The organism is Nonomuraea sp. NPDC049152 (genome assembly GCF_040648355.1).
Lineage (GTDB): Bacteria > Actinomycetota > Actinomycetes > Streptosporangiales > Streptosporangiaceae > Nonomuraea.
Window position 1 is genome coordinate 167,667 of record NZ_JBEZDO010000009.1, and the last position, 115,343, is coordinate 283,009.

At 70.1% G+C, this 115,343-nt stretch carries 99 protein-coding genes, 3 tRNA genes and 1 pseudogene (2 of these 103 cut by a window edge); 63 read left to right on the forward strand and 40 right to left on the reverse strand.

All coding sequences use genetic code 11. The annotated features are described in order from the left end of the window. The 3 genes in view from AB0B45_RS18805 to AB0B45_RS18815 are tightly spaced (at most 18 nt apart) and all read right to left on the reverse strand, a layout consistent with a single transcriptional unit that may run on beyond the window. On the reverse strand, positions 1–149 hold the 5' portion of the coding sequence (locus AB0B45_RS18805; protein WP_358131995.1) for a hypothetical protein. It extends 424 nt beyond the left edge of the window; only the first 149 of its 573 coding nucleotides appear in the window; its start codon is at positions 147–149; its stop codon lies beyond the left edge, outside the window. Positions 150–167: 18 nt separating this feature from the next. After that, positions 168–1,169, reverse strand: a complete 1,002-nt coding sequence (locus tag AB0B45_RS18810) for a LacI family DNA-binding transcriptional regulator (RefSeq protein WP_358131997.1) — start codon at positions 1,167–1,169, stop codon at positions 168–170. Continuing rightward, on the reverse strand, positions 1,162–2,505 hold the full coding sequence (locus AB0B45_RS18815; RefSeq protein WP_358131999.1) for a rhamnulokinase family protein: 1,344 nt from the start codon (positions 2,503–2,505) through the stop codon (positions 1,162–1,164). Before AB0B45_RS18815 ends, AB0B45_RS18810 begins: the two co-directional genes overlap by 8 nt. A 99-nt stretch (positions 2,506–2,604) precedes the next feature. On the opposite strand from AB0B45_RS18815, the gene rhaI reads away from it, so the two are divergent. The 5 genes from rhaI (at position 2,605) to AB0B45_RS18840 (ending at position 8,256) form a co-directional block, all read left to right on the forward strand. Then, a complete protein-coding gene (gene rhaI / locus AB0B45_RS18820) occupies positions 2,605–3,750 on the forward strand; it encodes an L-rhamnose isomerase (RefSeq protein WP_358132001.1) in 1,146 nt (381 codons plus the stop codon). Between the two features lie 59 nt (positions 3,751–3,809). Then, positions 3,810–5,873 (forward strand): bifunctional aldolase/short-chain dehydrogenase, encoded by a 2,064-nt coding sequence (locus tag AB0B45_RS18825; RefSeq protein ID WP_358132003.1) that lies wholly within the window; start codon positions 3,810–3,812, stop codon positions 5,871–5,873. Between the two features lie 344 nt (positions 5,874–6,217). Then, complete coding sequence (locus AB0B45_RS18830) at positions 6,218–7,105, forward strand: superoxide dismutase (protein ID WP_358132005.1); 888 nt, start codon at positions 6,218–6,220, stop codon at positions 7,103–7,105. A 152-nt stretch (positions 7,106–7,257) separates the two neighbouring features. Then, positions 7,258–7,734 carry a nucleoside deaminase gene (locus AB0B45_RS18835; protein WP_358132007.1) on the forward strand — a complete coding sequence of 159 codons (477 nt, stop codon included), beginning with the start codon at positions 7,258–7,260 and terminating at the stop codon, positions 7,732–7,734. A gap of 12 nt (positions 7,735–7,746) precedes the next feature. Next, positions 7,747–8,256 (forward strand): pyridoxamine 5'-phosphate oxidase family protein, encoded by a 510-nt coding sequence (locus AB0B45_RS18840; protein ID WP_358132009.1) that lies wholly within the window; start codon positions 7,747–7,749, stop codon positions 8,254–8,256. 119 nt (positions 8,257–8,375) lie between these two features. On the opposite strand, the gene AB0B45_RS18845 is transcribed toward AB0B45_RS18840, so the two are convergent. Next, entirely contained in the window at positions 8,376–9,269 is an 894-nt protein-coding gene (locus AB0B45_RS18845) for an NAD(P)-dependent oxidoreductase (protein ID WP_358132011.1), read from the reverse strand. Between the two features lie 247 nt (positions 9,270–9,516). Between AB0B45_RS18845 and AB0B45_RS18850 the strand changes: the two genes are divergently transcribed. Beyond that, on the forward strand, positions 9,517–9,651 hold the full coding sequence (locus AB0B45_RS18850; RefSeq protein WP_358132013.1) for a hypothetical protein: 135 nt from the start codon (positions 9,517–9,519) through the stop codon (positions 9,649–9,651). A gap of 142 nt (positions 9,652–9,793) precedes the next feature. On the opposite strand, the gene AB0B45_RS18855 is transcribed toward AB0B45_RS18850, so the two are convergent. The 3 genes from AB0B45_RS18855 to AB0B45_RS18865 form a co-directional block, all read right to left on the reverse strand. Then, a tRNA-Val gene (locus AB0B45_RS18855) sits at positions 9,794–9,868 on the reverse strand. Positions 9,869–9,878: 10 nt separating this feature from the next. Then, positions 9,879–9,950, reverse strand: a tRNA-Gly gene (locus AB0B45_RS18860). Positions 9,951–10,209: 259 nt separating this feature from the next. Continuing rightward, a complete protein-coding gene (locus AB0B45_RS18865; protein WP_358132015.1) occupies positions 10,210–10,779 on the reverse strand; it encodes a CGNR zinc finger domain-containing protein in 570 nt (189 codons plus the stop codon). Between the two features lie 72 nt (positions 10,780–10,851). On the opposite strand from AB0B45_RS18865, the gene AB0B45_RS18870 reads away from it, so the two are divergent. Together AB0B45_RS18870 and hutH are read left to right on the forward strand one after the other, a co-directional pair. After that, positions 10,852–11,610 (forward strand): class I SAM-dependent methyltransferase, encoded by a 759-nt coding sequence (locus AB0B45_RS18870; RefSeq protein ID WP_358132016.1) that lies wholly within the window; start codon positions 10,852–10,854, stop codon positions 11,608–11,610. 219 nt (positions 11,611–11,829) lie between these two features. Then, a complete protein-coding gene (hutH, locus tag AB0B45_RS18875) occupies positions 11,830–13,380 on the forward strand; it encodes a histidine ammonia-lyase (RefSeq protein ID WP_358132018.1) in 1,551 nt (516 codons plus the stop codon). Positions 13,381–13,528: 148 nt separating this feature from the next. On the opposite strand, the gene AB0B45_RS18880 is transcribed toward hutH, so the two are convergent. Further along, positions 13,529–14,695, reverse strand: a complete 1,167-nt coding sequence (locus tag AB0B45_RS18880) for an NAD(P)-binding domain-containing protein (RefSeq protein WP_358132019.1) — start codon at positions 14,693–14,695, stop codon at positions 13,529–13,531. Between the two features lie 57 nt (positions 14,696–14,752). Here AB0B45_RS18880 and AB0B45_RS18885 point away from each other — a divergent pair, with 57 nt between their 5' ends. Genes AB0B45_RS18885 through AB0B45_RS18895 form a run of 3 tightly spaced genes read left to right on the forward strand, consistent with a single transcriptional unit; the run spans position 14,753 to position 17,461 of the window. After that, complete coding sequence (locus AB0B45_RS18885) at positions 14,753–15,625, forward strand: LysR family transcriptional regulator (protein WP_358132021.1); 873 nt, start codon at positions 14,753–14,755, stop codon at positions 15,623–15,625. Positions 15,626–15,629: 4 nt separating this feature from the next. Further along, a complete protein-coding gene (locus AB0B45_RS18890) occupies positions 15,630–16,631 on the forward strand; it encodes a chorismate-binding protein (RefSeq protein ID WP_358132023.1) in 1,002 nt (333 codons plus the stop codon). Then, the gene (locus AB0B45_RS18895) at positions 16,628–17,461 is read left to right on the forward strand and encodes an aminotransferase class IV (protein ID WP_358132025.1); all 834 of its coding nucleotides are present in this window, start codon (positions 16,628–16,630) and stop codon (positions 17,459–17,461) included. The genes AB0B45_RS18890 and AB0B45_RS18895 overlap by 4 nt, the downstream gene beginning before the upstream one ends. A gap of 152 nt (positions 17,462–17,613) precedes the next feature. On the opposite strand, the gene AB0B45_RS18900 is transcribed toward AB0B45_RS18895, so the two are convergent. Further along, positions 17,614–19,038 (reverse strand): hypothetical protein, encoded by a 1,425-nt coding sequence (locus AB0B45_RS18900; protein WP_358132027.1) that lies wholly within the window; start codon positions 19,036–19,038, stop codon positions 17,614–17,616. An 83-nt stretch (positions 19,039–19,121) separates the two neighbouring features. Between AB0B45_RS18900 and AB0B45_RS18905 the strand changes: the two genes are divergently transcribed. Next, the gene (locus AB0B45_RS18905) at positions 19,122–19,721 is read left to right on the forward strand and encodes a DUF305 domain-containing protein (RefSeq protein ID WP_358132221.1); all 600 of its coding nucleotides are present in this window, start codon (positions 19,122–19,124) and stop codon (positions 19,719–19,721) included. Positions 19,722–19,888: 167 nt separating this feature from the next. Here AB0B45_RS18905 and AB0B45_RS18910 read toward each other — a convergent pair whose 3' ends face one another. Then, positions 19,889–20,305, reverse strand: a complete 417-nt coding sequence (locus AB0B45_RS18910) for an SsgA family sporulation/cell division regulator (RefSeq protein WP_183659751.1) — start codon at positions 20,303–20,305, stop codon at positions 19,889–19,891. A 416-nt stretch (positions 20,306–20,721) separates the two neighbouring features. Here AB0B45_RS18910 and AB0B45_RS18915 point away from each other — a divergent pair. Beyond that, positions 20,722–20,796: transfer RNA gene (locus tag AB0B45_RS18915), tRNA-Val, on the forward strand. A gap of 92 nt (positions 20,797–20,888) precedes the next feature. Here the strand turns inward: AB0B45_RS18915 and AB0B45_RS18920 are convergent. From AB0B45_RS18920 to AB0B45_RS18930, 3 genes are all read right to left on the reverse strand, one after another. Next, positions 20,889–22,007, reverse strand: a complete 1,119-nt coding sequence (locus AB0B45_RS18920) for a site-specific integrase (protein WP_358132029.1) — start codon at positions 22,005–22,007, stop codon at positions 20,889–20,891. A gap of 4 nt (positions 22,008–22,011) precedes the next feature. Next, positions 22,012–22,119 (reverse strand): ribbon-helix-helix protein, CopG family, encoded by a 108-nt coding sequence (locus AB0B45_RS18925; protein WP_358132223.1) that lies wholly within the window; start codon positions 22,117–22,119, stop codon positions 22,012–22,014. A gap of 920 nt (positions 22,120–23,039) precedes the next feature. After that, positions 23,040–23,306 (reverse strand): hypothetical protein, encoded by a 267-nt coding sequence (locus tag AB0B45_RS18930; protein WP_358132031.1) that lies wholly within the window; start codon positions 23,304–23,306, stop codon positions 23,040–23,042. Positions 23,307–24,420: 1,114 nt separating this feature from the next. Between AB0B45_RS18930 and AB0B45_RS18935 the strand changes: the two genes are divergently transcribed. The 10 genes from AB0B45_RS18935 to AB0B45_RS18980 are packed head-to-tail and all read left to right on the forward strand — an operon-like array spanning position 24,421 to position 47,384. Further along, entirely contained in the window at positions 24,421–31,995 is a 7,575-nt protein-coding gene (locus tag AB0B45_RS18935; RefSeq protein WP_358132032.1) for an amino acid adenylation domain-containing protein, read from the forward strand. 36 nt (positions 31,996–32,031) lie between these two features. Beyond that, on the forward strand, positions 32,032–32,622 hold the full coding sequence (locus tag AB0B45_RS18940) for a DUF6817 domain-containing protein (RefSeq protein ID WP_358132034.1): 591 nt from the start codon (positions 32,032–32,034) through the stop codon (positions 32,620–32,622). Further along, on the forward strand, positions 32,598–35,741 hold the full coding sequence (locus tag AB0B45_RS18945) for an amino acid adenylation domain-containing protein (protein ID WP_358132036.1): 3,144 nt from the start codon (positions 32,598–32,600) through the stop codon (positions 35,739–35,741). Before AB0B45_RS18940 ends, AB0B45_RS18945 begins: the two co-directional genes overlap by 25 nt. Continuing rightward, positions 35,735–36,754 (forward strand): TauD/TfdA family dioxygenase, encoded by a 1,020-nt coding sequence (locus tag AB0B45_RS18950; protein ID WP_358132038.1) that lies wholly within the window; start codon positions 35,735–35,737, stop codon positions 36,752–36,754. Before AB0B45_RS18945 ends, AB0B45_RS18950 begins: the two co-directional genes overlap by 7 nt. Beyond that, on the forward strand, positions 36,751–38,037 hold the full coding sequence (locus AB0B45_RS18955; RefSeq protein ID WP_358132040.1) for a hypothetical protein: 1,287 nt from the start codon (positions 36,751–36,753) through the stop codon (positions 38,035–38,037). Before AB0B45_RS18950 ends, AB0B45_RS18955 begins: the two co-directional genes overlap by 4 nt. Next, positions 38,034–39,260: an aminotransferase class V-fold PLP-dependent enzyme gene (locus AB0B45_RS18960; protein ID WP_358132042.1), complete on the forward strand. Its 1,227-nt coding sequence runs from the start codon at positions 38,034–38,036 to the stop codon at positions 39,258–39,260. Before AB0B45_RS18955 ends, AB0B45_RS18960 begins: the two co-directional genes overlap by 4 nt. Positions 39,261–39,312: 52 nt before the next feature. Next, positions 39,313–40,074: an alpha/beta fold hydrolase gene (locus tag AB0B45_RS18965; protein ID WP_358132044.1), complete on the forward strand. Its 762-nt coding sequence runs from the start codon at positions 39,313–39,315 to the stop codon at positions 40,072–40,074. Between the two features lie 13 nt (positions 40,075–40,087). Further along, the gene (locus AB0B45_RS18970) at positions 40,088–40,336 is read left to right on the forward strand and encodes an MbtH family protein (protein WP_358132045.1); all 249 of its coding nucleotides are present in this window, start codon (positions 40,088–40,090) and stop codon (positions 40,334–40,336) included. After that, positions 40,327–41,622, forward strand: a complete 1,296-nt coding sequence (locus AB0B45_RS18975; RefSeq protein WP_358132047.1) for an MFS transporter — start codon at positions 40,327–40,329, stop codon at positions 41,620–41,622. The genes AB0B45_RS18970 and AB0B45_RS18975 overlap by 10 nt, the downstream gene beginning before the upstream one ends. Before the next feature lie 32 nt (positions 41,623–41,654). Beyond that, on the forward strand, positions 41,655–47,384 hold the full coding sequence (locus AB0B45_RS18980) for an amino acid adenylation domain-containing protein (protein ID WP_358132049.1): 5,730 nt from the start codon (positions 41,655–41,657) through the stop codon (positions 47,382–47,384). A 372-nt stretch (positions 47,385–47,756) separates the two neighbouring features. On the opposite strand, the gene AB0B45_RS18985 is transcribed toward AB0B45_RS18980, so the two are convergent. After that, positions 47,757–49,214 (reverse strand): protein kinase, encoded by a 1,458-nt coding sequence (locus tag AB0B45_RS18985; RefSeq protein WP_358132051.1) that lies wholly within the window; start codon positions 49,212–49,214, stop codon positions 47,757–47,759. Continuing rightward, a complete protein-coding gene (locus AB0B45_RS18990; RefSeq protein WP_358132053.1) occupies positions 49,214–50,713 on the reverse strand; it encodes a serine/threonine-protein kinase in 1,500 nt (499 codons plus the stop codon). Before AB0B45_RS18990 ends, AB0B45_RS18985 begins: the two co-directional genes overlap by 1 nt. A gap of 78 nt (positions 50,714–50,791) precedes the next feature. Here AB0B45_RS18990 and AB0B45_RS18995 point away from each other — a divergent pair, with 78 nt between their 5' ends. Then, entirely contained in the window at positions 50,792–50,932 is a 141-nt protein-coding gene (locus AB0B45_RS18995; protein ID WP_358132055.1) for a hypothetical protein, read from the forward strand. 155 nt (positions 50,933–51,087) lie between these two features. Here the strand turns inward: AB0B45_RS18995 and AB0B45_RS19000 are convergent, their stop codons facing one another. Both AB0B45_RS19000 and AB0B45_RS19005 read right to left on the reverse strand, forming a co-directional pair. Beyond that, positions 51,088–51,483, reverse strand: coding sequence for a hypothetical protein (locus AB0B45_RS19000; RefSeq protein ID WP_358132057.1), 396 nt, complete (start codon positions 51,481–51,483; stop codon positions 51,088–51,090). A 162-nt stretch (positions 51,484–51,645) separates the two neighbouring features. Beyond that, positions 51,646–52,140 carry a hypothetical protein gene (locus tag AB0B45_RS19005; protein WP_358132058.1) on the reverse strand — a complete coding sequence of 165 codons (495 nt, stop codon included), beginning with the start codon at positions 52,138–52,140 and terminating at the stop codon, positions 51,646–51,648. 132 nt (positions 52,141–52,272) lie between these two features. Between AB0B45_RS19005 and AB0B45_RS19010 the strand changes: the two genes are divergently transcribed. Then, the gene (locus tag AB0B45_RS19010; RefSeq protein WP_358132059.1) at positions 52,273–52,791 is read left to right on the forward strand and encodes a carboxymuconolactone decarboxylase family protein; all 519 of its coding nucleotides are present in this window, start codon (positions 52,273–52,275) and stop codon (positions 52,789–52,791) included. 25 nt (positions 52,792–52,816) lie between these two features. On the opposite strand, the gene AB0B45_RS19015 is transcribed toward AB0B45_RS19010, so the two are convergent. The 4 genes from AB0B45_RS19015 to AB0B45_RS19030 all read right to left on the reverse strand — a co-directional run bounded on the left by AB0B45_RS19015 (position 52,817) and on the right by AB0B45_RS19030 (position 55,343). Further along, complete coding sequence (locus AB0B45_RS19015; protein ID WP_358132061.1) at positions 52,817–52,975, reverse strand: hypothetical protein; 159 nt, start codon at positions 52,973–52,975, stop codon at positions 52,817–52,819. Positions 52,976–53,102: 127 nt separating this feature from the next. Next, complete coding sequence (locus tag AB0B45_RS19020) at positions 53,103–53,333, reverse strand: hypothetical protein (protein WP_358132063.1); 231 nt, start codon at positions 53,331–53,333, stop codon at positions 53,103–53,105. A gap of 10 nt (positions 53,334–53,343) precedes the next feature. After that, entirely contained in the window at positions 53,344–54,027 is a 684-nt protein-coding gene (locus AB0B45_RS19025; protein WP_358132065.1) for an HAD-IA family hydrolase, read from the reverse strand. 140 nt (positions 54,028–54,167) lie between these two features. Continuing rightward, a complete protein-coding gene (locus AB0B45_RS19030; protein WP_358132067.1) occupies positions 54,168–55,343 on the reverse strand; it encodes a cytochrome P450 in 1,176 nt (391 codons plus the stop codon). Positions 55,344–55,598: 255 nt separating this feature from the next. Here AB0B45_RS19030 and AB0B45_RS19035 point away from each other — a divergent pair, with 255 nt between their 5' ends. Beyond that, positions 55,599–56,834 carry a hypothetical protein gene (locus AB0B45_RS19035; RefSeq protein ID WP_358132069.1) on the forward strand — a complete coding sequence of 412 codons (1,236 nt, stop codon included), beginning with the start codon at positions 55,599–55,601 and terminating at the stop codon, positions 56,832–56,834. Then, positions 56,831–57,526 (forward strand): DUF2786 domain-containing protein, encoded by a 696-nt coding sequence (locus AB0B45_RS19040; RefSeq protein ID WP_358132071.1) that lies wholly within the window; start codon positions 56,831–56,833, stop codon positions 57,524–57,526. The genes AB0B45_RS19035 and AB0B45_RS19040 overlap by 4 nt, the downstream gene beginning before the upstream one ends. A gap of 53 nt (positions 57,527–57,579) precedes the next feature. Here the strand turns inward: AB0B45_RS19040 and pgm are convergent, their stop codons facing one another. Next, a complete protein-coding gene (pgm, locus tag AB0B45_RS19045) occupies positions 57,580–59,187 on the reverse strand; it encodes a phosphoglucomutase (alpha-D-glucose-1,6-bisphosphate-dependent) (RefSeq protein WP_358132073.1) in 1,608 nt (535 codons plus the stop codon). Positions 59,188–59,367: 180 nt separating this feature from the next. Between pgm and AB0B45_RS19050 the strand changes: the two genes are divergently transcribed. After that, the gene (locus AB0B45_RS19050) at positions 59,368–60,261 is read left to right on the forward strand and encodes a TIGR03564 family F420-dependent LLM class oxidoreductase (protein WP_358132074.1); all 894 of its coding nucleotides are present in this window, start codon (positions 59,368–59,370) and stop codon (positions 60,259–60,261) included. A gap of 8 nt (positions 60,262–60,269) precedes the next feature. Here AB0B45_RS19050 and AB0B45_RS19055 read toward each other — a convergent pair whose 3' ends face one another. The 6 genes and pseudogenes from AB0B45_RS19055 to AB0B45_RS19080 form a co-directional block, all read right to left on the reverse strand. After that, on the reverse strand, positions 60,270–60,590 hold the full coding sequence (locus AB0B45_RS19055) for a VOC family protein (protein ID WP_358132076.1): 321 nt from the start codon (positions 60,588–60,590) through the stop codon (positions 60,270–60,272). Positions 60,591–60,657: 67 nt separating this feature from the next. Continuing rightward, positions 60,658–60,819 (reverse strand): annotated as a pseudogene (locus AB0B45_RS19060) (AraC family transcriptional regulator); the annotation flags it as partial. Further along, a complete protein-coding gene (locus tag AB0B45_RS19065; RefSeq protein WP_358132078.1) occupies positions 60,806–61,966 on the reverse strand; it encodes a 4-hydroxybenzoate 3-monooxygenase in 1,161 nt (386 codons plus the stop codon). The pseudogene AB0B45_RS19060 and the gene AB0B45_RS19065, both read right to left, overlap by 14 nt. 66 nt (positions 61,967–62,032) lie before the next feature. After that, entirely contained in the window at positions 62,033–62,773 is a 741-nt protein-coding gene (locus AB0B45_RS19070; RefSeq protein WP_358132080.1) for an IclR family transcriptional regulator, read from the reverse strand. Between the two features lie 9 nt (positions 62,774–62,782). Next, on the reverse strand, positions 62,783–63,418 hold the full coding sequence (locus AB0B45_RS19075) for a 3-oxoacid CoA-transferase subunit B (protein WP_358132082.1): 636 nt from the start codon (positions 63,416–63,418) through the stop codon (positions 62,783–62,785). Beyond that, positions 63,418–64,170: a CoA transferase subunit A gene (locus AB0B45_RS19080; RefSeq protein ID WP_358132084.1), complete on the reverse strand. Its 753-nt coding sequence runs from the start codon at positions 64,168–64,170 to the stop codon at positions 63,418–63,420. The genes AB0B45_RS19075 and AB0B45_RS19080 overlap by 1 nt, the downstream gene beginning before the upstream one ends. 99 nt (positions 64,171–64,269) lie before the next feature. Here AB0B45_RS19080 and AB0B45_RS19085 point away from each other — a divergent pair, with 99 nt between their 5' ends. From AB0B45_RS19085 to AB0B45_RS19105, 5 genes are all read left to right on the forward strand, one after another. Continuing rightward, positions 64,270–65,100, forward strand: coding sequence for a sulfotransferase (locus AB0B45_RS19085; RefSeq protein ID WP_358132086.1), 831 nt, complete (start codon positions 64,270–64,272; stop codon positions 65,098–65,100). Then, on the forward strand, positions 65,097–66,239 hold the full coding sequence (locus AB0B45_RS19090; RefSeq protein WP_358132088.1) for a glycosyltransferase family 4 protein: 1,143 nt from the start codon (positions 65,097–65,099) through the stop codon (positions 66,237–66,239). Before AB0B45_RS19085 ends, AB0B45_RS19090 begins: the two co-directional genes overlap by 4 nt. 38 nt (positions 66,240–66,277) lie before the next feature. Further along, a complete protein-coding gene (locus AB0B45_RS19095; protein WP_358132090.1) occupies positions 66,278–66,883 on the forward strand; it encodes a GH25 family lysozyme in 606 nt (201 codons plus the stop codon). A gap of 43 nt (positions 66,884–66,926) precedes the next feature. Beyond that, positions 66,927–68,900, forward strand: a complete 1,974-nt coding sequence (gene thrS, locus AB0B45_RS19100) for a threonine--tRNA ligase (RefSeq protein ID WP_358132092.1) — start codon at positions 66,927–66,929, stop codon at positions 68,898–68,900. A gap of 76 nt (positions 68,901–68,976) precedes the next feature. Further along, positions 68,977–69,366, forward strand: a complete 390-nt coding sequence (locus tag AB0B45_RS19105) for a peptidase inhibitor family I36 protein (RefSeq protein ID WP_358132094.1) — start codon at positions 68,977–68,979, stop codon at positions 69,364–69,366. Positions 69,367–69,433: 67 nt separating this feature from the next. On the opposite strand, the gene AB0B45_RS19110 is transcribed toward AB0B45_RS19105, so the two are convergent. Further along, positions 69,434–70,156 carry a PIG-L family deacetylase gene (locus AB0B45_RS19110; protein ID WP_358132096.1) on the reverse strand — a complete coding sequence of 241 codons (723 nt, stop codon included), beginning with the start codon at positions 70,154–70,156 and terminating at the stop codon, positions 69,434–69,436. Between the two features lie 115 nt (positions 70,157–70,271). Here AB0B45_RS19110 and AB0B45_RS19115 point away from each other — a divergent pair, with 115 nt between their 5' ends. Next, positions 70,272–70,823 (forward strand): HIT domain-containing protein, encoded by a 552-nt coding sequence (locus tag AB0B45_RS19115; protein ID WP_358132098.1) that lies wholly within the window; start codon positions 70,272–70,274, stop codon positions 70,821–70,823. A gap of 30 nt (positions 70,824–70,853) precedes the next feature. On the opposite strand, the gene AB0B45_RS19120 is transcribed toward AB0B45_RS19115, so the two are convergent. The 4 genes from AB0B45_RS19120 to AB0B45_RS19135 all read right to left on the reverse strand — a co-directional run bounded on the left by AB0B45_RS19120 (position 70,854) and on the right by AB0B45_RS19135 (position 77,408). Beyond that, positions 70,854–72,902 (reverse strand): hypothetical protein, encoded by a 2,049-nt coding sequence (locus AB0B45_RS19120; RefSeq protein ID WP_358132100.1) that lies wholly within the window; start codon positions 72,900–72,902, stop codon positions 70,854–70,856. Between the two features lie 56 nt (positions 72,903–72,958). Then, positions 72,959–73,147: a hypothetical protein gene (locus tag AB0B45_RS19125; RefSeq protein ID WP_358132102.1), complete on the reverse strand. Its 189-nt coding sequence runs from the start codon at positions 73,145–73,147 to the stop codon at positions 72,959–72,961. Between the two features lie 457 nt (positions 73,148–73,604). Then, positions 73,605–75,158 (reverse strand): family 10 glycosylhydrolase, encoded by a 1,554-nt coding sequence (locus AB0B45_RS19130; RefSeq protein ID WP_358132104.1) that lies wholly within the window; start codon positions 75,156–75,158, stop codon positions 73,605–73,607. Between the two features lie 111 nt (positions 75,159–75,269). Continuing rightward, positions 75,270–77,408: an elongation factor G-like protein EF-G2 gene (locus tag AB0B45_RS19135; RefSeq protein WP_358132106.1), complete on the reverse strand. Its 2,139-nt coding sequence runs from the start codon at positions 77,406–77,408 to the stop codon at positions 75,270–75,272. Between the two features lie 173 nt (positions 77,409–77,581). On the opposite strand from AB0B45_RS19135, the gene pgsA reads away from it, so the two are divergent. The 20 genes from pgsA (at position 77,582) to AB0B45_RS19235 (ending at position 97,860) form a co-directional block, all read left to right on the forward strand. Continuing rightward, on the forward strand, positions 77,582–78,205 hold the full coding sequence (gene pgsA, locus AB0B45_RS19140) for a phosphatidylinositol phosphate synthase (RefSeq protein WP_358132108.1): 624 nt from the start codon (positions 77,582–77,584) through the stop codon (positions 78,203–78,205). Beyond that, complete coding sequence (locus tag AB0B45_RS19145) at positions 78,202–79,098, forward strand: phosphatidylinositol mannoside acyltransferase (protein ID WP_358132110.1); 897 nt, start codon at positions 78,202–78,204, stop codon at positions 79,096–79,098. Before pgsA ends, AB0B45_RS19145 begins: the two co-directional genes overlap by 4 nt. After that, on the forward strand, positions 79,095–80,201 hold the full coding sequence (locus AB0B45_RS19150) for a glycosyltransferase family 4 protein (RefSeq protein WP_358132112.1): 1,107 nt from the start codon (positions 79,095–79,097) through the stop codon (positions 80,199–80,201). The genes AB0B45_RS19145 and AB0B45_RS19150 overlap by 4 nt, the downstream gene beginning before the upstream one ends. Continuing rightward, positions 80,198–80,740 carry a hypothetical protein gene (locus tag AB0B45_RS19155; RefSeq protein ID WP_358132114.1) on the forward strand — a complete coding sequence of 181 codons (543 nt, stop codon included), beginning with the start codon at positions 80,198–80,200 and terminating at the stop codon, positions 80,738–80,740. The genes AB0B45_RS19150 and AB0B45_RS19155 overlap by 4 nt, the downstream gene beginning before the upstream one ends. A gap of 64 nt (positions 80,741–80,804) precedes the next feature. Beyond that, positions 80,805–81,812, forward strand: a complete 1,008-nt coding sequence (locus tag AB0B45_RS19160; protein ID WP_358132116.1) for a DUF3048 domain-containing protein — start codon at positions 80,805–80,807, stop codon at positions 81,810–81,812. A gap of 66 nt (positions 81,813–81,878) precedes the next feature. After that, complete coding sequence (pdxS, locus tag AB0B45_RS19165) at positions 81,879–82,814, forward strand: pyridoxal 5'-phosphate synthase lyase subunit PdxS (protein ID WP_358132118.1); 936 nt, start codon at positions 81,879–81,881, stop codon at positions 82,812–82,814. 543 nt (positions 82,815–83,357) lie between these two features. Then, positions 83,358–85,103, forward strand: coding sequence for an alkaline phosphatase D family protein (locus AB0B45_RS19170; protein WP_358132120.1), 1,746 nt, complete (start codon positions 83,358–83,360; stop codon positions 85,101–85,103). Positions 85,104–85,191: 88 nt separating this feature from the next. Next, the gene (locus AB0B45_RS19175; protein WP_358132122.1) at positions 85,192–85,563 is read left to right on the forward strand and encodes a hypothetical protein; all 372 of its coding nucleotides are present in this window, start codon (positions 85,192–85,194) and stop codon (positions 85,561–85,563) included. Between the two features lie 33 nt (positions 85,564–85,596). Beyond that, complete coding sequence (locus tag AB0B45_RS19180; protein WP_358132124.1) at positions 85,597–86,322, forward strand: endonuclease/exonuclease/phosphatase family protein; 726 nt, start codon at positions 85,597–85,599, stop codon at positions 86,320–86,322. Between the two features lie 116 nt (positions 86,323–86,438). Continuing rightward, positions 86,439–86,963, forward strand: a complete 525-nt coding sequence (gene pdxT, locus AB0B45_RS19185) for a pyridoxal 5'-phosphate synthase glutaminase subunit PdxT (RefSeq protein WP_358132225.1) — start codon at positions 86,439–86,441, stop codon at positions 86,961–86,963. A gap of 3 nt (positions 86,964–86,966) precedes the next feature. Then, positions 86,967–87,719, forward strand: a complete 753-nt coding sequence (locus tag AB0B45_RS19190) for a YebC/PmpR family DNA-binding transcriptional regulator (protein ID WP_358132125.1) — start codon at positions 86,967–86,969, stop codon at positions 87,717–87,719. A gap of 43 nt (positions 87,720–87,762) precedes the next feature. Next, positions 87,763–88,911: a GNAT family N-acetyltransferase gene (locus AB0B45_RS19195; RefSeq protein ID WP_358132127.1), complete on the forward strand. Its 1,149-nt coding sequence runs from the start codon at positions 87,763–87,765 to the stop codon at positions 88,909–88,911. Between the two features lie 115 nt (positions 88,912–89,026). Continuing rightward, positions 89,027–89,554, forward strand: coding sequence for a crossover junction endodeoxyribonuclease RuvC (ruvC, locus tag AB0B45_RS19200; RefSeq protein ID WP_358132129.1), 528 nt, complete (start codon positions 89,027–89,029; stop codon positions 89,552–89,554). Then, complete coding sequence (gene ruvA / locus AB0B45_RS19205) at positions 89,551–90,171, forward strand: Holliday junction branch migration protein RuvA (RefSeq protein WP_358132131.1); 621 nt, start codon at positions 89,551–89,553, stop codon at positions 90,169–90,171. The genes ruvC and ruvA overlap by 4 nt, the downstream gene beginning before the upstream one ends. A 49-nt stretch (positions 90,172–90,220) precedes the next feature. Continuing rightward, positions 90,221–91,237 carry a Holliday junction branch migration DNA helicase RuvB gene (gene ruvB, locus AB0B45_RS19210; RefSeq protein WP_358132133.1) on the forward strand — a complete coding sequence of 339 codons (1,017 nt, stop codon included), beginning with the start codon at positions 90,221–90,223 and terminating at the stop codon, positions 91,235–91,237. Between the two features lie 293 nt (positions 91,238–91,530). After that, entirely contained in the window at positions 91,531–91,932 is a 402-nt protein-coding gene (gene yajC, locus AB0B45_RS19215; protein ID WP_358132135.1) for a preprotein translocase subunit YajC, read from the forward strand. Positions 91,933–91,974: 42 nt separating this feature from the next. Then, positions 91,975–93,798, forward strand: coding sequence for a protein translocase subunit SecD (secD, locus tag AB0B45_RS19220; protein ID WP_358132137.1), 1,824 nt, complete (start codon positions 91,975–91,977; stop codon positions 93,796–93,798). A 1-nt stretch (position 93,799) separates the two neighbouring features. Next, complete coding sequence (secF, locus tag AB0B45_RS19225; protein WP_358132139.1) at positions 93,800–94,807, forward strand: protein translocase subunit SecF; 1,008 nt, start codon at positions 93,800–93,802, stop codon at positions 94,805–94,807. A gap of 110 nt (positions 94,808–94,917) precedes the next feature. Next, positions 94,918–95,487, forward strand: a complete 570-nt coding sequence (locus tag AB0B45_RS19230) for an adenine phosphoribosyltransferase (RefSeq protein WP_358132141.1) — start codon at positions 94,918–94,920, stop codon at positions 95,485–95,487. Between the two features lie 177 nt (positions 95,488–95,664). Beyond that, positions 95,665–97,860 carry a bifunctional (p)ppGpp synthetase/guanosine-3',5'-bis(diphosphate) 3'-pyrophosphohydrolase gene (locus tag AB0B45_RS19235; RefSeq protein WP_358132143.1) on the forward strand — a complete coding sequence of 732 codons (2,196 nt, stop codon included), beginning with the start codon at positions 95,665–95,667 and terminating at the stop codon, positions 97,858–97,860. Here the strand turns inward: AB0B45_RS19235 and AB0B45_RS19240 are convergent. From AB0B45_RS19240 to AB0B45_RS19255, 4 genes are all read right to left on the reverse strand, one after another. After that, positions 97,838–98,884, reverse strand: a complete 1,047-nt coding sequence (locus AB0B45_RS19240) for a PqqD family protein (RefSeq protein ID WP_358132145.1) — start codon at positions 98,882–98,884, stop codon at positions 97,838–97,840. The genes AB0B45_RS19235 and AB0B45_RS19240 overlap by 23 nt on opposite strands. Continuing rightward, positions 98,881–99,936, reverse strand: a complete 1,056-nt coding sequence (locus AB0B45_RS19245) for a TOMM precursor leader peptide-binding protein (RefSeq protein WP_358132147.1) — start codon at positions 99,934–99,936, stop codon at positions 98,881–98,883. Before AB0B45_RS19245 ends, AB0B45_RS19240 begins: the two co-directional genes overlap by 4 nt. Before the next feature lie 324 nt (positions 99,937–100,260). Continuing rightward, entirely contained in the window at positions 100,261–101,511 is a 1,251-nt protein-coding gene (locus tag AB0B45_RS19250) for a DUF349 domain-containing protein (protein ID WP_358132149.1), read from the reverse strand. 38 nt (positions 101,512–101,549) lie between these two features. Then, on the reverse strand, positions 101,550–102,407 hold the full coding sequence (locus AB0B45_RS19255; RefSeq protein ID WP_358132151.1) for a peptidylprolyl isomerase: 858 nt from the start codon (positions 102,405–102,407) through the stop codon (positions 101,550–101,552). Positions 102,408–102,546: 139 nt separating this feature from the next. Between AB0B45_RS19255 and AB0B45_RS19260 the strand changes: the two genes are divergently transcribed. The 3 genes from AB0B45_RS19260 to aspS are packed head-to-tail and all read left to right on the forward strand — an operon-like array spanning position 102,547 to position 106,219. Further along, positions 102,547–103,227 (forward strand): MBL fold metallo-hydrolase, encoded by a 681-nt coding sequence (locus AB0B45_RS19260; protein ID WP_358132153.1) that lies wholly within the window; start codon positions 102,547–102,549, stop codon positions 103,225–103,227. Then, entirely contained in the window at positions 103,227–104,486 is a 1,260-nt protein-coding gene (hisS, locus tag AB0B45_RS19265) for a histidine--tRNA ligase (protein WP_358132155.1), read from the forward strand. Before AB0B45_RS19260 ends, hisS begins: the two co-directional genes overlap by 1 nt. Further along, positions 104,483–106,219 (forward strand): aspartate--tRNA ligase, encoded by a 1,737-nt coding sequence (aspS, locus tag AB0B45_RS19270; protein WP_358132157.1) that lies wholly within the window; start codon positions 104,483–104,485, stop codon positions 106,217–106,219. Before hisS ends, aspS begins: the two co-directional genes overlap by 4 nt. A 50-nt stretch (positions 106,220–106,269) precedes the next feature. Here the strand turns inward: aspS and AB0B45_RS19275 are convergent, their stop codons facing one another. The 3 genes from AB0B45_RS19275 to AB0B45_RS19285 are packed head-to-tail and all read right to left on the reverse strand — an operon-like array spanning position 106,270 to position 109,624. Further along, the gene (locus AB0B45_RS19275; RefSeq protein WP_358132159.1) at positions 106,270–107,463 is read right to left on the reverse strand and encodes a cytochrome P450; all 1,194 of its coding nucleotides are present in this window, start codon (positions 107,461–107,463) and stop codon (positions 106,270–106,272) included. Positions 107,464–107,473: 10 nt separating this feature from the next. Beyond that, positions 107,474–108,667: a cytochrome P450 gene (locus AB0B45_RS19280; protein ID WP_358132160.1), complete on the reverse strand. Its 1,194-nt coding sequence runs from the start codon at positions 108,665–108,667 to the stop codon at positions 107,474–107,476. Positions 108,668–108,727: 60 nt separating this feature from the next. Further along, entirely contained in the window at positions 108,728–109,624 is an 897-nt protein-coding gene (locus AB0B45_RS19285; protein WP_358132162.1) for a peptidylprolyl isomerase, read from the reverse strand. A 189-nt stretch (positions 109,625–109,813) separates the two neighbouring features. Here AB0B45_RS19285 and AB0B45_RS19290 point away from each other — a divergent pair, with 189 nt between their 5' ends. The 6 genes from AB0B45_RS19290 to alaS form a co-directional block, all read left to right on the forward strand. Continuing rightward, positions 109,814–110,269 carry a DUF2231 domain-containing protein gene (locus AB0B45_RS19290; protein WP_358132164.1) on the forward strand — a complete coding sequence of 152 codons (456 nt, stop codon included), beginning with the start codon at positions 109,814–109,816 and terminating at the stop codon, positions 110,267–110,269. 69 nt (positions 110,270–110,338) lie between these two features. After that, positions 110,339–111,583 (forward strand): replication-associated recombination protein A, encoded by a 1,245-nt coding sequence (locus AB0B45_RS19295; RefSeq protein ID WP_358132226.1) that lies wholly within the window; start codon positions 110,339–110,341, stop codon positions 111,581–111,583. Then, positions 111,580–111,972, forward strand: coding sequence for a VOC family protein (locus tag AB0B45_RS19300; RefSeq protein WP_358132166.1), 393 nt, complete (start codon positions 111,580–111,582; stop codon positions 111,970–111,972). Before AB0B45_RS19295 ends, AB0B45_RS19300 begins: the two co-directional genes overlap by 4 nt. Positions 111,973–112,072: 100 nt before the next feature. Beyond that, complete coding sequence (locus AB0B45_RS19305) at positions 112,073–112,447, forward strand: DUF948 domain-containing protein (RefSeq protein ID WP_358132168.1); 375 nt, start codon at positions 112,073–112,075, stop codon at positions 112,445–112,447. Beyond that, complete coding sequence (locus tag AB0B45_RS19310) at positions 112,444–112,674, forward strand: hypothetical protein (protein ID WP_358132170.1); 231 nt, start codon at positions 112,444–112,446, stop codon at positions 112,672–112,674. Before AB0B45_RS19305 ends, AB0B45_RS19310 begins: the two co-directional genes overlap by 4 nt. A gap of 20 nt (positions 112,675–112,694) precedes the next feature. Next, a protein-coding gene (alaS, locus tag AB0B45_RS19315) for an alanine--tRNA ligase (RefSeq protein WP_358132172.1) crosses the window boundary here: on the forward strand, positions 112,695–115,343 show its 5' portion. The gene runs 24 nt beyond the window's last position; the window shows 2,649 of its 2,673 coding nt (coding positions 1–2,649); the start codon lies at positions 112,695–112,697; the stop codon falls past the right edge of the window.

The window sequence follows — 115,343 nt, forward strand, 5'->3', positions numbered from 1 at the left end:
GCGAGAGCCAGCGCTCCCGGCCATGGCGTGACGTACATCCTGAACGCGAAAGAGGTCTCGCCCACGCCGTAGGTCAGGGCGACGGCCAGCAAAGGGGTCAGGAGCAGTCCAGCGACCACTCCGAGGACATGGCGGACAGCGTTGGACATGATGGGCAGTCTAGAACGTCACCGGCTGGACTCCCTGACGACCAGCTCGGGTTGGAACATGATCTGCTGATGGGCGTGCGTGTCGGGGTTGTCGCACTCGTCCATCAGCAACTCGGTGGCGACCCTGCCGAGCTGGTAGGTCGGCTGCCTGATCGAGCTGAGCGACACCGTGGACGCGGCGGCGAAGTCGATGTCGTCGTAGCCGATCAGCGACACCTGCTCGGGCACCCGCACACCGGCCTGCAGCAGACCGCGCAGCAGGCCGAGCGCGAGCAGGTCGTTGGCGCAGAAGACCGCGTCGGGCAGGTCGCCCAGCAGCTGCTCTGCGGCCTGCTGCCCGGCCTTCGCGTTCATCGCCGGCATCTCCACCACGCGCAGCTCGGCGGGGTCGCGCCCGGCGGCGGCAAGGGCTCGCTCGACCCCCTCGCGCCGCTCCCTGCACTGCCTCATCGCCGCCGGGCCCGCGACGTAGACCAGCCGCTCGGCGCCGCCCTCCAGCAGGTGGGTGGCCGCCATCGAGCCGCCCACCACGTCGTTGACCGACACGGCGCACTGGTCGGGCCGCTCTGCCGGATGGTCGACGAGCACCACGTTGATGCCGCGTGAGCGCAGCCGTTCGAGCCGGCGCGAGTCGTCGTCGGACGGTGTGATGAGGACGCCGCGCACCCGCTGCTCGGCGAAGACCAGCAGGTTGCGCTCCTCCTTCGACCTGCTGCCCGAGGAGTTGCCGAGGATCACGGCGTAGCCGCGCTCGCTGGCCAGGTCCTCGACTCCCGCGGCGACGTCGGTGAAGAACGGGTTGCCGATGTCGATCACCGACAGGCCGATCGTGCGGCTGTGACCAGCCCTCAACGTCGAGGCCGAACCGTGGCGCACGAAGCCCAGCTCGCGGATCACCTGCTCGACCCTGCTGCGCGTGGAGCCCGCGACCTTCTCGGGGCGGTTGAGGACGTTCGACACCGTGCCGGGCGACACTCCGGCCCTGGCGGCGACCTCCTTGATGCTGACCGTCTCAGCCAAGCCCGCCTCCAGGGTGGTAGGTGCGCAGCGGCTGGCTGCGCCGTACTAGCTCGCGCGGTTCGGTCGCCAGCCCCAGAGCGCGGGCCTGCACCAGCACGTTGCCCAAGGCCGCCGCCTCCACCGGGCCCGCGACCACAGGCAGGCCCGTTGCGTCGGCCGTCAGCTGGCACAGCAGCGCGTTGCGGGCGCCGCCTCCGACGATGTGCACGACCTCGATCTCCCGTCCGCTCAGCCGCGCGGCGTCGCTGACGGCTCTCCGATAGGCGAGGGCGAGGCTTTCCAGGATGCATCGTACGGCCTGCGCCCTGCTCGCAGGCGAGGGCTGTCCCGTGCGCGCGCAGTAGGCGGCGATGCGGGCGGGCATGTCGCCCGGCGGCAGGAAGCTCGGGTCGTCGGGATCGATCGCCGTCCGGCACGGCTCGGCCAGCGCGGCCGCCCGCAGCAGGCCGTCCAGGTCGCTCTCCCCCCATGCGCGCATGCACTCCTGCAGGATCCACAGGCCCATGACGTTGCGCAGGTAGCGGATGGTGCCGTCGGCGCCCGCCTCGTTGGTGAAGTTGGCGGCCAAGCTGTCGCCGGTCAGCACCGGCTCGTCCAGTTCGACGCCGACCAGCGACCAGGTGCCGCAGGAGATGTAGGCGAAGGCGGGGCTCCGCGCGGGCACGGCGACGACGGCGGAGGCGGTGTCGTGGGAGGCGACCCGCGTGACCACGCTGTCGTGCCCGACGTCCACGGTCAGCGGGCCGACGACGGTCCCCGGCGACGATATCTCCGGAAATATGCGCATAGGCAGGCCTAGGTCGGCGATCAGCGGCCGCGCCCAGTCCCTGCCCCTGACGTCGAACAGGCCGGTCGTGGAGGCGTTGGTCAGCTCGGCGCCCTTGACCCCCGTCAGCCAGTAGGTCAGCAGGTCGGGGATCATCAGCAGCGTCTCCGCGTGGTCGAGGCGGCTCTCGAGCAGCTGGTAGAGCGTGTTGAACGGCAGGAACTGCAGGCCGTTCACCTGGTAGCCGTCGAGGTCGAGCCGCTCGGTGTAGCGGGCGGTGCGCGCGTCCCTGTAGTGGACGGGATTGCCGATGAGGGCGCCCTGGCCGTCGAGCAGGCCATAGTCGACGGCCCACGAGTCCACGCCGATCGAGTCGACCTCGCCCGCCTTCCGCAGCCCTTCGAGCATGTCCTGGTAGAGGGCGAGGATGTCCCAGTGGAAGGTGCCCGCGACAGTGACGGGGCGGTTCGGGAAGCGGTGCACCTCGACGAGCTCCACCCGGTCGGCCGTGACCTCGGCGCGCATGACCCGGCCACTGGAGGCGCCGAGATCGACAGCTGTGAATCGCATGGTGTGATTAAAACGTACAAACCTCTCTACTGGAACTCACGTTGACGTATCGGTTCTGGTCGGCCTAGGTTGCGTTAAAACGTTTCGGTTTGGAGTCTCATGGTCAAGGACCTGCTCAGGCGGCAGCACATCGAGACGCCCTCATGGGCGTACGGCAACTCCGGCACCAGGTTCAAGGTGTTCGCCCAGCAGGGGGTGCCGCGCGACCCCTACGAGAAGCTGGCCGACGCCGCCCAGGTGCACGCCTTCACCGGCATCGCGCCGACCGTGGCGCTGCACATCCCCTGGGACAGGGTCGACTCCTACGAGGACCTCGCCCGCCACGCCCGCGCGCTCGGCGTCGGCATCGGGGCGATCAACTCCAACGTGTTCCAGGACGACGACTACAAGCTCGGCAGCGTCACCCACCCCGACCAGGCCGTCCGCCGCAAAGCCCTCGACCACCTGCTCCACTGCGTCGACATCATGGACGCCACCGGGTCCGCCACGCTCAAGCTGTGGTTCTCCGACGGCACCAACTACCCGGGCCAGGACGACATCCGCGCGCGCCAGGACCGGCTGGCCTTCGCGCTGGAACGGGTCTACGAGCGGCTGGGGGAAGGGCAGCGGTTCCTGCTGGAGTACAAACTGTTCGAGCCCGCCTTCTACGTCACCGACGTGCCCGACTGGGGCACCGCCTACGCCCACTGCCTCAGACTGGGCGACAAGGCGCAGGTCGTCGTCGACACGGGACACCACGCCCCCGGCACGAACATCGAGTTCATCGTGGCGTTCCTGCTGCGGGAGGGGAAACTGGGCGGGTTCGACTTCAACTCCCGCTTCTACGCCGACGACGACCTGATGGTCGGGGCGGCCGATCCGTTCCAGCTGTTCCGCATCATGTTCGAGGTGATCTGCGGCGGCGGGTACGGCCCGCAGGTCGCGTTCATGCTCGACCAGTGCCACAACATCGAACCCAAGATCCCGGGGCAGATCCGGTCGGTCATGAACGTGCAGGAGGCCACGGCGAAGGCGCTGCTCGTGGATCGGGACGCGCTTGCCGCCGCGCAGCGGGAGGGAGACGTCCTCGGCGCGAACGCGGTCCTGATGGACGCGTACAACACCGACGTACGGCCGCTGCTGGGGGAGTTGCGGGCGGAGATGGGCCTCGACCCTGACCCGATGGCGGCATACGCGAGGTCCGGCTACTTCGAGAAGATCGCCGCCGAACGAGCCGGAGGCACCCAGTCCGGCTGGGGCGCCTGACCCCGCGCCCACCCCGTTCAAGCACCCATCGCCACGCACACACCCAAAGGGAGAGACCGATGACGGTTACCGAGCTGCTCGACCGGGCCCGCGCCCTCGGCTCGGACCCGCGCAACACCAACTTCGCGGGCGGCAACGCCTCAGCCAAGGGCGTGCGGCGCGACCCCGTGACCGGCGGCGACGTCGAGCTCATGTGGGTGAAGGGCTCCGGCGGCGACCTCGGCACCCTCACCGAAGCCGGCCTCGCCGTCCTCCGCCTGGACCGGCTCCGCGCGCTCGTCGACGTCTACCCCGGCGTCGAACGCGAGGACGAGATGGTCGCCGCCTTCGACTTCTGCCTGCACGGCAAGGGCGGCGCCGCGCCGTCCATCGACACCGCCATGCACGGCCTGGTGGACGCGGCACACGTCGACCACCTCCACCCCGACTCCGGCATCGCCCTCGCCACCGCCGCCGAAGGGGCCGAGCTGACCGCGCGGATCTTCGGTGACCGGGTGCTGTGGGTCCCATGGCGGCGACCTGGCTTCCAGCTCGGCCTCGACATCGCCGCGCTGAAGGACGCCAACCCGCAGGCCATCGGTTGCGTCCTCGGCGGCCACGGCATCACCGCATGGGGCGAGACGAGCGAGGAGTGCCAGGCGAACTCCCTGGAGATCATCCGCGCCGCCCAGCAGTACATCGACGAGCACGGCAAGCCTGAGCCCTTCGGCCCCGTGATCCACCCCCCGCTCCCCGGCGCCGAGCGCAGGGAACGCGCCTCCGCCCTCTTCCCGCTGGTTCGCGGCCTGTGCTCGACCGACGCCCGCCAGGTCGGCCACTACACCGACAGTCCCGAGGTCCTGGACTTCCTCTCCCGCGCCGACCACCCTCGCCTGGCCGCCCTTGGCACGTCCTGCCCCGACCACTTCCTGCGCACCAAGGTCTCGCCTCTGGTCCTGGACCTCCCGCCGAACGCCCCCGTGGACGAGGTGGCCGCCCGCTTACGCATCCTGCATACCGAATACCGCACCCAGTATGCCGCCTACTACCAACGGCATGCCGTACCCACCTCACCCCCGATGCGCGGCGCCGACCCGGCGATCGTGCTGATCCCCGGCGTCGGCATGTTCTCCTTCGGCAAGGACAAGCAGACCGCCCGGGTCGCGGGCGAGTTCTACGTCAACGCCATCAACGTGATGCGCGGCGCCGAGGCCGTCTCCACCTACGCGCCGATCCCCGAGTCGGAGAAGTTCCGCATCGAGTACTGGGAACTCGAGGAGGCCAAACTCCGCCGCCTCCCCAAGCCCGAACCACTGGCCGGACGCATCGCGCTGGTCACCGGTGGCGGCTCCGGCATCGGCGCCGCCACCGCCCGCCGCCTCGCCACCGAGGGCGCCTGCGTCGTCATCGCCGACCGCGACCTCACCGCCGCCCAGAGAATCGTCACAGAAATCGACAACGGATCCCCTCACCCACCCGCCGCCGGGCGTGGTCACCGGTCCTCGGACGTGGCCGTTGCCGTGGGCGTCGATGTCACCTCGGAGGAGCAGGTCTTCGAGTCCGTACGGCAGGCGGTGCTCGCCTTCGGCGGTGTCGACCTGGTCGTGAACAACGCGGGCCTGTCCCTGTCGCGCTCCCTCCTCGAGACCACCCTCGACGACTGGGACCTCCAGCACGACGTCATGGCCAGAGGCTCGTTCCTGGTGTCACGTGAGGCCGCCAGGGTGCTCCTCCTGCAGGACATGGGAGGCGACATCATCTACATCTCCTCCAAGAACGCCGTCTTCGCCGGGCCGAACAACGTCGCGTACGGGGCGGCCAAGGCGGACCAGGCACACCAGGTAAGGCTGCTGGCGGCCGAACTCGGGCCGCACGGCATCCGCGTCAACGGGATCAACCCCGACGGCGTGGTCAGGGGCTCGGGCCTCTTCGCCTCGGGATGGGGGGCGAACCGGGCGGCGGTGTACGGGGTGGAGGAGGACAAGCTCGGCGAGTTCTACGCGCAGCGGACGTTGCTGAAGCGGGAGGTCCTTCCCGAGCACATCGCGGCGGCGGTGTTCGCCCTGACCGGAGGGGACCTGTCGCTCACCACTGGTCTGCACATCCCCGTCGACGCGGGCGTGGCCGCCGCCTTCCTCCGCTGACCCGGGCCACGGGACGCACGAGGCTTCACGAGACCCTGGAGGCCGGCATCGGGTCCCCGAAGCGGGCCGGCAGGCGAAATCCGACCGGGTCCCGGACCCCCAGGGTCCCGTCAGGAAACGGGATGGAAGGTCGCCCGAGGTTCCCGGGGTTCTGGGGGCATCAGCGCGGGGGGTGGTGTTGCGCGGGTGCCTCGGCTCGCAGTGCTCGGAAGGTGGAGGTGTCGGGCGGGGGAGGGGGTTGAGAGTGGGGGACTTGCCAGAGTCCTCGTTGTCTTCGCGAACTCCCCTGGGACGCGGCGGTTTGGGCCTTTTGCCGTGCCGTACCCAAAGGAATCGTGACGGGCATGAGAGCAGCGATCCTGATGACAACCGTTTGCGCCCTCCTCCTCGCCACCCCCGCCCAAGCCGCCACCCGACCCGACACCATCGCCCTGCCCAACGGGTTCCAGCCCGAGGGCATCGCGATCGGCCCACGCCACGCGGCCTACTTCGGCTCCCGCGCCACCGGCGACATCTACCAGGCCGATCTGCGCACCGGCGAAGGCCGCCTGATCAGCAAGGGGCCGGGTACGGCGTCGCTCGGAATCAAGATCGACCATAGGGGACGGTTGTTCGTGGCGGGCGGTCTCGGGGGCGACGCCCGCGTGGTCGACTCGCGTACGGGCACGGTGCTCAAGTCGTACCCGCTCGCCGCCACGCCCTCGCTCGTCAACGACGTGTTCCTCGCCAAGGGCGCGGCCTGGTTCACGGACTCGACCAACCCCGTCCTCTACAAGGTCCCGGCCGACCTGCGCGGCGACGTGACCAAGCTCCCCCTGACGGGCGCCATCCAGTACCAGACCGGGATCAACGCCAACGGCATCACCACCACCCCCGACCGCCGTTCTCTCCTGATCGTGCAGTCCAACACCGGCAAGCTGTTCAAGGTGAACGAGAACACGGGCGCGACGACCGAGGTCGACCTGGGTGGCGAGTCGGTGGTCAACGGCGACGGCCTGCTGCTGGAAGGGCGGACGCTCTACGTGGTCCAGAACCGGATCAACACCCTGGCCGTCGTACGGCTGGCCGCCGACGGCTCCAAGGGGCGCGTCGTCAAGCGGATCACCGACCCGCGCTTCGACATCCCCGCCACGGTGGCACGCGACGGCGACCGCCTCTACCTGCCCAACGCCCGCTTCTCCACCCCGCCCACCCCCGACACCACCTACTCGGCGGTGGCGGTGCGCTCGTAGGGCCCGCCGAACGGCGCAGTCTGACGGTGGGGGCAGGTCGTCGGTGGTCGCAGGGCCGGGCTCACCCGGATGGTGGTGGTCTGCTCGTGGAGGTCGCCGAACGGCACGGTCTGGCGGCAGCGGTCGGCGGGCCGTCCACCTAGCATGGCCGCGTGAACGAGATCGACTTGTGGCACCTGCGCCGTTGCGTGGAGCTGGCCGCCGAGGCGCTGGAGGCGGGTGACGACCCGTTCGGCTCGGTGCTGGTCGCCGCGGACGGCACCGTCCTGGCCGAGGACCGTAACCGCGAGGTCTCGGAGTCCGACCCCACCCGCCATCCCGAGATCGACCTGGCCAAGTGGGCGGCGGCGAACCTGCCCGTCGAGCAGCGGGCCGGCACGACGCTCTACACCTCGGGCGAGCACTGCCCGATGTGCTCGGCCGCGCACGGCTGGGTGGGGCTGGGCCGGATCGTCTACGCCGCCTCCTCCGCCCAGTTCGCCCAGTGGCGGGCCGAACTCGGCCTGCCCGACTCGCCGGTCAGCGCGCTGCCGATCCGGCAGGTCGTCCCCGGCATCACGGTGGAGGGCCCCGCCGCCGAACTGGAGGAGGAAGTGCGTGCCCTTGTGCGCCGCTCCGCACGGAGGTGATATGCCGGAGACATGGCAGACAGAGAGCCCGTGACCGAGCTCGACGCCCGGTTCAGCAGCGACAAGGCCACCCCGACGAGCTGGCGGGAGGCGCGCGACATCCTGGAGGGCGCGGAGATCTACTGGCTGACGACGGTACGGCAGGACGGCAGCCCGCACGTCACCCCGCTGATCGGGATCTGGCAGGACGGCGCGCTGCACTTCTGCACCGGGCCGGTCGAGCAGAAGGCCAAGAACCTGGCGAGCGACGCCCGGTGCGTGCTGACCACCGGCGCCAACTCCTTGACGAAGGGGGTGGACGTGGTGGTCGAGGGCCGGGCGGTGCTCGTGGAGGACGAGGCCAGGCTCGGTCGCCTGGCGGAGGCGTACGAGGCGAAGTACGGCCCTGACTGGCACTTCGACGTCGAGGACGGAGCCTTCGCCCACGAGGGTGGCAGGGCGCTGGTGTTCACGGTCGCGCCCGAGCGGGCGTTCGGGTTCGCCAAGGAAGGCGAGTACGGCCAGACCCGCTGGCTGTTCTGACCGCCACGCCCGTCAACCGGGGCCCGATCGCTTGGATCGCAAGGTGTGACTGAACGGCGCCTTCATCGCCGCCCTGGGTCCAGGCCGCCGAGATCGCCCTTCGTCAGCCAGGAACTGGGTCAGGAGGCCCCAGCGAGGGCGGGGAAACCCGTCCGCCACGTGGGCCAGTCAGGCGCCCAGCCGAGCGCTCGGGCCTTCGCGTTGCAAGCCCCGCGCTCCCACCCCTCCCGCCCCACCGAAGCGTCGGCCGAGGCGCCTGCCGAGAGTCCCGCTGAAAGCCCCGCCGTCACCTCCGGCGCCGGTTCGCCGAGTGCGGACGCCAGCACGGGCACCCACTCCCGCGCCGGTGCGGGCTCGTCGTCGACGACGTTCACGACCCCGTCGGGCCAGTCGAGCGCCAGCAGCGCCGCCACCGCCGCGTCCGCCACGTGCACGAACGAGCTGACCGCCGCCCCCGCCGTCAACTGCCCGGCCCGGAGCTGGCCGGCCGCCCACGCGCCGGGGAAGTACCAGGTCCCAGGCCCGTACAGCAGGCCGTATCGGAGCACGACGTGCCGTTCGAACTCCGCCGCCGCCGACTCCAGCGCCATCGCGGGCCCGACCAGCCCCTCGCGGGCCAGGTCCAGTGGCTCGTCCTCCGTCGCGGGCGCCTCACCCGCCGCGTAGACCCACGAGATCGACTGGGCGACGATCCGTCCGGCGCCGGCCTTCAGCGACCCGTCGACCAGGTTGCGGGTTCCCTCGCGCCTGATCCGCGCGTTCTGGTCGAACCGCCGCTCGCCCAGCGCGGTCAGCTGGTGGATCACCGCTTCGGGCCGGGTCGCGGCGAGCGCGCGAAGGGTGGACGCACGGTCGAAGACGTCCAGCCGCACGGCATCGGCCCCCGCGGCCCTGATCGCGGCGACGCCCGCGTCCGACCGCGAGCTGCCGACCACGTCGTGCCCGGCGTTCAGCAGCAACGGCACCAGCAGGCGGCCGATGGCGCCGTTGGCCCCTGCGAGGAGAACCCGCATGCGACTCAACCCCTCTTCGCTCCCTTGCCGGCACCTCTGACGAAGTGGCGCTGGAACGCCACGAAGATGACGGCGACAGGGATCGTAGCGAGGAGCGCCACCCCCGGTTTCAGCGGGTACGGCGTGCAGGCGCAGGAGCGAGCCGCTGACCAGGTCGCCAGGCCACAGGGAAGCGATTACCCTGAGTAACATCTGGACCGCTCTGGTGGCAGTGGATACTTTTTGACCCTCTTCCCAGCAGAGGGCGATGATGAGCGACGAAACCCCAGACCGGCTCCCGATGCGCGAGGACGCCGAGCGGTGCCCCAGCACCGACGGTGACCGGCGCTGCGTCCTCCCGCCCGAGCACCGGGGCGACCACGTCTACCCGCCGATCACCTGACACGTGCCGGCTGACCGGGCGTTCCCCTGGGCCGTCGGTTCCCGTGACGGTGTCGGTCGTCAGGACCGTCGCGCACCCTCGGCCGGCAACTCGACAGGACCCCAAAGACAAAACCCCAGGCCAGACGGCCTGGGGTGAGGTGTGGTGGACGATACTGGGATTGAACCAGTGACCTCTTCCGTGTCAGGGAAGCGCTCTCCCGCTGAGCTAATCGTCCTCGGGTACCGAGCGGAAGACGGGATTCGAACCCGCGACCCTCACCTTGGCAAGGTGATGCTCTACCACTGAGCCACTTCCGCGTTGTCGCTCGTTCGCGACGACGTAGAGAACTGTACCGAATCCTTGCCGAGTCCCAAAACCGGCGGTGCGCTTCGAAGCTGTTGACCGGCCTGGCGAGGTCCAGCCGGCAGTCCAGTCCCGCCTCGGTCGGAGGGACGATCGCGGAGGCGCGCGAGCGCATCGGCTACCTGAGCGACCTCGCCGCCGTGTCGCCGATCGGGGCCGGCGAAGGCGACGGGGTGTGTGTGGCCGGGGGCTCCTGCTGACGCCTCCGCTCGCTCAAGGGGTCTTGGCGCGGGCGCGGAAGGCGGCGGTCTTCACCCGGTTCTGGCAGGCCGTGGAGCAGAACCTGCGGGTCCCGTTGCGTGAGACGTCCACGTAGACGCGGTCGCAGTGCGGCGCCGTGCACACCCCGAGCCGGTCGTGGAACTCGCTGCCCAGCACGATCGCCAGCGACGTCGCGCAGCTGGCCGCCCAGTCGCCCGCCATCGTCCCGCCCGGACCGTGGAAGTGCAGGTGCCACGGCTCCCCGTCGTGGCGGTTGAGGTGCGGCCGCGCGTTGGTCTCCTCGAGCAGCCGGTTGACCTGCCGGGCCGCGGAGTCGATGTCGTCGGCGGCCACGGACTCGAACACCGCGCGCAGCCGCTCCGCGACGGCGGTCAGCTCGGCCGCCTCCGTCTCGCTCGTCTCCCTGTGGCGTGGGTAGCCGGCGCGTACGCCCTCGGTGGCCGCCGCGGGCAGGTCGGAGGGCAGCGGGTAGAGACGGCCCCGCCGCTCGCCCGGCGTCAGGGAGTTGACCAGGCCCACGGCGACCCGCACCACTCCATCGTTGTGACTGTTGAATTCCACTTGACCAGTTACACCTTTGCGCTCTAAGTTGTGACTGTCGAAATTGTAAACGACGGTCACAAGGAGATCTTCGTGCTTACCAACGATGTCGCAAGGGAATGGATCGCGCGCTGGGACCGCCAGCAGGAGGGCTACCTGCCCGACCGTGAGGAGCGTTTCACCGCGTTGATCGACGCCGTGGAGGCGCTCGGGCGTCCGGACCCGCTCGTCATCGACCTCGGATGCGGCCCGGGCTCGCTGTCGGCCCGGTTGGTGGAGCGCCTGCCGAAGGCCACGGTGATCCCGGTCGACGCCGATCCGCTGCTGCTCGGTCTGGGCCGCGCCGCCTACCCTCACCTGGACTTCGTCTCCCTCGACCTGCGCACCCCCGGCTGGACCAGGGAACTGGGCCTCGACAGGCCCGTGGACGCCGCGGTGAGCACCACCGCGCTGCACTGGATCTCCGGCCCTGAGCTGGCCGCCATGTACGCCGAGCTCGCCTCGGTGCTGAGGCCGGGCGGGCTGCTGCTCAACGGTGACCACCTCGACTCCGACGACGCCACGCCGTCCATCGCCAGGCTGGAGCGTGCCGTACACGAAAAGGAGACCGCGCGCGTCTTCTCCGGCGACCGGCCCGAGGAGTGGGGGCAGTGGTGGGAGGCGGTGGCCGCCGACCCCGACCTGTCGGCGCTGAACACCGCCCGCACGACGGCGGGATCGGCGCACAACGGCTCGGAGTCCAACCTGCTCTCGACGCACGTCGACGCCCTGCGCGGCGCGGGCTTCGCCGAGATCGGCACGCTGTGGCAGCGCGGCAACAACCGCCTGCTGTGCGCGGTGACCGGTGCCTAGACCGGCCCCGTGGGTCGGCGCCGAGACATGGCCGCGCACGCAGGTGCTTGCGCGGCCCGTCTCACGCCCATCGGCGCGCTCCTCGCCGACCAGGCCGGCCCCGCAGCGCCCTGTGTGGTGATTCCTGCCCATGGAGGGCAGGGAGAGGCGTAGCGGGGGCCTTTGTCCTGTAAGGAGCTAACATCGCATACGCCGGTTACCTGAGCGAGAGAGTGCAATATGCGCGACAACGAAGTCGTGAACGTCGGACCTGAGCCGCTGACCTTCACCGACGTCATCCGAGTGGCCCGCCACGGCGCCCCCGTCCAGCTCACGGACGACGCCATCGCCGCGATCTCCGCCGCCCGCCAGCGGGTGGACGAGCTCGCCGAGAGTCCGACCCCCGCCTACGGCGTCTCGACCGGGTTCGGCGCGCTCGCCACCCGGCACATCGACCCCGCGCTCCGCGCCCAGCTGCAGCGCTCGCTGGTCCGCTCGCACGCGGCGGGCAGCGGGCCGGAGGTCGAGACGGAGGTGGTGCGCGCGCTGATGCTGCTGCGCCTGCACACGCTCGCCACGGGGCACACCGGCATCCGCCCGACGACCGCCAAGACCATGGCGGCCCTCCTGAACGCGCACATCACCCCTGTCGTCCACGAATACGGCAGCCTGGGCTGTTCGGGAGACCTCGCGCCGCTCGCCCATGTCGCCCTGACCTTGATGGGCGAGGGCGTCGTAAGGGATAAATCCGGAAATGTCGGGCCGAGCGCCGAGGCGCTCAAGCAGGCGGGCATCGAGCCCGTCGAGCTGGCCGCGAAGGAGGGCCTGGCCCTCATCAACGGCACCGACGGCATGCTCGGCATGCTCATCCTCGCCATCGACGACCTGACCAGGCTGCTCAAGACCGCCGACATCAGCGCCGCCATGAGCGTCGAGGCGCTGCTCGGCACCGACCGCGTCTTCGCCCCCGAGCTCCAGGCCCTGCGTCCCCAGCCGGGCCAGGCGCTGGCCGCGGCGAACATGGTCCGCGTCCTGAAGGACTCCGGCATCATGGAGAGCCATCGCGACCCGAACGCCTGCACCCGCGTCCAGGACGCCTACTCCCTGCGCTGCGCCCCGCAGGTCGCCGGAGCCGCCCGCGACACCGTCGCCCACGCCACGAACGTCGCCACGTGGGAGCTGGCCTCCGCCGTCGACAACCCCGCCGTCCTGGCCGACGGCCGCGTGGAGTCCAACGGCAACTTCCACGGCGCGCCCGTCGCCTACGCCCTCGACTTCCTGGCCATCGTCGCCGCCGACGTCGCCTCGATGTCCGAGCGCAGGACCGACCGCTTCCTCGACGTGGCCCGCAACCACGGCCTGCCCGCCTTCCTGGCCGACGACCCCGGCGTCGACTCCGGCCACATGATCGCCCAGTACACCCAGGCGGCCATCGTCTCGGAGATGAAGCGACTGGCCGCTCCAGCCAGCGTCGACTCGATCCCGAGCTCGGCCATGCAGGAGGACCACGTCTCCATGGGCTGGTCGGCCGCGCGCAAGCTGCGCCGCTCCGTCGACGGGCTGACGCGGGTGCTGGCCGTGGAGGTGCTCACCGCCGCCCGCGGCATCGACCTGCGCGCCCCGCTCCGGCCGGCCCCCGCGACCGGCGCGGTGGTCAGGGCGCTGCGCGAGAGCGTGCCGGGTCCAGGGCCCGACAGGTTCCTGGCGCCCGAGATCGAGTCCGTCGTCCGCCTCGTCGCCGACGGCGCCGTCGTCTCCGCGGCGGAGTCCGTCACCGGCCCGCTGGCGTAGCCCCCTCGAGTGCGGGTCCACACCCCCGTCCCGTACGGCAAGCACCCCGAAAGCCCACCCTCCGCACGCGGCCGGCCTCCGTCCAGGGTGACGCTCCTCGGGAGCGCGTGGCGGGCCGCCCCGACGCGGCCCGCCACCTCCCGCACCGTCACGGCAAGGCGACGATCAGGTCGATCTCCAGCATCAGCCCCGGCATGAAGAGCTTCGACACCTCCACGGTCGTGCTCGCAGGCGGCGTGCCGGTGATGTACTTCCTACGCACCTCCCCGTACGCGAAGCGCTGGTCCATGTCCGTCAGGTAGGTCCTGATGAAGGCGATGTCCTCGAAGCCCGCCCCCTGGTCGGCGAGGATCTCGCCGATGTTCTGGAAGACGGCCTCGGCCTGGGCGGTCATGTCGCCCTCGCCGACCAGCTCGCCCCGCTCGTCGAAGGCGGCCTGGCCGGAGACGTAGAGCATGTCGCCCACGCGGACGGCGTGCGAGTAGAACCCGTTGGTGGCCGGCACGCTCCCCGGATTCACCGCGACCGCGCGGGACCCGGTGGACGCCCGCACGGGCTCCTCGGCGACGTACGTCGCGATCGACGTCACATCCCGCTCGCCGAAGCCCGCCTCCACCGCCGCGTCCAGCCGAGCCTCCGCCGCCCGCGCCATCGTCGCCCCTTCCCACGCCCCCAGCCGGACGTCCTTCGCCGCCAAGCCCAGCGCGTATCGGGTCTCGTCGGCCGGAGCCGCGATCCGCGAGGCCAGCGTGCCCAGCGGCGTCTGCGCCAGCACCCCCGCCAGCGCCTCGCGCGGCACCCCGTGCGCCTCGCCGTACGCGAACGTCTCGGCCAGCAGCACCTGCGCCGGCACCAGCGCGCCCATCACGGCCACCTTCAGCGCCGCCCCCGCCCCGAGCGGGCCGAGTTCGACGACGTTCCCGAAGACGGACAGCACCGACCGGCACGCCGACACGTCGCCGCCCGCCAGCACCGTCAGCGTGCCGTCGGCGGCGGGGCCGACGCTGCCCAGCACGGGCGCGTCCACCAGCGCCACGGAAGGGGGGAGCAGCTCGCGCAGCCGCCGCACGGCCGAGGGTCCGATCGTGGACATCTCCACCACCGTCGTCCCAGGCCGCAGGCCCTCGAGCGCCTGGGTCAGCACCTCCTCGACGGCCTCGCCGTCGCGCAACATGGTGATGACCAGGTCCGCGCCCTCCACCGCCGCGCGCACCGGGCCGAGCCCGCGCTTCCACACCGTCACCTGATGCCCTGCCTCCACGAGGCGCCGGGCCATGGGGACGCCCATGCGTCCCTGTCCAAGAAAAGCGATCACGTCCTGATTCAAGCGTGATGCGAGCTATTCCACCACCGACTAGGCTGCATGCCAGCCATGCTTGAGACGAATGACTTGCGACTGTTCGACGAGGTCGCCCGCGAAGGCTCCTTCACCGCCGCGGCCGAGCTGCTCGGCTACACCCAGTCCGCCGTGTCCCGCCGCGTCGCCGCGCTGGAACGCGAGGCGGGCGGCCCGCTGTTCGTGCGGCTGGCCAGAGGCGTCAGGCTCACCCCCGCGGGCGAGGCGCTGCGCAGGCACGCCGTCGCCGTCCTCGAGCGCCTGGACAGGGCGGAGGAGGAGCTGGCCGCCATCCACAGGGGCGGCGGCGGCGCGCTGCGCGTCGGCGCCTTCGCCACCGCGAACGTCTGGATGGTCCCGCAGGCACTCAAGACGTTCGGCGAGCGCCATCCCGGCGTCGAGGTGCGCCTGTCCGAGGGGCTGTCGGGACGGCTGCTCGACCGGCTCGACGGCGGCGCCCTCGACGTGGCCGTGGTCAGCGACTATCCGGCGGGCCTGCCGTCGGCGGCCGAGACGGTGCTGCTGCTGGAGGAGAGACTCCTGGTGGCGCTGCCCTCGGGACACAGGCTGGCCGACCGCGAGGTGATCGATCTGCGCGACCTGGCGGAGGAGACCTGGATCGAGGCGGCGCCCCGCGGCCGGCCGACGATCCTGACCGCCGCCTGCGCCAGGGCGGGGTTCACGCCGCGTGGCGGGCCGCGCGTGGCCGAATGGACGGGCAAGTTCGGCTACGTCGCCGCAGGGCTCGGCGTCACACTGGTGCCGGAGCTGGCGGCGCGTGCCGTACCCGGCGATCTGGTGGTGGTGCGGCCGATCGCCGAGGAGGGGCCGCGCAGGAAGGTCTACGCGGCGCTGCCGGAGGTGCCGCTGCCGTCCGCGCTGGCATTCGTCGAAATACTGGGACAATAAGGTCGTGCACGACAGTTTCGCCCACGTCGGTGGCCTCCTGGCGACCAGGCTCAGGGACCTCACCACCGACCTGGCCGCCCTCGACAGCGACGGCTGGTGGGCCGTCGTGGTCGACTACGAGGGCAAGGTCACCTGCGCCCGCTTCGACGACGTACGGCGGGCGCCGCTCCCCGCCGCCGGAGCATGGCACGGGCCCGCGCGGGCGGAGTGGCGCAGCTCGCTCGACCAGGCCGCCTACGAACGCGGCGTGCAGCGCATCCGCGACTACATCGAACAGGGCGAGGTCTACCAGGCCAACCTCTGCCGCGTCCTGTCCGCGCCGCTCGACCCCACGGCCGACCCCCTCGCGCTGGCCGCCAGGCTCCAGGAGGGCAACCCCGCCCCCTACGCCGCCGTGGTCAGCGTGCCGGGGCTGAGCGTGGTGTCGGCCTCTCCCGAGCTGTACCTGTCGCGCGACGGCTCCACCGTGGAGTCCAAGCCCATCAAGGGGACCGGCGTCACCGCCGCCGACCTGCTGGACAAGGACTACGCCGAGAACGTCATGATCGTCGATCTGGTCCGCAACGACCTCGGCAGGGTCGCCGAGGTCGGCTCGGTGAGCGTGCCGTCGCTGTGCGCGGTCGAGGAGCACCCTGGGCTGGTCCACCTGGTGTCGACCGTACGGGCCACGCTGGCCCCCGACACGGGATGGGCCGAGCTGTTCGCCGCTACCTTCCCGCCCGGCTCGGTCACCGGAGCGCCCAAATCTTCGGCCCTGCGCATCATCAATGAGCTCGAACCCGAGCCCCGAGGGCCTTACTGTGGGGCCGTGGGCTGGATCGACGCCGACCGGCGCACGGCCGCGCTTGCCGTCGGCATCCGCACGTTCTGGATCACCCCAGGGGAGATCCGCTTCGGCACGGGAGCCGGCATCACCTGGGGCAGCGACCCTCGCGGAGAATGGCGCGAAACCGAGCTGAAGGCGTCGCGGCTCATCCATTTGGCATCCTCAGGAGGAAATCGATGAACGTTCCCGTCTGGGTCAACGGGGAGCTGCTGGATCCTGCGCAGGCCACCGTCTCGGTGTTCGACCATGGGCTGATGGTCGGCGACGGCGTGTTCGAGACCGTCAAGTGCGTCAACGGCGAGTCGTTCGCGCTCACCAGGCACCTGGACCGGCTCAAGCTGTCGGCCCAGCGCATGGACCTGGCCGAGCCCGACCTCGACGCCATCGCCGACGGCGTCCGCCGCTGCCTGGCCGCGGCGCCCGCCTGGCCGCTCGGCCGCATCCGCATCACCTACACCAGCGGCCCTGGACCGCTCGGCTCCGACCGTGGCGACCTGGGCACCACCGCGATCGTCATCGTCGGCGAGCAGGCCCCGTTCCCGCTGACGGCCGATGTGACCGTGGTCCCGTGGCCGCGCAACGAGCGCGGCGCGCTGTCAGGGGTCAAGTCGACCTCCTACGGCGACAACGCCAAGGCGCTGGCCTACGCGAAGGCCCGCGGCGGCGGCGAGGCCATCTTCGGTAACCTGGCGGGCAACCTGTGCGAGGGCACGGGGTCGAACATCTTCCTCGTCCAGGGCGGGCGCCTGATCACCCCGACGCTGGCCTCGGGCTGCCTGGCGGGCGTGACCCGCGCGCTGACGCTGGAGTGGTGCGGCGGCGAGGAGGTCGACGTGCCGCTGTCGGCGGTGTACGAGGCGGAGGAGGCGTTCCTGACCTCGACGACCCGCGACATCCAGCCGATCAGGCTCGTCGACGGAACCGTGCTGCCGTCCGCGCCCGGCCCGGTCACGGCCAAGGCCCAGGAGGTCTTCGCCGTCCGCGCGGCGGCCGACCCCGACCCGCGCTGATCTCTCCGATCCGGTACGGCTCGCCGGTCACTCTGGTTCGGTACGGCAAGCCGGCGGCAGGCCACAGCGGTCACCGGGTGTGGTGACCGCGGGGGAGCTTACGTCGGCTTGCCGTACAGAACCGGAAAGACGCCCTCCAGGAGACCGGCCCGTCAGAAGGTCTTCTGGGTCTGCACGTTGAAGTCAGCCATCTTCACCGACTTGGCCGGGTCCGTCAGCGGGTCGTTGATCTCGATGACGTCCAGGCCGCGCAGTATGTCGCTCGAGTAGATGTAGCCGTTGTAGTAGTACGCCGACCACGATCCCGCGATGCCCGGCTCGTCGCGCTCGGGCCCGCGCTCGAAGAACCCGATCTCCTTCGGCGCGTTCGAGTCCGTGAAGTCCCAGATGGACACCCCGCCCTGGTACCACGCCTGGACCATGATGTCCCTGCCCTTGACCGGCAGCAGCGACCCGTTGTGCACGACGCAGTTCTCCTTGGCCGTCTGCTCCCTCGGCATCTTGAAGTACGCGCGCCGCTCCAGCTTCCCGCCCACGATGTCGTAGATCGCGTTGGCGCCCTTCGTCCTGGGCGTCTTGGCGTCGCAGGTCGCCATCCCGCCGCCGCCCATCTCGTCGCCGAAGACGACCTTGGTCGCGTCGTTGTTGAACGTCGCCGAGTGCCAGATCTGGAAGTTCTCCCTGTCCTTGACCTGCTGCAGCACCTTCGGCTTCACCCTGTCGGTGATGTCGAGCAGCACCCCGTCACCGAAGCACGCGGCCGCGGCCAGGTTCTTCTCCGGGTAGGCGGTGATGTCATGGCAGCCCGACATGAACGAGTGCGAGCCCTGCCCCTGCGGGAAGATGTCCGGCGAGTTCACGATCTTGGCCGCCTTGGGGTCCTTCACCGGCACCTCGACGATCTGGATCAGCTCGTGCGGCGCGGGGCAGGTCTGCGAGTCGGGCTCGGGGCCCGGCGAGGAGACGTAGAGGTAGAGCGTGTCGGGGTCCTTGCCGGGCACCATGGTGTGGGTGTGCGAGCCGCAGTCGGTCGCCACCGAGCTCACGTACTTCGGCGCCGCCTTGTCGGTGATGTCGAAGATCCTGATGCCCTCCCACGGCGTGCCGCCCTCCGCCGCGCTCACGCGACCGGGCTTGGACGCGCACGTCTCGTCGGAGCGGACCTCGTCCACCGACAGGAACAGCAGGTTCCCGTGGACCGAGACGTCGTTCTGCTGCGACTCGCACGCCACCTTGCTGACCGTCTTCGGCTTGGTGGGGTCGGTGATGTCGTAGACGGTGAAGCCGCCGAAGTTGCCGACGAAGGCGTAGTTGCCCTGGAAGGCCAGGTCGGAGTTCCAGTTCGTGCCGCCGTTGAGCGGGGCCTCGCGCGGCATGTTGGCTACCAGCTTGACGTTGTCGCTGGTCATCACCTCTCCGCCGGCCACCGAGGTCGTGGCGGGCGAAGCAGGGGCGGCGGGAGAGGCAGGGGACGACGAGGGCGCCGCACGCTGGGTCTGCGAGGGCGGTGGAGCCGACGCGCACGCCGACAACACGAGGAGCAGTGCCCCAACGCCACCCAGCTTCGAGAACTTCACGTGCGCCCCCTTCGGAATCATGGCCCAGTATGGAAGCTATGTCAGCCAGGTTCCGAACGTGCGGACTTATCGTCACGGTATTGGTGATATCGGTGCTGACGGGTTGCGCCTCGGAGCCCGACGGCCCCTCCGCCGTCGGCCCCGGCGCGCCTGTGATCGTGCCCGGCGCTCCGGGCGGGCCCGGCCGTACGGCGAAGCCGGGGGAGAGGCTTCCCTCCCGCGACTGGTCCGCCGTGGCGGCCGACGTGCGCTTCGCCGAGGGCATGATCCCCCACCACCGGCAGGCGCTGGAGATGGCGGGGCTGGTCGAGTCGCGCACGGCGGCCCAGGGCGTGCGCGTCCTGGCGCGGCAGATCGCGCTCACCCAGAAGCCGGAGATCACCGTCATGGGCGACTGGCTCGGCGCGCTCGGCAGGGCCGTACCCGATCACGGCTCGCACGCCCCCGCCGCGTACGGGATGGCCTCGCTGCAGGACATGAACACGCTGCGCGCCGCGCGCGGCGCCGCCTTCGACCGGCTGTTCCTCCACCTGATGATCAGGCATCACGAGGGCGCGATTCGGATGGCGGGGGAGGAGCTGTCCGGCGGCAAGGACCAGCGCATGCGGCTCATGGCCAAGGACGTCTACTCCGGGCAGGGCATCGAGGTGACGCGCATGAGGGAGATCCTCACCGCGCTCTGAGCGGCCCTCGGCTCTGAGCGGCCCTCGTGGAGCGGCGACGCAGAATGCCCGCACCAGGGCCGATGAACGGCCCCGGTACGGGCATCACGGGAGGCGCTGGCTTCTAGGGGTTCGCCGGGTCGTGCCAGTGACAGCGCGACGATATGTCTGTCGGGGACGGGGGTCCGTCAGGACGGCCAGAGCATGTTGGTCAGCTCGGCGTCCAGATCCATGAAATCGGTCTCTCTACCTGCGGGCACGAGATCGTACGTGCGGTGCAGGAACTCGGTGAGAGGTGCCAGCGGGACTTCGAAGAGCGCCTGTCCGAACGGTGACGTCAGGCTGATGTGGAGCGTGCGTTCGCCGTCGGCGCGTGCGGGCCAAACCTGCACGTCGCCGTCGCCTACACGCCTCACGATGCCTACAGTCAGCAGTTCACGGGCGAAGATCCACTCGACCGGTTCGTCGTTCCCTACGTGGAAGGCCATACGGATGGCATATGGGTCGTCGGCTGTGTAGCTCAGTCCGGCGAGCAGGGGGACGGTGGTACGGTCGGGGACCACAAGCCGAAGGCCAAGCTCGGCGGAGACGGTGGTGCTGTTCATCGTCAGCCAAACCTTTTCGTCGTACGGTCCCCTCTTCGGGGCTTTCACTGCTCTGACGGACTTCGTCCTGAGCTATGACGCGGAACGAAGAAACCTGTAGGAAAGATTCCGCCTCCAGGCCGTTCTGTAACGCAACTCACAGCTGGACATTTGGGCATCTACCTGGCTAAACATCATTAACTTGGATGATGTTTGCGAGGGTTTTGCGCGTTGCTGGCGTCGTCCCGGCGTGCCCTGCACGACCTTTCGGGCGATCTGGGCCTTCCGGAACAGCTCGATGGTATGCCAACGAGCCACCATGCTGACGGGCAACCGCCGCCTTTGGCTCGAATCCCCTCCAGTCCGCGTCGCTTCGCGAGTGGTCAGGAAGTGCGGTATGGTTTTCCACGTCGGCGCCGCGAGGGGCCGGACAGAGCGGGCGATTAGCTCAGCGGGAGAGCGCTTCGTTCACACCGAAGAGGTCACTGGTTCGATCCCAGTATCGCCCACCAGCTCAGAGGCCGCTCCGCGACACGCGGGGCGGCCTTTTCGCTTGCCTGGGGGGCGATGGGAGCCAATCGGGGAGCCATCTCGCTCGGACTCTCTACCCGTGTCGGCTGTCGCCGAAGATGATGTTCATCGTCTGAGCGCCCTTGGTGATCACCGGCCTGAGCTGGTGTCGGTACACGGTCTCCGTGACGCTGGTGCCCGCGTGCCCGACGATATCGGCGATGGTCTCGATGGGTACGCCCTGGTCGCTCATGATGGAGACGAATGAGTGACGTAGCTCGCGGGGTGTCCAGGTGGTTCCGATCCCCGCACTCTTTGTGATCCTGCGGAACGACCGTCGCACGTTCGCGGCGTCCAGCGGAGTGCCGACGTTCGAACAGAACACCAGATTGCGATCTTGCCACGCCTCGCCTACCTGGAGCTTCTGGGCCGCTTGGCGTACGTGGTGCAGCCGGAGGGCCTGAACGGCGAGCTTGGGCAGTTCCAGCGTGCGGCGCGACTTGCGGGTCTTGGTGTCACCTCCGTCTCGGTCTGCACGCCATACGTAGATGGCGAACTTCTTGTGCTGGAATCCCACCTCGGTCACCGGTAGCCAGGACTTGAGGTCATGCACCCAGGCGACGACGTGATCCCAGCACAGTGCGCGGGCTTCCTCGGTCCGGATGCCCGTAGTGAGGCTGATCACCACGTAGGCATGGAGCTCAGACGATGCCGCTGTCTTGAGTACCGTCTCTGCCTGTTGCCGGTTGAGCGCTTTGCTGGGTCGCCCGTCCGTGCCTTTCGGTGTGGTGACCAGCTCGGCCGCGTTCCTGAGAACCATGTCACGGGCCTGAGCCTGCCGGATCGCTCGCTTCAGGACGCTGTGTATTTCTCTGAGCGTGCTGGTGGCCAGCTCGCCGGCGAGCTCGTCGAGCCGCGTCTCGGCGAGGATGCGTAGCTTCGTGACGGTGTTCTCGGATCGGCCCTTGAGGCCCTTGCTGAGCCAGTCGTGTACGGCATCGCGCACGGTGTAGCTCTCCGATGCGGTGATGCCCGCCTCAAGGTCTTTGACGGCTTTGATCAGCTTGTCCTTGACCAGGGCCTTGGTCCTGCCCTTGCGCTTGAGGCGCTGGCGGGTGCCATCGGGGGCGAACCCGAGGGAAATGGCTCCGGTGTAGCCCTTCCCCTCGGGATAGATGGTCGCTTCGTACGTGCCGATCAGGGTCTTGGCCAAGGGATCACCCCTTCTCGTGGCGGTTGAGATACTCCTCGATCGCCTTCCTGATCACCCACGACACATCTCGCTCCTGCGACTCGGCGTACCTGCGGAGACGGTCTTTCAGCAGCTACACCCCGCGAGTGTGGGGCGGCGGGACTCGAACCTGCGACAACCTGTTCCCGATAACCGACTGACTTCGACCCGCTCCCCTTGCTCGTCAGCCCTGCCGATGGCACGGATATGGGGTGACCGACCGGCCGTTAGACGTGCTAGGCCGCTACACCACACCGCCCGAAGGCGGCGCCGGGATTCGAACCCGGGCCTCCGCTTTGGGAGAGCGATAACCGATCGAGATTCGACCCGTACCACCGGCAGAGCTGACGAACGATCAGGACTGGAACTGGCGCGGATGTGGGAGGGCCCACCGGCCGTTTACGGTGCTCTGCCATTGAGCTACGCGAACCGAAGTCCGCGACGGGATTCGAACCCGCAACCACCGGCTTAAGAGGCGATAACCGACGAGCTTCGACCCGTGCCAGCACCAGACCTGACCAGCTCGCCAGGCCTGAAGAGGACATGGATATGGAGATGAGCACCGGCGAATCATCGCAAGATAACCGACGCCCTTCGACCCGCATCCACATCAGGCCCGACGAACTGAGATCCACGGTACAGATCGGAGTGACGCGTCACACCCGAATATCGGGCAGGTCGGGAAAAGTGCTCCGATCCGCCCGACCTATGACGTCACGCAGCCCTTCCGGACCGGTACGCCCGCATCGCAGCCGCGTGCCTGCAAGACCGCGAGCAGTAGATCGAATCCGCCCGTGGGCGGTTCCGCCCACGGGCGTCGTCTTACCACGCGAACTCCCCACCGCAGGCTGGTAGCGCGCACGTCTTCGCATCGGGGAGTACCCCCTGCCACAGCACTGGGCACTGGGCGCTCACGCCGCTCCTCCAGCGGCGCAGGTGGTTCCGGCGCAGTGCCACAGCGAGGGCCGGGCAGCCACCTGGCTGCATCCAAGATCCCGATATGCGGTTGGAGTGCTAGAGCTCGAAGCAACGGGCGAATGCGGCAAAAAAGGCCCAAAAGGAAACAAGGCCGGCGATCAAGACGACTCCGAGCAGGAGGATGATCGATATTGCCACACTATGCCTGAAGCGCATGACGAGGGCTCCTCCGATGAGAGCCGTACCGGCGATGTATCCGGTCACCGCAAGCGGAAAGAGCCCGAAGTAGTCGCAACGCCCGAGAAAGATTCCCAGCGCCAGTGCGGCCAAGCCTAAGCCGAGCAACCCGAGCAGCAGCGGCATTCTCCGTACCATCGAAACTCACACCTCTCGAAGCCGGTCCCAGCTGGTTGGACGCATGGGCAAGGATCTTTGTTCGGGCTGATGATCGATTGTTGCGAACCAGCTCCGACGCGCCGCTCGGTCTGTCTGACGAGACGCGCCCTCGCCCTGTACCGGCGGGGCTACGCCATGCCAGGCCGTGCCGCCGCCACTCGTCGAACACCTGCAGCGCCCGCTCGCCTACAGCGTCGGGTCGGAGACTCCGAGAAGAGCGAGGACGCTTCGGAAATCCTGTCCGTTGATCGGCAGGCGTCTGATCAGGATCACGTTCCATGGAGACCTCCCCGCTGCGAGAGCGGCGGCGGGCAGTTCCTCGCGGCCCCACCTGGGTCGCCGCCATCCTCTCCACCCAGCACATCGGCGAGAGCCCCGGGTAGGGCGTGACGCGCGTTGAGCCTCCCACTCCAGGTGCTTACGCAGTTCGTTCAAGGTGCTTCCACACCGGACATTGGAGAGCCCGCCGCGTGCGGGGACCGTGGCGATGCGGACCGCGTGCGAAGGTCGGCATCGCCGAGCGCCATGCGGTGGCCGTCGCGCGCCGGGTCCGCTCGGGGGTGCCAGGGGTAGACGGGTCTCGCGTGTTCTCCGTTCCAGCCGACGCGGCACCGAAATCGAAGCCAGTCCGACCAGGCCGCCAGGCCAACCCACCCGATACCAGCGCCCGGCCGTCCGGCGTGAACATCGGCGGCGATGCCTTCCTGGGTGAGGGCCTGCCGTAGACGGCCGGCCGCGAAGGTCGGCGAGACGTCGGCGAGTCGCGGTTCACGAGTCGCCACGATTGATCCCGGCCGGGGCCCGGCCCGGTGCCCGTCCCCACAAACCGCGAATACCGCCAGCTGTGGTCGTCTGTCAAGTCACGGAATGCAGTGGCATGACGCGGCCCGATGACCCTCGGTTAATGGATGTACCAGAGCGAACCCGCGCAGGGTGGCCCACCGCTCTGGGAGGCATGCGGCGGCTCCGAACGGGAGCGGCATGGGAATGGCGGCGGGAACCCTGAGGAACCCGGCGCGGGCAACCGGTCACGGAGCTGAAGCGGACCGACTGAGCTCCGGACGCGACCTGGGGGACGGTAATGACGAACGAGATCATCGGTGACGACGGAGCACCCGTTGGTGCGGTCGCTGTCGTGGGAATGGCCCTGCGCGTTCCCGGGGCGGACACCCCCGATGCCTTCTGGCGGAACCTGCGAGACGGCGTCGAGTCGATCACCACCTTCACGGATGAGGAACTCCTCGACGCCGGCATCTCGCCGGACGAGGCCGCCCGGCCGGACTATGTACGCAGGCTCGGCGTCGTCCAGGACATGGAGGGCTTCGACGCGGCCCTCTTCGGCTTCTCCCGGCGCGAGGCCCAGATGCTCGACCCGCAGCACCGACTCCTGCTGGAGTGTGCGTGGGAGGCGCTTGAGCACGCCGGAAGCCCCTCGGGCACGGCGGACAAGGTCACGGGTGTCTACGCGGGCGTGGGAGAGAGCGCGTACCTGCACCACAACCTGCTGCCGAACGGTGACCTGGTCGCGCGGGTGGGCGCGTTCCAGACGTCCATCGGCAACGACAAGGACTTCGTGCCTACCCGGATCTCCTACAAGCTGGACCTGAGGGGTCCGAGCGTCAGCGTCCAGACCGGGTGCTCGACCTCTCTGGTCGCCGTCCACATGGCATGTCAGGCTTTGGGCAGCGGCGAGTGCGACGTGGCGCTCGCCGGAGGCGCGACCGTGATCCCGCAGCGGCGGGGATACCTCCACGAGAAGGGCGGCATCAAGTCGCCCGACGGCCGATGTCGCGCGTTCGACGCGGCGGCGGACGGCACCGTGGCAGGGAGCGGCGCCGCCGTCGTCGTGCTCAAGCGACTCGACGACGCTCTGGCCGACGGCGATGTGATCCACGCCGTGATCCGTGGCTCGGCCGTCAACAACGACGGCGCGCGCAAGGTCGGCTTCACCGCACCGAGCGTCGAGGGCCAGGCCGACGTGATCGCGGAGGCGCTCGCCGTCGCCGACGTCGATCCGTCCACCATCACCTATGTCGAGGCCCACGGCACCGGCACCGTGCTGGGCGACCCCATCGAGGTGGCCGCGCTCAAGAGCGTCTTCGGCGGGGGTCCTGTCGGCCGTTGCGCCCTCGGCTCGGTGAAGACGAACATCGGGCACCTGGACACGGCCGCCGGCGCGGCCGGTCTCATCAAGACGGTCCTCGCACTCAAGGCGAGGCAGCTTCCGCCCTCGCTGCACTTCTCCGAGCCGAACCCCCGACTCGGCCTGGCGGACAGCCCGTTCTACGTCAACACGGCCCTGTCGCCGTGGCCGGGCGGGCGTCTGCGCGCGGGCGTCAGCTCGTTCGGCATCGGCGGCACCAACGCCCACGTCGTCCTCGAAGAGGCTCCCGCGCGCACTCCTGCCGCTCCGGGCCGTACCGGACACGTTGTCCCGATCTCCGCCGCGACGCCCACCGCGCTCAAGAAGACCGTCGACAACCTCGCCGGCCACCTCGGGGCGAACCCGCACGAGCGCATCGAGGACGTCGCCTACACCCTGCAGCGCGGCCGGCGGGAGCTTCCGCACCGCGGCTTCGTCGTCGCCGAGAGCGTCGCCGAGGCCGTCGAGGCGCTGGGCTCCTGCGTCGCGGTGCGCAGGGCCACGGCGGCGACGTCCGGCGACCGCGACGTCGCCTTCGCCTTCCCCGGGCAGGGCGCCCAGCGTGCCGGCATGGGCCGGGCGGCCTACGCGCAGGAGCCGGTGTTCCGGAAGGAGGCCGACCGGGTCGCGTCCCTTCTGCGGTCGCTGACCGGCATGGACGTCCGGCCGGTGCTCGGTCTCGGCGAGCCGGTGCCAGACCATGAGGGGTCGATCGACCAGACCTCGGTCGCGCAGCCGGCGCTCTTCGTCCTGGAGTACGCGCTGGCCCGGCTCTGGGAGTCCTGGGGAGTCCGCCCGGCGGCCATGATCGGGCACAGCCTCGGCGAGCTGGTGGCCGCATGCGCCTCTGGAGTGATGTCCCTCGAGGAGGCCCTGAGCCTCGTCGCCGCGCGCGGCCGGCTCATGCAGTCCGCGCCGACCGGCGTGATGACGGCCGTCCCGCTGCCCGAGAGCGAGGTGGTGCCGCTGCTGGACGACGTGGACCTCGCGGCCGTCAACGGGGCACGCGAATGCGCGGTCTCGGGCCCCGCCGACGCGATCACGGCCTTCGAGGCCCGGCTCGCCGAGCGCGATGTCGTCTCCAAGCGACTGCGTACCTCCCACGCCTTCCACTCGCGCCTGATGGACGCCGCCGCGGCCGCCTTCGAGGAGGAGGTGGCGCGGATCAACCTGTCGCCGCCGCGCGTCCCGTTCGTATCGAACGTCACGGGCGACTGGATCACCGACGAGGAGGCCACCAGCCCGGCGTACTGGGCGCGGCAGATCCGCGCCACGGTGCGCTTCGACGACGCCTTGCGCGCGGTACGCGACACGGGAGCCGTGCTGGTCGAGGTCGGCCCCGGGCAGGTGCTGGCGAGGCTGGCCCGCGCTGCCGGGGCCGACGCGGTGGCGTGCCTGCCCGCCGCGGCCGATAAGGGTGAGCCGGGTCTGCTGTCGGCCGTCGGCGAGCTGTGGTGCCAAGGCGTCGCGATCGACTGGGAGGCGATGGCCGGCGGAGCCCGTCCGCATCGCACGGTCCTGCCGACCTACCCATTCGAGCGCGAGAGGTGCTGGGTCGATCCGCCTCGCGTCGCCGCCGACGCCTGCGGCTGCCGGGCCGGGGATGCCGCGGCACCCGAACCCACGGCCGCAGAGTCTGTCGTGGCGGAGTCGCAGGCGGCCGGGGCGCCGGCCTACGAGGACCCGACCGAGCGGGAGATCGGCGCGATCTTCGCGGACCTCCTCGGCATCTCCGTCTTCGGCTCGGAAGACGGGTTCTTCGAGCTCGGCGGGCACTCGCTGCTCGCCATCCAGCTCCTCTCCCGGCTACGCGGGCTCCTCGGCGTCGAGATCCCGCTGCGCACCTTCATCGAACGGCCGACGGTCCGCGGCCTGGCGCGCGCGGTCGACAACGCCCGCGGCGAGGCGAGCGACGTCTCGCCGGAGGCACTGCCGGTCATCGTGCCTGACACGGTCGCGGCGGCCGAGCCCTTCCCGCTGACCGACGTGCAGCAGGCTTACTGGATCGGCCGCACGGGAGCCTTCGACATCGGCAACGTCGGCATGCACGGCTACGAGGAGTTCGAGTCCACCGACCTCGATCTGCCCCGCCTGGAGCGCGCGTTCCGGCGCCTCATCCAGCGCCACGGCATGCTCCGCGCCATCGTGCTGCCGCGCGGCGAACAGCAGATCCTCGCCGAGGTCGCTGACTACGTCATCGCCACCCAGGACGTCCGCGGGCTGCCGGACGAGGAGGTGCGTGAGGCCCTCGCGGCCACTCGCGCTGCCATGTCCCACCAGGTCTTCGACCCCGAGCGATGGCCCCTGTTCGAGTTGCGCGCCACCGTCATGGACGGTGGCCGGACCCGCCTGCACTACAGCATCGACGGCCTGATCAGCGACGCCCGCAGCTCGAACCTCCTGCTCCGCGAGCTGGCCGGCCTGTACCACGACCCGGACCTCGACCTGCCTGAGCCCGAGCTCTCCTTCCGCGACTACGTCCTGGCCGAGCAGAGCCTTGAGCAGACCGAGCTGTACCGGCGTGCGGAGGCGTACTGGCGCGAGCGGGTGCCGACCTTCGCCCCGGCCCCCGAGCTGCCGCTGGCCCGCGACCCGCGCACCATCGACGAGCCCCGCTTCAGCCGGGTGAGCGGAACGCTGGGCAAGGAGTACTGGGACCGAGTCAAGGCGGCGTCCGCCCGCCACAGCATCACCCCCACCGCGCTCCTCATCGCGGCCTACAGCGAGGCCGTGGCGACCTGGTCGAGGAACCGCAGGTTCACGCTCAACCTCCCGATGGCCAACAGACTCCCACTCCACCCGGGCGTGGACGCCGTCGTCGGCGACTTCACCTCGGTGACGCTGCTGGAGGTCGACGCCGTCGGCACGGACACGTTCGCCGAGCGCGCCCGCGCGGTGCGGGACCAGCTGCTGACCGACATCGACCACCGGCTCTTCAGCGGGGTCCGCGTCCTGCGCGAGCTGAAGAAGGCGCGCCCCGAGGCGGCCATGCCGGCGGTGTTCACCAGCCTCTTCCTCGACCACGGCCAGGACACGGGGATGGGCGAGGAGGTGTTCAGCATCTCCCAGACCCCGCAGGTGTGGATCGACGCCCAGGTCTTCGAGTCGGACGGCTGCCTGGTCCTGGACATCGACGCGGTCGACGAGCTCTTCCCCGACGGGATGGTCGCCGCGATCCATGGAGCCACCATGGAACTGCTGCGGTGGCTCGCCGAAGACGACGCGCGGTGGAGCCTGCCGCTGCCGTCCCTGCTGCCGGCCGCGGAACTGGAACTGCGCGAGGCCTACAACCGGACCGCCGGCCACCTGCCGTCGGGGCTGCTCCACGAGCCGTTCTTCGCCATGGCGGCGCGGACTCCGGACCGGCCGGCCGTGATCACGCGGACCCGGACGCTGAGCTACGGTGAGCTGGCTGCCCGTGCCCGGGTGATCGCCGCCCGCCTCACGGCTCTGGACGTCCGGCCGAACGACGTGGTCGCCGTGGTCATGGAGAAGGGCTGGGAGCAGTGCGCCGCGGTCCTCGGAATCCTTGCCTCGGGTGCCGCATACCTTCCGGTGGACGCGGATCTGCCCGAGGAGCGGATCCGTTTCCTGCTCGACCAGGCACGGGTCCGGGCAGTTCTGACCCAGTCGCGTGTCGCCGAGCGGATGGAAGACCCGCTCGTCACGGACGGCACGGTGTTCCGCGTGGACGCCATGGCCGCCGATCCGGTCGCCTTTCCGAAGGGTCAGCAGACCGCCGAGCCCGGCGACCTCGCCTACGTGATCTTCACCTCGGGCTCGACCGGCGTGCCCAAGGGGGTGATGATCAGCCACCGCGGTGCTCTCAACACGGTCGTCGACGTGAACGACCGCTTCGCGGTCGGGGAGCGGGACCGGACCCTGGCGTTGTCGTCGCTCGGCTTCGACCTGTCGGTCTACGACATCTTCGGCCCCCTGTCCGTCGGCGGCGCCGTCGTCGTCCCCGAGACGGCCTCGCACCGCGACCCTGCCGCCTGGCTCGGCCTGGCCGAACAGGCCGGCGTCACCGTGTGGAACACTGTGCCGGCTCTGATGGAACTGCTGGTCGAGCACATGACGGTGCAGGGCGCGACCAGCGACGCGCTGCGGCTGGTGATGCTCAGTGGCGACTGGTTCCCCGTGACTCTGCCGGAGCGCATCCGGCAGGTGCTCGGAACCCCGGAGATCGTGAGCCTCGGCGGCGCGACCGAGGCGTCCATCTGGTCCATCCTCTACCCGGTGGGGGAGGTGCCCGCGGACTGGCCGTCCATCCCGTACGGCTCGCCCATGCGCAACCAGACGTTCCACGTCCTCGACGAGGCGTTCCGGCCGCGTCCGACCGGCGTCCCCGGACAGCTCCACATCGGCGGGACGGGCCTGGCGGAGGGCTACCTGCGCGACGAGAAGAAGACCGCCGCGAGCTTCGTCCACCACCCCGAGACGGGCGAGCGCCTGTACCGGACGGGGGACCTGGGGCGGTTCCTGCCCAGCGGCGAGATCGAGTTCCTCGGGCGTGAGGACTTCCAGGTCAAGATCCAGGGGCACCGCATCGAACTGGGCGAGGTCGAGGTGGCGCTGCTCCAGCATCCTGCCGTGCGCGGCGCGGTGGCCGTCGTCCACGGCCGACGCCAGGGAGCCAAGCGGCTGGTCGCCTTCGTGCTCCCCCAGGAGGGCGAGAGGGTGCCGGGAGACCTGAGGGAGTTCCTCGGTACGAAGCTGCCGGGCTACATGGTGCCCGAGACCGTCGTCGGGATCGATGAGCTGCCGCTCACCGCCAACGGCAAGGTCGACAGGCAGGCGCTCGTGGTGCCGGCCGAGCCGGCCGAGCCGACCTCGTACGAGGCGCCGGCCACGGAGATCGAGAAGCTTATCGCCGAGGTCTGGGCAGGCATGCTGCAGGTCGAACGGGTGGGGCGGCACGACCACTTCTTCGAGCTCGGCGGCGACTCCCTGACCGCCATGCGCACCGTCGTCCACCTGCGCAAGGCGCTCGATGTCGAGATCCCCATCCGCGTGATCTTCGACAGCCCGACGCTCAAGGGCATCGCGAGCGTCATCGAGGACATACGAAACAGGGGCGAGTCCCGCACCGTGTCCGGACCGACCGCCAGGGGCCACCGGGAGGGCCCGGTCCCGCTGACGGCCGCCCAGGCACGCCTGTGGTTCCACGACCAACTCGTCCCGGGCAGCACCACCTACAACCTCGTCCAGCCGTTCCGCCTCTCCGGACCGCTCGACGTGGCAGCCCTGCGCAGCGCCTTCGAGGCCTTCGTCGACCGGCATGACGTCCTGACACTGTCCATCGAGGCCACCGGGGACACTCACCACCAGATCCCCGGCGGCGGCACGTCGCTGGCTTTCCAGATCGTCGACGTGCGCGACGACCCGGGGAGACTGTCGCCCGAGCGCGTGATCGCCGAGGAGGCGCACACCCCCTTCGACCTCGCGAGCGGGCCCCATTTCCGCGTGAGACTCCTTCGGGTCGGCCCGCGCGAGCACGTCCTGGTCGTGGCCGTTCATCACATCGTCTGGGACGCCTGGTCGACCTCGATCATGGTCCGCGAGATCAGTGCGCTCTACCGGAGCCGGGACCGGTCCGTCCTTCCCGCGCCCGGTGTGAGCTATGCCGACGTCGCGCTGTGGGAAGCCGAACAGACCGACTCGGACGAGTTCAGGCGCCAGATCGACTTCTGGCGCCGCCGGCTGGCCTCTCCGCTGCCCGTTCTCGACCTCCCCACCGAGGGCGAGACCGAGGACTCCGACGTGATCGAGGGAGCCAGGGCGCCCTTCGCGGTCGACCCCGCCGTGGCCGCCCGCTTCAAGGGTGTCTGCACGGCCGAACGTGCGACCACGTTCATGGGGTATCTCGCCGCGTGGCAGGTCCTGCTCCAGTGGTGGTGCAGGCAGCGGGACATCGTCGTCGGGGTGCCGGCCGGCCATCGCGCCCACCCTCAGCTCGAAAGCACCATCGGCTTCCTCGTCAACAGCCTGGCCATCCGGACGCGGTTCAAGGGCGACCCCGCCTTCACCGACGTGCTGAAGGAGGTCCGCGAAACGGCGCTCGAGGCGTACGCGAACCAGGACGTCCCCTTCGACCACGTGGTTCAGGCCATCAGGCCGGAACGCCGTGCGGGCGAATCGGCACCGGTCTTCCGCACCTGGTTTCTGCTGGAGGACGTCCCGCTGCCCGAGTGGGACATCCCCGAGGTGAGCGCAGAGGAGCTCGACGCCGAAATCCTCCTCTCGGTGCACGACATAAAGCTCACGCTTGTGGCCGCGCCCGACGGGGGAATGGAAGGCGGCATCGATTACCGCGCCGCCCTTTTCTCCGAATCCACCGTCCGACGCCTGACGCATTGCCTGAGTGAGTTGGTGGGGCTCCTGTCCACGAAACCGGACACGAGGATCAGCCTCATCAATCACCTGCTGGAGAACCTGTGGGAAGGCAAGGAGGAAATGCAGAAGAAGCGGTCATGGAAGGATATTCGATCGCAGCGGGTGCCGGAGCGATGAGAACGATCGGCGAAACGAAAGACCGAGGAATCACCGATGCGTGACGCTGAACAATACCGAAGCGACCTTGTGCGGTTGGGGCTGCACAAGGTCGCCCATCAGGACGAGACTCTGCTGGATCACATGTTCCGGGCATGCGGCATCCTCCAGGACATGAAAGCGGCAGATCACGTCTGCCTCGCGGGGCTGTTCCACGGCGTCTACGGAACAGAGGGGCTGCACAACGACAACGTCGAGTCCGTCCCCGAGGAGAAACGCACGGAGGTCCGAGCAATCGTCGGGCCGCGGGTGGAGCAGATGATCTACAACTTCTCCGTCATGAATTACGCGTCCCTGGGCAAGAGTTTCCGTCACATGATGCGCCAGAACGGAAAGCCGGAGATGAAGGACCGGCGGACCGGCGAGGACATTCCGCTGGACCGGGAGGCGTTCGAGGATCTCCTGCGCATGAAATTGGGCGACGTGCTGGCGCACATGCCGCAACAAGTCGGTCACTCCCATCTCAACCTGCCGGCCGAGTACGCGGGATTCTGGCAGATCGCCGCCGAATACCTCGGCCTCGACGCAGTCAATACATGGAACAAGTACACGAAGGGGCAGCTGTGGATCGATCCGGAACAGAACTGATTGCCCAGACCTGGGAAGGTTTCCGCCTGTCCAAGCAGCAGGAGCACGTGCTCGGTCTCGCGGCCGGCGGACAGGCGATCCGGAGCGTCGCCGGGGTGATCCTCGCGGCCCCCTGCGACCGTGAGGTGCTGGAGCGTGCGGTTCACGATGTGGCGTGGGTGCACGAGAGCCTCCGCACCGCCTACCGCAAGGTCCTCGGTGAGAACAGCACCGTGCTGATGGTGATCGAGGACGAACCAGGGGTCCGCGTGCCGGAGACCTCCGGCGACGACACCGCCCTGGCCGCGATCGTCCGCGAGGAACAGCACGCGAACCCCGCCGAGGACGACCAGGACACGCTGCGCCTGATCCTCTTCACCCACGCCGACGGGCGGCAGTCGCTCGTGCTGTCGGCGCCGCGGATGAGCATGGACGGGGCCTCGGCCGAGATCTTCTTCCGGGATCTGCAGCGCGCGTACGCCTCGCGGCTGAGCGGCACCGAGTGGAGCCGCGACGATGTCGTCCAGTACGCCGACTACGCCCAGTGGCAGGTCGAGGAGGGCGCTCCGAGCGGGCGTCAGAAGGAGCTCGCGGCCGACCGCGAGGCGCGGCTGGCGGCACTTCCTCCGCTGAACCTGCCGCTGGAGCTCCACTCCGACGACACGGCTCGTGACGACCTGGAGTGGACGGTCCCCGCGCCCCTGGCACAGCAGCTGCGGAGCCTCGGCGGCGAGCTCGACGGCGGTCTGCGCAGCGTCCTGCTGACAGGATGGTTCGTCGCCCTCTGGCATGCCGCAGGACGGCCGGAACACCTCGCGGTCAACACGATGCTCACGCGTCGGCCGTTCGAGGAGATGCTCACGTCGATCGGCCTCTTCGAGACCCCGATGCCGCTCTTCGCCGCGATATCCGACGAGACGACGCTGACCGAACTGCTGCGCTCGGTGGACCTGGAGCTCGACTCCTGCGAGCAGGCGGCCGAAAGCTCCATGGAGCCGGCCAGGCAGGACACCCGCGGCATCCCTGGCTTCAGGTTCAGCGACGTCGCGGAGTTCACCTCGCAGGGGGCGCTGGCCTTCTGCGACCTGTGGATCGAACCGGCCGACGACGCCCGCAAGGTCACCCTCTCAGTCCAGGGCCTGGACGGAGAGATCCGCCTCACGCTGCGCCACCAGGCACTGGGAATGGCCGAGGGCGGCGCCGAGGCGCTGCTCGTCTGCCTGCGGGCCGCCCTGTCGGCGCTGGGCCACGACCCCGCGGTCCCCGTGCACGCGCTCGCCATGCTGGACGAGGAGGCCGTGCGGGAGCTCGTGGCGGCCACGAACCCCGCCGAATTGCCGGAGAGTCCCGCGGCGCACTGGCACCAGCAGGTCGAGCGGACCGCTCGGCAGACGCCCGACGCCACGGCCCTCAGGGCGGACACCCGCACCTGGAGCTACCGGGAGTTCGACGAGGCAGCCAACCGCCTCGCCAACGAGCTGGTCGAACGCGGCGTGGCCGCAGGCACGCTCGTCGGTCTCTGCCTCGAACGCTCCGACATCGCCATCGTCGCGATGCTGGCGATCGCCAAGGCGGGCGCCGGCTACGTGCCGGTCGATCCGAGCCTGCCCGCCAAGCGCCGGTCCACCATCATCGCCGGAGCCGGCTTCTCCCACCTGGTGGCGACCGCGCAGACGGCCGCGGATCTCCCGTCGGAGTGCGACGTCATCCTCCTGGACGCGGACCTGACCGTGTGCAGCGGGCGCAGCAGCCTGCGCCCCGACGTGGTGACGGCCGACGACGACCCCGCCTACGTGCTCTTCACCTCGGGCTCCACCGGTACGCCGAAGGGGGTGCTGATCGGCCACGGACAACTCGCGGCCTATCTGGACGGCGCACTCGACCGGCTGCGGCTCACCGGCGAGATCGACTCCGTCGTCCTGAGCAGCCTGGGCACCGACCTGGGCAACACGGCGCTGTTCCCTCCGCTCATCAGCGGGGGCGAGCTCCTGGTGGTCGCCCAGGATGTCGCCGCGGACGCGCAGGCGCTCGCGGAGCTGTTGTCCCGGGAGAGCTACGACCTCCTCAAGATCACGCCGTCGCACCTGGAGGCCGTCTTCACCGTGGCCGAGGCGCCGGAGCGGCTGATGCCCCGCAAGGCCCTGGTCGTGGGCGGCGAGGCGTTCGGCTGGGGCTGGTACAACCTGTTCCGGGGCTATCTCGGCGACTGCGGGCTCTTCAACCACTACGGCCCGACCGAGACAACCGTCGGCGTGCTCTGCGGGCAGGCCTCCGGCGCCCTGGCGGCCCTGGCCTCCAGCGTCCCGCTCGGCACACCCCTGCGGCACGCGCGCGCCTACGTCCTCGACCCCCAGCGCCGGCCGCTGCCCTTCGGCCTCCCGGGCGAGCTGTGGATCGGCGGAAACACGGTGTCCCAGGGCTACCTGCACGGAACGGAGGAGCAGCGGAAGCGATTCACCGCCGACCCCTTCAGCCCTGACCCGTCGGCGCGGATGTATCGCACCGGCGACAAGGTGCGCTTCCTTCCCGACCGCACCATCGAGTTCCTCGGTCGCATCGACCGTCAGATCAAGGTGCGCGGCTTCCGGGTGGAGCTGGGTGAGATCGAGGCCGTCATGCGCCAGCACCCGCGGGTGACGGGCAGCGTCGCCGTCGAGGCCGGTGAGAGCACGGCCGCACACATCGTGGGATACCTGATCGACGCCGAGGGCAGCCGTGGATCGGCGGAATGGCTCCGTGAGTTCCTGGTCGAACGGCTCCCGGACTTCATGATGCCCGCCCATCTGGTGGCGCTGGAGGCCTTCCCGCTGACGAGCGCAGGGAAGATCGACGCCTCGATGCTTCCCGAACCCGGCTTCTACAACCGGGGCTCCACATCGTATGTCGAGCCCCGGACCCCCACCGAGAAGAAGATCGCCGGCATCATGGCCGATCTCCTGCTGCTGAACCGGGCGGGAGCCGACGACGACTTCTTCGAGATCGGCGGACATTCACTGCTGGCGACCCAACTGGTCGCGAAACTGCGCGAGGCGTTCAAGGTGAACGTCAAGCTGCGCAACCTCTTCGAGTTCCCCGTGGTGTCGGAGCTCGCCGAATTCATTGACGGGCTCCTCGAGAAGAAGGCGGAAGAGGCATGGTGACCCAGGGAACCCGGGAGAGCGCGAACGGCCGCTTCGGCAGATCTCGGAAGTCCGTCTCGGTCAGCAGCGAGTCGCTGGTCCGGGTGGCCCCGCTGCTCGATGGAACCCGGGCGGTGTCGTGCATACCGACCGTGAGCGGGCTCGATGCGCGGGAGTGGCTGTCCAGCTCGGACAACGCCCCGGCGCGGCTGCGCGACGAGCACGGGGCCGTCCTGCTCCGTGGTTTCGCCCCGCTCGACGCCGAGGGGCTGGCCGAACTCGCAACGGCTGTCTCGGGAGGGCTGCGCGAATACGACAACCGCTCCACCCCGCGGCAGCGGGTCAACGGCCGGGTCTACACCTCGACGGAGTACCCGCCCGACCAGACCATTCCCCAGCACAACGAGATGTCGTACACCGACTCGTGGCCGGCCACGCTGTTTCTCGCCTGTATGGTCCCGGCGGCCCAGGGCGGCGAGACGCCCATCGCCGACAGCGCTCGCGTCCATGCCAGGGTGCCTGCCGCCACGCGTGAGCGCTTCGAGCGGCACGGTGTGATGTACGTGCGGAACTTCGGCCACGGAATGGACCTGAGCTGGCAGGAGGTCTTCCAGACCCGGGACCGGGTCAAGGTCGACGCCTACTGCGAGCGGCACGGCATCCAGGCGGAGTGGCTGGGCGGAGAGAGGTTGCGCACCCGGCACGTGGTGCAGGCCACCCTGGAGTCGCAGGCGTCGGGGGAGAGGGTCTGGTTCAACCAGGCGCACCTGTTCCACGTGAGTTCGCTTCCCGAGGACATCGAACGTGAACTGCGCGAGAGCTTCTCCGAGGAAGAGCTCCCCCGCAATGCCATGTACGGCGACGGTACCCCGCTGGATCCGGACGACCTGGCCCAGATCCGGGCGGCCTACGCGGCGGAGGAGGTCTCGCTCCCCTGGCAGGCGGGCGACATCATGATCGTCGACAACGAGCAGTTCGCCCATGGCAGGAAGCCCTATTCCGGGGCCCGTTCAGTCCTGGTGGCCATGGCATGACCGACTCAACCGTCTTCGAAGCCGTACGGAACGAGATCGCATACGCGTTCGAGAACACCGTCTTCTTCCGCAAGCACATGGAGGACAGCGGTCTGCGGCCGGAGGACATCAAGAGCCCGGAGGACTTCCTGCGGCTTCCGCCGACCTCGAAGCCGCACTACCGGCGGAACTTTCCGGCGGGCGTCCTCGCCAAGGGGCACACCCTCAACTCGCCGCACGTCACGCGTTTCCAGAGCTCCGGAACGTCCGGCGACCGTCTCAACAGCGCCATCCTCGCGTACGACCTGGCGCGGCGACAGGCGACCGCGCTCGGCGTCAATCACCGCTTCGACGACCTCTGGCGTCCCGGCAGCCGGCCCAGGGTCTGCAGGTTCGCACCGCCGAACTGCTCGGACGTGGAATGCGCGACGGGATTCTCGACCATGGAGGACAGGACACTTCCGGACGGCACCCTGGTGCTCACCGTCGCCCATGACCTCCTGGCGACGCCGGAGTGGCAGGTCGTCAAGGCCCTCGACGAGATCGAGCTCTACCAGCCCGACCTGCTGGTGGTGGACCCGACCCACTTCGCCTTCCTGACACGGTGGGCGCGGCGGCTTGGACGCACGATCACGTCACCGCGCACCTTGCACATGGTGTGCGGGTACACCCTCATGACCCGGGTGGCGCGGCGCCAGATCGAGGACTTCATGGGTCCCGACCTGCCGATCGGCGACATGATCGGCATGTCCGAGCTCGGCTACCTGGGATTCGAGTGCCACCACGGGAGCCGGCACATCAACAACCAGGACTTCTACGTGGAGTTCATCCGGGACGGCAGGCCCGTCGAGGCCGGTGAGATGGGCGAGCTGTACGTCACCACGATGGACGACGAGCTGGTCCCGCGCATCCGCTACGCCACGGGGGACTACTTCACCCCTCTGGGGAGCACCTGCGGTTGCGCCAGCGACCTGCCGGTGGTGCGGGTCGAGGGGCGGGACGCCCACATGATCCGGCTGGCGGACGGTCGCGTCGTCACGCCGGGCGCCGTCGACGCCGTGGTCGGAGACGCTCCCGGCATCGATCTCTACAAGCTGGAGCAGGACAGGACCGGTGCGTGCGCTTTCCGGTATGTCGCCGGCAGCGAGGCACGGGCCGAGGACGCCGCCGCGCTCGGACTCCGGCTGACGCGGGCCCTGGCACCCAACCCCCTTCGCATCGAGGCGGTGGACTACCTCGCCGGCGAGCGCAGTGGGAAGTTCCAGCCGTGCGTCTCCCATCGCTCCGCGGACGGTGCGCGATGACCGTCCGGAACACCAGCCGGGACGACTTCCCGGCCTTGCGACGGGAGATCGACGGGCAGACGATCTGCTATCTGGACAACGCGGCCACGACCCTGAAGCCGCGCTCCGTCATCCGGGCGATCAGCGAGTACTACGAGTCCAACGGTGCGAATATCCACCGCGGCAAGCACTGGCTGTCCGAGGAGGCCTCCGACGCGTACGAGGCATCTCGTGTGCTGATCGCCGGGCACATCGGTGCCGCGGCGAACGAGGTGGTCCTGACCCGGAACACGAGCGAGGCGCTGAACCTGGTCGCGAGCGGCCTGGACCTGGACCCGGACGCGTACATCGTGGGCGCCCTGGACGCGCACCACTCCCAGTTGCTGCCGTGGCGGAGGACCGGACGCCTCGAACTGACGCGTGTGGACGCGCACGGCCGGCTCGACCGCGATCACTTCCGGGAGCTTCTGCGCGGCCGGCCCAAGGCGGTCGCGCTCACGCACTGCTCCAACGTCACCGGTGTCGTCCACCCGGTAAAGGAACTGATCGCCGAGATCCGTTCAGCCTGCGACGCGACGATCGTCCTCGACGCCGCGCAGTCCCTGCCCCACCAGCGCATCAGCGTACGAGAGCTGGACCTCGACTTCCTCGCGTTCTCGATGCACAAGATGCTGGGCCCCACTGGGGTCGGCTGCCTCTACGGCCGCAGCGAGCGTCTCGCGGCGCTGCGCCCCCTGGCGGTCGGCGGGGGCATGGTCGACTGGGTCGACCTCGACGGCAGTGTCGACCGGCGCACCCCGTACAAGTTCGAAACGGGTACCCCGGCCATCGCCTCCGTCATCGGCTGCGCCGCGGCCATCCGGTACCTGGAGGCGCTGGACGCCGGGGAACTCCACCAGCACGAGCAGGACCTCTGCGCGGCCCTGGTCGCCGGGGCGCTCGCGAGCCCCGGCGTGAGGCTGATCGGCCCGCCGGACCAGAACGACCGGATCGCGCTCGCGAGCCTGCGCCTGGACAAGGGCGTCCCGACCGGCGAGGTCGCCCGCCTGCTGAGCGACTCCTACGGCTTCATGGTGCGCAGTGGCCACATGTGCTCGCAGCCCCTGGCCACCGAGCTGGCCGGCGGTGAGATCCTGCGCGTCTCGGCGTACCTCTACAACGAGGTCTCGGAGATCGAGCGCTTCTACCAGGCACTGGAGGAACTGCTCACCTGGATGGGTCCGGTCGCGGCCGGCGCGCGCTGAAGAGGCGCGCCCGCCACGGTGGTTTCCGAGTCGATCAACAGAGGTGTGTCACATGTCGAGCACGCAGTCCTTGACCTTGGTGTGCTTTCCCCACGCCGGCGGTGGGCTGGGCCGTTACCGGAAGTGGCGGGACGAGCTGCCGGACGGTGTCGAGCTGGTGCTGCCCGACCTGCCCGGCCGGGAGGGCCGGCTCTTCGACGAGCCTCTCCCCGATGTCGCGTCGGTGAGCGAGCGCGCGATCCGGTCGCTGTCGGGGCGGATCGCGCGGAGCGACCGACTGGCCGTCGCCGGGATCAGCTACGGAGCGCTCGTGGCCTTCGACATGGCCGCGCGCCTGGAAGCGTCGGGCAAGCGGATCGAGGCCGTGTTCGCCGCCAGTCAGCGGGCGCCCAGCACGCCCTTGCCACAGATCAACTGGCGCCTCATGGACGACGAGCAGCTGCTCGCCGAGCTGGTCCAGATCGGCGGGCTGAGCCCGGACCTGGGGCGGGACGAGGAGTTCCTCGAACTGTTCATACCCGTCATCCGGGCCGAGCTCCACGCGAGCGAGACCTACCTCAGGCCCGCCTCCTACGACATGTTGCGGTGCCCGATCTTCCTCTACCACGGCGTCGAGGACGCCGCGATCCCGGCGTCCTCGACGCACGCGTGGCGCGACGAGACCGATCACTTCGCGTGGAGAAGCCTCGAAGCCGCCCACTTCCTGACCGGTTCCGACGACGAGGACCTGTGGTTCGAGGCCCTGCGCAAGGACCTCGACCGCTGCACGGCCGGCGCCGTTCCGGACCGGCACACCAGCCCGCGAAGCTTCTGATGGAAGGACGAACATGTCCCGTCTGTTCGACGACCCCGAAGGTCGATTCCTCGTGGTGGTGAACGAGGAGGGCCAGCACTCGCTCTGGCCCGACACGACGACACCGCCTCCCGGATGGAAGGCGGTGCACGGACCCGCCAAGCGCTCCCAATGCCTCGCGTTCGTCGAGGAGCACTGGACCGACATGCGGCCGCATGGCCTCGTCGCGCGGCGGAGTTCGGTCATCTCTCTCACCGAATCAGGAGGATCCCCATGGGGGTAACCGACAAGCCTGCATCCCTCTTTCGCAACAGGGCGTTCGCCCTGTTCTGGTCGAGCCAGTCGGTCTCGTTCCTGGGCACGCAGATCACCTACGTGGCGCTGCCCCTCACCGCAGTCGTCGTCCTCAGCGCGACACCGATGGAGGCCGGCCTGCTGAACGCGCTCGAATCCCTCCCGTTCCTGCTGTTCGGGCTCTTCGTCGGCGTTCTGGTCGACCGACGGGCAAGGCGCCCGATCCTGATCATGGCGAACCTGGTCAGGTTCGCCGCGCTCGCCTGGATTCCCCTTGCGTACGCGCTCGGCATCCTGACGATCACACAGCTCCTCGCCGTGACCTTCCTGGTGGGCGTCATGACGGTCTTCTTTGAGATCGCCTACATGTCCTACCTGCCGGGATTCGTCGGCCGTGACCGGCTGATGGAGGCCAACGGGAAGCTGCAGGCCTCCTCCTCGGCCGCCGAGGTCGCGGGCCCCGGCATCGCCGGTGGGCTCATCAGCGTGATCAGCGCTCCCGTGGTGATCGCCATCGACGCCGTGAGCTACCTGGTCTCGGCTCTCGCACTGGTCGGGATGCCCGCGGATAGCGCTCCTCAGAACGACACCGACACCGAGGGAAAGCTGTCGGTCCTCGCCTCCCTGCGCGAAGGATTCGCCGTCGTCCGCCACAACACCCTGCTGCGCTGGTGTACCGGCGCGGTCTTCTTCCTCAGCCTGTTCTTCAGTTCGGTGATGGCCGTCTACTTCCTCTTCCTCATCCGCGAGGCCGGAATCGGTTCGGCGGCGGTCGGCCTGATTGTCGCGGTCGGCAGCGGCGGCGGGCTCGTCGGCGCCCTGTTGTCCGAACGGCTCAACACCTGGCTGGGCACCGGCCCGACCCTGGTGGCCGCTCTGGCCCTGCCCGGCATCGGCTTCCTCCTCCTGTCCGCCGTGGACGGGGGCTCGCTCGGCGCCGCCGTTCTCGCAGGCGTCGCCACGTTCATCGGATTCTTCGGCATCCCCGTGTTCGACGTGACCGTCATCAGCTTCCGGCAGTCGATCACCCCCGAGCACCTGCAGGGCCGGGTCAACGCGACCGTGCGCTCGCTCTCGTGGGGCACTCTGGCCCTGGGCTCCCTGATGGGCGGAGCCCTGGCCAGCGCCCTGGGCCTGCGAGAGACGGTCGTGCTCTCGGCGGCCGGCCTGTTCGTGCCCTCGCTGTTCCTGCTGCTGTCCCCGGTGCGCGCCATGCGCCACCTGGAGCAGCAACCCGACGAACCGGCGGAGCCGAACCCCGTAGGCACCCGCTAAGACATCCTGCCTCCGCAAAGGAGAGATCCGACGTGGCAGACCTCGCATACTGGCGGGACCGGCTCGAAGGCGCGCCCTCGGCGCTCGGACTTCCCACCAACCGTCCGCGACCGACGACGCGCCGTGATCCCAGCGGCTCCGTGGCAGTCACGCTCAGCGGCTCGATCACGCAGCGTCTCGACCAGGTCGCCAGGGCCCACGGTGCCACTCGATTCACGACGCTGATGGCGGCGTTCACGTTGCTCCTCGGCCGCTGCACGGGAACGACCGACATCAGCGTCGGCACCCCGGCGCCGGCGAACCCGGACAACCCGTTGGTCCTGCGCTCGCGCTGGCACGAGGAGCAGACCTTCTCGGAGTTCCTCTCGATGGTGCGGGACGGCATGCGGGAGGCCTTCGAGCATGCGGATGTGCTGTTCGAACAGATCGTGGAAGCCGTTCAGCCGGCCCGCGACCGGGTCCGGACGCCGCTGTTCCAGGTGATGATGGCGATGCGGGACGCACATCCACCCCTGCCCCTGGACCTCACCCTGCTCTGGGACGAGCCGTCCGCGGACGGCACTCTGCGCGGCGCGATCGAGTACGACGCCGGCCTTTTCGACCGGGCGAGCGTGGAGCGCTTCGCCTGCCATTTCGTGGCCCTTCTGGAGTCCGCCCTCGCCTCGCCCGAATCGGGTCTGCTCGACCTCGTGCACACGACCGCGCGGGAGCGGGCGCAGCTCGTCTCCTGGGGCACGGCCCCCGGGCGGACAGCCGCCGCCGGCGTGGTCGAGGCATTCCTTGACCGTTCCCGGACCATGCCGGACGCCGTGGCGACGGTGTTCGAGGATGGAACGCTGACCTACGGAGAGCTCCGCGCTCGCGCGGAGCACATGGCGGGTGTGCTTCCGCGGCACGGTGTGCGCGAGGAGAGCGTCGTCGGCCTTGCAGTGGAGCAGTCCTCGTCCATGGTCGTCGCCATGCTCGCGGTGCTGTCGGCCGGGGCGGCGTACCTGCCGCTCGACGCGGGCCACCCGGACGCACGGCTGGCCTCCATGGTGGAGGACAGCGGGGCGTGCCTGGTGATCGCGGACCGCGATCTCTCCCTCGGGAGCGATGTCCCCGTCGTCCGGTTCGACGAACTGCGGACGCACGCCATCGGATCGGCGGAGCTCAGGCCGGCCCACCCCGAGCAGCGGGCCTGCGTGCTCTACACGTCGGGCTCGGCGGGGCGGCCGAAGGGCGTCGCGATCACCCACCGCGGGATCGTGCGCCTGGTCTGCGACACCGACTACCTTGACTGGGGCCCCTCCGACGTGGTCGGCCAGGTCGCCAACACCTCGTTCGACGCGGCCACCTTCGAGATCTGGGGGGCGCTGCTGAACGGCGCCCGGCTGGTCGGCGTCCCCAAGCACGACGTCCTTGTGCCGGCAGCGCTCCGCGGGCGTATCGAAGCCGACGGCATCACGTCGATGCTGCTCACCACCGCCCTGTTCCACAAGTGCGCTGACGCTGACCCGGGCATGTTCGCGCCGCTGCGCACCCTCTTCTTCGGAGGAGAGGCCGCAGACGCCCGGAGGGTGGCCGCGGTGCGGAACGCGGCTCCCGCGATTCGGCTGGTGAACGCCTACGGCCCGACCGAGGGCACCACCATCGCGAGCACCCACGAGATAGGCGCCCTCGCGCCGGACGCCCGGGTCCCGATCGGCCGGCCGATCGCCGGCACCATCCTGTACGTGCTCGACCGCCAAGGCAGGCATGCGGGCATCGGGGTCCCGGGAGAGCTCCACATGGGCGGGGCCGGCCTTGCCCGCGGATACATCGGACGCCCCAGCCTGACCGCCGAGCGCTTCGTACCGAGCCCGTTCGGGACCGGTGAGCGCCTCTACCGCACCGGGGACATCGCCCGCTGGCGGGAGGACGGTGAACTCGAGTACCTGGGCCGCGCCGACGCCCAGGTGAAGATCCGTGGCGTCCGCGTCGAGCCGGACGAGATCGCGAGCGTGCTGCGCACCTGCCCTGGCGTGCGGGAGTCGGTCGTCGTCCTCAAGGGGGAGGACGACCGGAGGGCCTTGGCCGCCTACGTCGTCATGGCGGACCGGGCGCAGGCCGAGCCGCACACGCTGCGATCGTTCCTGGCGGACCGGCTTCCCTCGGCGATGGTGCCCACCTGGTACGTCACCCTCGATGAGCTCCCGGTGACACCGAACGGCAAGGCGGACCTCAAGGCGCTCCCCGAGCCGTCCGGACAGGACGCCGTCCGGTCCGGGACCGGTATCCCGCCACGGGGTGCGATCGAGAAGCTGGTCGCGAGGGTCTGGGCGGAGATGCTGCGGCTGGCGGAGATCTCCGCGGACGACGACTTCTTCCTGCTCGGCGGGAACTCGCTGCTGGCGGCACAGGCCGTCATCCGGATCGCAGGGGCGCTCGGGGCCGACCTCGGCATCCGTGACATGTTCGACGCGTCCACGGTGTCGGCGTTCGCGCGACGGGCCGCGGCGGCGCGCACCGCGCGGGTCTGCTCGCCGATCGTTGCCATGGGCACGCAACACCAGCCCCTCTCCTTCTCCCAGCGTCGCCTCTGGTTCCTCGACCGGCTCGTCCCTGGCAGCCCGCTGTACAACGTCCCCCTGGCGCTGACGCTCGAAGGCGTCCTCGACCTGACGGCTCTTCGGACAGCCCTCCATGACCTGGTCCGACGTCATGCCTCCTTGCGTACCCGACTCGTGGACGCCGAAGGCGGGGAGCCGCTTCAGATGGTCGACGAGGCCGCCGACCTCGAACTGGAAGTGGAGGACCTCCGCCACCTGCCCGAGGCCGAGGGGACCCGGACCTCGGCCGACCGTGCGCGGGAGGAGTCCGAGCGGCCGTTCGACCTCTCCGCGGGCCCCCTCGTCCGCCTCCGCCTGCTGCGACTCGACGAGCGGCGGTCCGTCCTGCTGGTGACGACGCACCACATCGTCTCCGACGCATGGTCGGTCGGCGTGCTCATCCGCGACCTCGGCGTGTTGTACCGCTCGGCGCTCGGCGGCGTGACCGAGCCGCTGCCACCGCTCCAGGTCCAGTACCCGGACTACGCCGCCTGGCAGCGCGCACTCCTCGCCGGTCCCCTCCGGGACGAGCAGCTCGCCTACTGGCTCGACTGCCTGGCCGGGGCGCGGCCCGTCCTCGACCTGCCCGCCGATCGCCCGCGCCCGTCCTCCCCTCGACATGTCGGCGACACCGTTCCGGTGCGTCTGCCGGCCGGGCTGACGGCCCGGCTGGACGAGGTCAGTCACAGCCTCGGCACGACCCGCTTCATGACCCTGCTCGCGGTCTTCGCCCTGCTGCTCGGCCGGTACGCGGGGGTCCGCGACGTCAGCGTCGGCACACCGGTGTCGGGCCGGGTCCGTCCGGAACTCGAAGACATGATCGGCTTCTTCGTGAACACGCTGGTGCTGCGCTCGCGTTGGGACGAGCGGCAGACATTCGCCGAGTTCCTCGCGGTGGTGAGGGAGGGAGCGCTGGGCGCCTTCGAGCACCAGGACATCCCGTTCGATCAGGTGGTGGAGGCCGTACGGCCGCCCCGCGACCCGAGCCGGACGCCCTTGTTCCAGGTGATGATGTCGATGCAGAACATGCCCGAGGAAGTGCGCATCTCGCCAGGCCTGTCCGTTGCGGTGCGCGAGCCGGCCGGCCAGGTGGCGAAGTTCGACCTCACCCTGGTCTGGGACGAGTCCCCACTGGAACCCGGGGCTCTGCGCGGCGCGATCGAGTACGACGTCGACCTCTTCGACCGGGCGACCGTGGAGCGCCTCGCGGGCCATCTCGTGGCCCTCCTGGAGTCCGCGCTCGCCTCGCCCGAAGCACGGCTCTGCGAGCTGTCGATGCTCGGCGACGCCGAGTTGGAGTCACTCGTGGGCGGCCGGCCCACGACGGCCGCCGCGGCCCCGACCACGCTGCTGGGCCTCCTGGCCGAGGCAGCCGAGCGCTGGGGCGAGCGGACCGCCCTCACCCAGAGCGGCCGATCACTGAGCTACGCCGACCTGGCCGCGAACTCGGACCGGATCTGCGCCTACCTGCGTGCCCGTGGCGTCGGGGCGGGCACCTCGGTCGTGGTGCGTCTGGAACGCGGCCTCGAGTGGCCCGCCGCCCTCATCGGCGTCATGAAGGCCGGCGCCGCCTATGTCCCGGTCGACACCGCCGCCCCGCAGAGCAGGCTCGACCGGGTGCTCGCCGACTCGCAGGCGGTCGTCGTACTGGGCTCCGCAGCGACCGGCCGGCCCGCCACCGGCGATGTTCCCTTCGCCGCCGTCGAGGAGGCGCTCCATGAGGGCGGACCGACCGCGGACTTCGTGTCCGACGTCGTTCCCCCAGCGGCGACGGCTTATGTGCTCTACACCTCCGGGACGACCGGCATCCCCAAGGGAGTGTGCGTCAGCCAGGCCAATCTCGCCCATACGCTCGAGGCCGTCGCCGATCGCTACGCCCTGCGCGCGGACGACCGGGTGCTCCAGTTCGCCTCCCCCGCCTTCGACGTGGCGGCCGAAGAGCTGTTCGCCACCTTGATTCGAGGGGGGAACGTCGTCCTGCTCCCCGCGGGACCCGTGCCGGGTATCGCGGAGCTGACCGCGCTGGTCCGGCTGGATCGGCTGAGCGTCCTCAACCTTCCCGCGTCGTACTGGCACGAATGGGTGGCCGTGCTGGATCAGTACCCGGCGGCCGACTGCCGCGCCCTCCGGCTGGTGGTCGTGGGAAGCGAGCGGGTCGACGCGGGACGGCTCGCGGAGTGGCGGGCCGCCGTCCCCCAGCGGGTCCGCTTGCTGAACGCCTACGGCCCCACCGAGACCACCATCACGGCCACCGTTCACGAGCCGGTCCGAAAGACGGGGTGCAGGGCGACCGTCCCGATCGGCAGGCCGCTCCCAGGCGTCCGCGCCTACGTGCTGGACGAACTGCTCCGGCCGGTTCCCCCAGGCGTCCACGGAGACCTGTACCTCGCCGGCCCCGGCGTGTCCCAGGGCTACCTCGGAGACCCGGGGCGGACGGCCGAGTCCTTCCTCCCCGACCCTTGGGGGCCGCCGGGCGAGCGCATGTACGCCACGGGCGACCGGGTCCGCTCGGACGCCGACGGGACGCTCGAGTTCCTCGGCCGCGACGACGACCAGGTCAAGCTCCGCGGCTTCCGTATCGAGCTCGGCGAGATCGAAGCAGCCCTGAACGCACACCCGCAGGTCAGGGAAGCGGCGGTGGTCCTGCGCGAGGACGTTCCCGGTAGACCCGTACTGGCCGGCTATGCCGCGCTCTCCGGGATCGCCACGGTCGGCGAGCTGCGCGAGCATCTCGAACGGAAACTGCCCGACTACATGGTCCCCGCCTCGTTCGTCCTCATGGAGGGGCTGCCGCGCGGCGAACACGGCAAGATCGAGCGGCGCGCGCTACCAGCTCCTGACGGCGCAGCAGACAGACCTGCGCGGACCCCGCTCACGAGCGAGATGGAACGCCTCGTCGCCGCCGTCTGGACCGAGGTCCTCGCGGTCGATCAGGTGGGCGCCGAGGACAACTTCTTCGAGGTCGGCGGGCACTCGCTGCTCATACTTCGGGTGCAGGCCCGGCTGATGGAACGGCTCGGACGGGAAATCCCCGTGGTGGACCTGTTCCGGTTCCCCACAGTCCGGAGCCTGGCCCGGCACCTCGCCGATGATCGGATACGCCCTTCCGCCATCGGCGAGGAGGGGCGCCGCCGGGGCGCCGCACGCAAGGCTCATCTGCGCGCACGGCCACCGCGGAGGACCGCGCGATGACGTCCGCGATTTCGATCAATCATCACCCGGTCGTCGTCACGAAGGAATCCGTGCCGGTCCAGTCGCCAAGCCGCCTTCCAGGCGGCGCAGGGGTCAGGCAGGGCCGCGGCGACGCCACTCCCCGAACGCCTCCAGCGCCCGCTCCGGCACATCGGGGCGGGCTCGTCGACCGGCAGCATGGCCAGTCGCTCCTCAGTGGTGAGCTCCTCCCGCTCGTGACGGGTAGTGCCCGGCAGTTTCGCGTGGTCGTCCATGTCAGTCAGGATCGCTCGGTGGAGGCCACGTCTCCACCGCTATGGCGAGTTGCCCCGGTATGGCCAGCCAGGAGGCCGGCAGGTCGAATCATGGGGAACGCGGCAACGGACCCGCCGGCTACCAGCCCTTCTCGAAGTCGCAGATGTTCACCGTGAGGCTCCGCCGGAGGCTCGAAGGCGCGATCACCTGGAAGACGACCCGGTACGTGCCCGGCTGCTTCCACGTGGGGGAGCCCAGAAAGATCTTGTCCGAAGGGCTGCTGTCGAGTCTGCCCATACTCTGGCCGTTGACCACCCACCGGTAGCTGATCGTCCCTGTCGCCTTCACGTCGGCGAAGATGTTGGTGTCGGAACGCCAGCAGTCTCCAAGCTTGAAGCCCTCGTAGCGCAGGCTCACCGAGGTCACGCCACCGCTGGGGGCGGTCGGTTCGGCCGTGCGCCTGGTGGGCGAGGCGGTGGGCGTGGAGCTGGCTCGCGTGACGGGCTTGGTGGTGGTCGCGGTGGGCCGCGAGCTGCGATCCGCGGTGGGCTCGGCTGTCCGGCCCGCGGTGGGCTTGGTCGTCGGGCCCGCGGTGGGGGTGTGACGGGCTCGGGCCTTGCCCTTGGTGGGCTTGGCCTGGGGTGTCGTGCTCGAGGGGTGCACGGGCTCCGTGGCGGCAGGGTCTGGGGTGTTCGTGGGGAGGGCGGCGACGGTGCCGGCGATGCCAGGCAGGAACGAGACGGCTCCCCAGGCGGCGGCGGCGACGCAGGCGACGGCGAGCGCCGCCGCGCCCGCCACGAGCGCGGGGCGGTGGCGGCGGGCGGGTTCGCTTCGGGGAGGCGCATGGCCGCCGATCAGCTGGAAGAGCACGTCCTGCATGGCCGGGCGGCGGGCCGGGTCCTTGTCGAGGCAGGCGGCCACGATCGGGCGCAGCGCGTCGGGGACGCCCGCCAGCTCGGGCTCGCCGTACTGGATCCTCCTGATCAGCTCGGGCAGCGACCCCCTGCCGAAGGGCGGCATGCCCGTCGCGGCGAACACCATCACGCCCGCCCAGGCGAACACGTCCGCCGGCGGGCCTACCTCCGCGCCTGCCAGCTGCTCGGGAGCCATGTAAGAGGGGGTGCCGACGATGCTGCTGGTGACCGTGAGGGCGGAGCCCGCCGCGCGGGCGATGCCGAAGTCGATGACGCGCGGGCCGTCCCGGCCGAGCAGCACGTTGGCGGGCTTGAAGTCCCTGTGCACGACGCCCGCCCGGTGGATGGCGGCCAGCGCCGTGGCGGTGCTGATGGCCAGCCGCTGCAGGTCGGCGCCGAGGTGACGGCCCGCCTCGTGCAGCGAGGGCCCTTCCACGTACTCGGTCACGATGTACGGCCGGCCGCCCAGCGACGCGTCGAGAACCTGCGCGATGCAGAACGGCTCCACCCTGCGCGCGGCGGCGATCTCCTTGGCGAAGCGGTCGTCGCCGGCGAACCCCTCGCGCAGCGTCTTGATCGCGACAGGACGACCGTCGGGCGCGGTGGCGAGGTAGACCACGCCCTGGCCGCCCTCGCCGAGCTGCCTGACGACCCGGTAGGGGCCGATCGAGAACGACGTCATCAGTAGTCCACCGAGCAGACGTCGATCGAGATGCTCCTGCTGGCCGTACCCGGTGAGGTGACCCGCAGGGCGACCGTGTGGCTGCCTGCCTTCAGCATGTACTGCCCGGAGGTCACGAACGAGGTGTAGTCGTCTTCGGGGATCCAGCTCTTGCCGCTGGCGACGCTCTTCCCGTCCACGGTCCACCGATAGGTGAACCACAGCTCCTTCTTGCTCGACTCCACCTTGCTCTGGAAGTGCACCGGCGGCATGTAGCAGCCGTCCGCCTCGCTCTGCCCCGGTCCAGCGGACAGCTCGATGGGGAGGACGCTGAACCTCGCGCTCGCGGCGGGCTTCCGCGTGGCCGTGGGCGACGGCTTGGCGGTCGCCGTCGGCCGTGCGGTCGTCGGATTGGCCGTGGGAGTGGTTTTGGGCGAAGGGGTGGCCTTCGCCGAAGGGGTGGCCTTCGGCGACGGCGTGGACTTCCGGGTCTTCTTCGCCCCAGGCGTGACCCGCTTGGACGGCGTCGCCGAGCCCACGACCGCCGTGCCGGTGGTCGTGGTGACGGCGGCGAGCGCGGGGGAGCCCTGCTGCCCGTCCGCCGCGGGCAGGCGCGAGACGACGGCGGCCACCAGGGCCGCGGACACCACGACGGTGGTGCCCGCGACCACGGAGATGACGACGCGACCGCGGTTCCCGCGGGCGGCGCGGCGCGCAGGCGCGGTCGGCTCGTCCGGCCCGGCGCCGCCGAGGAGCCGCAGGAGCACGTCCCGCATCGTCGGCCGGTGCGCGGGATCCTTGGCCAGGCAGGCGTAGACGATCGAGCGCAGCGGCTGCTGCAGGTCGCCCAGCTGCGGCTCGTTGTTCAGGATGCGGTTGATGATCGCGGGAAGGGTGTCGTCGCCGAACGGCGGAGCGCCCGTGCCCGCCCACACCATCACCGACGCCCAGGCGAACACGTCCGCCGGAGGCCCGACGTGCGCCCCCGCGAGCTGTTCGGGAGCCATGTAGGCGGGCGTGCCCACGATGCCGCTCGTCACGGTGGCACCGGCGTCGGCGGCGCGGGCGATCCCGAAGTCGATGACGCGCGGCCCGCCGGGGCCCAGCAGCACGTTCGCCGGTTTGAAGTCGCGGTGAACGACCCCCGCCTGGTGGATCGCCGCCAGCGCGGTCGCCGTGGCGATGGCGAGCCGCTGGAGCTCCGCGCCGCCGTGGCGGCCCGCCTGCTGCAGGGTGGGGCCGTCGATGTACTCGGTCACGATGTACGGCCGGCCGCTCAGCGACGCGTCGAGGACCTGGGCGACGCAGAACGGCTCCACCCTGCGGGCCGCGGCGATCTCCTTGGCGAAGCGGTCGTCGGGGGCGACGCCCTCGCGCAGGACCTTGATGGCCACGGGCCTGCCGTCGGGAGCCCTGCCGAGGTAGACGACGCCCTGGCCGCCCTCACCCAACCGGCCGATGACCAGGTAGGCGCCTATCGCGGCAGGGTCACCTTGACGCAGTGGCGCGACGTGCGGCATGAGGGGTGACTCCTGAGGCGGACGAGATCAACCCCATGCACCTTAGCGGGATAAGTCAGGATTTGTGGGCTGCTCTGGTTGATCACCCCGCCGAAGACGCGCGACCACCCGCGACCCCTGGGTGTCTACCCGGCCACCGACGACTACGTGCACGCCATGAAGGTCCGTGGCGCGCAGCGGTTGCTCTTCGTCGCGGGGGCGATGGGCCTCGATCCGTGAGGGAGTGCCTGGCGCCACGCTCGAAGATCAGCTCGAGCTGATCTGGTCGAACATCCGCGCCATCCTCGCCTCGGCCGACATCGCCGCGGGCTGAGCGGGGAAGCGGGCGGGCGGCGCGCGCCGAGGCGCGCCTGTCCAGCGCCGCCGCGACCGCGTCAGCGGTCGAACCAGGCCCTGGCGGACGGCGGGGCAAGCAGGAGGCCCACCACCACGACGGGCACGGCCAGCTGGGGGTTGACCAGCGAGAACACTCCGAAGTCACTTTCCGAGACCGCCGCCGCCATCCCCGCGGCGAACACCGCCGCCTCCAGCGCGACGATCAGAACGAGGACGCGTCGCCTGCGGGAGGGCACCTTGTCGGCCAGTCTCCAGCCGGAGACCCCGGCCGCCAGCACCAGGACGATCAGCACCCACGCCACCCAGGGAGTGCCGGGCCCCGCAACGCTCAGCACCCCCATGAACACCGCGCCGACCGCCGCCAGCGCCGCCTGGATCGTCACGAGCAGGCAGGCGATGTCGACGGGCCGGGGCATCCGTTCCCTCTGGCTCATGTGGAGATCATCGGCGATCCCACGGCTCGGGGCAACGTCTCCACGAAGGGTCGGCTGCGGCGCGGACGGCCGGCCCACCTCGGGTCGCGGTCTCGATCGAGGACCCGCTCCCGGCCGCCAGTGCTCCCTGCCCTGCCGGTCCGCGGGGGCCGGACGCGGCCGTCAGCGGGGCCGGCGTTCCACCGGGCGAGGCACGCGGCGGGACGGCTGTGGCGAGCTGGACGGCAGGTCGCGGCCCGACGGTCGCGGAGCGCGGCGGCGGAGGTCGCGGGTGGCCAGGAAGAGGAGGGCGGCCCAGACCGCGCAGTAGCCGCCGAAGACCGCGCCGCCCCGGTCGGTGAGCAGGGCACCGCCGAGCATGCCCACCGCGCCCACCAGCGCTGCCGCCGTGCACACCCAGTGCGACGCCGACAGCACCACGCGCGGCCACCGCCCGCGTAGGGGAAGGCGCCCGGCCAGCAGGATGACGACGACGACCAGCCCGCAGGCCGCGTTGGCCCACTGCGCCAACGCGACCTCGCCCGGCCCGAACGGCTGGTAGCTCTGCGGGGAGACCCGCGGCCCGCCGGTGACTCCGAGCCGTCCTTCGAGCGCGAAGTGGACCTTGGACGCCACGTACAGACCGGTCCACGCGATAGCCGCGTATGCACTTCTCACACCATCGACTCTTCCGGCGGCGCACCCGCCTGACCTCCCTCGCGCGGGGGAGGCGGGTCGCCCACCAGGGGGAATGATCCGCAGGTGGGCAGGGTTGGAGGCGGGGTTCAGAAGGAGGAGACCTGAGACGTCTTGACCCGTCTGGCACCCGAACAGGCGCCGGAGAAGTCGAAGGAACTGCTCGACGCCATCGTGCAGCGCCACGGCGGGGCGGGAGAAATGATCTCGACTATGGCCCACTCGCCCGCGCTGCTGCAGGGCTACCTGGAGCTCACCAGGGCGATGAAGCGCGTCGGGCTCCCGCGCACGCTCAGCGAGAAGGTGTCGCTGGCCGTACAGGAGTGGATCGGTTGTGACCTGTGCCGACAGGCGCACGCCGGCGCGGCGCGCGCGGCGGGCCTCAGCGAGCTGGACGTCACGCTGGCCCGTCAGGGCGCCTCCACCGACCCGCGCGAAGGAGCGCTGATCGCGGTGGCGGTGCGGCTGCTGGCCGAGCCCGCGTCGATCTCCGACGCGGACGTGGCCGAGCTGCGCCACTACGGATGGAGCGACCGCGTGATCGCGGACCTCGTCGGCCTGGTCACGCTCAACCTCATGACAAGGGCCTTCAGCCTCCTGGCGGGCCTCGAACCGCTGGAGGAGGCCGCCTGAGCCACTCGTGACCGCTCGCGGGCGTCTACGGCTGGCCGCCCGCGGCGGCCTGCCTCTCGGCCAGCGCCTCGCGGCGTTCCTGCGCCTTGGCGGCCTTCTCGTGCTTGAGCAGCGCGCGCACGCCCAGCAGGAAGACCGTGGCCACGATCGCGGGCGGCGCGAGGGCCGAGAAGACCTCGAACATTCAGATCACCGTTTGGGTCGGCGGACTAGGGCACGTTCAGGATATGCCGCCTGCCCGTCGGTGCCTTCCCCCACCCTGTCCGAAATGCGGCTTCCGGCCGACCCCGCCGGCCGGTCGGAGGGCGCAGTCAGGCCATGGCCTCCCGGTCGTCCACCGTGAGCTCGCCGAGGAGCTCCAGGGCCGCCTGCCGTACGTCGGCGGGATCGAGACCGTCGAGCACGCTCCTGGCGTGCTCGGCGTCCCTGGTGGTCGCGAGCGTGATCGCGACGGAGTGGGCGGCGGTACGGCTGAGCGACCCGACGGGTGCGCTGTCGGCGAGTTCCTGAGCTCGGGCGGCCAGGTCGAGGTTGTCCGTCATAGTCCGCACGTTATAGGCGAACGCGACCTGTGACGTCCAGCTCCGCGAGATCCGCGATCACCAGGTGGGCGCCGAGCTCCTTGAACGGAAGCCCGGCCCTGTCGATCGCGACGATCAGCCCGAACCCGCCGCGCCCCGCCGCCTCGATCCCCGGCAGCGTGTCGCCGACCACGGCGATCTCCTCGGGCCGGACGTCCAGGAGCCTGGCCGCCTCGTCGAACGAGGCCGGGCCCGGCTGGTCGTGCCGCCCGTCGATGACCACGTCGAACAGGTGCATCAGCGCCGCCGCCGCCACCACCTTGCGGCAGTGGGCGCTCGCCGAGACCGCCCCCGTACGGCTGCCGCGGCGGCGCAGCTCGTGCAGCAGCCCGACGGCCGAGGGGAAGGCGGCGACGCCGTACCGCTCGATCTGCTCCACGAAGATCCGGTCCTTGGCCGCGCCGAGAGCGGCCACGTCCTCCTCGGAGGGGGAGAGCCCGCGCGAGCCGAGGAAGGTGCGGACCCCGTCCAGGCGCGTGCGGCCGTCGACGTGGCACAGGTAGTCCTCGCGCACGTCGAACGGCTCCGAGCGCCCCCGCAGGTAGGGGTCGAAGACGCTCTTCCACGCCGCGGCGTGCACCCTGGCCGTGTCGGTGACCACACCATCGGTGTCGAACACCACGGCCCTGATCCCGGTCAGATCGATCGCTGCCACGTCTGCGACGCTACGCCTTGACACGTTTCAGGGGGAGAGCCATGTCTTGAACGTGCGAGTGCTGCTGGCCACGGTCGGGGTGATGACGCTCGGCGTGGTCGCCGCCGCCGTCGTCGCGCTGCTGATCCTGTTCTGGCGGGCTAGAACGCGACGGGCAGCCGCTTGAGGCCGTACACGATGGCCAGTTCCCTGAACGGAACCTCCTCGTACGGCACCGCGAGCCGCAGCTCGGGGAAGCGCCGCAGCAGCGCGGGGTAGGCGATGCGCATCTCCATCTGCGCCAGGGGAGCGCCGATGCAGCGGTGGATGCCGTGCCCGAAGGCCAGGTGGGAGGGCGCCTCCCGCATCGGCCTGACGGTGTCCATGTCCACGCCCAGCGCGGAGTCGCGGTTGGCCGCGGCCAGCGAGCACAGCACCATCTCGCCCTTGGCGATCGGCTGCCCTGCCAGCTCCATGTCCTCGCGTGCGAAGCGGGGGAAGGCCACCTGCACCACGGTCATGTACCGCAGCAGTTCCTCCACCACCCTGGTGACGTGCTCGCCGCCCTCGCGGACCCTCGCCAGCTCCTCGGGGTTCTCCAGCAGCCACAGGGTGCCCAGCGCGAGCATGCTGGTGCTGGTGTCGTGGCCGCCGGTCAGCAGCCCGTCGGCGAACCCCGCGAGCTCCTTGTCGGAGATCTCGTCTCCGTGGTCGCGCACCAGCTGGCCCAGCAGGCCCTCACCTGGATTCTTACGCTCCCTGGCCGCCAGCTCGGTGAGGAAGGCCATCGACTCGTTGACCGCCGCCAGCGACGCCTCAGGACCCGCGGAGAAGTCGAACCTGTCGGTGCTCAGGCGGAGGAAGTCGGATCGCTCCTCGTACGGCACGCCGAGGAGCTCGCACACCACCAGCGAGGGGATCGGCAGCGCGAACTCCTCCACCAGGTCGACCGGCGAGCCCTTGCGCTCCATGGTGTCCAGGCAGTCGTCGACGATCGCCTCGATGCGCGGCTCCAGCCTGCGCAGCCGCCGCATCGTGAACTCGGGCGTGAGGTAGCGCCGCAGCCTGGTGTGCTCGGGCGGGTCGCGGAAGCCGAGACCGCCGGGGTCCTCCTGCGTGGCCCCCAGCCCGATCACGTTGCCGAAGTCGTTGCTGAACCGTCCCGCGTCCCCCAGGACAGCCCTCACGTCCTCGTAGCGGGTGACCAGCCACACGGTCTGACCGCCGGGGATCTGCATGGGGAAGACCGGCTGCTCCGTACGGATACGGGCAAGCTCGGCGACCGGGTCGAAACCCTCGCGCATGAACTGCACGAGCGGGAACTCATTATCAGACACGACTCACAGCGTAGGGGCGCATGCCGCCGGTTCTGTGAGCCCCTGGGATGAAACGTGCCTCATTCCGAGGGTGGAAGGTCCCTGCCCGCGGACGGACTCCGGACGCGAGGAGCGGAAGTCCGGTTCGTCCTGAGACCGGTCGCGATATGGTCAGCCTCCGGCCTCCAACACCGCGATTTGGCATACAGGAAGCCGACATTCTGCGATGATCTCGTCGATATACAGTCGGACATCGAGACTGACGGAAAGTGACTGATGCCTCTCCTCGAGCAAGCCGCCACTTTCGCGTCGGAGCACCCGGTCAGCGCGGCCTTCATCTGCCTGCTGGCCCTGATCGCCCTGGCGCTCGCCATCCTGGCCCTCCGCGTCGCCATCCGCGCAGGCACGCGCTTCTACCTACAGGTGATAGCCCCCCGCCCGATCGAGGACATCCTCACCGTCGTCGCCGCCTCGATCGCCACGGGCGTGTCCGCGCAGGGCATGTGGCGCTTCTCCGGCGACGTGCTCGGCCTCGACGGGCCGCTCAGGCTGCTGCTGTTCGCGTTCATCGAGGTCGCGATCGTCACCTCGGCCGTCCGCGCGCGGCGCAACATGCGGGAGAACTTCTCCGCCGGCATCGACGGCATCGCCGTTTGGGCGCTGACCTGCCTGACGGCGGTCCTGTCCAGCATGGACGCGCGCAGCCTGGCCGAGGCCGTCTTCCGTCTGGCCGCGCCGCTGGTGGCCGCGTGGCTGTGGGAGCGCGGCATGGCCATCGAACGACACCGCATCCGCGGCACCGGCCGCATCAACTGGCGCTTCACGCCCGAGCGGGTGCTGGTGCGGATGGGCCTGGCCGAGGTGTCCGACCGTACGGCGAGCGAGGTCGACGCGCACCGCAGGCTCACCCGCGTGGCGCTGGCGGCCAAGAAGGCCCGCTCCCTGCGCGAGCAGGGCGTCTCAGAGCGCAAGCTGCGCGTCGCGATGGCCCGCCTCGACAGGGCGATGGACCAGGCGGTCGAGCACACCGGGCTGGCCGTCGACCCCGCGCGCCAGGAGGCGCTGCTGCAGCAGATCGCCGCCCTCTACAACACGGCCAAGCTCATCGACGCCGACCCCCGCGTGCCGTGGGCCGCCGAGACCGACCACCAGCCGGTGCCGGCCAGGCCCGCGCTGCCGCCGGCGCTGGCCCGCCTGGTGGAGGACGAGGACGAGGACATCCAGGTCCTCGACACCACGCCTCAGGTCATGGACACCGCCCAGCGCGCCGCGCTGATGCGGGCCGCCAGGGAGTACTGGGACAGGCAGATCGCCAAGCGGATCGTGCCCCGCACGGTCGACATCGCACAGGAGATCGGCATCTCGCTGTCGACCGCCCGGGAGTACCGGGCGCTGTGGAAGCTCGAACCGCAGGCGCACGCCCTCATCGAGGCCCTCTACCAGGAACACGGCATCGTGGACACCGGCACGTTCCCCATCATCGCGGACGGGGACCGTATCCTCACCGGGTGACCGACCCAGGGATGAGCCGCACCCTCGATCGGGTGCGGAAGCTGCTGGCCAAGGCCGAGGGCACCGACAACGAGCACGAGCGCGAGACGTTCATGGCGGCGGCGACGGCGCTGATGGCCAAGTACGGCATCGAGCGGGCCGCGCCCTCGGCGGCCCGCAGCACGCCCGCCAACAGGGTCGTCGTGCTCGGCGACCCGTGGGCCAGGGAGAAGGCCAGGCTGGTGTACCTGGTGTCGGAGGCGGTGCGCTGCCGTCCCGTGCTGATCGGCAAGGGGGACGGCGGGCAGCGGGTGCACGTGTTCGGGTTCGCGTCGGACCTGGAGCGCGCGGATCTGCTGGCGACGTCGCTGCTGCTGCAGATGGCGTCGGGGGTCGCCAGGGTGCCGGTGCCCGCCGACCGGGTGCGGGCCTATCGGCGCTCATGGATGCTGGGGTTCACCGACGAGGTCTACCGGCTGCTGGTGGCGGCCGAGTCGCGGGCGGCGTCGGCGGGGGCGCCGGGCACCGAGCTGGTGCTGGCCGATCGGAAGGTCGAGGTGGAGCGGGCGGTGGCGGAGGTGTACCCGCGGATCAGACGCAGCGTGCCGCGGATGAGCGGCACGGGCTACCGCGACGGGGTGGCCGCCGGGCGTCGCGCCGACCTGGCCCGCACCGCCGTCCGGCCCGACACGGGCGCCGCGCTGGACCGCTGACGCCCGTTCGCGGGGAAGGCCAGGGGCGCTCCCGCTACCCTCCTGGCCGGCGGTCAGCCGAGGGCGGCCGAGACGACCGCTCGGGCCTCCTTCTGGACCTGGGCCAGGTGGTCGGGCCCGTTGAAGGACTCCGCGTAGATCTTGTAGACGTCCTCCGTCCCCGAGGGCCTGGCCGCGAACCACGCGTTCTCCGTCGACACCTTCACCCCGCCCAGCGACGCCCCGTTGCCCGGCGCGCTGGTCAGCACCCCGGTGATCGGCTCGCCCGCCAACGTGTCCGCGCTGATCTGCGAAGCCGACAGTTTCGCCAGCACCGCCTTCTCCTCCCGGCTCGCCGGAGCGTCCACCCGGGCGTAGGCGGGCGAACCGAACCGCGACGTCAGCGACGCGTAGTGCTCGCTGGGTGAGGATCCCGTCACCGCCAGGATCTCCGAGGCCAGCAGCGCCAGGATGATCCCGTCCTTGTCCGTGGTCCACGGCGACCCGTCGCGCCGCAGGAACGAGGCGCCCGCGCTCTCCTCGCCGCCGAACCCGAGCGACCCGTCCAGCAGTCCCGAGACGAACCACTTGAACCCGACGGGCACCTCGTACAGCTCCCGCCCGATGGACGCCGCCACCCTGTCGATCATGCTGCTGCTGACGAGCGTCTTGCCGACGCCCGCCGCGGCCGGCCACGAGGGACGGTGACCGTACAGGTAGGAGATGGCCACCGACAGGTAGTGGTTGGGGTTCATCAGCCCGCCGTCGGGGGTGACGATGCCGTGCCTGTCGGCGTCGGCGTCGTTGCCTGTGGCGATGTCGTACGTCGACCGGTTGGCGATCAGGGACGCCATGGCGTACGGCGACGAGCAGTCCATGCGGATCTTGCCGTCCCAGTCGAGCGTCATGAAGCGCCAGGTCGGGTCGACGAGCGGGTTGACGACGGTGAGGTCGAGGTCGTGCCTGGTGGCGATCTCGCCCCAGTAGGCCACGCTGGCCCCGCCGAGCGGATCGGCGCCGACGCGCACGCCCGCCGACCTGATCGCGTCGAGGTCGATCACGCTGGGCAGGTCGTCGACGTAGTTGCCGAGGAAGTCGTAGCGCTCACCGAGCGAGGAGATGTACGGCACCCGCCGCACCTCCTTCAGGCCGCCCGCGATGAGCGCGTTGGCGCGGTCCTGGATCCACGAGGTGGCGTCGGTGTCGGCGGGCCCGCCGTTGGGCGGGTTGTACTTGAAGCCGCCGTCGCGCGGCGGGTTGTGCGAAGGGGTGACCACGACGCCGTCGGAGCCCGGGTGCGTCAGGATCGCGTGGGAGACCGCGGGGGTGGGCGTGTAGCCGTCGCGGCTGTCGACGAGCACGGTCACGTCGTTGGCGGCGAAGACCTCCAGCGCCGACACCTTCGCGGGCTCGGACAGCGCGTGCGTGTCGGCGCCGAGGAACAGCGGCCCGTCGATCCCCTGAGCGGCGCGGTACTCCACGATGGCCTGGCTCGTGGCGAGGATGTGGTCTTCGTTGAAGGCGGTGTCGAAGGCCGAGCCACGGTGCCCCGAGGTGCCGAACGCCACCCGCTGCGACACCTCGGAGGGGTCCGGGTGAAGCGCGTAGTACGCGGTCACGAGGCGGGCCACGTCGATCAGGTCGGCCGGCTGCGCGGGCTGTCCGGCGCGCTCATGCGTCATGAGATCCAGACTACAGACCCGGCCTGCCGCAGACCGGGAGCACGGCTCCCCTTCTCGCCGCCGGACACCTGCTCCAAGCCGCCGGCCTGATCGACCGGAAGATCGCCGTGGCGGACGCGGTGATCAAGATCTGGCGGGGTTAGACTCGCCGCATCCCGATTAGAATGGAGTTCGGTTGCGATGCGAGTCGGACTGTTGCTCAACGAGCCCCGGGGCACTGACCCCATCGCCGAGCTGCGGGAGTCGATCGCCCGGGCCGCCGGCGACGGGTTCGCCTCCGCCTGGCTGTCCAACATCTTCGGCCTCGACGCGATCACCGCGCTGGCCGTGGCGGGCGGGCAGGCGCCCGGCATCGAGCTCGGCACCGCGGTCGTGCCGACCTACCCGCGCCATCCCGCGGCGCTGGCCCAGCAGGCGCTGACCGCCAACCTCGCCCTCGGCGGCAGGCTCGCGCTCGGCATCGGCCTGTCGCACAAGGTCGTCATCGAGCAGATGTTCGGCTACAGCTTCGAACGGCCTGCCAGGCACATGAAGGAGTACCTGGACATCCTGCTTCCGCTCACGCGCGGCGAGAAGGCCGACGTCAAGGGCGAGACCCTGCGGGCCGACATCAGGCTGAACATCCCAGGCACGGGCCTGCCGGTGCTGGTCGCCGCCCTCGCACCCCGCATGCTCGAACTGGCGGGCTCGATGACCGACGGCACGGTGCTCTGGATGACCGGGCCCAGGACCGTCGAGGAGCACGTCGTGCCCGCCATCACGCGGGCCGCCGAGCAGGCGGGCAGACCCGCGCCCCGCGTGGTGTGCGCGCTGCCGGTCTGCGTCACCGACGACCCCGAAGGGGCCAGGGCACGCGCCGCCGAGGTCTTCTCGGTGTACGGCCAGCTGCCCTCCTACCGGGCGATGCTCGACAGGGAGGGCGCCGCCGGCCCCGGCGACGTGGCGATCGTCGGCGACGAGGCCACGGTGCGCGCCCAGATCGAGGCGCTGGGCGGGATCGGGGTCACCGACTTCGTCGCGGCCGAGTTCTCCTCACGCGAGCGCACCAGGGACTTCCTCAAGACCCTCCTCTGACAGGGGGGTCAGCCCTTGCGCTGGGTCAGGCTGAACCAGTTGCCGGAGTTGTCGCGGAAGACCGCCTCGATCCCGTAGGGGCGGTCGGCCGGCTCCTGGACGAACTCCACGCCCCTGGCCGACAGCTCCTCGAAGCTCTTGTGGCAGTCGTCGGTGGCCATGACCCCAGGACCCAGCGCCCCCTTGGCGATCACGGACCGCAGCTGCGCGGCCGTCTCCTCGTCGAAGTGCGGCGCGCCGATGGCCGACAGGATGATCGTCACGTCCGCGTGGCCCTTCGGCCCCACCGTCAGCCAGCGGTAGTCGCCGAGGCTGACGTCCTCGCGCACCTCGAACCCCAGCTTCTCGGTGTAGAACGTCTTCGCCTCGTCCTATGCGGCGCGAGGTCAGGTAGCGCGCGGGCGTCTCGCCGTACACCCGCTTGAAGGAGCGGGCGAAGTGGAAGCGCGAGCAGCCCGCGGCGCCGGCCAACGCCTCGAGGTCGAGCGGCTCGGCGTAGTGGCGGTCGGCCAGGTCGCGGGCGCGCCGCAGGTGAGGCAGCAGGTCAGGGGCCGTCATGGGCGAAGCCTACGTAGTTCTCCGCCAGCGTGGTGGCCGCCGCCCTCGACGAGACCACGTACTCCAGGTGCGACAGCTGCAGCCGTCTGGCGAAGGCGTCGGCGGAGTGGTCGGTGTGCAGGAGTGTGGTCATCCAGTAGGAGAAGTGCTCGGCCCGCCACACTCGCCTGAGCCTGGCGGCGGAGTAGCCGTCGAGCAGCGTGGAGGAGCCCTCCTCGTAGCGCGCGGCGATGGCGGAGGCCAGCGCCGTCACGTCGGACACCGCCAGGTTGAGGCCCTTGGCGCCGGTCGGCGGCACGATGTGCGCGGCGTCACCGGCCAGGAAGAGGTTGTCGTGCCGCATCGGCTCGGTGACGAAGCTGCGCATGGGAGTGATCGCCTTCTCCCTGATCGGGCCCTCCTTCAGCGTCCACCCGTCGCGGGTGGCGAACCTGGTGCGCAGCTCGCTCCAGACGCGCTCGTCGGGCCACGCGGCCGGCTCGTCGTCGGGGGAGACCTGGAGGTAGAGGCGGCTGACCTGGGGTGAGCGCAGGCTGTGCAGGGCGAAGCCGCGGTCGTGATGGCAGTAGATGAGCTCCTCGGTCGAGGGCGGCACGTCGGCCAGGACGCCGAGCCACGCGAACGGGTACTCGCGCTCGAACACCTTCGCCCGCGGCACGGCGGCGCGCGAGACCCCGTGGAAGCCGTCGCAGCCGGCGACCAGATCGCAGTCGAGGGTCTTCAGCACGCCGTTCTCGCGGTAGGTGACGCGCGGCGAGGCCGGGTCGACCTCGACCACCTCGGCCCCGAACCTGATCCTGCCCTCGGGCGACAGCGCGATGAGGTCCTTCACGATCTCGGTCTGGGCGTAGATCGTGACCGTCCTGCCGCCGGTCAGCTCGCTCAGCGGGATCCGGTGGCCCGCACCGCCGAAGCGCAGCTCCAGCCCGTGATGGGTGAGCCCCTCGCGGTCGAGCCGCTCGCCCGCGCCCGAGGCCCGCAGCACGTCCACCGTGCCCTGCTCCAGCATCCCCGCCCGCTGCCGGCGCTCGCAGTAGGCGCGGTCGCGCGCCTCCAGCACCACCGCGTCGATGCCGCGCCGTCCGAGAAGGTGGGAGAGCAGGAGCCCCGCGGGTCCCGCGCCGATGATCGCTACCTGGGTTCGCATGCCCTGATCCTCATGGTCGGCCCCTCGGGCTCGGCCGCCGGTCTTCCGGTCAGCGGAACCATTTCATCAGTAGTGGCCGCTGACGTCGCGCGAAAGCGCCCTCGCGCTCGTGACCAGGGTGGGCACGACCGACCTGAGGTCGGCACGCGGCCTGGTCACGATCGACAGCGCGGCGACCACCTCCCCGCCCGCGCCGCGGACCGGGGCCGCCACCGAGCAGGTGCCCAGCGTCATCTCCTCGCGCGTCACCGCCACGCCCGTCCTGCGCACCTCGGCGAGGGCGGCGCGCAGCCGGTCGGGGTCGGTCACCGTGTGCTTGGTCAGCGCGGGCAGACCGGCCGAGACGACCGCGTCCGTCACCTGCTCGGGCGCGAAGGCCAGCAGCACCCTGCCGACCCCCGTGGCGTGCAGCGGCAGCTCGCCGCCGACCCTGCTGACGATGGGCACCGAGGCGGGCCCGCGCAGCCGTTCGAGATAGAGCGCCTTCAGCCCGCGCCGCACGGCCAGCTGCACGTTGGCGCGCGTGACCTCGTACAGGTCCTCCATGTACGGCAGCGCCAGCTCGCGCAGATCCGCCGCGGCAGCCGCCTGCGTGCCGATCCGCCACAGCCTGATGCCGACCCGGTAGGCGCCGTCGGGCAACCGCTCGACGAAGCCGCCCCTGGCCAGCTCTCCCACCAGCCGGTGCCCGGTGGCCAGGGGCAGCTCCGCCCTGCGGCAGATCTCGGTCAGCGTCAGCCGTACCTCGCCCTGGGAGAAGGCGTCCAGGATCGCCATCACTTTTCCTGCGACGCTAACAGGCGGCATGTCCGGATATTAACCCTCGGTCAGCACCTCGGGCTCCGTGGCCGCGCGCACCTGCTCCACGCTCACGCCGGGCGCGGTCTCCACCAGCCTGAGCCCGTCGGGGGTCACGTCCAGCACGGCCAGATCGGTGATGATCCGGTGCACGCACGCCGCCCCCGTCAGCGGGAGCGAGCACTCCTTGACGATCTTGGGGGAGCCGTCGCGGGCGAGGTGCTCCATGACGACGATCACTCTGCGTGCGCCGTGGACGAGGTCCATCGCGCCGCCCATGCCCTTGATCATCTTGCCGGGCACCGACCAGTTGGCCAGGTCGCCGCGGGCCGAGACCTGCATCCCGCCGAGGATCGCGACGTCGATGTGGCCGCCGCGGATCATCCCGAACGACAGGGCGGAGTCGAAGAACGAGGCCCCCGGCAGGACGGTGACCGTCTCTTTGCCCGCGTTGATCAGATCGGGGTCGACCTCGTCCTCGAGCGGGTAGGGGCCCACGCCCAGCACGCCGTTCTCGGAATGGACGACGACGTCCACGCCGGGCGGGATGAAGGCGGGGATCAGCGTCGGCAGTCCGATGCCGAGGTTGACGTAGGTGCCGTCGGCGAGCTCGGCCGCCGCCCTGGCCGCGATCTGCTCCCTGGACCAGGCCATCAGGCGCGCACCGTCCTCTTCTCCACGTGCTTGTCGGCCGCCTGCTCAGGTGTCAGCGCGACCACCTTCTGCACGAACACACCGGGCAGATGCACCTCGTCGGGATCGAGCTCGCACAGCTCCTCGACCTCCGCGATCGTCACCCTGCCCGCCATCGCCGCCAGGGGGTTGAAGTTGCGCGCGCTCCTGTCGAAGGCCAGGTTGCCGTATGCGTCGCCCTTGGCCGCCCTGACCAGCGCGAAGTCCGTCGTGATCGATTCCTCCAGCACGTACGGCACGCCACCGAACTCCCGCACCTCCTTGGCAGGCGAGGCCACGGCCACGCTCCCGTCGGCGGCGTAGCGCCAGGGCAGCCCGCCCTCGGCCACCATCGTCCCGACGCCTGCGGGCGTGTAGAAGGCGGGGATCCCGCTGCCGCCCGCCCTGAGCCGCTCGGCCAGCGTCCCCTGCGGCACCAGCTCGACCTCGATCTCGCCGCTCAGGTAACGCCTGGCCAGCTCCTTGTTCTCGCCGATGTAGGAGCCCGTCGCCCGCACGATCCTGCCCGCCACCAGCAACAGCCCGAGCCCCCGCCCGTCGAGGCCGCAGTTGTTCGACACCACGTGGAGCCCGCCGGCGCCCTGCTCGTGCAGCGCCGCGATCAGCACGGACGGCACGCCGCACAGCCCGAAACCGCCCACGGCCAGCGACGACCCCTCGCTGATGCCGGCGACCGCCTCCGCCGCCGACCCGACCACCTTCCCGACCTTCATAGCGCTCACCGTTCCAGCCGACACCGACAACGCCACTGTGTCCTTCCGTTGAGCGGAAGCCCAGGCAATCCTCAGGAGGGCTTGTTAACGTCCCACCGCATGAACTGGATACGGAGGGTGAACACGACCTTCGGCAAGATGACGGGTTTCCAGCTCACCAGGCTGCCCGTCGCCGCCCCCGAGACCGAGGCGGACGTCAGGCCGCCCGCCGACCCGGCGGCCGACAGGTTGCTGCGCGAACCGGTCTTCCTCCTGTGCCCCGTCAGGTCGGGCTCCACGTTGCTGCGCGCCGTGCTCAACGCCCACTCCAAGATCCACGCCCCGCACGAGCTGCATGTGCGCAGGCTGACCGTCGGCTACGGCACGCCGCTGGCCGAGCGGGCCATGGACGCCCTCGGCCACAACAGGGCCGACCTGGAGCACCTGCTGTGGGACCGCGTCCTGCACAGGGAGCTCGACAGAAGCGGCAAGCAGATCATCGTCGACAAGACGCCGTCCAACGCGTTCGTCTTCCGGCGCATCGCCACCTGCTGGCCCGACGCCCGCTACGTGTTCCTGCTGCGTCACCCCGCCTCCATCGCCCGCTCCTGGCAGGAGAGCACTGGCCGCTCCGCCGACGACGCGGTCACCGACTCGCTGCGCTATATGAAGGCCGTCGACCGCGCGAGAAAGGCGCTGCCCGGGCTGACCGTGCGCTACGAGGACTTCACCGCCGACCCGGCGGGAAAGGCCGGCGAGATCTGCTCCTTCCTGGGCGTCGACTTCGAGCCGCGCATGCTGGAGTACGGCGACGCCCCATGGGTCAAGGGCCTCGGCGACTGGAGGGACAAGATCCGCACGGGCACGGTCCAGCGGGGCCGCCCCCTGCCCGCGGCGGAGGAGGTGCCCGCCCCGCTGAGGGAGCTCACCGGCCGCTGGGGCTACCCATGAAGATCCGCTACCTCCTCCTCCACGCCTACGGCACGGGCGGCACCATCCGCACTGTCCTCACCCAGGCGGAATGGATGGCGGCGGCCGGCCACGAGGTCGAGGTGGTCACCGCCGTCAGGCGGCGCACCAGCCCCGGCTTCACCTTCCCCGAGGGCGTGAAGGTGCGCACCCTGGTCGACCAGCGTGCCGGCGTGCGACCTCCGCAACTGCACGCCAGGGCCCTGCGCAGGCTCCGCGGACACGTCGTGCCGCGCGGCGAGCCCGCGGCCGGCTACTTCACCCCCGAGGTGGAGGCGGCCGTCGCCGCGTGGCTGCGCGGACTGGACGGCGGGATCCTCGTCACCACCAGGCCCGCCCTCAACCTGCTGGCCGTACGGCACGCCTCGGGCCGGGTGCGCATGATCGCCCAGGAGCACATGAACCTCGCCACCCACCGGCCCGCCGTGCAGAAGGCCATCAGACGCGGCTACGGCAGGTTCGACGCGGTCACCGTGCTCACCGAGACCGACAGGTCCCACTACACGAGGGTCATGCCCGACGCGAGGATCATCCGCATCCCCAACGCCGTCCACCCCATGGAGCGCGAGCCCGCCGACCACGCCGCCACCAGCGTGATCGCGGCGGGCAGGCTGGTCCCTCAGAAGGGTTTCGACCTGCTCATCCCCGCCTTCGTGAAAGCCACCCACGACCGCCAGGACTGGCGGCTGCGCCTCTACGGCACCGGCCCCAAGCGGGCCGAACTAGCAGGGCTGGCCGAGCTCGCCCCGTCCAGGGTCGCGCTGATGGGCCGCACCGACGTCTTCCACCGCGAGCTGGCCGCCTCCTCCCTCTACGTGCTCAGCTCCAGGTTCGAGGGCCTGCCCATGGTCATGATCGAGGCCATGGCCCACGGGCTGCCCGTCGTCGCCTTCGACTGTCCGACAGGGCCGGGAGAGGTCATCACGCACGACGTCGACGGCGTGCTGGTGCCGCCGCAGGACGTCGAGGCGCTGGCCGAGGCGATCGCCGGGCTGATCGACGACGAGCCGCGGCGCAGGCGGCTCGGGGCGCAGGCCGTACGGACCGTGCGGGCCTATTCGACAGGGGTGGTTGCCCCGATGTGGCTCGAACTGTTCAATGACCTGCAGACGGCGCGGTGAGGGGCCGACCGAAAGTCCCCTTCCTAGACTCCGGCAAGGTGAAGCGCGTGCTACACGGCATAGACGTGTCCAACTGGCAGGGAACGGTCGACTGGGGAGGTCACGCCGACAGCGGAGTCGCCTTCGGCTTCGCCAAGGCGTCAGAGGGCGTTGCGTGGGTCGACAAGTGGTTCGACCGCAACTGGCAGCTCATGCGCGAGCACTGGATGGTGTGCGGCGCCTACCACTTCGCCAAGCCCAAGGGCGACCCTGGCGAGCAGGCCCGGCACTTCCTGCGCACCGTCAGGAACGCGGGCGGGCTGCGCAGGGGCGACCTGGTGGCGCTCGACCTGGAGTCGGACGACGGGCTGCCGCCCGACCAGGTGGCCAGGTTCGCGCGGCGCTGGTGCAGGCACATCGAGAAGCACACGGGCATGCGGCCCTTCATCTACACCTTCCAGTGGTTCGCCAACGAGGGCAACTGCGCGGGACTCGGTGAGTACCCGCTCTGGATCGCCTCGCCAGGCAAGGCCAAGGGCAGCCCCGTCGTGCCCAGGCCATGGCGCGACTGGACCATCCACCAGTACGCCAACAGCCCTCTCGACCGCAACGTCTTCCACGGCAGCAGGGAGGACCTGACCAGGCTGGGCTACGACCCGCGATAGCATCGGTGTTCATCATCGAAACCGTGCTATCCAAGGAGTCACCGTGTCAGCCGAGCTGCATATCACCCTCGCCGGAGCCGAGCGTGTGGTCGCGGCCGGCACGACGTACGGCGAGGCGCTCGAGGCCGACGGCCGCACCGTCATCGCCGCCCGCGTCGGCGGCGAGCTTCGCGACCTGGCCTCCCCCGTCCGCGAAGGCGACGTGGTCGAGCCCGTCCAGATCAGCAGCGAGGATGGCCGTGCGATCCTGCGCCACTCCACCGCCCACGTCATGGCCCAGGCCGTGCAGGAGCTGTTCCCCGAGGCCAAGCTGGGCATCGGCCCGCCCGTCGACAACGGCTTCTACTACGACTTCGACGTCGAGCAGGCCTTCCACCCCGACGACATCAAGCGCATCGAGAAGCGGATGCGCGAGATCGTCAAGCAGGGGCAGACGTTCGCGCGCCGCGAGGTGTCCGACGACGACGCGCGCGCCGAGCTGGCGGCCGAGCCGTACAAGCTGGAGCTGATCGGCCTCAAGGGCGGCGCCGCCTCGGCCGCCGAGGACGGCGCCAATGTCGAGGTCGGCGAGGGCCAGCTGACCATCTACGACAACCTCGACCCCAAGAGCGGCGAGCTGTGCTGGAAGGACCTGTGCAGGGGCCCGCACCTGCCCTCGACCAGGGTCATTCCGGCCTTCAAGCTCATGCGCACCGGCGGCGCCTACTGGCGCGGCAGCGAGAAGAACCCGCAGCTGCAGCGCATCTACGGCACCGCGTGGGAGAGCCGCGAGAAGCAGGAGGAGTACCTCCACCTGCTGGAGGAGGCCGAGAAGCGCGACCACCGCAAGCTGGGCGCCGAGCTCGACCTGTTCTCCTTCCCCGACGAGCTCGGCTCTGGCCTGCCGGTCTTCCACCCCAAGGGCGGCATCATCCGCAGGGAAATGGAGAACTACTCCAGGCGCAGGCACGAGGACGCCGGCTACTCCTTCGTCAACACGCCCCACATCACCAAGGGGCACCTGTACGAGATCTCCGGCCACCTCGACTGGTACAAGGACGGCATGTTCCCTCCGATGGAGGTCGAGGGCGCCGACTACTACCTCAAGCCGATGAACTGCCCGATGCACAACCTGATCTTCGGGGCTCGCGGCAGGTCCTACCGCGAGCTGCCGCTGCGGCTGTTCGAGTTCGGCACCGTCTACCGCTACGAGAAGTCGGGCGTGGTCCACGGCCTGACCAGGGTCCGCGGCCTCACCCAGGACGACGCCCACATCTACTGCACCCACGAGCAGATGAAGGACGAGCTGGCGGGCGCGCTGCGCTTCACGCTCAGCCTGCTGCGCGACTACGGCCTCGAGGACTTCTACCTCGAGCTGTCCACCAAGGACCCGGACAAGTACGTCGGCGCCGACGAGGCGTGGGAGGAGGCCACCCGCACGCTGCGCGAGGTGGCCGAGGCCGAGAACCTCGAGCTGGTCCTCGACCCGGGTGGCGCCGCCTTCTACGGCCCGAAGATCTCCGTGCAGACCCGTGACGCGATCGGCCGTTCGTGGCAGATGTCGACCATTCAGCTCGACTTCAACCTGCCTGAGCTCTTCGAGCTGGAGTACCAGGCGGCCGACGGCTCCCGTCAGCGGCCCGTCATGATCCACCGGGCGCTGTTCGGGTCCATCGAGCGTTTCTTCGGCGTCCTGGTCGAGCACTACGCGGGCGCCTTCCCTCCGTGGCTGGCCCCGGTGCAGGTCGTCGGCATCCCGATCGCCGACGCGCACGCGCCGTACCTGCTCGACGTCGCCAAGAAGCTGCGCGAACGCGGCATCAGGGTCGAGGTCGACACCGCAGACGACCGCATGCAGAAGAAGATCCGCAACGCGCAGAAGTCGAAGGTGCCCTTCATGCTGCTGGCCGGTGACGACGACATCGCCAACGGCGCGGTGTCGTTCCGCTACCGCAACGGCGAGCAGAAGAACGGCGTGCCCGTCGAGGAGGCCGTCGCCGAGATCGTCAACGCCGTGGAGCGCCGCGTCCAGGTCTGAGTAGGGACCTACTCATGCGGGTGCGCCCCCGCCGGGAGATCCTCCTCGGGAAGCGATTCCAGGGGAGGAAACATCCATGCGACTCACTCGCTTACTGGTGGCCGGCGGCCTCGGCCTCGCCGTCCTCACCGCGGTGACCGGTGCCGCGCAGGCTTCGAGCACGGCGGCATCGAAGTGGAAGTGCTCGAACGGGAGCGTCTGCCTGTACGACAAGCCCAACGGGGCGACGCAGTTCTGGCAGGAGGACGAGTGCGGCATCCACGGCCTCGGAACGGGCTTCCTGGGCAAGGCCAGCTCGGTCAGGAACAGGACGGGAACGACCGTGACGCTGTTCACGGTGTTCCACGCCAACGGGGGACCGAACACGCTCGCTGAGGAGATCGTCTCCGTCGAGGACGGCGACAAGGTCAACCTCGAGGACGACGAGGACAACGCGACCGCGCTGGTCTACATCCCGTGCGACTGACGCATCCACGCATGCCCCCTGCCGCCGCGCGGCAGGGGGCATCGCCCTTTCGGCGCACGTACGGCTTTCAGCGCTCGTACAGCCGGAAGGTGACCGCGGGACGTCCGCCGAACCGGTCGGCGGCCTGCGTGGCCACCCCTTCGAGGAAACTCCTGCAGTACGCCTCGGGATCCTCGTCGGTCAGCGCCTCGATGTAGGCGCGGTGCTCCAGGAGCGAGCGCACGCCGTGCTCCAGCGTGCCGGTGACGTCCACCGCGTGGGTGGGGTCGTCGGCCCCCGCCACGGCCACCCAGCGCACCCCGTTCCACGGCCCGGGACCGTCGCCACGGAAGATCCACTGGTTGCCCGCGTCGGCGGCGGCGTCGAGCACCGCCCTGCCGACCGCCTGGTGGTCAGGGGTGTTCCAGTACCTCCCGCCCCACGTGTCACCGAAGTGCAGGGTGATCAGCAGCTCGGGACGGTGCCGGCGGATCGCCGCTGCCAGGTCACGCCGCAGCCTGACGCCGTACTCGATGACCCCGTCCTCATGGTCGAGGAACTCCACCTCGCTCACGCCGACCACGGCCGCCGACGCGCGCTGCTCCCGCTCGCGCAGCGGCCCCGCCTTGGCCGGTTCGACGGTGTCGATGCCCGCCTCGCCGCGCGTCACGAGAAGGTAGGCCACCTCGCGGCCCTCCGCGGTCCACTTGGCGACGGCGGAGGCGCAGCCGTACTCCAGGTCGTCGGGATGGGCGACGATCGCCAGGGCGCGCCGCCAGTCCTCGGGCATGGGATCGAGCTGCTCGGTCATCGGTTCCTCCAGGTTCGCCATCGGGTACGGCCAGCGTAACGATCCACATCGCGGTGAGGGCGCTCGGGAAGGACTGCCCGTCTGCCCGGTGAGCCATGGTCATATGCTGCAGGACATGCAGGAGAGCGAACCGATGGAGCAGGGCGGGGCGGGATCGCCGGACAACTTCCAGCGGCTGTGGACGCCGCACCGGATGGCTTACATCAAGGGGGAGAACAAGCCGACCGGGGAAGGAGCGGGCGACGGCTGCCCGTTCTGCGAGATCCCGAAGATGAGTGACGAGGAAGGCCTGATCGTCGCCAGGGGCGAGACCGTGTTCGCGGTGCTCAACCTCTACCCCTACAACTCGGGTCACCTGATGGTCTGCCCCTACAGGCACGTCTCCGACTACGACGAGCTGAAGGACGAGGAGATGACCGAGCTCGGCGACTTCACCAGGCGGGCGCTGCGGGCGCTGCGCCAGGCCGGCGGCGCCCAGGGCTTCAACGTCGGCATGAACCTTGGCCACGTCGCGGGCGCCGGCATCGCCGCTCACCTGCACCAGCACGTCGTGCCCAGGTGGGGCGGCGACACGAACTTCATGCCCGTCGTGGCCAGGACCAAGGTCCTGCCCCAGCTGTTGCGCGACACCAGGAAGATGCTGGCCGACGCCTGGCCGGCCACCTGACGCCGCCCGGTCAGGGGAGTGCCCTCGCGGTCACACCTTGGCCAGGGGGCGTTCCTCGGTGGTGGTCTCTCCCGGCAGGGCGGCGATGCCCGCCGACAGCACCAGGGGGATCGCCAGGGCCAGGGCCATGGACAGGACCGCGGCGCCCGAGTCGTTGACCAGGGTGCCGACCACGCCGCTGACGAGCGTGCCGATGAGGCCCGCCTTCAGCGCGGGGGAGTACTCGAAGGCGGCGGGCAGCACGCCCGCCGTCGCCTGGCCTGGGCGCATGATCGCGTAGACGAGGAACGCGACGGCGGCGATCACCACGGGCATCAGCGTGGGGCTGAGCAGCGTGCTGAGCATCGCCACCAGCTTGCGGACGATCACGTCGATCGCCTCGCCGCTGATCACCTGGCCGACGAACCTGCCCAGGTGCGACTGCTCGGCCGCGGGCCGCAGGTAGTTGGCGATCGCGAAGCCCATCACGACGACGCCGCCCGCCACGCAGAACGCGCCCAGCTTCCACAGCGAGATCCGCTTGCCAAGGATCAGCAGCGCGGTCACCGCGATGCCGGGGACGAACGCGATCACCCCACCGAAGTCGCTGCCCATGCCCGAGCCGCCCAGCACCATCGCGAACGTGCCGAGCACTGCCACGACCGCCGCGCCCCACGGCCGCGACAGCCGGTGCGCGATCACCGTGGAGCTCAGCAGCGTGCCGGTGGCGAGCAGGGCGAACGGGATGTTGCCCAGGCCGTAGTAGCGGGCGCCCTGCTCGGCGCTGAAGCCCATGAAGCTGTTGAGCTGCAGGGTGGTGCCGGTCAGCAGGTCTCCTGCGAGCGTGAGCGCCGTGACGCCCGCGACCACCGCCAGCGGGCCGAGCGGGCTGCGCCGCCACGGTCCCGCGAACGCGGCGACGGTGAGGACGACCAGCCAGGCCAGCATGCCGCCGAACAGCTCCAGGTGCGTCGACCACGGCAACAGGTTGACCAGGATCGAGGTGATGGGGATCGCCGCCAGCGTCACCGCCGCCAGCCGTACCCAGGAAAGGCCCTTGCGGCGGCGCAGCATCAGGAACGCGACGATGTAGAACAGCACCTGCAGCACGGCGAGGGCGATGAAGTAGTAGCCCTTCACCGAGCGCATGGTCTGGGCGGTCTGGTCGGCCTCCGCCATCCGCTCGAACGTCGCGCCAGGCCCGTTGACCTGCATGACCTGCCCGACGACGCTGTCGGGTACGGCGAGGCCCAGCCTGGTCAGCACGGTCGTGGTCACGTCCGGCAGGATCGAGATGTCGTCGCGGCGGGTCGAGGCCGCGCCGAGCTCGTGCCCCTGCGCCCCCTGCTGCCGCAGCGCGGCCACCCGCAGGTGCGGCACCGAGCCGTGGTCGGACATGCCCGTCAGCAGGACGGTGGTGTCCTGTGGCAGGACGGCCAGCAGCGCGCCCGCCTTGGCGTCGGCCAGGCGCAGCGCCGCCCGCCTGTCCTGGACCGACAGCTTCTCCGCGACGCGGGGGAGCTTGCCGTCGTCGGAGATATAGGGCCTGATGAGGTCGTCGACGTCCATGGCGACGAGGCGGCAGCGCTCCAGCTCCTCCGCCTTCACCTGGATGGGCGAGGTGTGGTAGGTGGCGACCGCGCCCTTGCTGTCGGCCAGCCCGAGGGCCGCGCCGGGACCGATGGCGATCGCGCACTGCCCGGCCTTGGCCAGCGTATCGCCCAGCAGGCCCGCGTAGCGCTGCTCGGCCACCTCGTGCAGGTAGTCGTAGTCGGGGATGACCGCGCCGCGCCCCCGCTGCTCCGGCATCGGCGGCGCGCCGCACCGGTAGCCGGAGGCCGAGCGGATGCCCGCCGAGACCGTCAGCCAGCCGTCGTAGGGGCAGGTGATGTTGCCGACCGTGCGGACCGACATCGAGCCGATGGCGCTGCCGCCCGCCAGTTCCCAGAGGTTGGGGGTGTCGGCCTGGGACAGGTCGGTCCAGTGCAGGCCGGAGACACCGATGAGGGCGACCCGCTCCTTCTCCGACGCGTGCGCGGGGGCCCAGCCCAGCAGCATCTGGCTGACCAGTACGGCCAGCACCAGCAGGGTCCGCCTCACGCACGACCTCCCAAGTCTTGACATCGTCGGAGGCACGCTACACCGGGTCGTCGCCGTCAGGTGACGCGCTTCATGTAGCAGCGCGAGTTCGGGACCAGGTGGTAGGGCGGGTAGACGGGGATGGGCGTGTACCCCTCGCGCTCGTACACCCGCACCGCGTCGGGCTGCCTGTCGCCCGTCTGCAGCACCACCCGTTCGGCACCCAGCCGTGCCGCGGCGGCTTCCGCGGCCTCCAGCAGGGCCACGGCCACCCGTTGCCGCGATGGCCAGGGGCGACGTACATGCGTTTGATCTCCAGGTCGGCGCCGAGCCTGCGCAGGGCCACGTGTCCGACGGGGACGCCGTCGGCGGTGAGCGCCACGCCGGTGTAGACGACGCTCTCCGGCGAGACGGAGAACCCCTCGGGGAAGTCGAAGGCCCTCATGTCCGAGTAGCGCTCGCTCATCTCCTCGGACATCGCCGCGCGCAGCCCCTCGGCGGCGGGGTCGTCCCATGCGACACTCTCGACGTTCACACACGTCAGCCTATGCTGGCGCGCACGGCCACCAGGGTGCCGCCCCCTCGCGGGGGCGAAGCCGCGCGAGGCCGGAGCGCGATCGGGGTCGCCGTGGCGGCGGCCCGCCACGCGCGCCCGGGGAGCGTCCCCTTGAAGGGATGGCTCGCGGTGACCGGAGGCGCGTGGCCCGGCGTGCCGTAAAGGGATCAGGTGGGGACGACGGTCACGTCGGCGGGCTTGCTCTCCCGCGTGAGCGGGTCCAGGGCCGTGACCAGGTACGTGCCAGGAGCCTGGGCGGTGTAGGAGGAGCCGGTGACGATCGCGATCAGGTTGCGCGCGTCGGTCGCCTGGCAGCTCTGGCCCGAGGCCGGCACCTTGTAGACGGCGTAGGAGCGGGCGCCGGGCACCGCCGTCCACCTCAGCACCGAGCCTGAGACCTTCAGCCCCGACGGCTTGGCCGGTGCGCTGCCGCCGTCGGGCAGCGGCAGCAGGGCGGGCCGCGAGTAGTGGTCCTTGACCAGGCGGTCCATGACCTTGAGCGGGTTGGCCTCCAGGTTCTTGGCGCTGAAGTAGACGTCGCCGTCGATCTCCTCGAACCTGCGGTTGAGCGTCAGGTGCGCGGGCACCTCGCCGGGCTTGGTCCAGGTGGGCACGTCCCTCGCGCCGACCCGGTAGAGGCCCTGCCCGATGTACAGGCGCACGTCCGTGCCCTTGACCTCGTTGGCCCACCACGGCGCCAGCACCTTGTAGTCGGCCGCCTGGAAGCCGCGCGGCCAGTAGAGCTGCGGGATCAGGTAGTCGACGGTCCCCGCCTTGATCCACGCCCTGGCGTCGGCGTAGATCGCGTCGTAGGCGGACATGCCGGAGGTCGCCGAGCCGGTCGGGTCCTGGGCCTTGTTGCGCCAGATGCCGAACGGGCTGATGCCGAACTTCACGTCCTTCTTGGTGTCGTGGACGGCCTTGTGCACCTGGGCGACGAGCTTGTTGACGTTGCCGCGGCGCCAGTCGGCGAGCTTGGCGCCGTCGCCGTACTTCCTGAACGCGGCGGCGTCGTCGAACGTGCCCCCGGGCCCCGGGTAGGGGTAGAAGTAGTCGTCGAAGTGGACGCCGTCGACGTCGTAGCGCTTGACGACGTCGGTGACGACCTTCACCACGTGGTCGCGCACCTGGGGGAGGCCGGGGTTGTAGTAGACCAGGTCGCCGTACCTCACCAGCCAGTCGGGGTGCTGCCTGGCGGGGTGGCCGGCGGGCAGCCTGCCCAGGTTGGCGTCGTAGGCGGCCCTGTACGGGTTGAACCAGGCGTGGAACTCGAGGCCGCGCTTGTGCGCCTCGGCGGTCAGGAACGGCAGCGGGTCCCAGCCGGGGTCCTTGCCAGGAGTGCCGGTGAGGTACTGCGACCACGGCTCGTACGGCGACTTGTACAGCGCGTCGGAGGCCGGCCGCACCTGCACGAACACCGCGTTGAGATTGCGCCTGACCGCGTTGTCGAGAATCCTGACGTACTCGGCCCGCTGCTTGGCGGGGCTGATGCCCGTCGCCGAGGGCCAGTCGATGTTCTTGACCGTGGCGATCCAGACGCCGCGCAGCTGGCGCTTGGGGTATCTGGCGTCGGCGACGCACTTCTCAGCCGGCTTGGCTGCGGTCTTGGCCTTCGTCCTCGGAGCCGCGGCCTCTGCACCCGGGCCTCCGAAGGAGTAGGCGGCGGCAGTGGCGGCGATGGCGACAGCGGCGGCGGCAAGAAGAGGTCGTCCTGTACGCATAGTCCCTCAGTGTGACATCGCCACCGGGGTGCTTCGACCAAAAAACGAAATGGATTTGTGATCCTAGTGTGACTCGGGGGGAGGACGTTACCCTCCCCCCAACGAGGGGCGTCAGTCCTCGGCTGTCACCTTGTCGGTCAGGTGCGAGGGGAGAGGTTCGTAGCGCAGGAACGTGCGCTGGAACGTCCCCGTCCCGTGCGACATGGACCGCAGGTCGATCGCGTAGCGGGTGATCTCCAGTTGCGGCACCTCCGCCTTCACCAGCGTCCGCCCCGTGCCCACCGGCTCGGTGCCGAGCACGCGGCCCCTGCGCGAGGACAGGTCGGACATGACCGAGCCGACGTAGTCGTCGGCCACCAGCACCGCGATCTCGTCGACCGGTTCGAGCAGCAGCGTCGACACCTTCGACGCCGCCTCCTTCAGCGCCAGCGAGCCGGCGATCTGGAAGGCCATGTCGGAGGAGTCGACCGAGTGGGCCTTGCCGTCGTAGAGCGTGACCCGCACGTCGACCATCGGGTACCCGGCCAGCACACCCCGCTCCATCTGGGTGCGCACGCCCTTCTCCACCGACGGGATGAACTGCCTGGGCACCACGCCGCCGACGATCTTGTCGACGAACTCGAAACCCCCGCCGGAAGGCAGGGGCTCGACCTCGAGGTGGCAGATCGCGTACTGGCCGTGGCCGCCGGTCTGCTTGACGTTGCGGCCCATGGCCTGGCACCTGCCGCCGAAGGTCTCGCGCAGCGGCACCCGCAGGTTGACCCGTTCGACCTCGACGCCGTGGCGCTTGGCCAGCCGGTCGAGCAGGACGTCGGTGTGCGCCTCGCCCATGCACCACAGCACCAGCTGCCGCGTCTCGGCGTTGTTCTCCAGACGCAGCGTCGGGTCCTCGGCCACCAGCCGGGCGAGGCCCTGCGACAGTTTGTCCTCGTCGGCCTTCGACTTGGCCCTGATCGCCACGGGCAGCAGCGGCTCGGGCATGCTCCACGCGGTCATGAGCAGCGGCTGCTCGGGATCCGACAGCGTGTCGCCCGTCTCGGCCCTCGACAGCTTGGCCACCGCGACGATGTCGCCCGCCATGCCCTTGGCGATGGTGCGCTGCTGCTTGCCCAGCGGGCTGGTCAACGTGCCGATGCGCTCGTCGACGTCGTGGTCCTCGTGCCCGCGGTCGGACAGGCCGTGTCCCGAGACGTGCACGGTCATGTCGGGGCGCAGCGTCCCCGCGAAGACGCGGACCAGGCTGATGCGGCCCACGTAGGGGTCGCTGGTCGTCTTGACCACCTCGGCCACCAGCGGTCCGTCAGGGTCGCACGCCTTGACCCGCACGGGCTGGCCGTCGGGGGTGGTGATCTCGGGCAGCGGGTGCTCGAGCGGCGAGGGGAAGCCCTGGGTGATGACCTCGAGCAGCTCCTGCGCGCCCACGCCGACGCCGCTGGCGAGCACGGGGTAGAAGTTGCCGCGCGCGACCGCCTTCTCCAGGTCGTCGACGAGCACCTTGGCGTCGATCGCCTCCCCGGACAGGTACCTGTCCATGAGCGACTCGTCTTCGCTCTCCTGGATGATGCCCTCGATCAGGCTGCCGCGGTACTCCTCGATCCGCGACTCGTACTCCGCGCCGGGCTCCTTCTCCGTACGGTCACCCGTCGCGTAGTTGTAGAACTTCTGCGACAGGAGTCCGATCAGCCCGGCCACGTGACCGTTGGTCACCACCGGGAGATAGAGCGGCGCGACGCCGTCGCCGAAGACCTCCTGGCACTCCGCCAGGACCTGGTCGAAATCCGCCCGCTGGTGGTCGATCTTGGTGATCACCACGGCGCGGGGCATGCCGACCTGCGCGCACTCCTCCCACAGCATCTGGGTCAGCCCGTCGATGCCGTCCGTCGCCGCGACCACGAACAGCGCGGCGTCGGCGGCGCGCAGCCCCGCCCGCAGGTCGCCGACGAAGTCGGCGTAGCCTGGGGTGTCCAGAAGATTGATCTTGATTCCGTTGTGGACCATGGGTGCGACCGACAGGTTCACCGAGCGCTGCTGGCGCACCTCCACCTCGTCGAAGTCGCTGACCGTGCTGCCGTCCTCCACACGTCCCGTGCGCTGGATGGCGCCCGTGGCCGCGAGCAACTGCTCGACCAGGGTGGTCTTGCCCGCTCCCGAGTGGCCGACCAGTACGACGTTGCGTATCGCGTCCGCCCTGTCGGCCGCTGGTGCCCTGCCCGCGGCTCCTATGGTCGCGCCGTGGTGCTTCTCAGCCACATCGCCTCCGCTTCCGTGGGACGGAGCTCGCAGGTACGGCGCGCGCCGCCCAAATCGTCGTTCGGTTCAGCGCCACGCCCAGCGGAGTCACCGCAAGGACGCGGTTAGTTCACCAAATACCCGTGTGGCGAATATCACAAGGGGGGCGAGGCAAAGAACTGGTGGCGGCCTCGATGGCCTACGATCAGAGCGCGATGCTCAAACTCCTGCGCCCGGCTATGACCCGGATACTCACCCCGCTGGGCAGGGCACTCGTCCGCCGCGGGATAGGCCCGAACGCCGTCACCGCGATCGGCACGGCCGGCACCGTCGTGTGCGCCCTGGTGTTCTTCCCCATGGGCCAGCTGTGGTGGGGCTCGGTGGCGATCACCGTGTTCGTGCTGTTCGACCTGCTCGACGGCGTCGTGGCCAGGATGGGCGGGGGCGGCGGCAGCACGTGGGGCGCCTTCCTCGACTCCACGCTCGACAGGGTGGCCGACGCGGCAATCTTCTCCGGCCTGATCGTCCACTTCTTCGTCGAACGAGACCTGCTGTTGGCGGGGGTCGCGCTGTTCTGCCTGGTGGCGGGCACTCTGGTGTCCTACGTCAAGGCCAGGGCCGAGGGGCTCGGCGCCAGCTGCGACGTCGGCCTCGCCGAGCGGCCCGAGCGGCTGGTCGTGGGTCTCGTGGCCGCGGGCTTCTCCGGCCTCGGCGTGCCGTACATCCTGCCCTTCGGCCTGTGGCTGCTGGCGGCGGCCAGCGCGATCACCGTCGTGCAGCGGGTCGTCCACGTCCATCGCCAGATTGGAGCGCGATGACCTCCCTTCAGGAACGCGCCGTGGCCGCGGCGTTCACGGCGGGCTGGACGCTGCTGCCGCACCTGCCGGAGCGGCTGACCGCGGCCGCCTTCACCCTCGTGGCCGACAGGGCGTGGCGCAGGAGGGGCAAGAGCGTGCGCCGCCTGGAGCACAACCTGGCCAGGGTGACGGGGCTGGCCGAGGACGGCGCCGAGCTGCGCGCGCTCAGCCGCGCGGGCATGCGTTCCTACCTGCGCTACTTCCACGAGGTCTTCAGGCTGCCCACGATGCGCAGCGAGGACGTCGTGCGGCGCACCCACGTCACGGGCGACGAGCACATCTGGAACACCGTGGGGGAGGGGCGCGGCGTCGTCCTCGCACTGCCCCACATGGGCAACTGGGACCAGGCGGGCGCCTGGCTGATCGGCAGCGGGCACCGCTTCACCACCGTGGCCGAGCGGCTCAAGCCCGAGTCGCTGTTCCGCCGCTACGTCGCCTTCCGCGAGGGGCTGGGCATGGAGGTGCTGCCGCTCACCGGCGGCGACGGGCACAACTTCGGCACGCTGGCCCAGCGCGTGCGCAAGGGCGGCATCGTCTGCCTGCCCGCCGAGCGCGACCTGACCAAGAACGGCGTCAAGGTGGAGTTCTTCGGCGCCACCACCCAGGTGCCCGTGGGGCCCGCGCTGCTGGCCGTCAAGACGGGCGCCGCGCTGCTGCCCGCCACGCTGTGGTTCGAGGGCGCCGACTGGGGCCTGCGCATCCACGAGGAGGTCAAGGTGCCCGCCCACGGCACCATCCAGGAGCGCACGGCCGCGGTGGCGCAGAGCCTGGTGACGGTCTTCGAGAAGGGCATCGCCGAGCACCCCGAAGACTGGCACATGCTCCAGCGCCTCTGGCTCGAGGACCTGACGTGAACGTCGGCATCGTCTGTCCCTACTCCTGGGACGTGCCGGGCGGCGTCAAGCAGCACATCGACGACCTGGCGCAGGCGCTGATGGCCCAGGGGCACAGGGTGTCGGTGATCGCGCCCGCCGAGGAGGACGCCGAGCTGCCGCCGTACGTGACCGGGACCGGCAGGGCGCTGCCCGTGCCGTACAACGGGTCGGTGGCGCGGATGTCGTTCGGCTTCCTGTCCGCGGCCAGGGTGCGGCGGTGGATCCGCGAGGGCGGCTTCGACGTGCTCCACATCCACGAGCCACTGGTGCCGAGCCTGGGCGTGCTGGCCTGCTGGGCGGCCAAGGGCCCGATCGTGGCCACCTTCCACGCCTCCTTCAACCGCTCGCGCGCCATCGCGATCGCCGAGCCGATGCTGCGCAGCGCGCTGGAGAAGCTCAGCGGACGCATCGCCGTCTCCGACGCGGCCCGCAAGAGCCTGGTCGAGCAGTTCGGCGGCGACAGCGTGCTGATCCCCAACGGGGTGACCGTCAGCCGCTACACCGAGGCGGAGCCGCTTCCCGGCTGGGGCCCCGACGGGCGCACGCTCGGCTTCCTCGGCAGGATGGACGAGCCGCGCAAGGGCCTGCCCGTCCTCCTCGAGGCGCTGGAGCAGGTGCCCGACGCCAAGCTGCTCGTCGCGGGCCCCGGCGAGGTGAAGATCCCCAAGTCCATCCGCGACCGCGTCATGCTGCTCGGCATGGTCAGCGAGCAGGACAAGATCCGCGCCTACCACTCCGTCGACGTCTTCGTCGCGCCCAACACCGGCGGCGAGAGCTTCGGCATCGTGCTGGCCGAGGCCATGTCCGCCGGAGCCACCGTGCTGGCCAGCGACATCCCCGCCTTTCGCAGGGTGCTCGGCGACGGGCAGGCGGGCGCGCTGTTCCCCAACGGCGACGCCGCCGCGCTGGCCCGCGAGGCCCGCGCCCTCCTCGACGACCCCGCACGCAGGGCCAAGCTCGCCGACGAGGCGCTCGTCGCGGTGCGCAAGTACGACTGGTCCACGGTCGCCCGCGACGTCGTGCGCGTCTACGAGACCGTCACGGCCGCCGCAGGACAGGTCGAGGAGGACACGCTCGCATGAGCACCACCATCATCGTCCTGATCGTGGGCATCGTCATGGTGCTCGCCGCCGTCTACGTCTCCTGGCGGGCCGGCCGTCTCGACCGGCTGCACATCAGGCTCGAGCTGGCTCGCGAGGCCCTCGACGTCGCCCTGGTACGGCGGGCCGCCGTCGTCCTCGAACTGGCCGGGTCCCGCCTGCTCGACCCCGCCACCTCCCTGGTCCTCGCCGCGGCCGCCCACGAGGCCCGTACGGCCGGCCCCGACGAGCGTGAGCACGCCGAGAGCGACCTGTCCAGGGCGCTGCGCGCGGCCATCGACCAGGACAGGTTCAGGGAACGGCTCAGCGAGTCGCTCGGCGGCCGCGCGCTGCTGGAGGAGCTCGACGCCGCCGTCGCCAAGGTCGTCTACGCCCGCCGCTTCTTCAACAACGCGGTCGGCGTCACCCGCACCGCCCAGCACCGCTGGCTCGCCCGCACGCTTCGTCTGGCCGGGCGCACCGAGTTTCCCGAATTCTTTGAGATCGATGACAATCCGCCGGAGACTATGGCAACCGAATGACCCAATTTGGGAGAGCCCGGTAAGCTTCCTTCCGTTTTCGTGGCCAAGCGGAGGAGTTGAGCTGGTGCGGGTAGCCCGAACGATCGCGGTGACGCTGGCGGTGCTCGCTCCAGTCGCGGCCTGCTCGAGCGGAGGCGGCGCGGCTTCGCCGTCGAAGGCGCCCCAGGCGGCCCCGGTGAGTTCCTCCCCGACGCCCGAGGCGAAGGGGCATCCGTTCACGGGCCTGCCGTACGAGGAGCTCAAGCCCGTCCTCGCCGTGAAGATCGAGAACACCGCGGCGGGCAAGCCGCAGCTCGGGCTCAAGAGCGCGGACATCGTCTACATCGAGCAGGTCGAGGCTGGACTGACCCGCCTGATGGCCGTCTTCTCCTCGAAGGTGCCCGCCAAGGTGGGCCCGGTCCGCAGCGCGCGCATCTCCGACCTGCACATCACCCCGCAGTTCGGCAAGCCCGCCTTCGCCTACTCCGGCGTGCAATCCAAGATGCTGCCGTTCATGGCGGAGGCGTCGCTGTTCGACGTCGGCGACACCCGCAACCCTGGCGCGTTCTTCCGCCAGCCGGGACGCTTCGCCCCCTACAACCTGTTCGCCAACACCAAGCAGCTGCTGTCCAAGGCGCCCAAGGCGACCGAGGCGAAGGACATCGGCTTCACCTTCGGCGACGCCCCCGCTGACGGCGGCGTGCCGAAGAAGTCGTGGACCGTCAAGTGGCCCGCCGCCCGCTTCACCTTCTCCTGGTCGGAGGAGAAGAAGCAGTGGCTGATCGCGCAGGACGGCAAGAAGGACATGGCGGCGGAGGGCGGCCAGCTCGGCGCGCCCACGATCGTCATCCAGTACACCAAGACCGAGCGCTCGCAGTTCCACGACAAGAACCAGAGCTACACCCCGCTGGTCCACTCCGTCGGCAAGGGCACGGCGATCGTGCTGCGGGACGGCAAGGCCTACAAGGCCAAGTGGTCGAGGGAATCGGAGAAAGAAGGCACGACGTTCACCACTGAGAGTGGCGAGCCGATGAACTTCACGCCTGGTCAGGTGTGGGTCGCTCTCGCCAGCCGCAAGCCAGTCATTCCTTAACGTACAAAATCCGCCCACGACCCTGACATGGTGGTGTGTCCGGGCGTGGGGTGTTAAGGACCTACGATGGGCTTGAGAACTTACCGACCTGCCGTTGTGAGGAAGACCGTGTCTACCAGCCCCGTCACCGGAACCGCGCGCGTCAAGCGCGGCATGGCCGAGATGCTCAAGGGCGGCGTCATCATGGACGTCGTCACCGCCGAGCAGGCGAAGATCGCCGAGGACGCCGGGGCGGTCGCCGTCATGGCCCTGGAGCGCGTGCCCGCCGACATCCGCGCGCAGGGCGGCGTCTCCAGGATGAGCGACCCCGACATGATCGACGGCATCATCAACGCCGTCTCCATCCCCGTCATGGCCAAGGCCCGCATCGGGCACTTCGTCGAGGCGCGGGTCCTGCAGTCGCTGGGCGTCGACTACATCGACGAGTCGGAGGTCCTGACCCCGGCCGACTACGCCAACCACATCGACAAGTTCCAGTTCACCGTGCCGTTCGTGTGCGGCGCGACGAACCTGGGCGAGGCGCTGCGCCGCATCACCGAGGGCGCCGCCATGATCCGCTCCAAGGGTGAGGCGGGCACGGGCGACGTCTCCAACGCCGTCACCCACATGCGGACCATCAGGGGCGAGCTCAAGCGCCTCACCTCGCTGCCCGAGGACGAGCTGTACGTCGCGGCCAAGGAGCTGCAGGCGCCGTACGAGCTGGTCGCCGAGGTCGCCAAGACCGGCAAGCTGCCCGTGGTGCTGTTCACCGCCGGCGGCATCGCGACCCCGGCGGACGCGGCGATGATGATGCAGCTCGGCGCCGAGGGCGTGTTCGTCGGCTCCGGCATCTTCAAGTCGGGCGACCCGGCCAAGCGGGCGGCGGCGATCGTGAAGGCCACCACCTTCCACGACGACCCCGACGTGATCGCCAAGGTGTCGCGCGGCCTGGGCGAGGCGATGGTCGGCATCAACGTCGACGAGATCCCGCAGCCGCACCGCCTGGCCGAGCGCGGCTGGTAGGTCTTCTCCCGAGACAGCGGCATCCCCTAGGGGGTGCCGCTTTCTCATGCCCGCACCCACCCTCTTCGCCCCGTCACCCCGTCACCCCGTCACCCCGACCTCCCGACCTCCCGGCCCCCCGTCACCCGCCGACCCCGCCTCCCGCCCCCCGCCTCGGGGCCTCTCGTGCTCCTGCCCCCCGCCTCCAGGCCCCTCGTTCGGGTCCCTCGTCCGGGTCCCGCGTCCACTCGGCCTCCGCCTGACGATGTCCGGCCTTTCGGCCAACACGCACGCTGCCGACGTCCCGTCTTCCGGCTCGTGGCCAGCGCGTCGTCTGCCTTCCCGCGTCTCCCGTGCGCGCCCTTTCGCTTCTCCGTGAGCACGCTCCACACAGGACCTCGACCCCGAGCCTCCGGGGAGCCCCGCTGAGAGCGGCCGAGGGGAGGTTGGGCGTTTTTCCGCGCAGGACCGGCCCGAAGCGGCTCGCGGAGGAAATTTCCGTGAATAGAGCGGCTGCTGGTAAAAAGCGCCATTTGTGTGACAGGCGATGTTAACCACCGGGTCATGATCTTCAGCAAGGCTACGGGCGTCCCGCACCTGATCGCCTTGGGAGCACCCGTGTCCAAGCTCAACCGCCGCTCCTTCCTCGTCACCGGGTTAGCCGCAGGCGCCACCGCCGCGCTCCCCGCCACCGCCTCCGCCGACCCGGGCCCCGCCGCCGACCCCGCCGCGGAGAGCGCCGCGACCCTCGCCTCGCGCGGCCTCAGAACCGACCCGTTCACGCTGGGCGTCGCCTCTGGCGACCCGGACCACAGCGGGTTCGTCATCTGGACCCGCCTGGCCCAGCAGCCGCTCGCCGAGGACGGCATGGGCGGGATGCCGTCGCGTCCCTTCCTCGTCCTGTGGCAGGTCTACGCCGACGAGCAATGCCGCCGCGTCGTCCGCGCCGGTGTCGCGACGGCCGTCCCCGAATGGGGTCACAGCGTCCACGTGGAGGTGGACCACCTGCCTTCCGGCAGGGAGTACTGGTACCGCTTCCGGGTCGGCCCCTACGTCTCGCCCGTCGGCCGCGCCCTCACCGCTCCGCACCCCCTGGCGTACGGCGGGGCGCTGTCCATGGCGTTCGTCTCCTGCGCGCAGTACGAGCACGGGTACTTCACCAGCTACCGCCGCCTGGCCGAGGAGCACCCGGACCTCGTCCTGCACCTGGGCGACTACCAGTACGAGTACACCAAGGACACCTACACCATCCCCGGCGGCAACGTCCGCGACCACGAGGGCCCCGAGACCGAGACCCTCGCCAACTACCGGCAGCGCCACGCCCAGTACAAGGCCGACGCCGACCTGCAGGCCGCCCACGCCGCCGCGCCGTGGCTGGTCGTGTGGGACGACCACGAGGTCGACAACAACTGGGCCGACGAGATCCCGGAGAAGCCGGAGGTGCCGCAGCCGAACTTCCTGCAGCGCCGCGAGGCCGCCTTCCGCGCGTACTACGAGAACATGCCGCTGCGTCGTACCTCCATCCCCAGGGGTATCGACATGCAGCTCTACCGGCGGATTCGCTGGGGGCGCATGGCCACCTTCCACATGCTGGACACCCGGCAGTACCGAGACGACCAGGGCTGTGGCGACGGCTACAGGGACTGCCCCGCCGCGGTGGACCCCGCGCGCTCGATCACCGGCGCGGCGCAGGAGCAGTGGCTGATCGACGGCTTCCACCACTCGCGGGCGCAGTGGGACATCATCGGGCAGCAGGTCTTCTTCGCCCAGCGCGACAACAACGCGGGGCCCGTGAAGGTCACCAGCATGGACGCGTGGGACGGCTACGTGGCCTCCCGCCAGCGAATCACCCAGGGCTGGGTCGACGCGAAGGTGCGCAACCCCGTCGTGCTGACCGGCGACGTGCACGCGCACTGGGCCAGCGACCTGAAGCTCAACTACGACGACCCGACCGGGCCCTCCGTGGGCGCCGAGCTGGTGGCCACGTCGATCAGCACCGGCGGCGACGGGGCGGACTCCGACCCGGCCACGCACCCGTTCCTGAAGATCAACCCGCATCTGAAGTTCTACAACAACCAGCGCGGCTACGTGCTGACGAAGATCGAGCGGGAGCAGATGGCCGCCGACTTCAGGGTCGTGCCGCAGGTGCAGGCTCCCGGGTCCGGCGTGCACACCAGGGCGACGTTCGTGGTGGAGGACCGGGTGCCCGGGGTGCAGCAGACGTACCTGCGCCCGGTCGACCCGTCGATCATGGCGGTGCCCGAGATGACCGTCGAGGACACGGTCCGCCTGGAGACCGAGCGCCCGTAGCGCGAACTTTCCGGCGAGGAGAACCCCGGCCACAGGGAAGCGACCCGTGGCCGGGGTTCTTCGGCTCCGCGCCCCAGAATCTCCTCCGGTGCTGGCCCTGCTCGCCGTCCTCCAGATCGGCATCGCGCTGTCGGGCCACGTGGGGATCATCGTTTTCACGGTCCTGTCGGGCATCCCGATCGGCATCAGCAACACCGTCTTCACCGAGGCCGCTATGGAGGTCTCCGACGCGCCGAGGCCCGTCGCCTCCGCCGGCTACAACTTCGTCCGCTGGATGGGCGGGGCGCTCGCGCCGTTCATCGCCACCAAGCTCGGCGAGGAGGCCGGCGTGGCCGTGCCGTACACGGTGGGCGCGATCTGCTGCCTGGCCGGCATCGCCATCCTGTACGGCAGGCGGCACCACCTGCGCTCCCTGGCTCGCGTGGACGTGGACCACACCTTCCAGGAAGTGGTTGCATAACTGTTCATGCTGGATCAAGCCATCATCACGGTGATGACGTGGAACGTGTGCACGGGCACCAACGCGGCCTGCGAGCTGTACCGCAGAAGCGCCCAGGAGCTGGCGTGGCACATCGGCGACCACCTCCTCGGCGACCCGGACGTGATCTTCCTGCAGGAGTTCTGCACCGGCGCCACGGGCACGCTCGAGCAGTGGCTCGAATGGCGGACGGGCAGGAGCTGGACCGTCAGGTCATGGGGCCTGACGACCGCGGAGGGCAGGCCGTACGCGTGCCATCCCGACAGGAGCGGCCGTCCGCGCGGCGCGCAGAGCGTCACGGTGGCGGTCGCCGACCACGCGGCCGACTTCGAGACCGTGCCGCTGACCTCCCCGCCCTGGTTCGCCGGGCGCGCCGCCCTGTGCGCGACGATTCCCGCCGTCAAGGTGCGAGCCTGCGGCACCCACCTGTCGTCCGGTATGGCCAACGACGACGCGCAGCGCGGCGCGCCGTACCGGCACAGGCAGGTCAGGCAGCTGATGGCGGCCGCGCCCAAGGCGGGCCACACCAGCGTCTTCGGCGGTGATCTGAACCTCACGCCCGGCAGGGTCGCCGCCTACGGCTCCTACGACGAGTGCGATCCGCGCATGCGGTGGACCTACGTGAAGAAGCGCAAGATCGACTATCTCTTCGTGCCGAAGGGCCGGGTGCTGCGGTGCTGGGTCGACCGGAAGGCCAGGGGTTCCGACCATCTGCCGATGGCCGTCAGGGTGGCCCTGTAGGAAGAGCACGGGCCACCCTGGTGTTGAATCAGGGGAACCCGGACCACGAAGGAAGGACGACCGTGCCCAAGATCGGTGTACTCGCACTCCAGGGAGACGTGCGCGAGCACGTCCAGATGCTGGAGGAGGCGGGCGCCAAGGCGATGGCCGTGCGCAGGCCCGCCGAGCTCGAGGCCGTCGACGGGCTGGTCATCCCCGGCGGGGAGTCCACCGCGATGTGGAAGCTCGCCGAGATTTTCGAAATGCTCGAGCCGCTGCGGCTGCGCGTCAAGGAGGGCATGCCCGCCTACGGCTCGTGCGCCGGAATGATCATGCTGGCCGACCGGATCCAGGACGGGATCGACGGGCAGCAGACGATCGGCGGCATCGACATGGTCGTCAGGCGCAACGCCTTCGGCCGCCAGGTCGACTCCTTCGAGTCGGACCTGTCCTTCGCCGGCACCCCCGTGCACGCCGTCTTCATCCGCGCCCCATGGGTGGAATCGGTGGGTTCTGACGTCGAGGTGCTGGCGACCGCGCCCCCTGGGGATAGGATCGTCGCGGTCCGCCAGGGACCGTTGCTCGCGACATCGTTCCACCCGGAGCTGACCGGGGACACTCGCGTGCACGAATATTTCGTAAACATGGTGAGGGAGCTCTAGGTAATGTCCGGCCACTCCAAATGGGCGACGACGAAGCACAAGAAGGCCGCACTCGACGCCAAGCGCGGCAAGCTGTTCGCGAAGCTCATCAAGAACATCGAGGTGGCGGCCAGGACCGGTGGCCCTGACCCGGATGCCAACCCCACCCTCTTCGACGCCATCTTCAAGGCGAAGAAGAACTCGGTGCCCAACGACAACATCGAGCGGGCCCGCAAGCGCGGCGGCGGCCTCGAGGCCGGCGGCGCCGACTGGCAGACCATCATGTACGAGGGCTACGCGCCCGGCGGCGTCGCGGTGCTCATCGAGTGCCTCACCGACAACCGCAACCGCGCCGCCTCCGAGGTGCGCGTCGCGCTGACCCGCAACGGCGGCTCGCTGGCCGACCCGGGCTCGGTGTCGTACATGTTCAACCGCAAGGGCGTCGTGATCGTGCCCAAGAACGAGCTGTCCGAGGACGACGTGCTGGTCGCGGTGCTCGAGGCGGGCGCCGAGGAGGTCAACGACCTCGGCGAGTCGTTCGAGGTCGTCTCCGAGGCCGGTGACCTGGTGCCGGTGCGCAAGGCGCTGCAGGAGGCGGGCATCGACTACGACTCGGCCGAGTCGAGCTTCCTTCCCACGATGAACGTCCCCCTCGACGAGGACGGCGCGCGCAAGGTCTTCCGCCTGATCGACGCGCTGGAGGACAGCGACGACGTGCAGAACGTCTGGGCCAACTTCGACGTCAGCGACGACGTCATGGAGAAGCTCGACGCCTAAACGGTTCGCCAGGCGTGTCCCGCGATGCGTAGGTTGACGTGCTGTGGACATCCGTGACATGACGCCTGACGACCTCGACGCCGTCCTCGACACCCGCAAACGCTCTTTCGGCCCGCTGCCCGGCGACCTCGCCGACGCCTGGCGCGCGACGGCGCGGGCCACCCTGGAGCAGGGACGCTTCCTCGGTGCTTTCGACGGCTCCAGGCTGGCCGGCGCCGCTCGGCTGCCGCGCTTCACCCAGTGGTGGCACGGCAGGCCGCAACCGATGGCGGGGGTCGCGGGCGTGGTCGTCAACCCCGAGGACCGCGGGCGCGGCGTGGGCAGGCGGCTCATGCGCGCCGTCCTCGCCAGGGCCGCCGAGATGGGGGACGCCGTCTCCGCGCTCTACCCCGCCACCACGCCGATCTACCGCTCGCTCGGCTGGGAGCACGCAGGCGCGAAGAACAACGTCACGCTGTCCCCCGAGGCGCTGCGCGCCATCCGCCTCACCGAGCCGGTCAAGCTGCGCAGGATGGGGCCCGATGACGCCGCCGAGGTGATCGCGATCGTCGGCAGCGTTCATGCCGCCAACCGCGCCAGCGGCCCCATCTGCTGGGACGAGGCCTCGTGGCGCCGCTTCCTCGACGACGAGGACGACTTCCTGTACCTGGCCGACGACGGCTACGTCACCTACAGCTGGGACAAGGGCGACATCTCCGTCGACAACCTGGTCGCGGGTTCGGAGGCGACCGCCCGCGCGCTCTGGTCGCTGGTCGGCACCTCCTCCTCGATCGCCACGAAGGTCACGGCGGCGGTCGCGCCCGACGACCCGGTCCTGTGGCTGCTGCGCGAGCGGTCGAAGGAAGAGGTCGAGCGGACGCGGTGGATGTTCCGCGTCGTGGACGTGGCCGACGCGATCGCCAGGCGCGGCTTCCCCCCGATGATCTCCGCGAACGCCGTGGTCACGGTCGAGGACCCCGAGCGTCCCTCCAACACCGGCACCTGGCGACTGGAGATCTCGGGCGGCTCGGGTACGGCGAGCGCCGCCGAGGGGGAGGGGCCGCGCCTCACCGTCAACGGCCTGTCGGCGCTGTACGCGGGGATCCCGACCTCGACACTACGGCTCGGCGGCCTGCTGTCCGGCTCCGCGGAGTTCGACGAGGCGCTGGACGCGGCGTTCGCCGGCACCCCTTACATGCTCGACTACTTCTGATCCCCTGCCTCCCCGTCATGCTCGCCTCCTGACGGGTGTTTCGCCGTGCGCCGCCCGCCCAACCAGGGTAGAGTTCGCTGCCGAACAGATGTTCGGCAGCGAACGGAGGGCTGGCGTGCGGGTGATGGGCGTCGACCCAGGGCTGACCAGATGCGGCCTCGGGGCCGTCGAAGGCCGCCCGGGCGCGCAGCTCAAGCTCGTCGCGGTCGGCGTGGTCCGCACCTCGGCCGACGACGACCTCGGCGCCAGGCTCGTCGGCATCGAGCGCGGTATCGAACAGTGGCTCGACGACGTGCGCCCCGACGCGGTCGCCGTGGAGCGCGTCTTCGCCCAGCACAACGTCCGCACCGTGATGGGCACCGCGCAGGCGGCGGGCATCGCCGTGCTCTGCGCCGCCAGACGCGGCCTGCCCGTGGCGCTCCACACGCCGTCGGAGGTCAAGGCCGCCATCACCGGCAGCGGCACCGCCGACAAGAAGCAGATCGGCGCCATGGTCACCAGGCTGCTGCGGCTGGCCGAGATGCCCAAGCCCGCCGACGCCGCCGACGCGCTCGCCCTGGCCATCTGCCACGTGTGGCGGGGCGGCACCCAGAACAGACTGGCCGAGGCGCTGGCCAAGGCATCGAGAGGACGTGCGCTGTGATCGCGTCGGTTTCCGGGGTCGTGGCGGCCCTCGCGCCCGACTCGGCCGTGCTCGAGGTCGGCGGGGTGGGCATGCTGGTGCACTGCACGCCGGGCACGCTCGCCACCCTGCGCGTCGGCGAGCACGGCAGGCTGGCCACCTCACTCGTCGTCAGGGAGGAGTCGCTCACCCTGTACGGCTTCGCCACCGACGACGAGCGCACCGTCTTCGAGCTGGTCCAGACGGCCAGCGGCGTCGGCCCGAAGCTGGCGCTGGCCATGCTGGCCGTCCACACCCCCAACTCGCTGCGCGTCGCGGTCGCATCGGCCGACCTCAAGGCGCTGACCAGGATCCCCGGCATCGGCCAGAAGGGCGCCCAGCGCATCGTGCTGGAGCTGAAGGACAAGCTCGGCACGCCGGAGGAGGCGGTCAACGCCGCGCTCAACGGCCACGCCGCCGTCCCGCTGTGGCGCGAGCAGGTCCACTCGGGCCTCGTCGGGCTCGGGTACTCCACCAGGGACGCCGACGAGGCGATCGCCCTGGTGGAGCCGCAGGCCGACGCCGAGGTAGCGGCGGGCAGGCAGCCGCAGGTGGCGGTGCTGCTCAAGGCGGCGCTGAGAGTGCTGAGCGTCCGATGAGGCAGCAGGGAGCCTGGCACGGCCGCACGAACGGCGATAGGGAGGAGCGGTGAGCATCGAGCGCGACCTGGTGTCGCCTGACGCGGAGGGCGACGAGCTGCAGATCGAGGCGGCGCTGCGGCCGAAACGGCTGGCCGACTTCATCGGCCAGGCGCGGGTCCGTGAGCAGCTCTCGCTGGTGCTGGAGAGCGCGCTCAAACGCAACAGGCCGCCCGACCACGTGCTGATGAGCGGCTCGCCGGGGCTGGGCAAGACCACCCTCGCCATGATCGTCGCAGCCGAGCTCGGCGCCCCGCTGCGCATCACCTCGGGCCCCGCGCTGGAGCGGGCGGGCGACCTGGCGGCGATCCTGTCGACGCTGACCGAGGGCGAGGTGCTGTTCATCGACGAGATCCACCGGATGGCCCGCCCCGCCGAGGAGATGCTCTACCTCGCAATGGAGGACTTCAGGGTCGACATCATCGTCGGCAAGGGTCCTGGCGCGACCGCGATCCCGCTGGAGATCGCGCCCTTCACGCTCGTGGGGGCGACGACCAGGGCGGGCCTGCTGCCCGCCCCGCTGCGCGACAGGTTCGGCTTCACCGCCCACATGGACTTCTACGAGGTGGCCGAGCTCGAGCAGGTGCTGCGCCGTTCCTCCAGGCTGCTCGGGGTGTCGCTGCCCGACGAGGGGGGCCACGAGATCGCCAGGCGCTCGCGCGGCACGCCCCGCATCGCCAACCGGCTGCTGCGCAGGGTGCGCGACTTCTCCGACGTCCGCTCCGAGGGCATCATCACCCGCGACATCGCCTCGGCCGCGCTCAACCTCTACGAGGTCGACGCCGAGGGCCTCGACCGGCTCGACCGGGCGGTGCTCGGCGTGCTGCTGAGGAAGTTCGGCGGCGGACCCGTCGGGCTGTCGACGCTGGCCGTGGCCGTGGGGGAGGAGCCGGAGACGGTCGAGGTGGTGGCCGAGCCGTTCCTGGTGCGCCAGGGGCTGCTGGCCCGCACGCCGCGCGGGCGGGTCGCCACCAGCGCCGCCTGGCTTCACCTGGGGCTCACCCCGCCGCCGGAGGCGCCCTTCTGACCCTGGCGCGCCGGACACCCCTGCGGTCCTGTCAAGATGGACACCTGCCGGCCCGCTGGCCCGAGGGATGGAGCACGCGGTCACAGAACGGTTTCAAGCATTGCGAATTGGGAACTTCCCCGCGCGCCGAATCGCTGCCTCGTTGCCGGGTTTCGCAACAACCGCCTACACTCCGTGGCTTGGCTGGCTGTGTAAGCTGATGGGCTGAGCGGCGCGGCCCTCGACGCAACGCATGGAATTTCCGGCTCGGAGCCGGTGTCATCATCTTTGATAGACGATGGAAGGTCGCCCTCGTGGATTCAGCAACGCTCATGAACATCCTGCCACTTGTCCTGCTGGTAGTGGTGTTCTACTTCCTGCTCATCAGGCCGCAGCGCAAGCGGCAGCAGGAAGCGGCTCAGATGCAGAACTCCCTGGCGCCCGGCGCCAGGGTCATGACCACCACCGGTCTGTTCGCCACCGTGGTCGCGGTTGACAACGAGGATGTCATCCTGGAGGTCGCGCCCGGCGTCGAGACCCGCTGGGTGAAGGCGGCCATCGGCCGCGTCCTCACCCCGACCGCCGACGACAAGATCGCCGCCACGGCGGTCTCCGAGACGGCGGCGCCTGAGACGGTTGAGACGAAGGACTCCGACGGAGTCGACGAGCCGGTCGACCGCAACAACGATGAGGACACGAACAGCAAGAAGTCCTGACTAGGCTTGCGGCAGACCTCTAACTGAAAGAACAGACGACCAGTGGCCCGACCGACCAGCGGCCAGAGCAAGCCGGGGCGCACGCTCCTGTTGCTCCTGGCGCTCATCCTCGCCATGAGCGGGGCGATGTTCCTGCACCCGGCGTTCACGCCGAGGCTCGGACTCGACCTCGCGGGCGGCACGACGGCGACGCTGTCGCCGATCACACCGAACGGCTCTCCCCCTTCCGAAGAGAGCCTCAACCTCGCCGTCAACATCATCCGTGACCGGGTGAACGGCACGGGAATCTCCGACGCCGAGGTCGCCAAGTCCGGCGACAACATCGTCATCTCGGTTCCCGGCGCGGGCAAGGACGAGGTCATCAAGCTGGTCGGCACCACGGCGGAGCTGCGGTTCCGTCAGGTTCTGGCCGCCGAGGCGGCCCAGCCGCAGCCGAGCACCATGCCCACCCAGGCGCCGACGCCCTCGGGCAGCGGCCAGCCTTCCACGCAGCCGAGCGGGCAGCCTTCCACGCAGCCGAGCGCCCAGCCGTCGGCTCAGGCCCCTTCGCCCAGCGCCTCGCCGACAGGCAAGGCCCTGTCGTCCGCGCTGACCTCGCCCAACCCGTCGCCTTCGGCCACGGCAGGCGCCGAGCAGAAGGGCCAGCAGGGCAAGGGCCAGGCCGACAAGGGCCAGCAGGACAAGGGTCAGCAGGGCAAGGGCAAGAACGCCAAGGCGACGCCGTCCGCGACGCCCAGCGCGCAGCCCAGCGCCCAGCCGAGCGGGCAGCCGACGCAGGACCCCGCGCTCGCCGGCATCGACCCCGCGGTCGTCAAGCAGTTCAACCAGCTCGACTGCGCCAAGAACAAGGGTCAGGGCGTCCAGGACGACCCGAGCAAGCCGTACGTCGCCTGTGACGAGGACGGCAGCGCCAAGTACATCCTGGACAAGGCCCGGGTCGTCGGCAGCGACATCGACACCGCCAGCGCCGGCGTGCAGCAGACCACCGGCCAGTGGGTCGTCCAGCTGAACTTCAAGGCCAAGGGCGCCACGGCCTGGTCGGCCCTGACGAGCGAGGCCTACAAGGCCCAGGCGCCGCGCAACATGGTCGCCGTGGTCCTCGACGGTGTCGTCATCACCGCGCCGAACATCACCGAGCCGATCCCCGGCGGGCGTGCCGAGATCACCGGTGGCTTCACCCAGCAGACCGCGACCCAGCTGGCCGACCAGCTGAAGTACGGCGCGCTGCCGCTGAAGTTCGTGCGCAGCTCGATCGAATCGATCTCCTCGACCCTCGGCCAGGACCAGCTGATGGGCGGCCTCATCGCCGGCGCCATCGGCCTCGGCCTGGTGGTCCTCTACTCGCTGCTCTACTACAGGGGCCTCGGCCTGGTCGCGGTCCTGAGCCTCGTGGTCGCCTCGATCATCACCTACGAGGCGGTCGTGCTGCTCGGCACCTACGCGGGCTTCGGCCTGTCGCTGCCGCACATCATCGGCCTGGTGGTCTCGATCGGCATCACGGCCGACTCCTTCATCGTCTACTTCGAACGAATAAGAGACGAGATGAAGGAGGGCAGGCGCACGCTGCGCGCCGCCGTCGAGGTGGCGTGGGTGCGCGCGCGGCGGACGATCCTGATCGCCGACGCGGTCATGTTCATCGCCGCCATCGTGCTCTACTTCCTGGCCGTGGGCGGTGTGGCCGGCTTCGCCTTCGCGATGGGCCTCACCACGCTCATCGACGTGCTGGTGGTGTTCCTGTTCACCAAGCCGTTCATCGCGATGCTGGCGAGGCTGAAGTTCTTCGCCAAGGGTCACAAGCTCTCCGGTCTCGACGCCGAGCGCATGGGGCCGGAGACTGTTCGTACGACCACCCCGCAGGAGGCCTGACATGGGACTCGGGCGTCGCCTCTACCGAGGCGAGATCGACGTCGACTTCGTCGGCCGCCGGAAGCTGTGGTACGGCCTTTCGGCCTTCCTGATCGTCTTCTCCCTCGCGGGGCTGGTCTTCAGCGCCGTCACCCACGGCAGCCCGCTCAACCTGGGCGTGGAGTTCAAGGGCGGCTCGGTGTTCTCCTTCACCGCGCCGAAGGCCACCATCGAGCAGGTCCGCGAGACCATGACCGAGGCCGGGGTCCACCAGCCGATCGTCCAGCAGGCCGGCACCGCCGGCTGGCGCGTGACCACCGAGACCCTCGACGAGGCCAACCTCAGCAGGGTGCAGCAGGCGGTCTCCAAGGACCTCGGCGTCGAAACCAATCAGATCTCCGTCACCTCGATCGGCGCCTCGTGGGGCGGTGAGGTGGCGAACAGGGCCTGGATCGGCCTCGGCGTGTTCATGCTCGCGATCATCTTGTACCTGAGCATGGCCTTCGAGCCGAAGATGGCCCTGGCGGCGATCGTCGCGCTGATCCACGACCTGGTCATCACCGCGGGCATCTACGCGTGGTCGGGCTTCGAGGTCACCCCCGCGACCATGCTGGGCTTCCTCACCATCCTCGGCTACTCGCTGTACGACGCGGTCGTCGTGTTCGACATGATCAAGGAGGTCACCGCCAAGCTCGGCACGACCTCCAAGAAGACCTACACGATGGCCGCCAACGACGCGCTCAACCACACGCTGATCAGGTCGCTGAACACCTCGCTCGTCGCCATCCTCCCGGTCGCGGCGATCCTGTTCATCGGCACCACGGTGCTCGGCGCGGGCACGCTGAAGGACCTCTCGCTCGCCCTGTTCGTCGGCATGCTCGTCGGCACGTACTCCTCGCTGTGCGTGGCCACGCCGCTGCTGGTGACGCTGAAGGAGCGCGAGCCGAAGTACCAGGCGATCGCCAAGCGTCTGGCCTCCACCGGCGGGGGCAAGGGCGGCGCCAAGCGGCCCGCCACCGCCAAGAACTGACCGCTGCTCCGCCTCCGACGCCCTCGCTCCCTCACCGGGGACGGGGGCGTCGCTCTGCCGCCGGCCGGAAGGGCCCGGTGTCGTCGGCGGGGCCGGTGTGTGGGAAGGTGATGCGTCCGGCAGGCGGACGCACCAGACGAACAGGGAGACGACCCGACGTGAGCGAGCTGAGCCAGCTGATCCTCGACCGGATCAGGGACGTCAACGACTACCCGAAGCCGGGCGTCGTGTTCAAGGACATCACCCCGCTCCTCGCCGACCCGCAGGCCTTCGGCGCGGTCGTCGACGAGCTCGCCGGCCTCTTCCCTGGCGTGGACAAGATCGTCGGCATCGAGGCGCGCGGGTTCATCCTGGCCGCGCCGGCCGCCTGCCGCGCCGGCGCGGGGTTCGTGCCGGTCCGCAAGAAGGGCAAGCTGCCCTCGGCGACCCTGGAGGCCTCCTACGACCTGGAGTACGGCTCGGCCACCATCGAGGTGCACAGGGACGCCTTCGACCCCGGTGACCGCGTTCTCATCGTCGACGACGTGCTGGCCACGGGCGGTACGGCCGAGGCGACGGTGGAGCTGATCCGGCGGACGGGGGCCGAGGTCGTCGGCGTCGCCGTCCTCATGGAACTGGCCTTTCTGAAGGGCCGCGAGCGGCTGTCGGACGTCGAGCTGCGGGCGCTCGTGATCGTGTGATTGCCTACCGGCCGACGCGCGGGTGACGCACCTGGATACACTGAGGGGATCTGGACTCGAACGTGAGGAGTCTGTGTGCCCCGTGAGGTAGTCGTGCCCGACGTAACCGACGCCGGAAATTCCGATGGAGGGTCCGGCGTTCCAGCGGTGCGTCGACGACGGTTTGGGGGTGGGGCCATGAATCCGGTGCTGGAGCCGCTGTTCCGGACGGTCCGCGCCACCCATCCCAAGGCTGACCTGCGCCTCATCGAGCGTGCCTACGATGTGGCCGCCTACCATCACCGCGACCAGAAGCGGAAGAGCGGCGACCCGTACATCACCCACCCGCTGGCCGTGGCGACGATCCTGGCCGAGCTGGGCACCGACGACGAGACGCTGTGCGCGGCCCTGTTGCACGACACGGTCGAGGACACCGCCTACAGCCTCGACGAGCTGCGCGGCGACTTCGGCGACAAGATCGGGCTGCTGGTCGACGGCGTCACCAAGCTCGACAAGGTCAAGTTCGGTGACGCCGCGCAGGCCGAGACGGTGCGCAAGATGGTCGTGGCGATGTCGCGCGACATCAGGGTGCTGGTCATCAAGCTCGCCGACCGCCTCCACAACATGCGCACGATGCGCTACCTGCCGGAGCACAAGCGGCAGCAGAAGTCCCGCGAGACGCTGGAGATCTTCGCCCCGCTGGCCCACCGCCTGGGCATGAACACGATCAAGTGGGAGCTCGAGGACCTCGCGTTCGCGATGCTCTATCCCAAGCGCTACGACGAGATCGCCCGCATGGTCTCCGAGCGGGCCCCGCGCAGGGACCTGTTCCTGCAGGAGGTCATCGAGAAGGTCTCGGCCGACCTGCGCGACGCCAAGATCCGCGCGGTGGTCAAGGGCAGGCCGAAGCACTACTACTCGGTCTACCAGAAGATGATCGCCCGCGACGTGGCCTTCGACGACATCTACGACCTGGTGGGCATCAGGGTCCTGGTCGACTCGGTCCGCGACTGCTATGCGGCGCTCGGAACGATCCACGCGCGGTGGAACCCGGTGCCCGGCCGGTTCAAGGACTACATCGCGATGCCCAAGTTCAACATGTACCAGTCGCTGCACACCACGGTGATCGGTCCCGAGGGCAAGCCCGTCGAGCTGCAGATCCGCACGCACGCGATGCACCACAGGGCCGAGTACGGCGTGGCCGCCCACTGGAAGTACAAGGAGGAGGCGGGCGCTCCCGGCCCCTCGGGCAAGGTCAAGCCGGGCGGCGACATGGCCTGGCTGCGCCAGCTCCTCGACTGGCAGAAGGAGACCTCCGACCCTGGAGAGTTCCTGGAGTCGCTGCGCTTCGACCTGTCGGTGTCGGAGGTGTACGTCTTCACCCCGCGCGGCCAGGTGGTGGCGCTGCCGGAGGGCGCGACGCCCGTCGACTTCGCCTACGCCGTCCACACCGAGGTGGGCCACCGGTGCATCGGCGCCCGCGTCAACGGCCGCCTGGTGCCGCTGGAGTCGCGCCTGGGCAACGGCGACACCGTCGAGATCTTCACTTCCAAGTCACCCGACGCGGGCCCCTCGCGCGACTGGCTGAAGTTCGTCAAGTCGGGCCGCGCCCGCAACAAGATCAGGCAGTGGTTCTCCAAGGAGCGCCGCGAGACCGCGATCGAGGCGGGCAAGGAGGCCATCGGCAGGGCCATGCGCAAGCAGGGCCTGCCGCTGCAGCGGCTCATGTCGGGCGAGGCTCTGCTCGCCCTCGCCCGCGACCTGCGCTACCCGGACGTCTCCGCCCTCTACGCGGCCGTCGGCGAGGGGCACATCGCCGCGCAGGCGGTCGTGCAGAAGCTCGTGACCTCCATCGGCGGCGTCGACAGCGCCGAGGAGGACCTCGCCGAGGTCTCGCTGCCGACCAGGCTCAGCCGCCGTCCCAGGGGCGGCGGCGGCGCGGGCGTCGTCGTGGCGGGCGACTCCGACGTGTGGGTACGGCTCTCGCGCTGCTGCACCCCCGTGCCCGGCGATGACATCGTCGGCTTCGTCACCCGCGGCCACGGCGTGTCGGTGCACCGCTCCGACTGCTCCAACGTCGAGCAGCTCAAGGAGCAGCCCGACCGTCTCGTCGAGGTGAAGTGGGCGCCCAACGAGGACTCGGTGTTCCTGGTGGCGATCCAGGTGGAGGCGCTCGACCGGCCCCGCCTGCTGTCGGACGTCACGCGCACGCTGTCCGACCAGCACGTCAACATCCTGTCGGCGTCGGTGACCACCTCGCGCGACAGGGTGGCGGTCAGCAAGTTCACCTTCGAGATGGGCGATCCCAAGCACCTGGGCCACGTGCTCAAGGCGGTGCGCAACATCCAGGGCGTCTACGACGTCTACCGGGTCAGCGGAGCCTCTGGCGGATGAAGACCCACACGTAGAGCCCCCAGCCGAAGGCGACGATCGCCAGCGTGAGCAGGGGCTGCACCGAGGTGCCGAGTTCGGCTACGGCCTGCCCGCACACCGCGACCGTGATCGGGACGGTGTAGCCGAGCAGGAAGGCCAGCCCCAGCACCCGGCCGCCGACCAGGAACCAGGCGTAGACGCGCACGCCGCGCCGGGCCTCCTCGCCCCGGCGGCGCAGGTAGGTCTGGGCGTCGGCCATGAGGTTCTTGTTGCCCGTGGCGTTGGCGAAGGCGTAGTAGACGTCGGTGCGCATGAAGAACATGAACTGCCAGACGATCTGCGAGGCGCAGATGACCATCACCAGGCGGGCCATGGCGTTCTCCGTGACGTACAGCGCGCAGGCGCCGGCGGCGAGCAGGAACAGGTCGGTGCGCATGCCCGCCAGGTGGGCGCGGTAGCGGGCGCGGCGGGGCAGCCGCCAGACGCCGGTGACGTTGGTCTGCACGACGAGGAACTGCAGGCGGGTGCCGAGCGAGAGCACCGCCCGCACGCCGAGCGAGCGGGCCGCCAGGATGTGGCTGAGCTCGTGGGCGAAGACGAGCACCCACGAGCCGGCCGCGAAGGCCAGCGTGAAGGTCAGGCTGTTCGCCCATACCAGGCCCGACATGCCGGACACGATCCGTGGTCTGGCGACGACGGCCGCGACCGCGCAGAGCGTCGTCAGCGCGACGACGGCGTTGGCCACGGGGGAGAAGAGCCAGCGCACGTGTCCAGGCCTGACCCGGTCCCACGGGCTCGGCGGGAGGTCGGCTTCCTTGAGCAGCCCTACGCCGGCCAGGCCGCCGACGAAGGCCGCCACGTCCACGTCGGCGCCGTGGCGCTCCAGCACCTCCCTCCTGACCTCCTCGACGGTCCTGGTGCCGTCCAGCAGCGCCAGCACCTTGGCGGCGATGCCAGGCACGTTGACGAACGTCGCGCCGTTGCCCACCACGTAGTCGTCGGGACCGTCCTCGACCACGCTGAGGAAGGTCAGGTCGGGTCTCACCCGCAGACCTCGCAGTCCTGGAGGCGCTCGAAGGCGTGCGCGGTGGTGGTCAGGTCGAGCAGGTCCAGGTGGACGGTCCTGCCCTCGATGGCGGGCGCGCCCGTACCGGTCAGGTGGCGGACGATCTCGGCGGCCAGCAGGCCCGAGACGGCCGCGCAGAGAGGGCCGAAGGCGGGGATCGTCCTGCCGGCGTTGTCGGCGGCAGGCAGTTCGGCCGAGCCGTACCGCTCGGCGAGCGTGCGCTCCCTGCACGCGAGGCAGCCGGTCCTTCCCGGCACCACGAGCGGGCCGACCAGGCCGACGTGCTGGTTGAACCCGCCGGTCACGAACGGCACGCCCGCCCGGACGCAGGCCCTGTTGACCCAGCGGAGGATGTGCGGCTGCGGGGTGTCGACGGTGTTGACCACGAAGTCCGCGCCCTCGACGGGGACGTCGTCCGGTCCCTCGACGCGCCGCTCGACCTCGACGATCTCCGCGTCGGGCCGGTGCGCACGCAGCCTGGCGGCGGCCGCGGCGACCTTGGGCCTGCCGAGGTCGGCGGTGGTGTAGAGGTGCTGGCGGTGCAGGTTGGACGGCTCGACCCGGTCGTCGTCGACGAGCGTCAGCCGCCGCACGCCCGCGGTGACGAGCTGGACGGCGACCGCGCCGCCGATGGCACCCGCGCCGAGCACGGTGATCCGCCGGGCGGCCAGGTCACGCATGGCGGCGACCGCCCGGTCCGCGGGATGGAACATCGACAGGAACAGCGCCTGCCTGGAAAGCCGGTCGTCGGCGGTCAGCGCGGACAGATCGCTCTCGGTGACCAGGAGACGCGCGGCGAGCAACTGGCCGACGGCCGCGTCTATCTCGCCGGGAGTGACGCCGTCGAGCAGCCGGTAAAGCTCCTCCCGCGCACGAGGACGCCTGGCGCAGAGCCTGAACAACTCGCGCAGCGGCTTTTCCGCGGATGAGAGCACGCGGCCCGTCGGCGGAAAGTCGCCGAGCCTGACCTGCTCGCGGGAATCGTCAATGAACAAGGGGAACGCCGGATTCACCTGAATCCGTTCGCGCATGGGCGGGACTCCGTGAGAGGTGGTGTGAGGCCTCTCGCGAGGCCCCACACGAACGGGTTCAGCAGCTGTTGCTGTTACCGGTCGTCTCTACCTCTTCGACGGGCTTGATCTCGATCGTCATCTTGACCCCTTTCGCCGATATCGCTGAGAGTCCTGTGATCGTAAGAAGAAAAGAGAAAGAAAGGGGAGGCCCAATGACCCTGTGTGATCACATTTTTGCGCGATTTTCCGCGACAATCGGGAAAGATTGACTCTCGGAGTGTATTCGGCGGGAAAACGGCCTTCCGGGCTCCGGGCGACGACGTCGGCCCGGAGCCCGTGAGATCAGCTGAACTCGGCGAGCGTGCGCTCGGCCTCCTCCAGCCACGAACGGCGGGCCGCCAACGCCTCCTCGGCGTCCGTGACGTCCTTGGCGCGCCCGGCGGCCTGGGCCTTGCCGAGCTTCTTCTCCAGCTGCTCGATCGAGGTGCGCAGCTGGTCGACCGCGCTCTGCGCGCGCGCCCTCGCCTCGGGGTTGGAGCGCTTCCACTCCGCCTCCTCGGCCTTGCGGACCGCCTCGTCGACGCGGCGCAGGCCGCCCTCCAGACGGTCGCGCTGCTCGCGCGGCACGGGGCCGACGGCCTCCCAGCGCTCCAGCATCGTGCGCAGCGAGGCGCGTGCGGCGCGCGGGTCGGTCACGGGCAGGATCTTCTCCGCCTCGGCCAGCAGTACCTCCTTGGCCTCCGCGTTGGCCGCCAGCGAGGCGTCACGCTCGGCGAAGACCGCCGAACGGGCGTGGAAGAACTGGTCCTGCGCGGCCTTGAAACGGCCCCACAGCTCGTCCTCGGCCTCGCGGGAGGCCCTGCCCGCCGACTTCCACTGCTGCATGAGCTCGCGGTAGACGGCGGCCGTCTGACCCCAGTCGGTGGAGTCGGCCAGCGCCTCCGCCTCGACCACGATCCGCTCCTTGTAGGCGCGGATACCCTCGCGCTGCTCGTCGAGCCCCGCGAAGTAGACCTTGCGCCGCTTGGCGAAGGCCGTGCGGGCGGCCGACAGCCGCTTCCACAGGGTGGCCTCGGTGACGCGGTCGATGCGCTCGGCGGCCTTCCACTCCTCCACCAGCTGGCGCAGGCGCTCGCCACCGGACTTCCAGTGGGTGGTCTCCTCGGCGATCCGCTCGGCCTCGGCGACGATGCGCTCCTTGACCGCCTTGGCCTCGGCCCTGGCCACGTCACGCGCCGCCTTGACCTCTTCGCGGCGCTTGGCGACCAGCTCGGTCAGCGCGTCGAGGCGCTGGACGAGCGCGCCGAGGTCGCCGATGGCGTGCGCGTCGGCCACGGCCTCGCGCAGCTTGACGATGGTTGCCTCGGCCTGCGCAGGAGCCAGGTCGGTGCCCTTGACCCGCTGCTCGAGCAGCTGGACCTGGCCCGCCAGCTCGTCGTACTTGCGGTGGAAGTAGGCCAGCGCTTCTTCGGGCTCACCGGCCTGCCAGGACCCGACGGCCCGCTCTCCCTCGGCCGTACGCACGTAGACGGTGCCGTCGTCGTCTACCCGGCCCCACGGGTCGGTGCTCACCGTGTCCTCCCGCACTCTCATCAGACCCTTCGGGGACTACTGCCCCTAGTTGTATTACGTCAGCTCTTGGCAGAGATTGTCACGTCTTTGATTTCGACAGTCTCCTTTGGTGCGCCGGTGCCGTCCTGGCCAGGAGCGATGACGCCCGCCTTGTTGACCTTGTCGAGAATGTCGAGACCCTTGGTGATGGTACCGACAGGCGTGTAATCGGGGCTCAGCCCGATGTCGCCGAAGACCAGGAAGAACTGGCTGCCCGTGGTGCCGGGCTCGCTGGTCTTGGCCATCGCCATGACGCCGCGCTTGTAGGTGGCGCCCTCCAGGTTCTCCTCGGCCAGCCGGTAGCCGGGGCCGCCCTGGCCGTCGCCCTGCGCCTTGCCGTCGGCCTTGGCCGTCGGGTCGCCGCACTGCAGCATCGGGAACTGCGCGCTGCCCAGGCGGTGGCACTTGCTGCCGTTGTAGTACTTCTTGGCGGCCAGGTGCTTGAGCGAGTTGACGGTGCAGGGGGCCTTGACGCCGTTGAGCTCGACGACGATGTCGCCCTGGCTCGTCTTGAGCGTCATGGTCGCGTCCTTGGCCTCGGCCTTGGCGGGCGGCAGCCCGACGTCCTTGACCGTGCCGCTGGTGTCGGCGAGGTAGCCGCACTCGCCCGTCGCGGGGTCGAATGGCTTGGGGCCCGCCACGGCCGACGTCGAGGCGGAGGGGGCGGCCGACGGCGTCGCCTCCGAGGCAGAGGTGTCGTCTCCGCCGCCGAGAAGGGTGACCGCAGCGATCACGCCGCCCACGACCACGAGGACGCCCACGGTCGATCCGATCACGGCGGTGCGCTTGGCCTTGGTTTCGCGTTCGACACGACGCTGCATCTGCCGCTCGTAGTGCTCACGTGCCAGCTGACGCTGGCGGTCCTTGCCCGTGGACACCGCTTTGCCTCCCTATCAAATCAACTGAGGTGGGCGAATCGTATCGGCCAACGGGTAATGGTTCGCAGCCCGGCGGCCAGCACCGGTACGCTTCGGTTACATTCTCATCCGCTTTCTTGACGAGACTCAGCCGAGGCAGATGCTCATCGCAGGCTTCCCCGCAGGGGCGTTCCAGTCCAACTGCTACCTCGTGGCGCCAGCCGCCGGCGAGGAGTGCGTGATCGTCGACCCCGGACAGGACGCCGTCGACGGCGTCGACGACCTGCTCCGCGAGCACCGGCTGAAGCCCGTCGCGGTCCTTCTCACCCACGGTCACCTCGACCACGTCTGGTCGGTCGCCCCCGTGTGCGGCGCGCGCGACATCCCGGCCTGGATCCACCCCGAGGACCGCCACCTGCTGAGCGATCCCGCCGCGGGCTGGTCGCCGACCTCCAGCCAGCTGTTCGGGGGCATCACGCTGAGCGAGCCCGACGACGTGCGCGAGCTGTCCGACGGCGCGGTCATGGAGCTCGCGGGGATGGAGTTCGTGGTCGACCACACCCCCGGCCATACCAGGGGGTCGGTGAGTTTCAGGCTGCCCCCAGAGGAGATCATGTTCTCGGGCGACCTGCTGTTCGCCGGCTCCATCGGCCGCTCTGACCTGCCGGGCGGCGACTATCCGACGATCCTGCGCAGCCTGGCCGCCAAGTGCCTGCCGCTGCCGGACGAGACGGTCGTCCTGCCGGGCCACGGACCGCAGACCACGATCGGCCGCGAGCGCGCTTCCAACCCTTATCTCAAGGAAGCTGCGCCGCACGCCGGTCCCACACGAGGGATCTGATGACTTTCCAAGCACCCAAGGGCACCTTCGACTGGCTGCCGCCCCGCTCCGAGCGGGTCCTCGCCGTGCGCGAGACTCTCGTCTCTCCCCTACGGCAGGCGGGCTACGGCTACATCGAGACGCCCGTCTTCGAGGACACCGAGCTGTTCAAGCGCGGCGTCGGCGAGTCCACCGACGTCGTGTCCAAGGAGATGTACACCTTCCCCGACAAGGCGGGCAGGTCGCTGACCCTGCGCCCCGAGGGCACCGCCTCCGTCGTGCGCGCCGTCCTGCAGCACAACCTGCACACGGGCCAGCTGCCGGTGAAGCTGTGGTACTCGGGCAGCCAGTTCCGCTACGAGCGCGCGCAGAAGGGCCGCTACCGCCACTTCTGGCAGGTGGGCGCCGAGGCGCTCGGAGCGGAGGACCCGGCCCTCGACGCCGAGCTGATCGTGCTGGCCTGGCGCGGCTTTCGCGACCTCGGCCTGCGCAACGTCACCCTGCTGGTCAACTCCCTCGGCGACAAGGTGTGCCGCCCGGTCTACCGGGCCGCGCTGCAGGACTTCCTGCGCGCCCTCGACCTCGACGAGGAGACCAGGGCCAGGATCGAGATCAACCCGTTGCGCGTGCTCGACGACAAGCGCCCCGAGGTGCAGGAGCAGCTCAAGGGCGCGCCGCTGGTGATCGACCACCTGTGCGAGGCGTGCAAGGCCTACCACGAGGAGGTCCGCGCCCTGCTGACCGCCTGCGAGGTGCCCTTCACCGACGACCCGCGCCTGGTGCGCGGCCTCGACTACTACACCCGCACGACCTTCGAGTTCGTCCACGACGGGCTCGGCTCGCAGTCGGCCGTCGGCGGTGGCGGGCGCTACGACGGGCTCAGCGAGATGATCGGCGGACCTTCGCTGCCCAGCGTCGGCTGGGCGCTCGGCGTCGACCGGACGCTTCTGGCGATGGAGGCCGAGGGGCTGCTCGACGACGACGCCGGCAGCCGCGTCCAGGTGTACGGTGTCCCGCTGGGTGACGAGGCGCGCCGCCGGATGTTCCTGCTCGTCGAGGAGCTCCGCACGGCGGGCGTCACGGCCGACATGGCCTTCGGCGGCAAGGGGCTGAAGGGCGCGATGAAGGGGGCCGACCGTTCGGGCGCCCGGTTCGCGCTGATCCTCGGCGATCGTGACCTGGCGGCGCAAGCCGTACAAGTGAAGGACCTGACCACCGCAGAGCAGACCGAGGTGCCGCTGGCCCAGGTCGCTGACGTCTTGAAGGGAAAGCTGCAGTGATTCGCACGCACAAGGCCGGGGAGCTCCGCAAGGAGCACGCCGGGCAGCAGGTGACGCTGGCGGGCTGGGTGGCCCGCCGCCGTGACCACGGCGGGGTGGTCTTCATCGACCTGCGCGACGCCTCCGGCTCCTCGCAGGTGGTCTTCCGCGAGGAGGACGACGCCCACGGCCTGCGCAGCGAGTACTGCGTGAAGGTGATCGGCGAGGTCAGGGTCAGGCCGGAGGGCAACGCCAACGCCGACCTGCCCACCGGCGAGATCGAGGTCGTCGCCACCAAGGTCGAGGTGCTGAGCGAGGCCGCGCCGCTGCCGTTCCCCATCGAGGGCAGCACGGGGGTGTCGGAGGAGGCGCGCCTGCGCTACCGCTACCTCGACATCCGCCGCCAGCAGGTCGCCCACGCGATGCGGATCCGCTCCAAGGCCACCTACCTGGCCAACGAGGTGATGAACGAGCACGGCTTCGTCTACGTCGAGACGCCGACGCTGACCCGCTCGACCCCCGAGGGCGCCCGCGACTTCCTGGTGCCGGTCCGGCTGCAGCCCGGCAACTGGTACGCGCTGCCGCAGTCGCCCCAGCTGTTCAAGCAGCTGCTGCAGGTGGGCGGCCTCGAGCGTTACTACCAGCTGGCCAAGTGCTACCGCGACGAGGACCTGCGCGCCGACCGGCAGCCCGAGTTCACCCAGATCGACGTCGAGATGTCCTTCGTGGACCAGGAGGACGTGATCGGGGTCGGCGAGGCGCTGATCGGGCGGATCTGGAAGGAGATCCTCGGCTACGAGATCCCCACGCCGCTGCCGCGCATGACCTACGCCGACGCGATGGCCCGCTACGGCTCCGACAAGCCCGACCTGCGCTTCGGCCAGGAGCTCGTCGACATGACGGAGTACTTCGCGAACACCACCTTCCGCGTCTTCCAGGCCCACTACGTCGGCGCCGTCGTCATGCCGGGCGGGGCCTCGCAGACCCGCAAGGAGCTCGACGGCTGGCAGGAGTGGGCCAAGTCCCGCGGCGCCCGCGGTCTGGCCTACGTGCTGGTTCAGGAGGACGGCACGCTCGGCGGCCCCGTCGCCAAGAACCTGTCGCCGGCCGAGGCCGCTGGGCTGGCGGACAAGGTGGGCGCCGAGCCGGGTGACGCGATCTTCTTCGCCGCCGGCCCCCGCAACAGCTCACGCGACCTGCTCGGCGCGGCCAGGCTCGAGATCGGCCGCCGCTGCGGCCTGATCGACGAGTCGCAGTGGTCGTTCCTGTGGGTGATCGACGCGCCCATGTTCGAGGAGGACGGCGAGGGCGGCTGGACCGCGGTCCACCACCCGTTCACCGGGCCGAAGCCCGAGTGGGCCGACACCTTCCAGGACCACCCGGGCGAGGCGCTGGCCTACGCCTACGACATGGTCTGCAACGGCATGGAGATCGGCGGCGGCTCGATCCGTATCCACCGCGCCGAGATGCAGCAGCGCGTCTTCGACGTGCTCGGCATCTCCAAGGAGGAGGCCGAGTCGAAGTTCGGCTTCCTGCTGGAGGCGTTCAAGTACGGCCCGCCCCCGCACGGCGGCATCGCCTACGGCTGGGACAGGATCTGCATGCTGCTGGCGGGCGGCGAGTCGATCCGCGACGTGATCGCCTTCCCGAAGACCGCCTCGGGCTTCGACCCGCTGACGGCGGCGCCCACGCCGATCACGCCCGAGCAGCGCAAGGAGGCGGGCGTCGACGCCAAGCCGAAGGACGACGCGTAACCTGACGGGCCGATGAGCCGGTACGGCCTGCCGTACCGGCTCATCGTCGTTCAGAAGCGGACGGGAAGCCTGGCGAGGCCGCGGACGACCGAGCCGGTCAGCCGCCAACTCAGCTCCTCCTCCGCGCACCCCAGCTCCAGGTCCGGCAGCCGGTCGAGCAGCGTGCCGATGGCGATCTGACCCTCCATGCGGGCCAGCGGGGCGCCGAGGCAGAAGTGGATGCCGTGCCCGAAGGCGACGTGCCTGTTGTCCGAGCGGGTGATGTCGAGCGTGTCGGGCTCGGCGAAGACCGACGGGTCTCGGCCCACCGCGCCCAGCGAGACGTGCACCATGGAGCCCTGAGGGATGTGGGTGCCCGCGATCTCCAGGTCCTCGGCGGCGAAGCGCGGAGTGGAGCGCTCGACGGGGCCGTCGTAGCGCAGGAACTCCTCGACCGCGTTCGGCAGCAGCTCGGGCTTGGCGCGCAGCAGGTCGAGTTGGCCGGGGTTGCGCAGCAGCGCGAGCACGCCGTTGCCGATGAGGTTGACGGTCGTCTCGTGGCCCGCGATGAGCAGCAGGCTGAGCGTGGAGATGAGCTCCTTGTCCGTCAGCTCGTCCATGGCGACCAGCGCGCTGATCAGGTCCTCGCGCGGCTCGGCCCTGCGCTCCTGGCTCAGCTCACGGAAGTAGGCGGTGGTCGCGCGGGCCGCCGCCCTGCGCCTTTCCAACTCCTCCGGCTCGAAGGTCGGGTTGACCAGCAACGCCGACCACTCCCTGAACAGGTCGCGGTCGTTCGCGGGCACGCCGAGCAGCTCGCAGATCACGATGATCGGCAGCGGGAAGGCGAACTCGTCGAGCAGTTCGGCCCTGCCGCCCTCGAAGGAGGAGATCAGCTCGTCGGTGATCTGCTGGACGCGCGGGCGCAGCTCCTCCACCCTGCGCGGGGTGAAGGCCTTGGAGACGATCCTGCGCAGCCGCGTGTGGTCGGGGGGGTCGACGGAGAGCATGTTGGAGTCGAAGAGGATGTCGTCCTCTGTGGCGATCGCCCGGAAGTAGTCGCTGAAGCGCAGCATGTCCTTCGACAGGCGCGGGTCGTTCAGCGCGGCCTTGCCGTGCTCGTGATCGATGATCAGGTACGCCTCGAAGCCTGGCGGGAAGTCGATCGGGAAGACCGGTCCCTCACCCCGTAGCGGGGTGTAGACGGCGTAGGGGTTCCTGCTGAACTCGGGAGTGAACAGGAACTCGAAGGGTAGTTTGTCCGGCACGCCAGCCACCCTAGATCGTTACCGGGAGGGCGGACAGGGAACGCAGGATGGAGCCGCTGAAGCGCCAGGTGAGCTCCTTCTCCTCGCAGCCGAGCCGGATGTCCGGCAGCCGGCCGAGCAGCGAGCCGAAGGCGATCTGGCCCTCCATCCGGGCCAGTGGGGCGCCGAGGCAGAAGTGGATGCCGTGCCCGAAGGCGACGTGGCGGTTGTCGGAGCGGGTGACGTCGAGCGCGTCGGCCTGCTCGAAGGCCTTGGGGTCGCGGCCTGCCGCGCCGATCGAGACGTGCACGAAGCTGCCCTTCGGGATGGGCGTCCCGGCGATCTCCATGTCTTCCAGCGCCATGCGGAAGGTGCCGCGCTCGACGGGGGCGTCGAAGCGCAGGAACTCCTCGACCGCGTTCGGCAGCAGCTCGGGCTTGGCGCGCAGCAAGTCGAGCTGGTCACGGTTGCGCAGCAGAGCCAGCATGCCGTTGCCGATGAGGTTGACGGTCGTCTCGTGCCCGGCGATCAGCAGCAGGGCGAGCGTCGAGACCAGCTCCTGCTCGCTCAGCTCCGTGCTGGTGACCAGCGCGCCGACCAGGTCGTCGGTGGGCGCGGCGCGCCGCTCGGCGATCAGGTCGGCGAAGTAGGCGCGCAGCGCCGCGCCTGCCTCGTCGCGCTGCCTGGACAGCTCCTCGGTGAGGGCCGGGTTGACCAGCGCGCCCGACCAGCTGCGGAAGTCGGCCCTGTCGGCGTCGGGGATGCCGAGCAGCTCGCAGATCACGATGATCGGCAGGGGGAAGGCGAAGGCGTCGATCAGCTCGATCCTGTCGCCGCTGAACGCGTCGATCAGCTCGTCGGTGATCTGCTGGACGCGCGGGCGCAGCTCCTCGATCCTGCGCGGGGTGAACGCCTTCTGCACCAGGCGCCGCAGCCGCGTGTGGTCGGGCGGGTCCGACATCAGCATGTTGTCGGCCAGCACCGGGTTCTGCTGCGAGATCATGTCGCGGAACCACTCGGGACCGTTCGCGAGGCTCTTGGACAGGCGCGGATCGTTCAGCGCCGGCCTGGCGTACTCGTAGTCGACGACCACGAACGAGGTGGCGCCGGGCGGGAAGTCGATCGGGTGGACTGGCCCCTTGGCCCGGAGCTCGGAGTAGACCGCGTAGGGGTCCGCGCTGAACTCCGGGGAGAAGAAGAACTCAAACGGCAGTTTGTCGGTCACAGCTCCAGCGTGCCCCCACCCCCGTCGAGCCGGGCGGAGGCGCTGGTGTGACCTGAATCACTAGGAGACGCGAACGTCCTTGATGACGACCGGCTGCTTCGGCGCGGTGGTGCCGCCGTCACCGGTGATGTCGTTGGGGTTGACGATGAGGTCCTTGCCGTCCTTCGCGAGGCCCAGCATCATGTCCATGCCCTTGCTGACCACCCCGAGCACGCCGTAGTCGGTGGGCAGCTGGCTGTTGTCGTTGGACAGCGAGATCGCGAACTGGCTGCCGTTCTGCCCGGCCGCGCCCGAAGGCTGGGTGATGAAGACCACGCCCTGGTTGTACTGCATGCCGATGTTCTCGTCGGGGTAGGTGAAGCCGGACGAGCCCTGCCCGTCGGTGGGGTTGACGCCGTCGGCCTTGGCCAGCGGGTCGCCGCACTGCAGCAGGTGCAGGCCGGACACGTCGGGCGTGACCAGGCGCTGGCACTTGGTGTTGTCGAAGAAGTTCTTCTTGGCGAGGAAGGCCATCGCGTTGACCGCGCACGGGGCCTGCTCGGTCATCAGGTCGATGACGATCTCGCCGCGGTTGGTGAGGATCGTCATCTGCTTGAGCTTCTTGTTCGGCTTCCTGCCCGGCAGGCCGACGAACTTCGTCGGGACGCCGGCGTCGGTCTGCTTCTTGTAGGTGCACGAGACCGGCCCCGCCGAGGCGGAGGGGGAGGCCGACGGCACCGCGGGCACCGAGGTGCTCGCCGTGGGGGAGGCGGAGGGAGACTCCTCGGCCATGGGCTTGGCGTCGCTCGTGCCGAGCATCGTGGTCGCCGCGATGATGCCGCCCGCCACGAGCGCCACTGCCACTCCCGCGCCGATGAAGGTGTTCCGCTTGGCCTTCGCGGCCTGCTCGGCCGCACGCTGCGCCTGCCGCTCCTTGTGCTCCCGCGCCAGCTCGCTCTGGCGGTCTTCGCCGCTCACCGGTATTTCCTCCACTTTTGCCGACACATGACCAAACTGCTCCGCGCATGCTATCGGGGTTGGGAATGTGCTCGACGTAAGAAGCTGGAGGGACGGATGGGGTATATGTCCTGAGAAGTACATGAGAAACCGCTCTCAGTGAACCGCGGCGTGGTGAGATCCGTAGTCATATGAGAACGGAGTCGTAAAATGTTCAACGAGATCTTTGGTCTGCCCGCGCACCCGCTGATCATCCACTTCGCGGTCGTGCTCACCCCGCTGCTGGTCGGCGCCTCCGCGGCCTACGCTCTCGTGCCCCGCCTGCGGCCGCACCTCGGATGGGCGGTCGCGCTGCTCGCCGTCGCCGCGCCCGCCGCGGTCCTCGCCGCCCGCGAGAGCGGCGAGGCGCTGAAGGAGGCGCGCTTCTCCCAGGTGGAGGGGGAACTCGGCCGGCACATCTCCGAACACGCGAGCTTCGCCCTGCCGCTGCTGCTGACCACCGCCTCCCTCGGCGTCGCCTCCTTGCTGATGGTCTACCTGTCGCGCGCCGAGCGGCGCGTGCCCGCGTTGGCCTTGTCGGCGGTGACGGTGGTTCTGGCCGTGGTCGCGGGCTACTACGTGTTCCGAGCAGGGGATTCGGGCGCCAGGGCGGTGTGGGGCCTGTAGGCTCGTTTTGTGGAGAGTCTGTTCGATTCGGCCGCTGAGGAGGCCACCCCCCAGCCCTTGGCGGTGCGGATGCGCCCACGCACCCTCGACGAGGTGCTCGGCCAGCGCCACCTGCTCGGCCAGGGCACGCCGCTCCGCAGGCTCGTGGAGAGCGAGGCGCCCATGTCGCTGTTCCTGTGGGGACCTCCGGGCACCGGCAAGACCACCCTCGCCTACGTCGTCGCCGGTGTCACCAAGCGCCGCTTCGTCGAGATCTCCGCGGTGTCGGCCGGCGTGAAGGACGTCAGGGCGGCCATCGACAACGCCCGCCGCGAGCTCGGCATGACCGGACGGCAGACGGTGCTGTTCGTCGACGAGGTGCACCGCTTCAACAAGGCCCAGCAGGACGCCCTGCTGCCCGCCGTGGAGAACCGGTGGGTCACCTTCATCGGCGCCACCACCGAGAACCCCTTCTTCTCCGTGATCTCGCCGCTGCTGTCGCGCTCCCTGCTGCTCACCCTCGAGTCGCTGTCCGACGACGACATCCGCGCCGTGCTCGAGAGGGCCGTCACCGACGAGCGCGGCCTCGCAGGCCGCAACACGCTCGCCCCCGAGGCGCTGGAGCACCTGGTACGGCTGGCGGGCGGCGACGCGCGCCGCTCGCTGACCTACCTCGAGGCAGCCGCCCTGCTCGCCGACGACATCACCGTCGAGGTCGTGGAGAAGGCGGTCGACAAGGCGGCCGTCCGCTACGACCGCCAGGGCGACCAGCACTACGACGTCATCAGCGCCTTCATCAAGTCGATGCGAGGCTCCGACGCCGACGCCGCGCTCCACTACCTCGCGCGCATGATCGAGGCGGGCGAGGACCCGAGGTTCATCGCCCGCAGGATCGTCATCTTCGCCTCCGAGGACGTCGGCATGGCCGACAACACCTGCCTGCAGACCGCGGTCGCCGCGGCGCAGGCCGTCCAGCTCATCGGGCTGCCGGAGGCGGGCATCAACCTGGCCCACGCGGTCATCCACTGCGCGCTGGCGCCCAAGTCCAACGCCGTGGTGAAGGCCATCGGCGCGGCAGGTGAGGACGTGCGCCGCGGCCTGATCGGCCAGGTGCCCGGCCACCTGCGCGACGCCCACTACCCCGGCGCGGCCAAGCTCGGCCACGGCAAGGGCTACAAGTACCCCCACGACTTCGAGCACGGCCTGGTCCGCCAGGACTACGCGCCCGAGGAGGTGCGCGAGCGCCGCTACTACGAGCCGACCAGGCACGGCGCGGAGGCGGGCGTCGCCGAGCGCTGGACGAGGATCCGCGACTTCCTGAGGGGCTCGTCGTGACCCTGCACCACGTCGAGGTGTGGGTGGAGTCGCTCGACGCGGTGCTTCCCGGCTTCACCTGGCTGTTCACCAGGCTCGGCTACGAGCCCTTCCAGAACTGGGAGGGCGGCAGGTCGTGGCGGCACGGGGCGACCTACATCGTCGTGGAGGAGTCGCCCGCGAGGGTGCGGGAGCCGTACGACAGGATGCGGCCAGGCCTCAACCACCTGGCCTTCCACGCCGACGACGTCGACGCGATCGCGGCGGAGGCGGGAGCGCACGGCTGGCGGCTGATGTTCGCCGACCGGCACCCGCACGCGGGCGGTCCCGAGCACTACGCCGCCTACCTGGAGAACGAACAGGGCTTCGAGGTGGAGTTGGTGGCCACCGCGTGGACGCCGGCGGGATGAGGCGGCGCAGGGCGCGACATGCCGCCGGCAGGCCGTCGCGTGGTATCAGGCACGATAGGGTCTTCTCCATTCCACGACGCCGACGGGGACGGATCCGCTGATGCTGACCGCAGGAGAACTGGCCGGGCTGATCGTCGCCATGGCCTGGGCGATCCTCGTCTGCTTTCTCGCCATGGTGCTCGTCAAGCTCGCGCGGCTGCTCAGGGAGACCACCAAGCTGGTCGCCGACCTCAACGAGCGAGTGGTCCCGCTGCTGGAGGACATGAGCATGACGGTCAACGAGGCCAACAGGCAGCTCGTCGCCGTCGAGGCCATCACCAGGGACGTCAAGCAGGTCAGCGGGCACGCCGCCAAGCTCAGCGCCGTCACGCAGACCATCTTCACCGGCCCGCTGATCAGGGTCTCCGCTCTCAGCCACGGCGTGCGCAGGGCCATCGAGTCCCGCAAGCACCCGCGCAGCAGGCGGCGGCGATGATCAGGCGGCTGTTCTACATGGCGCTCGGCGCGTTCGGCGCCGTCTGGGTGATGCGCAAGCTGCAGGCGCTCAAACCCGACCACGTGGCGCGCAGAGCCGCCGACGGCGCAAGCGGGCTGCTGCTGCAGGTGAGAGACTTTACCTCCGACGCGCTCGGCGAGGCCGCCGACCGCGAAATCGAGTTGCGATCCCGCTTCGGGCTCGACAACCCTGACACAACCAACTAACGCAAAGGATGGCCGCTGATATGGAGTCGGCAGAGATCGCCCGCCGCTTCCTGCGCTTCTTCGAGGAGCGTGGGCACAAGGTCGTGCCCTCGGCCAGCCTGATCGCTGAGGACCCGACGCTGCTCCTGGTGCCTGCGGGCATGGTGCCCTTCAAGCCGTACTTCCTGGGGCAGCGCAAGCCTCCGGCGGCCCGGCTGGCAAGCGTGCAGAAGTGCGTGCGCACGCCTGACATCGACGAGGTCGGCAAGACCACCAGGCACGCGACGTTCTTCCAGATGCTCGGTAACTTCGCCTTCGGCGATTACTTCAAGGAACTGGCGATTCCCTACGCCTGGGAGCTGCTGACCAAGCCCGAGTCCGAGGGCGGCTTCGGATTCCCCGAGGACAGGCTCTGGGCGACGGTCTACCTCGACGACGACGAGGCCTACGACATCTGGCACAACAAGGTCGGCGTTCCCGCCGACCGCATCCAGCGCCGCGGCCTGGAGGACAACTACTGGAGCATGGGCGTGCCGGGTCCCGGCGGTCCCTGCTCAGAGATCTACTACGACCGCGGTCCCGAGTACGGCCGCGAGGGCGGGCCCATCGCCGACGAGAACCGCTACCTCGAGGTCTGGAACAACGTCTTCATGCAGGACCAGCTCGGCGTGGTCCGCAGCAAGACCGACTTCGACATCGCGGGCGAGCTCCCGGCCAAGAACATCGACACCGGCATGGGCCTCGAGCGCATGGCGGCGATCCTGCAGGGCGTCGACAACATCTACGAGATCGACACCACCTACAAGATCCTCGACAAGGCCGCCGAGCTCACCAGGGCGCGCTACGGCCGCGACCCGCGTGCCGACGTCAGCCTGCGCGTGGTCGCCGACCACGTCCGCACCGGCACCATGCTGGTCGCCGACGGGGTCGCGCCGAGCAACGAGGGCCGCGGCTACGTGCTGCGCCGCATCCTGCGCCGCTCCATCCGCAACCTGCGCCTGCTCGGCTCGGGCGAGGAGCGCTACATGCACGAGCTGACCTCGGTCGCGATCGACGTCATGGGCGAGCAGTACCCCGAGCTGAAGAACGACGCGCCGCAGATCCACGGGGTCATCGACGCCGAGGAGGCCTCCTTCCTCGGCACGCTGCGCACCGGCACCGCCATCTTCGACGTGGCCGTCGAGGAGACCAAGCGCAAGTCCGGCGGCACGCTCTCCGGCGACCAGGCCTTCCAGCTCCACGACACCTACGGCTTCCCCATCGACCTCACCCTGGAGATGGCGGCCGAGCAGGGTCTCAAGGTGGACGAAGAGGGCTTCCGCCGCCTGATGAAGGAGCAGCGCGAGCGCGCCAAGGCCGACGCGGCGGCCAAGAAGACCGGCAACGCCGACATCTCCGTCTTCGGCCAGCTGCTGGAGAAGGCCGGCACGGTCGAGTTCCTCGGCTACGACCTGACCACCGCGGAGTCCAGCGTGGTCGGCATCCTCGTCGACGGCGCCTCGGTGCCCGTCGCGGGCGCGGGCACGAGCGTCGAGGTCGTGCTGGGCCGTACCCCCTTCTACGCCGAGGGCGGCGGCCAGCTCGCCGACCAGGGCGTGCTGCGCACCTCGGGCGCGCAGGTCGACGTGCTCGACGTCCAGTCGCCGATCAAGGGCCTGGTCGTCCACAGGGGCAAGATCCGCTCGGGCGAGCTGCGCGTGGGCGACGAGGTGCAGGCCGAGGTCGACGTCGAGCGCCGCAAGGCGATCTCGCGCAGCCACAGCGCCACCCACCTGGTGCACCGCGGCTTCAAGAACGCCCTCGGCGAGTCGGCCGCGCAGGCGGGCTCGGAGAACTCTCCCGGCCGCTTCCGCTTCGACTTCACCGCCGCGGGCGCGGTCGCGCCGAGCATGCTGCGCGACGTCGAGGACGAGGTCAACGCGGTCCTTATCAACGACCTCAAGGTCAACGCCTTCTACACCTCCCAGGCCGAGGCCAGGGCGATGGGCGCGCTGGCCATGTTCGGCGAGAAGTACGGCGACGAGGTCCGCGTCGTGGAGATCGGCGACTACTCCCGCGAACTGTGCGGCGGCACCCACGTCCACTCCTCCGGCCAGCTCGGCCTGGTCAAGGTGCTGGGCGAGCAGTCGGTCGGCGCGGGCGTGCGCCGTGTCGAGGCGCTGGTCGGCATCGACGCCTTCCGCTTCCTGGCCCGCGAGTCGCTGCTGGTCGCCCAGGTGACCGAGCAGCTCAAGGTGCGCCGCGAGGAGCTGCCCGAGCGCATCGAGGGCATCGTCTCCCGGTTGCGCACGGCGGAGAAGGACCTGGAGAAGCTGCGCTCCGCCCAGGTGCTCCAGATCGCCGGCGATCTTGCCGCGCAGGCCCATGACCTGCACGGAGTATCCGTCGTCACGCACCGCGCGCCTGATGGCACCGGGCCGGATGATCTGCGTAAGCTCGCGCTTGACGTGCGCGGCAGGTTCCCTGGCGACCGTCCGGCGGTCGTCGTGCTCGCCGGCGTTCCGTCTGACCGGCCTGTGGTGGTTGCCGCGGTCAACGAGGCGGGGCGTGAGCGGGGGCTCAAGGCCGGGAGACTGGTCGGCGTCGCCGCCAAGGCGCTTGGGGGTGGCGGTGGCGGCAAGGACGATGTCGCTCAGGGCGGGGGTACCCGTCCCGAGGCGATCGACGAGGCGTTGCGCATGGTCGATGAG

Excerpts from the sequence above, each read along its gene's own strand:
- secF (WP_358132139.1), top strand. The coding sequence starts at position 93,800 with ATGGGACTCGGGCGTCGCCTCTACCGAGGCGAGATCGACGTCGACTTC.
- AB0B45_RS19000 (WP_358132057.1), bottom strand. The coding sequence starts at position 51,483 with ATGAGCCAGAGGGAACGGATGCCCCGGCCCGTCGACATCGCCTGCCTG.
- AB0B45_RS19110 (WP_358132096.1), bottom strand. The coding sequence starts at position 70,156 with ATGACCGAGCAGCTCGATCCCATGCCCGAGGACTGGCGGCGCGCCCTG.
- AB0B45_RS19230 (WP_358132141.1), top strand. The coding sequence starts at position 94,918 with ATGCGTCCGGCAGGCGGACGCACCAGACGAACAGGGAGACGACCCGAC.
- AB0B45_RS19310 (WP_358132170.1), top strand. The coding sequence starts at position 112,444 with ATGATCAGGCGGCTGTTCTACATGGCGCTCGGCGCGTTCGGCGCCGTC.
- AB0B45_RS19075 (WP_358132082.1), bottom strand. The coding sequence starts at position 63,418 with ATGGCCTGGTCCAGGGAGCAGATCGCGGCCAGGGCGGCGGCCGAGCTC.
- AB0B45_RS18985 (WP_358132051.1), bottom strand. The coding sequence starts at position 49,214 with ATGACGTCGTTCTCGATCGGCCCCTACCGGGTCGTCAGGCAGCTCGGC.
- AB0B45_RS18970 (WP_358132045.1), top strand. The coding sequence starts at position 40,088 with ATGTCCCGTCTGTTCGACGACCCCGAAGGTCGATTCCTCGTGGTGGTG.
- pdxT (WP_358132225.1), top strand. The coding sequence starts at position 86,439 with ATGCTGGAGGAGGCGGGCGCCAAGGCGATGGCCGTGCGCAGGCCCGCC.
- AB0B45_RS18850 (WP_358132013.1), top strand. The coding sequence starts at position 9,517 with ATGATGAGCGACGAAACCCCAGACCGGCTCCCGATGCGCGAGGACGCC.
- AB0B45_RS19245 (WP_358132147.1), bottom strand. The coding sequence starts at position 99,936 with ATGCGCGAACGGATTCAGGTGAATCCGGCGTTCCCCTTGTTCATTGAC.
- AB0B45_RS19035 (WP_358132069.1), top strand. The coding sequence starts at position 55,599 with ATGCCTCTCCTCGAGCAAGCCGCCACTTTCGCGTCGGAGCACCCGGTC.
- AB0B45_RS19180 (WP_358132124.1), top strand. The coding sequence starts at position 85,597 with ATGACGTGGAACGTGTGCACGGGCACCAACGCGGCCTGCGAGCTGTAC.
- pgsA (WP_358132108.1), top strand. The coding sequence starts at position 77,582 with ATGGCCTACGATCAGAGCGCGATGCTCAAACTCCTGCGCCCGGCTATG.
- AB0B45_RS19115 (WP_358132098.1), top strand. The coding sequence starts at position 70,272 with ATGCAGGAGAGCGAACCGATGGAGCAGGGCGGGGCGGGATCGCCGGAC.
- AB0B45_RS19015 (WP_358132061.1), bottom strand. The coding sequence starts at position 52,975 with ATGTTCGAGGTCTTCTCGGCCCTCGCGCCGCCCGCGATCGTGGCCACG.
- AB0B45_RS19260 (WP_358132153.1), top strand. The coding sequence starts at position 102,547 with ATGCTCATCGCAGGCTTCCCCGCAGGGGCGTTCCAGTCCAACTGCTAC.
- AB0B45_RS18960 (WP_358132042.1), top strand. The coding sequence starts at position 38,034 with ATGACCGTCCGGAACACCAGCCGGGACGACTTCCCGGCCTTGCGACGG.
- hisS (WP_358132155.1), top strand. The coding sequence starts at position 103,227 with ATGACTTTCCAAGCACCCAAGGGCACCTTCGACTGGCTGCCGCCCCGC.
- pdxS (WP_358132118.1), top strand. The coding sequence starts at position 81,879 with ATGGGCTTGAGAACTTACCGACCTGCCGTTGTGAGGAAGACCGTGTCT.
- AB0B45_RS19250 (WP_358132149.1), bottom strand. The coding sequence starts at position 101,511 with ATGAGAGTGCGGGAGGACACGGTGAGCACCGACCCGTGGGGCCGGGTA.
- AB0B45_RS18950 (WP_358132038.1), top strand. The coding sequence starts at position 35,735 with ATGGTGACCCAGGGAACCCGGGAGAGCGCGAACGGCCGCTTCGGCAGA.
- AB0B45_RS19050 (WP_358132074.1), top strand. The coding sequence starts at position 59,368 with ATGCGAGTCGGACTGTTGCTCAACGAGCCCCGGGGCACTGACCCCATC.
- AB0B45_RS18885 (WP_358132021.1), top strand. The coding sequence starts at position 14,753 with ATGCTTGAGACGAATGACTTGCGACTGTTCGACGAGGTCGCCCGCGAA.
- AB0B45_RS18990 (WP_358132053.1), bottom strand. The coding sequence starts at position 50,713 with ATGCCGCACGTCGCGCCACTGCGTCAAGGTGACCCTGCCGCGATAGGC.
- AB0B45_RS19105 (WP_358132094.1), top strand. The coding sequence starts at position 68,977 with ATGCGACTCACTCGCTTACTGGTGGCCGGCGGCCTCGGCCTCGCCGTC.
- AB0B45_RS19130 (WP_358132104.1), bottom strand. The coding sequence starts at position 75,158 with ATGCGTACAGGACGACCTCTTCTTGCCGCCGCCGCTGTCGCCATCGCC.
- AB0B45_RS18825 (WP_358132003.1), top strand. The coding sequence starts at position 3,810 with ATGACGGTTACCGAGCTGCTCGACCGGGCCCGCGCCCTCGGCTCGGAC.
- hutH (WP_358132018.1), top strand. The coding sequence starts at position 11,830 with ATGCGCGACAACGAAGTCGTGAACGTCGGACCTGAGCCGCTGACCTTC.
- AB0B45_RS19080 (WP_358132084.1), bottom strand. The coding sequence starts at position 64,170 with ATGAAGGTCGGGAAGGTGGTCGGGTCGGCGGCGGAGGCGGTCGCCGGC.
- AB0B45_RS18840 (WP_358132009.1), top strand. The coding sequence starts at position 7,747 with ATGGCAGACAGAGAGCCCGTGACCGAGCTCGACGCCCGGTTCAGCAGC.
- pgm (WP_358132073.1), bottom strand. The coding sequence starts at position 59,187 with ATGACGCATGAGCGCGCCGGACAGCCCGCGCAGCCGGCCGACCTGATC.
- AB0B45_RS19145 (WP_358132110.1), top strand. The coding sequence starts at position 78,202 with ATGACCTCCCTTCAGGAACGCGCCGTGGCCGCGGCGTTCACGGCGGGC.
- AB0B45_RS19295 (WP_358132226.1), top strand. The coding sequence starts at position 110,339 with ATGCGCCCACGCACCCTCGACGAGGTGCTCGGCCAGCGCCACCTGCTC.
- AB0B45_RS18830 (WP_358132005.1), top strand. The coding sequence starts at position 6,218 with ATGAGAGCAGCGATCCTGATGACAACCGTTTGCGCCCTCCTCCTCGCC.
- AB0B45_RS19065 (WP_358132078.1), bottom strand. The coding sequence starts at position 61,966 with ATGCGAACCCAGGTAGCGATCATCGGCGCGGGACCCGCGGGGCTCCTG.
- AB0B45_RS19170 (WP_358132120.1), top strand. The coding sequence starts at position 83,358 with ATGATCTTCAGCAAGGCTACGGGCGTCCCGCACCTGATCGCCTTGGGA.
- AB0B45_RS19155 (WP_358132114.1), top strand. The coding sequence starts at position 80,198 with ATGAGCACCACCATCATCGTCCTGATCGTGGGCATCGTCATGGTGCTC.
- AB0B45_RS18940 (WP_358132034.1), top strand. The coding sequence starts at position 32,032 with ATGCGTGACGCTGAACAATACCGAAGCGACCTTGTGCGGTTGGGGCTG.
- AB0B45_RS18955 (WP_358132040.1), top strand. The coding sequence starts at position 36,751 with ATGACCGACTCAACCGTCTTCGAAGCCGTACGGAACGAGATCGCATAC.
- AB0B45_RS18930 (WP_358132031.1), bottom strand. The coding sequence starts at position 23,306 with ATGCCGCTGCTGCTCGGGTTGCTCGGCTTAGGCTTGGCCGCACTGGCG.
- AB0B45_RS19020 (WP_358132063.1), bottom strand. The coding sequence starts at position 53,333 with ATGACGGACAACCTCGACCTGGCCGCCCGAGCTCAGGAACTCGCCGAC.
- AB0B45_RS18910 (WP_183659751.1), bottom strand. The coding sequence starts at position 20,305 with ATGAACAGCACCACCGTCTCCGCCGAGCTTGGCCTTCGGCTTGTGGTC.
- rhaI (WP_358132001.1), top strand. The coding sequence starts at position 2,605 with ATGGTCAAGGACCTGCTCAGGCGGCAGCACATCGAGACGCCCTCATGG.
- AB0B45_RS18815 (WP_358131999.1), bottom strand. The coding sequence starts at position 2,505 with ATGCGATTCACAGCTGTCGATCTCGGCGCCTCCAGTGGCCGGGTCATG.
- AB0B45_RS19290 (WP_358132164.1), top strand. The coding sequence starts at position 109,814 with ATGTTCAACGAGATCTTTGGTCTGCCCGCGCACCCGCTGATCATCCAC.
- AB0B45_RS18845 (WP_358132011.1), bottom strand. The coding sequence starts at position 9,269 with ATGCGGGTTCTCCTCGCAGGGGCCAACGGCGCCATCGGCCGCCTGCTG.
- AB0B45_RS18965 (WP_358132044.1), top strand. The coding sequence starts at position 39,313 with ATGTCGAGCACGCAGTCCTTGACCTTGGTGTGCTTTCCCCACGCCGGC.
- AB0B45_RS19090 (WP_358132088.1), top strand. The coding sequence starts at position 65,097 with ATGAAGATCCGCTACCTCCTCCTCCACGCCTACGGCACGGGCGGCACC.
- AB0B45_RS18975 (WP_358132047.1), top strand. The coding sequence starts at position 40,327 with ATGGGGGTAACCGACAAGCCTGCATCCCTCTTTCGCAACAGGGCGTTC.
- AB0B45_RS19085 (WP_358132086.1), top strand. The coding sequence starts at position 64,270 with ATGAACTGGATACGGAGGGTGAACACGACCTTCGGCAAGATGACGGGT.
- AB0B45_RS19190 (WP_358132125.1), top strand. The coding sequence starts at position 86,967 with ATGTCCGGCCACTCCAAATGGGCGACGACGAAGCACAAGAAGGCCGCA.
- AB0B45_RS19305 (WP_358132168.1), top strand. The coding sequence starts at position 112,073 with ATGCTGACCGCAGGAGAACTGGCCGGGCTGATCGTCGCCATGGCCTGG.
- AB0B45_RS19070 (WP_358132080.1), bottom strand. The coding sequence starts at position 62,773 with ATGCCGCCTGTTAGCGTCGCAGGAAAAGTGATGGCGATCCTGGACGCC.
- AB0B45_RS18935 (WP_358132032.1), top strand. The coding sequence starts at position 24,421 with ATGACGAACGAGATCATCGGTGACGACGGAGCACCCGTTGGTGCGGTC.
- AB0B45_RS19235 (WP_358132143.1), top strand. The coding sequence starts at position 95,665 with ATGAATCCGGTGCTGGAGCCGCTGTTCCGGACGGTCCGCGCCACCCAT.
- AB0B45_RS18895 (WP_358132025.1), top strand. The coding sequence starts at position 16,628 with ATGAACGTTCCCGTCTGGGTCAACGGGGAGCTGCTGGATCCTGCGCAG.